We start from the raw sequence: 115343 nt of genomic DNA, 5'->3' as shown, positions 1-115343 counted from the left end.
CGATATTGGCGACCGAATCTCAACGCTTCCATCGGCAGCCTATTGGACGGCACTCCGGCGGTGGGGGATCGTTGGGGACGGGGTGGACCGGACGAACGTCGGCGAAGAGATGCTGCATGAAGCATCTGCACATGAGAGCGGTATCCCTACTCAACGAGTATGGACCGCTACTCTGCCGCTGGTCCCCGACGGCTTCCCCGCAAGCAACGACCGAGGCATGGAACTTACAAGAGACGAAGCGCTCTGGATCCAAGACCGCATCCTGGCCACGGTCCCCGACACACTACTTGCGCACATAGTTTCCAAGCCCCGCTTGGTCCAGAAAAAATCTTCATCGCCTTGGGCTGATCCCGGCTGTCAAGAAGCGCAAGGGGAAGCCTCCGTGTGGCTTCAACATGCGCAGGCCTACTCCGCACTGCAATGGGGACTCGACTCAACCTATGCACACCTTTTGGCAGTAGAAGCTTCCCGGAAGTTCGCAGCGGAACCCGCGTCGGCCACGAATGACGACGGCTACGCTCCTCTTGACGAGTGGGTGGAAGACGACGAAAACCGGTTGCTACTTAGAAGATGGAATCTGGAAGACTTTCTTCGCCGTGCCCATCAAACCAATCCGCGAATTCCGCCTTCCTCAATTGCCTTCCTCAGTTCGGCAGTAAAGGAACTATCCTCTTCCGTGCACCCAGCAACGAATACGACTCTGCATCAAATGGTGAAACATCGAGAGCAACAGGCCAAGCGCTCAAACTCGCGTTTCGTGAATATGCGCAGGCTTCGTGAGTGGCGAGCCCCCGAATCCTTCGGACGACAGACGTTTAGATGGGCCCAAGTCCGAACCATGGTCAACGACATTGCTGAAGGGTTGAAGAATGCTTGATGCCAATTCACGCGAGTCCTTGTCGGAACAGCTACGCCCACCTCATGGCTACCGACTGAGGCAAGCGGTGGGAACCACGTTCACGCTGGATATGGTCAGCGCGCTCGCCATTCCACTGAGCTTCATCAAAGGCTCCGGTGAAGACCCGGAGAACTCCGTCGCGGTCATAAATGCCGTCCGAAAGGTCTCCGACCGGATCGACATCTTCAGTCAAGCCGGACTGACACGTGTTCCCCGCCAAGCCAACGATTTATTGACGGTCCTTGAACCGATGCTCCATCAGGTCGTGTCTCCGCAGCGTGGGGCACTTTTCCATCCAAAAATCTGGCTCGTCGAATACGAGTCCGGCGAACACCTCACATATAGATTCCTGTGTAGCAGCCGGAACCTCACCCCTGATGCCTCGTGGGATCTCTTGGTCCGTGTTGACGGGCGTATCTCTGATCCGGAAGAGGACTCACAGGATTTCTCCATAGATAACGGTCCGCTGGCCCGCTTTATAGAGGCATTGCCGGGGATGGCAACCCGCGATCTTGATCCCGATCGTATTACCCGGATTTCGGGGCTCACTCAGCGACTCACCCAAGCGATATGGGAGCTGCCACCCGACATCGGCACTTTGGCATTCCGTCCCCTCGGAACGGGAGAAAACATCCCGGAAAGCTCACTTGCCAGATTGCTGGGTGATGGTGAGTCCGCCGTCGGCCTTAACGGACAAAGCGATGGCCGCCGAAGCTTTGGTGCCAAGAAGCTTCTGATTTCGCCGTTTGTTGACGACACCACCGTTGTGGCGCTCCGTGACAAATGGACGCAACAACTTGATGTATTCGGGAGGGGCGAAGAATTGGACACGCTCTCTCCGGAGACACTGAGCGATCCAAAGATTGTTTTCCACTCTTTCAACGAGCTTGGTGTCGCTGACGAAGAGGAAATGGATGCCATGATGGAAGCCGAAGATTTACGAGGACTACACGCGAAGGCCGTTTTCACGGATTTTGACCGTACCACCCATGTGCTTCTTGGATCTGCGAATGCCACGCAAGCCGCGTTCCGCCGTAACGTCGAATTCTGTGTTGAGATGACCGGCCCCAAGACGACGATCGGTGTCGACCAGGTTCGCAAGGACCTCGAATCGCTACATTTCCTTCTGCATGAGGGACCCGGCGGCATGGAGCACACTGAAGAATCAGCACTTGAATTCCGACTTCAAAATGCCCTGATCGAGGCCGCATCCCACGTGTTCACCCTCGACGCTTCCAGTTCGATCGGACGTGATGACTACGAGCTTCGGATTGAACACTCCTACGCACCTTCACCAGGATTCGCGGCGAAGATCGGCCTACTGACATTGCCCAACCAGCTGCATCGTATCGAGGCTGATAACAGGCCCGAACGCCATTTCTTCTCCCGCTTGCCGCTGGCATCAGTGACGCCGTTCGCCCTCATAGAGTTGACGGACGTCGATTCAGGAATGAAACGCAGCACCATTGTTCAGGGGGTCCTGCGTACGGATATAGATGGACGCATCGACAGAATCATTGCCAGCCAACTCGACACACCCGAGAAGCTCCGGGCATTCCTGCTTTTGTTTCTCACACCCGAAGATGTCTCTCCCCAGAACTCGACTGATGGGTCGCTGGGTTTTTTCGGTGCAGCGCTGGCAGATAATGGAATGGGATTTTCTGGTTTGTTCGAGGTGGTGGCAACAGCCGCAGCCAGTCCAGGTGCGGCAAAGCTTTTTGCGGATGTGGAGCCAGTGCTGGCACAGCTCTATGCGATGTCCGACGGGGATCCCGATTTGGATGAAATCCGCATTCTCTGGGACGCAGCCTTGGCTGCAGTTGAAGGACCATAACCATGTTCAAAGCTCAGTCCACACTTTCAGGACTCAAAAAGTTCCAGACGAAGACCGTCAACCATGTTTTCAAGCGCCTGTACACGGATTCGCCCACCACCGACCGATTCCTCGTCTCGGATGAAACCGGCTTGGGTAAATCCGTCGTGGCGGCCGGCCTCGTCGCCAAGGCGATAGAACATCTGGAGTCCGTTAATGACGTTGACCGCATTGACATTGTCTATATGTGCTCCAATTCGGACCTCGCCCGACAAAACATCGCCCGGATCAACGTCACCGGACAGGCTGACGTTATTGAATCCGGACGCCTCTCACTGCTCCCACTTGAGCTCGGCAAACTCAATGCCTCACCAGCAGCGAACACCACCAAGCGCGTCAATTTCATTTCCATCACTCCCGGCACATCCTTCAACGATAGCCAGAGGCTAGGAAACTCAGACGAGCGTGCTGTTCTCTACGTCATGCTGGAACAAATCCTGGGTGAAGGTGACAGCCGAATCGCTCCGCGGAGGTTCTCGGCCGATGATCAAGAACGTGCCCTTGAACTACTTCGCGGAAATTCCGGAATCCCTGGCTTCAGCTACAACGTGAATAGAACGAGACAGCGCGTTCCCAAGGGGTTCTCCGGAATGGTGAAGCGCGGGTTCAAGTCCCGTGCCACAAAGCTTGGCTTGATACGACGTTTCAAGAGCATGCTGCATTCCATGTCCGACCTAGATTCTTTAAGGGAACCCATGCGGGACCTCATCGGTCAGATGCGGGCTGTCCTCGCCGAAATCGGACTCGAATGCCTCGAGCCTGATCTGATCATCCTGGATGAGTTCCAACGGTTTCAAGACCTCCTGTTCAGCACAGGTGAGGAAAGCGAACTAGAGGGGGCAGCGGAACTCGCCCGCAATTTCCTGAACTACAAGGGAGCCAAGTTACTGCTGCTTTCGGCCACCCCCTACAAAGCACATACATCGGGCGACAACGAATCAGGGGAAGACCATGCGAAGGAATTCCGTCAGCTACTTTCCTTCCTGTCCCAAGATGAACCGCAGTGGATGGGACGGCTGGACTCCCTGTTGGCACGCCGCCGGCGCCAGCTCACCGGTATCGAAAGCGGGGACAATTATCTGAACCTGCAGAAGCAGCTCAAGCGCTATATGTGCAGGACGGAACGTCCGCAGCTGTCCGAAGGAGACATGTTGCGTGTGGTTCGGATGAAACCAAACAGGCTCCACGCCGAAGACCTACGCAGCCTGACGGCACTCACGGCGGCCTCGCGAGCGGCGGATGCCGGCAATCCCATCGAGTATTGGAAATCCGTACCCTACTTCGCAAATTTCCTTGGCGACTACCAACTCGGAAAGATCATAGACGGGACAATCGAGGGCGCGACCGAGTCCTTAGTGCCACTGCTTCCAAGCCTGAAAACCATCGATAGCCTCCGCTACGCAAACTTCGATCGGCTCGAATCCGACAACGCCAAGTACCGTGAGGTCGAAGAACACGCACTTGGCCAAGGCCAATGGAAACTGCTATGGATGCCGCCCTCCTGCCCCTATACCCAACCGGCAGGGGCATACGCGGCCGTTAGCCCCGATTTGACCAAGCAACTCATATTTTCGTCGTGGAACGCCACCCCGAATGCCGTATCCACGCTCTTGTCGTACGAGGCGGAGCGGAAGATGATGACATTGCGTGACGTACCGCTGGAAAACACGGCCGAAGCTCGGAAACGCTTCACGGGACGGTTCAACTGGCGTTTGCGTGAAGGTGCGCCTTCCAGCATGTCTGCCATGGCACTATTCGTGCCCCATGCCGCCCTAGCCAACCGCACGGATCCACTCCGTCTCAACCCCGGCGATGCGTCCGGATCAACGCCATCCGACACCGGAAGCAGGGGATTGCCGGTGACCTCGGATTTGGTTGCTTCGGCCGAAGCCGTTTGTCGCGAACGAGCCGGCGACACGGTGCCGAACGACGAGCTGGGGTTGTGGTCTTCATACTTCGGCCTTCCCGGGGCACTGCCGCCGCATTGGAAAACCGACCCAGCTCAAGCCCGCAATCACATCAAGATGGTCGCCGATCTTGGATCCCGGTCATCCACATCCAGTGTTGAGGGTGAAGTGCCCGAGGAAAGCATCTTCATGGTGCACGCCGTCAAGATGCTGGAAACCATTGCCGGACCAAAGACCGGCGCGCGCCCCGGTCTTGGAAAGCTGGCCATCGCTTCGCCCGCTAATTGCATGTATCGGGCGTTGGGTCGAATCCTGCCCGCCTCCTTCGACGCCGAGGAGCACTGGAAAGCAACAGTTCATGCCGCCAATGGGCTGCGCGCGCTGTTTAACCGGCAGGATGTTTCAGCCCTACTGGACTACATGTATCAGGAGGGCGACTACTGGCAGCATGTCTTGCAATACTGCTTGGACGGCAACCTGCAGTCCGTTCTTGATGAGTATGTCTACCAGCTACGCAGCCAGCAGCCCAAGGCTACGATAACCGCCGAGCAGCTTTGGGATATCGCCGAAACGATTCGAGGTGCACTGTCGTTGACAGCTGCGCAGTTGACGGCCAAATATCCTGGCCAGCCTGAGGCGATCCTGCGCATGGCCACCCGCTTCGCAGTCCGGTATGGCGGAGGCAAAACAGAGGGCGGGATGACCCAGCGACTTCCCGAAGTCCGTCGGGCATTCAATAGCCCGTTTTGGCCCTTCGTCTTGGCTACGACATCCGTAGGGCAGGAAGGAATCGACTTCCACTGGTGGTGCCATTCGGTCATCCACTGGAATGCGCCGTCCAACCCCGTCGATTTCGAACAACGCGAAGGACGAGTGAATCGCTACATGGGACACGCCGTCCGAAAGAATACAGCGGTAGCCCACGCCAAACGTGTCATGGAATCGAAGCCTCGGAATCCTTGGCACGAATTGTTCAAGGAAGCAGAACGCCATTTGCCGGATCTTCCGGAGAACCAACGTGAATTTGCTCCGTACTGGATCCATCCCGGAGTCCAGAAAATCGAGCGACGACTGCTGGACCATCCCTTGAGCCGTGACGTTCCACGTACCGCACGGATGCTCTCGGGGCTGGCCTCATACCGTCTGCTTCTGGGCCAAGCCCGACAAGATGATCTCATCGAGGCCCTCAAGAACCCAACGATGCAACCACTTAATCTTCGACCATAAAGGATTTACGCCGGGTTGCCTCGCTGTAGAGCGAGGCAACCCGGCGTAAATCCAGAACATAATCTCTCCATGCATGCGGGGCCTATGCTCTTGAACATCGGTAGTTATGGGAAACGCGGCATTTGCGTTGCCCAGTCCGAGTCACCATCATCATCCCCAGCACCAACAAGGGCGTCTCAGCTCAACAACATCTCTTCGGGAAGATTATCGGAGCCGGATGTTCCAGATTCTTACGTTCCCGTAGTCTCCACGCTTTCACACGTCATCTCCGGGTATCCGTCGTAGCTTCGTGTCAAGATGCCTACATGACAACGACGATTGATGCTGAAAAACTTCTCACTTACATCGATGCGAACGGAATCACCGGATCTGCCCAAGTGGCACGTGGATGGGATCATATGGGTGCAGTGATCGTTGATGCTGTACTTCAGCGGCGTCAACGTTATAAGTCCACTGTGGAACCCCGTGTACGCGCTTTGATCGCGGCTTGGCCGGACGCCGAAACAGCCTCGGGATTCCGTGCGCGGATCAACGGTGGAGACCTCGGTACGGTTATCCGTTGGAAATCAACTGAACGTCTACAGCAAATCGATGAGATCCTCGGTGTTTTCGAGTCCAAGCAGATCAACACCGTCAGTGAGCTCCGTGATCGTCTCGCTTCAGCACCAGAGAGGGACGAACTCCGTGCGGCACTGCGCCGCATCAAGCATGTCGGACCAAAAACGTTGGACTACTTCGATATCTTGGCCGGCAGTTTCACCACGGTTGCCATCGATGTAAGGATCCGCAAACTGGCTGCCAAAGCTGGAATCATCGATCACGCATACCCGCACCTCTCCGCGGTCATCCATGAAGCCGCCGCGAAGCGCGGCTGGCGGCCTGGAGATCTGGATGCAGCACTATGGAACGCATAAGCGCAATCTAAACATCTGCAGCCGAAAGTGAAGCGGTCGGAACCAGTCTTAACTGATTCCGACCGCTTCACGTGCTCTGCTCCCCAATGTCGCCTAGTTCTCCCAGAACGGGTAGTCGGTGTAGCCGGCAGGGCCCTCGGTGTAGAAAGTCGAAGCATCAGGTTCGTTCAACGGCAGGTCCTCGCGCCAGCGGCGCACCAGATCCGGGTTGGCGATCGCCGGGCGACCCACCACCACGGCATCTCCCCAGCCGTTGGCTGCCACGGCCACCGCGTCGTCGTACGTGGTGATGGACTGGAAACCGGTGTTCAGCAGGACCGGTCCACCAAAGCGGGTGCGCAGGTCCTGGACCAGCGCACCGGAGGGATCCTTGTGCAGGATGCTCAACGCAGCCAGTGCCAACGGGGCAATGCCGTCGATCAGCGCGCCATAGGTGGCCGCCACATCCACCGGGTCGGTCTCCAGCGCGCCCTGGACGTTGTGTTCCGGGGAAATACGCAGGCCGGTACGGCCCGCCCCGATGGCGTTGGCCACAGCCGTAACGACCTCGATGACAAACTTTGCCCGGTTTTGCGGGGAGCCGCCATCGGCGTCGGTACGCGTGTTGGCACTCGGTGCCAAGAACTCGTGCAGCAGGTACCCGTTGGCACCGTGCAGCTCGACGCCATCGAATCCTGCCGTCATGGCATTGCGCGATGCGCTGACAAACTCGTCGATGATTCCCGGCAGCTCGGCGGCTGATAGGGCGTGTGGGACTTGGTAGGCATGCTTACCGGTGTAGGTCCGGGTTTCCCCTTCCACGGCGATGGCGCTGGGAGCGACGATCTGCTCCTGCCCGGTGATCTCCGTGTGGGTGACGCGTCCGGCGTGCATCACCTGGGCCACGATGAGTCCCCCTTCGGCGTGCACGGCGTCAGTGACGCGCTTCCAACCCGCGACCTGCTTCTCGGTGGCCAAGCCGGGCTGGCGGACGAACCCCTGGCCGGTGAAGCTGGGGTAGACACCTTCGGAGATGATCAGGCCCATGGAGGCACGCTGGCGGTAGTACTCCACGACGTCGTCGTTCGGCACACCGTCGATGCGGGAACGCGAACGGGTCAGCGGCGCCATAACCAAGCGGTTGGGCAGCTCAAGGTCGCCAAGGGTCAGCGGGGAAAACAAGTTCACGGTAGGACTCCAGTCGTTTGTACTTGCATCATGCAACGAGTCCTAGTGATCTGGATATTCCCCAACGGTCTCCGGAGTGAGGCGGAACACTGAGCAGCCCTCAACTATTGACGGCACGTCGATCTTGTACGGCAGCAGGCAATCAACTTCTTCTTAAACGCAACAGCGGGCTTCCAAAGAACCGGGCTGGTTCTGTGGAAGCCCGCTGTTACGTACTGAGATCGAGAACCTTCTAGCCTTCGACCCGCTCGACCTTGCCCACGAGTGCAATGTAGGAAACGATTCCCGCCGCAGCAACAACGGTCATGTAGATGAAGGCCGGACCAAAGTCGGTCTTGGTCACCAGCATGCCGATCACGATCGGGGTCGCGATCGATGAAAGATTGCCAATGAAATTGAACATGCCACCGGTCAGGCCGATCAAGCGTGCCGGAGCCAGTGCCGACACCAACGACCAAGTGATGGAAGCCAGCCCGTTGCCGAAGAACGCAATGGACATGAACATGATGACCAGTGCGGTGCTATCGGTGAAGATCGCGCCGATCATGCTCATCGACAACAGCAGGCCGGTGATGATCGGGAGCTTGCGTGAAGCACCCAGCGTCATTCCGCGCTTGAGCAACGTATCGGAGAGTACCCCGGAAATCAGGACACCCACCAGGGCGGCGATGAACGGCAGCGAGGTCAGGAAGCCTGTCTGGATGTAATCCATCTGCCGGTAGTTCACCAGATAGGTGGGGAACCAGGTCAGGAAGAACCACAGTGTCGAAGTCAGGCAGAACTGGCCGATGTAAATGCCCCAGAGCTTGCGCCGTCCCAGGACCAAGGCGAAGTCGGTCTTGCTGAGCTTTGGCTTCTTCTCGGTAGTCTCGGTACTGCCTAGATCGACAAGTCCGCCGCCTTCGCGGATGTATTCGATCTCCGCCGCGTTGGCACGCTTCGAATCCACCGGGTTGCGGTAGAAGAGGTACCAGATCAGGCCCCAGACGATGCCCACGGCACCGGTGGCCACGAAGACCCAGTGCCAGCTCATCACGTGCTGCAGCCAGATCAGCACCGGAGTCAGCAGCGCCAAGCCAATGAACTGGCCCGAGGTGTAGAACCCGATGGCCGTGGCGCGTTCCTTTTCCGGGAACCAGGCGGTGACCACCTTGTTGTTGATCGGGTAGGCCGGGGCCTCGAAGGCACCAACCGCCATGCGCAGCACGATCAGTGCCACGAAGCTACCCGCCATCCCCATGAAGATCGTGGCCAGGGACCACAGCACCAGGCAGATCGGGTAGAGCAAGCGCGGCGGGACACGGTCAACCAACCAGCCGCCGGGCAGCTGCATGGCGGCGTAGGTCCAGCCGAACGCCGAGAGCAGGAAACCCTGCTGGGCGGTGTCGAGCCCGAACTCCTCGGCGATCAGCGGCGCCGCCACCGAGAGGTTGGAGCGGTCAAGATAGTTGATGACCACCGTAAGGAAGAGCATGAATGCGACGACGTAGCGGACCTTGGTGGCTTTGTCCGTGGTCGCATGAACCTTCGGGGCAGAGATTTCCGGGGACAAGTGCTGGCTTACCATTCCGCAAACGACCCATCGGCGTGGCGCCATACCGGGTTGCGCCAGCGATGGCCTTCCTTGGAACGTTCGATCACGTACTCCTCATTGACTTCGATGCCAAGCCCCGGCCCATTGGGGATCTGGACCATACCCTCTTCATAGGCAAACACCGAGGGGTCCACCACGTAGTCGAGCAGGTCATTGGACTTGTTGTAGTGGATGCCCAGGCTCTGCTCCTGGATGAAGGCGTTGTAGCAACCGGCATCGATCTGCAGGTTGGCAGCCAGCGCGATCGGGCCCAACGGGCAGTGCAGGGCCACGGCGACGTCGTAAGCCTCCGCCATGGCGGCGATCTTCCGGGTCTCGGTGATGCCGCCGGCGTGCGAAGGGTCGGGCTGGATGATGTCCACGGCTCCCGAAGCCAGGATGTCCTTGAAGTCCCAGCGCGAGTAGAGCCGCTCGCCCAGGGCGATCGGGGTGCTGGCGTTGCGCAGCACGTCGAGCATCGAGCCGATGTTTTCGCTGAGCACCGGTTCCTCGATGAACATGAGCTTGTAGGGTTCGAGCTCGTTGATCAACACCTTGGCCATGGGCTTGTGCACGCGGCCGTGGAAGTCCACCCCAATTCCCACGCTGGTGCCCACGGCGTCGCGGACCGCCTGCACGTTGGCGATGCACTGTTCGACCTTGTCCCAGGAATCGATGTACTGCATTTCTTCGGTGCCGTTCATCTTCACGGCGGTGAATCCGCGGTCAACGGCGTCGCGCGCTGCCTGTGCGGTGTCCGCCGGGCGATCCCCTCCAATCCAGGAGTAGACGCGGATGCGGTCGCGGACCTTGCCACCGAGCAGCTCGTAAGCCGGAACGCCCAAGGCCTTGCCCTTGATGTCCCACAAGGCCTGGTCGATGCCGGCGAGCGCGCTCATTAGGATCGGTCCGCCCCGGTAAAAGCCTGCCCGATACATGATCGTCCACAGATCCTCGATGTTGCGCGGGTCCTGGCCGATCACGTAGTCGGAGAGTTCCTCCACCGCAGCGGCGACCGTGGCGGCGCGCCCCTCCAGCACAGGCTCACCCCAGCCGACGATTCCCTCGTCTGTTTCAACCTTGAGGAACAGCCAGCGCGGCGGAACCGTGTAGGTCGTGAGTTTGGTGATTTTCATGCAGACTTCCTCGTCTCTTGAATCCGATTCCAGGCCTCGGCAATCGCTGTTGCCCTGGCGGTGAGTTCTTCCAGGTCCCGCCCGGGCGCATAAAGCGCCGAAGCAATGCCAAAGCCGGTGGCGCCGGCCTCGACCCAGGTGTCCATGTTCTCCGCGTTGATCCCGCCCACCGGGATGATCCCGATATCCGCCGGCAGGACGGCGCGCCAGGCCTTGTATCCGGCCAGGCCGACCTGCTCCACGGGGAAGATCTTGATGTTGCGGGCACCCGCGGCGACGGCGGCAAAGGCCTCACTGGGGGTTGCCGCTCCGGGGAAGCTTTCCATCCCGGCGGCAAGCGTCGCCTTGATGACCTCGAGATCGGTGTTGGGTGAAACGATGATCTGGGCTCCGGCATCCCTGCAGGCATTGACCTGTTCAACGGTGAGCACTGTTCCCGCGCCGATAACGCAGTCCGCGGGCAGCTCCGCGCGCAGGATCCCGATGCTCTTCAACGGTTCGGGAGAATTCAACGGGACCTCCAAGGACCTGAAACCGGCGGCGTAAAGGAGCTTTCCGACTGCTGCGGCGTCTTCCGGGGGCAACCCGCGAAGAATGGCCACCAGCCCTGTTTGTGTACGTTTCGGTGATGCCATGATCAGGAAGTAACCTTTCGCTCGGAGGAATGGGAAAGCCGGAGGTGTGCCTCGGCTTCAGTGGTGTTCTTGTTGGCCAAGAGACCCACGGATTCGGCGATTTTCCAGATGCCCGCGGGGGCGGTGTTGCGCAGTTCCACGATCTCTTCGATGCCCAGGCGCTTCAGGCCGCGGCGGTAGCGCGGGCTGAGGTTCTCGTTGCCGCAGATGGTGATGCGCTGTGGTTGCTCGCCTTCCCAGGATTGGGAGACGGAGAGGATCTCATCTCCGATCATGAGCCCGGAAAGGTAGTCGGAGATTTCTGTGGCTCTCAGGTGACCGGTAAGCACCAGGGTTCGTGCGGAGAACGCGGTGGCCATGATTCCCCTTCTCCCCTCGGTGGAGAAGGCGGTGGCCAAACCGCGATCAAAGGCATCCCAAGATGCCTCGAGAGGGGTCTCGGCCAGCTTGGCGAGGATGCTGTACTGCATCAACAGGTTGTAGGTTTCACCGGTCATCGAGGTGGAGAATTCCTGGATCGTTGATCCCTTGACCTTGACCCATTTTGAGTGGGTCCCCGGCAGAACCATCCACTGCCCGGCGGACACATCTTCGTTGTCACTGCCACGCTGGAGCTCCAAGGCGCCCAGGATCTGGGTTTCCTCTCCACGCATCACATCGGGCAGTGCCGAATCGTCAATGACGCCGGGGATGATGTGGATACTCCCGCCATTGGTCAGGGCCACGGTAGCCAAGGTATTTGTTGGGACGGCCAGATCGGCCGGGGTCGGTCGGTAGTCCGCTTGGACCCACCCTTGTTGGCTGCCCACCATGCCGCAAGCAACCACGGGCAGCCAGCTATAGGCATTCATCCATGCGCCACATAGTTCGTTGAGCGTCTCCTCGAACTGGGCCTCAAGGCTCGTGGAGTGCGCGCGAGCCCGCTCGGCAACCTGCAGGATTCCCCATGGTTCGCTGCGGGTCTCGATGATCCGACCGCCCTCGCCGAGCAGATAGACACGGCAAGAGCTGGTCCCCCAGTCAAGGGCGATCAGCCGTGGTGCGTCGTTCTGCTTCATGATTCCCAACTTCAATGTTTATTGGCACGGGTCCTGTTGTGCCCCCGTTCACAATGAAATCGTCCGACAGTCGTTCCTATATTTCAAAGGCCGTCGCATATAGTGGGATGGGTGGAAAATCGCAAAACCTTGTTTCCAGCCCTTGCACACCGAACAACAGGAAGTCACCGTGGAATTGAACTCTCCCCCTAAAGATGCAGATGCCGTCGCGGCCCCGCCGCCGGGAACCCAGACCCTTGCCCGGGGGCTGGATGTCTTGCGGGCGGTAGCCGACGGCGCCACGACACTGGGCTCCGTGAGCGCAGCAACGGGCATCGGCAAGAGCACCACCCACCGGTTGCTGCAGCTATTGAGCGCCCGCGGGTTCCTGCGCAACACCGCCGGAAGCGACTACAGCCTGGGCTCGGCGTTGATCGAGCTGGGTTTCCATGCCCTGTACCAAAGCCCGGTTCCCGTGATCGCCAAGCCGATTCTCGAAGAGCTCGCGGCGAAATACCAGGATACGGTGCACCTGGCCGTCGAGGACGAGGCGCAGGTTCTCTATGTTGACAAGGTTCCGGGAACACGTGGAGCCCAGATGCGCTCCCGCGTGGGCCAGCGTATGCCGTTGAGCAGAACTGGCATCGGCAAGGCGTTGTTGCTGGATACCCCGGAACGCTGGACTTCCACCTTTGACCGGGAGTCACCCGTTGACCAGGTTTCGCATTCCTCCCGGCAGGAATTCCTGGCCAGGATGGAAGTGTATGCGTTGGCCGGTATCGCGCTTGATTTGGAAGACAACGAACCGGGCATTCGATGCGTGGCAGCCCCGATCCGCGATGGCAGCGGCAAGATCATCGCCGCAATCAGCATGTCTGCCACCACCCCGTACATGCCCGAGGCGCGAATGACGGCACTCAAGACCGTCATGGCACATACCGCGCAGCAAATTTCACGCAAGCTCGGCTACACGGGGCGAACCTACGGCGACTGACTTCAGCAACGCCTGCCGCTAGCCACGTGATGAAGACTCCCAGAATCATAGTGCGTGATCAGCGCCGCCCCGGAACCTGGATGCGGCGAATATGTGCGGTCATGGCGCCAATCCCAACCGGTTGGGCGACTCGAGGCCGCCAGCGGCCGCATGAGCACCGCTTCGCGGCCGCGTTCCCCCCGAAACCGCTAGCTCACGCTCACTGGTTCCGAGGCTGTATTCAAGACCCGAAGCTCCTCGTCATTGAGTTCAAGGGTTGCCGAGGCCATCAATGCCGGCAACTGCTCGATATTCCTCGCGCTGGCAATCGGAGCGAGAATGTTGTCCCGGCCGCGGAGCCAGGCCAGCGCCACGGTCGCAGGTTCAACCTTGAGCCCATCGGCCAGAGACACCAAGGCCTCGACGATGCCCAAGGAACGGTCGTTGAGGAAACTCCCGGCCATGTGGCCGCGTGCCTTTCCTTCCAAGTCTGCAGCCGAACGGTATTTGCCGGTCAACAGGCCGCTGGCCAAGGAGAAGTACGGCAGCACCGCAAGGTCATGCCGCGCAGCTACGTCGGCCAACTTGGTTTCGTACTCTTCGCGGGCTACCAGGTTGTACGCGGGCTGCAGCGCCACCGGCGCCGCGAAGCCCTGGGCATGAGCCACGGCGAACCATTCATCAATCTTCTCCGCCGGGAAGTTCGAGAGCCCGATATGGCGGATCTTCCCCGCGCGCACCAGGTTGTCGAAGGCGGCGGCGCTCTCGATGATGGGCGTGTTCTCGTCGTATTGGTGCGCGTAGTACAGGTCGATGTAATCGGTACCCAAACGCTCCAGTGAGGCATCGGCAGCAGCAGAGATGTTCTGGGCGGAGAGTCCAGGGAAGTCGGGGTGCTGGGAGACCTTGGTGGCCACGACCAGTCGTTCTCTCACGCCCTTGGCAAGCCAAGAGCTGATGATGGCCTCGGACTCACCGCCGGAGTTGCCCTCGGCCCACACAGAATAGACGTCCGCACTGTCCACGAAGTTCCCCCCGCCTTCGACGAAGGCATCTAGTACCGCATGCGAGGTGGCTTCATCCGAGGTCCACCCAAAGGTGTTGCCTCCGAGGTTCAGTGGGAAAATATCAAGATTCGAGGTTCCGAGGGTAGTCATGGGCGCTCCTTGCCTATTATGCGGATTGCTGCGCCAATGGCAGCCGCTCCCAGTCCCAACCTCGCCTCAGCGTGCGATATTCCGAGGTGCCAGCGAAGCGGCCAGATACCAACTGGCCGGAGATAACTGGGTGTGCTTGCTGAGAGTGCACTGGATGGTACTGATCGAAGCAGAACAGCGTCCCTTTCTATTGGCCAAAGAATGCCTTCATGCCGAAAGCCATTTCCGCAAGCATGTTCAATTTTTATGTGGCGCTGGGACCATCGCGCTCCACCCGTATTGGATCTCAGGTCCCACAATGGCATCGGCATCGGCATCGGCATCGGCAAGATCATCGCTGCCATTTACATGGCCGCAACCACCCATATATGCATGAGGCACTGATGAAGGCGGCCACGGTATTCAAAGGTATTCATGGAACGAACCGCACACCGGATTCCCTGAAAGCTCCACTACGCTCATCACACATTCAGCGATCAACGACAAAACCTCGGCAGCAATCCTGCGGAATAAAACGCACGATGTCACTGCCGAGGCCAAAGATCGCCCACCCGTTTCTACTTAGCGGCCGAGCACCTTACCTCGCCCAAGCCTGAGGTGTAGAGCCTGACGTTGACGTCAACGTTAGCCGCAGGAGCGGAGGATACGCCGCCTACGTAAGGCGTGATGGCCAGCTTGTAATTGTCACTGCCAAAAACCCCTGGACGGTCCAGGTTGAAGGTCCACGTCAATCCGCTGGTCTTCCCTGTCTCGGTCCGCCCCTCACCTTTCAAATCCAGCATGTACGAGTCGGCATCCACGGCAGGCCACGTCACGGTGATCTTCGAGGTGCTGCCGCTGTCTTTGCGTGAGCACTCCACTTCGCTGGCTGGAATGGTCTTCGGTGCCCACGAACCGGCGGTTACCGTGCCGACACCGGCGCCGGACATGTTCCACAGTGCATGGGCCCCGGCCCCGCCAAGACCAAGCAGCAGGACGGTCACATAGGTGATGATGGCCAGCCGCCACCCGAAGGACTTTTTGGTTGCGCGGTGCTTGCTCATGCTGCGAGCTCCATCGATACGGAAGCGGTTTCGGCCATGGTCTTGATGCGCTTGCGGCGGGTTCGCACGCCGTTGATGATCAGGCCCGCCCCGTAGAGAATGAATCCGCCGGCTGCCACCTCGCTGAACAAGCCACGGTTCTGGTTCCCCAACCAGTTGGCGACGAATCCAACGTACGGCACCGCATACATCAGCTTGCCGCGCACCTGGACCTCGGTGACCGCGGCGTCATCGGCAACCGCGTTGTTGTCGCCCTTGGTGATCAGCGTCCGGTGGCCGTCTTGGTCTGCACCCACGGAGAGCACACGGTGGGTGATGACCTCGGGGCGGCCCGAATCAATCTGGTAGGTGACGACGTCGCCGATCTTCAGTGAGTTGAAGGAGGTCGGTTTGACCACTAGGAAGGTACCCGGCGCGTAGTGCGGCTTCATCGAGTTGGTCAGCACGGAGTAGGACTGGGAGCCGGTCAGGATCGGCACCACTATCAAGACCATGGCAACCAGCGCGGTGATGATGAGCACGGAGAAGCTCACCAGTTGGCCGATGGGGCGCAACGCCGAGGTGTTCTTGGCGGTGGTGCGGGGAGCTTGGTGCCGTCCCATGGTGGCCGGTCCTTTCAAGATGAGCTGGTGTGGTGGCTTAGAGCTGTGTTGCGGTCAACGGAACGCTGATGGTTCCCTTGGCTCCGGAGAGAGTCGCCGGGGCGTCCTTGGCCAAGGTGGTTTTCAGGCAGTACAAGGCGGATTCGTCCTGCCCCAGGTCACTGCCGGTGAGGCTGTTGCCCCTGGTGGAGCAGTCGCTGCCCTTGGCCTTGGTGAGGTTCAGCGTCAGGTGGCTCCCCATTTCCCCGCCGACGCTCGGGGATCCCAGGACAATGCGGGTGCGGAAGGTGCCGCTGCCGGCATCGGGGGCGTTGCCGACCCGGATCGCCAGGGTATTGGATTCTCCTGGCTTCAGGGGATCTTGGCCCGCCAGGTCCACAGTGCTGGTTCCCGCGCTCAGGTATTCGACAGCGCCGCTACCCGAGGTCACCGACACCGCGAACTGCGCCGCGGTGACGCTTTGAGCCGTGGAGGAAGCCGCAGTGTTCCACAGTGCCAAGGAACCCTGGACGGTGAGAAGTCCCAGGACAGTGGCTGCCAGCATCAGCCCGGCCACTTTGAGCATGCGCTTCATTTCAGGACTTCCGATCGTGGATTTGCGGGAATACCGGCGGGGTTGGCTAGCTGGTCGGCGCGATCTGGTCGAGCTTGAAGCCGATCTTGCCCAGATCGTTGGTGGCCTTCGCACCGGTCGTGGTGGTGGTCCCTTCCTTGAAGGTCACCTTAACTGCTGCGGTGTAGGTCCCGTCGGAATCCTTGTTCAGTTCGGTGGTCACCGGCTTGTTCACACTGTCCGAGAGCGTGGTTTCCCCGACGCTGAGGTAGGAGGCCTGGGCAGCGGTGAGCTTGTCCGTGACTGTCAGGCTTGCACGCATCAAGTCACCGTCGATGGCCACGGTGACCGGCTGCGTGAAGGTCAGGACGTCGCCCGGGACCACGCGGTAGCTGGCAAGCTTCACCACGGTGCCCTTGGAGTTGGTCCAGGTACCGGTTCCGGCAGTCATCTGCAGGTCGCCGCCGGTCATAGTGCCTGCATTGGCCTCGGCTGCGGTGTTCCACACGGCCAGTGTTCCTCCGCCGCTGAGCAGAAGTGCTACGCCTACGCCGGTTGCCAATGCGCCTTTGGTCATCTTGTTCATGGTGTTTCCCTTTGATCCTCAGCGCCTTGCCCCAGCGGCCTGCGCTAAGACAACTATGTCTGCGCATGCTCAAGGCACGGACATGGTCTTAAGCAGGGTTCCCGTAAGCTTTCATCAGTTTTTACACCGGTCTTTAGGGGTGGTTCTTGAGAGTTTCTTGAGCTTTTATCTACATTGGGAGAAAATGTGAACCATGCCATAGGACAGGGGCAAGAATCGCGTTGGACTACCCTTCAGGGGCAACGTCTTCTTGAGGGCCGAAGCTGGTTCGCGCAGATGGCGGAGACCTGGTAGCGACGCAATGCGCAGGGGTACGACGGCACTAAAATCACCGCATGGCACCTCCTTGGCAACATGCGCAGAACTCGACGTGGGCGGACCCTGCGCCCGGATGGCCCCCACGGACGATAAAAGCTAAATGAGTGTGGGTGTCGGAATCAGGGCCATGAAGTCCCCGGGATGGGTCACTGGCGCTGAAAGCATCCCCGCACCGGCGTCAATGAGGAAGTAGCCCACCGACAGCCAGCTGCCCTCCTCGGAGCCCTCATGGATCTGGGTCTCGTACTCGGCGCAGATACCCAGAGCCATGTGCCCGAGCACGTCGGCCCGGGCGCGGAGGACCGCCTCCGGGATTCCTTCAAGTGTTCCGCGCACGTTCTCCAGAAGGATGTCAAAGTCGTCGTTAATCTCGAACGAGGAGATAAACACGGCCGCCACCGAGGGAATCGTGCGGATTTGGTAGAGGAATCGCGCACGCCAACTCGGATGCGGCATGGATTCAAGCTGCTCGACCCAGGGCAGGACCCGGCAGGCAATCACGTCACTGAGTGTGGCAGTATCGCCCAGCCCGGCGATGAGTTCGGCCTTGCGCCCCTCCAGCTGTCCCAGGTGGCGGTTGATCAGCGAGCGTATGAGCTCGTCCCGGTTCCCGAAGTGGTAAGCAATGGCCGAGTGGTTGGCCGTTCCCGCTCTCTCGGCGATTTTCCGGTTCGAGACGGCGTCTATGCCATGGGTGGCAAAAAGCTCCTCAGCAGCGTCCATTAATATCTCGCGCGCCTTGTCGCCCTGCTGCCCCATGGAGAACACCTTTCGTTGGGTCCCCACGTTATCGCGGACACACGCTTTTGTGATTTTTGACGCTATGGCAGAAAACTTTACGCCACGTGGCGTAAAGTAGTTGAACAGAATCAACCACCTACTTTGCGAATGGGTTTTTCGTGGACCCAGGACAGCCCCTGGGGGCTGCGGCTACCGGGCAGGCAATAGCATCAGGAGCAAGCATTTGAGCATCACGGCAACAACCACCAACGGGCATCCCCCCGAACTCGACGCGGAGGCCACCGCACGCAAGAAGGCCAAGGCCGAGACCATCGCACGCTACGTCGCGATGTTCCTCATGCCGCTGATCATGGTCGTCATGATGGTCGGCGGATACCTGGCGGCCATGCACGCCCCCACACCGCACAACATGCCGATCGCCGTGGCCGGTGCTCCGGCGAGCGCCACCGGATTTGCCAAGGCGCTGGAAGCGGCCGATCCAGAGGCCGTTGATGTACGCATCACCGTCGACGCCGACTCGGCCCGCCAGGCGGTGCTGGACCGCACGGTCACCGCGTCGGTGGTGCTCGAGGGCTCGAACGCCACGCTCTACACCGCAGGTTCCGCCGGAGCCTCACAGGCCTCGGCCGTCACCGCATTGCTCGCACCGCAGATCATGGGCCAGGACCTCAAAATGTCCGCCGAGGACCTGGCCCCGCTGCCGGAGAACGACAAGTCCGGTCTCGGTGCCATGTTCCTGACCACCGCGCTGGTCATGGCCGGCTACCTGCCCTTCAGCCTCACACTGTCCAACTCCCCCGAGCTATTGCGCTTCCGCCGCGCCCTGCCTTTGCTGGCAGGTTGGTCCACCCTGATCGCGTCCCTGGTCTGGGTCGTGACCGGACCGCTGCTGGGAGTGGTGACACCGGAAAATGCTTGGGCCATGGTCGGGGTCAGCTGGCTGGGCGTCTTCTCCATTGGCGCCGTCCAGCTGCTGCTCACCCGGCTGCTGGGGCCGCTGGCGATCCTGGTAGCCATGTTCATGCTGATGGTCCTGGGCGTCCCGGCTTCGAACATGGGTTTGTCCGTCTACACCATGCCGGGGATCTACACCTTCTTCCACTCCTTCCTGCCCACCCCCGCACTGGGTGAGGCGCTGCGCTCGGTGCTCTACTTCGAGGGCGCCGGCACCTGGGGCTACCTGGCCGTGCTGGTCATCGGAGCGGTCATCGCCCTGCTGCTGGTCCTTGCCTACGATGCCCGGAAGCGCCGGTTGAAGCCCAACGCCCCGGACCCCGCCATCGGCGTTCCGTCCCTGCACGGCGGCAAGCGGCCCAAGACCCGCTTCTGGCGCTACGCCGCCTTGCTCTTCTTCCCTCTGGGCATGGTCATCATGATGGTCTCCTTCATGCTCGGTGCCATGGCCGAGCCGACACCGCGCGAAATGCCCGTTGCCATCTCGGCACCCACCGTGTCCACCACGGCGCAAACCGTCGATTCGCTTCACGAATCCATGCCCGGGCTCTTTGACCTGCGTACCGTGGACTCCGAGGCCGAGGCCCGCACCATGGTGGCCGAGCGCACCGTCTCCGGCGCCATGGTCATGCCGGCCGCGCCCGGGGAACCGGCCTTGCTACTGACCAACGAGGCGGCCGGGTCAAGCGCGCACCAGCTCATCACCCAGATCTTCGGCCAGGTCGCTGCCGGCAACGGCATGGAGCTGGTGAGCCAGGACGTGGCCCCGCTCTCCTCCGGGGACAGTGCCGGTACCGTGTCCATGTACATGGCCATGGGCTGGATCATGTCCGGCTTCATGATCATCGTCGTGGGTGCCAGTGCCGCCCCGGCCTCGCGTCCGCTGCGCAAGCTGCTGCCCATCGTGGCCGGCTGGTCGGTATTCATGTCGGCCCTGTTGTGGTGGATCGCCGGCCCAATCATCGGCGGGTTCTCCGGCCATTTCTGGGCCATGTTCGGCACCGGAATCGTCGCGATCTTCACCGTGGCGATGTTTGCCACGGTCTTCGAGAGGCTCATGGGCATGCTCTCGATCCTGCCGGTCGTGGCCATCTTGATGTTCCTGGGCATCCCCGCCTCGGGGGCAGCCCTGTCGATCTACATGCAACCGGAGATCTTCTCCGTGCTGCACGAGATCCTGCCGATGCCGGCCGCGGTCGAGGCCGTCCGCTCCATTCTCTACTTCGGATCCGACATCGTCGGCGCGCAGTTGGTGACCTTCGGGATCTGGGGCGCAGTGTCGCTGGCCGTGGTCTTGGTCATCGACAAGTTCAAGCCGGTGCGCACCACCACTGAGGTTCTTGGCCCTCTTGATCCCGAGCCCTTCATCACCAGCGCACCGGAGGATGAGAAGGTGCTGGCAACTCTCTAGATTTCCCCACGCACAGCACTCCTGAAGTAAAGAAGTGGTCCGGGTCCCTTGAGGACCCGGACCACTTTTTGCGTCTTCGACACCTCGGTGACCACTTGTTTTTCGATGCGGCGGAAAACAACACCGGCTCTGGACTCCCATTTCGGATCCAAATGGTGTATAGTTATTCGATCAACGCCGCACGCCACGGACGTGAGCACCCCTTTGGCCCGGGAAACCGCCGGCCTTGGAACCCTCGATTCAACGGTTCCAACTCCGCATCACCACCGAATCCACGACAAGACAGATAATCGAAAGTTATCAATGAAGTCGAACTAAGTCTTGGACTCGGTCAATGTTGTGCGACTAATCTCATCCTTACGCAAGACGCGTGATCCAGCTAACAGGAAAGCCGTTGATTCCACGATGACAACCAACAGCTCCAGCCCTAAACCACCCAATCCCAGTCCGCCGGTAGCCACCGAGAGGATCGATGAAGCCCCGGCGGCGCGATCGGGCTACATACTGGACCGCAAGGTCACCGTGGCGAGCATCTCCATCCTGGCGATCTTTGTGCTCACCAGCCTGATCTTCCCCGTCCAGTCCTCTGAAGCCATCAGCAACGGCTTCACCACCGCCGCCAAGTGGCTCGGTATCTACTGGCAAGCACTGCTGCTGGCAACCTTCCTGGTGGCCATCGTCCTGGCGTTGACCCCCTATGCCAAGGCCAAGCTGGGCGGGAACATGAAGCCCGAATACGGCCGCTTCAAGTGGGTCGCCATGATCATGTGCACCCTGCTGGCCGGCGGAGGCGTCTTCTGGGCAGCAGCCGAGCCGATCTCCCACTACGTCTCCGGTCCCCCGTTCTTCGGCGCGACCGCCTCGGATCCGACCGTGGCCGTACACCAGGCGCTGGGACAGAGCTTCGTGCACTGGGGCTTCTTGGCTTGGGCCATTCTGGGCTCGCTCGGTGCCATCGTGATGACCCACGCGGTTTCCAAGGGCATGCCGTTGCGCCCCCGCACACTGCTCTACCCGATCATGGGCCGCAAGGTGCTCACCAGCTGGGTCGGCACCGTGGCCGACGTGGTCAGCATTCTGGCCGTCATGGCCGGTACCGTGGGACCCATTGGCTTCCTGGGCCTGCAAGTCTCCTACGGCATGTCCTCGCTCTTTGGCATTCCGAACAATTACGGCACCCAGCTGGTGATCATCGCGGTGCTCACCGGCGTCGCGGCACTCTCGGTCTCCTCGGGGCTGTCCAAGGGTATCCAGATCATGAGCCGCCTGAACGTTTGGCTGGCCCTAGCACTGATGGCCGCCATCCTGGTCCTGGGTTCGGTCGGCTACATCTTCAAGGCCTTCATCGGCGGCATGGGCGTTTACCTCAAGGACTTCGTCCCCATGTCGCTCTATCAAGGCGACGCGGGCTGGGTGGCCGGCTGGACGGTCTTCTTCTTTGCCTGGTTCCTGGGTTACGCCCCGCTGATGGCGATCTTCGTGGCCACTATTTCCCGCGGCCGCACGGTACGGGAACTGATCCTGTTCTCCACCGTCATGCCCCCGATCGTCACCTGCTTCTGGTTCACCGTCCTGGGCGGAACCGGCATCATGTTCGAGCAGCAGAACCCGGGATCGATTTCCGACCCGCTGGCCAGCGACGGGTTGCCCGCGGCGGTGATGGCCATTGCCAACCAGCTCCCCTTCGCCGGGGTCATTGGAGTGGGGTTCCTGGTCCTGACGGTGATGTTCGTGGCCACCACCGCGGACTCCATGTCCTACAGCATTGCGCAGTCCTGCACGGTCACCGACGAGCCCTCCACCAAGCTGCGCGCCTTCTGGGCCATTGCCATGGGCGTTGCCGCGGCGGTATTGATCTCCATCGGTGACGGTGGAATCACCGGACTGCAGTCCTTCATCGTGATCACTGCGGTCCCGGTCGGGTTCCTGATGCTCCCCTCGGTCTTCGCGGCCCCCGTGTTCGTGCGCCGCATGGCCATCGAGCAGGGCGTCATGAAGCCCAAGAAGGTGAAGTCCAACAGCTAGGCATGGTTGCGGGCGCGCGCCCGCCTGGATCACTGTGTACGCAGTAAGGGCCCCGAACGGTTTGACACCGCTCGGGGTCCTTCGCCGTTTGTCCCGGAGCGCCCTAGAAATCACTCATGTCAATGAATTGCTTCACCAGCGCCGATTCACGCCGGCCCTCGGCACAAATCAGCGAGACCTGCGAGAACGCCGCCTCGTCGCTCAGATCCACATACACGATCCCGGGGATCTGCAGCGCGCGCAGCGACTCGGGTACCACCGCGATGCCCGTGCGGGCCGCCACCAAGCCCAGGATCGTGGGGAACTGGATAGCCTCCTGGGAGACCTTGATATGAAAGCCTGCCTGGATGCACAACGCCGAAATCAGGTCATAGAGCCGCGAGACATGGTGGCGCGGGAACATCACGAACTCCTCCCCCGCCAACTGCGCCAGCGCCACGCTGTCCAGTTGCGCTAGCGGATGGGTCTGGGGCACCGCGACCACCAACGCCTCACGGCGCAGCGGGGTGGCGGAAATACCCTCGATGGGTTCGATTTCCCTCACGATCCCCACATCCATCCGCCCGTCAAGCACCGCCTGGATCTGGGTTTCGGTGGTGTTCTCCTGCAGCTGGAAGCGGATCAGGGGCAGCTGCTCGTGCATGTTGTTGACCATGCCCGGCAACAGGGACAAGGCAGCGGAGCTCACAAAGCCCACGCGCAGCAGCCCGGCACTGCCACTGGTCGCCTGCGCCACCTCGGACTTGGCGCGTTCGGCCTCGGCCAGCACCCGGCGGGCGGCCTCGAGCAGCACCCTGCCAGTGTCGGTAATCTGCACCGACCGGGTGGTGCGGATGAACAGCTGGGTCTTCAGGTTCCGTTCCAGCCGCTGGATCTGCTGGCTCAGCGCCGGCTGGGCGATATGCAGGCGTTCGGCCGCACGGTTGAAGTGCATCTCCTCGGCCACGGCGACGAAGTAGCGAAGCTGTCTGAGTTCCATAGGAACTAAGTGTGTCTGCTTATGAGTCGATAGGCAATAAATACTTCTCTGTTATCACCGATCCCCGTAGTGTGGATCACAGAACAGTACTCGGCAGCAAGAAGGCAGGAACCCCCTCATGGCTAACACCACAACCACCAAAACCCTGGAACTCAAGCAGTTCATCAACGGAGCCTGGATGAACGCCACAGGTAAGGAAGCCCAGAGCCTGAACCCGGCCGATCCTTCCGACGTCGTTGCCACCTACGCCACCGCCACCGCCGAGACCCTTCAAGCCGCAGTCACCGCCGGCCGCGATGCACGCGCCGACTGGGACAAGCTCGGGCTCATTGGCCGCGGACGCGTCCTGCGCCGTGCCGCAGCGTTGCTCGAGGAGCGCGCCGAGGACATTGCCGTGCTGATGACCCGTGAACAGGGCAAGACCCTTGCCGATTCGCGCGGCGAGGTCGGCGCCACCGTCGAAACCCTCTACTACCAGGCGGGTTCGGCCCGAAGCGCCACCGGCACCACCTTCCCCTCGGGCAATGCAGACGAGCTGGTGCGCACCATCCGCCGCCCGGTAGGCGTCGTGGGGGTCATCACCCCGTGGAACTTCCCGCTGCAGATCCCGGCCTGGAAGATCGCACCGGCACTGCTCTGGGGCAACACGGTCGTCTGGAAGTCAGCCAGTGACACCCCCGCAGTCTCCGTCGCCTTCGCCCAGCTGCTCATTGACGCCGGCGTCCCTGCCGGCGTGCTGAACCTGCTCCTTGGCCCCGGCTCGCTGGGCTCGGCGTTGGTCGAGCACCAGGACATCGCCGCGGTCACCTTCACCGGCTCGGTCCCGGTTGGCCACCAGATCCGCGATCGCGTGGTGGGCCGCGGCGCGAAGCTGCAGATGGAACTCGGCGGACACAACGCCGCCATCGTCATGCCCGACGCAGACGTGGACCACGCAGCGGCGTTCATCATCGCCGCAGCCATGTCCAGCACCGGCCAGAAATGCACTGCCACCCGCCGCATCATCGCCGTGGGCGATGTCCACGATCGTCTTGCCGCAGCCTTGGTTCCCAAGGTCAACGCACTGGTTTCCGGCCCGGGTACCGATGCCGGCTCCTACATGGGTCCGGTCATCTCCGCCCGCGCGGCCCGCGACGTCGACGAGGCCCTGGCCACCGCCAAGAACGAGGGCGCCACCGTGCTGGCCCGGGGCACCAAGCCCGAGGGCTCGGAGGGACACTACGTTTCCGCCACCCTTTTAGGTGGCACAGACGCACTGAGCATCACCTGCGAAGAGGTCTTCGGACCCGTGGTGACCCTGATGCGCGCCGAGGACCTCGATGCGGCCATCGCCTTGGCCAACGCCACCGACTTCGGCTTGACCGCCTCGGTGTTCACCAACGACGAGCATGCGATCCGCCGCTGCCTCGACGAGGTTGTCGCCGGGCTGATCAAGGTCAACGGACCCTCCACCGGATCGGAGGTGCACGCACCGTTCGGCGGACTGCGCGATTCCTCCTTCGCGGCCCCGCGCGAGCAGAACGCCGATTCCTGCGCCGACTTCTTCACCGTAACCAAGACCGCCTACATCCGCACCGCACCTTCGGTGCGTGCCTCGTGAGTGCGCAGGTGTTGGGCGAAGGCCAGATGGAGAGCCTCGAAGGCCAGCTGCGTCCCTCGAACTCCGTGATGGACCCGGTTGACATGGGCGGCGCCCGGTCCACCCGGCACAGCTTCATGCGAACCATGATGCGCCGTGCGGTGAAGAACGGCTGGATCATCCAGCGCACCGCCTTCAACATCGACGACGCCGGCTGCGGCTCGGCGATCTATGAGATCCACGCCGAATCCCTCCACTTCAGCTTCGTCGCCTTCTCGCAGAAGCTCTCCGAGGAAGACCGCACGGACCGGGTCATCGCCAAGGGCTGGGACCTTACCGCAGCCTTGGTCGAGGGCCCAGTGGACGCCGAAAAGCTCGAGCGCCTGGCCGCGCAGGTGCCGCTGCAGGAAAACGGGCGCGCAGAAACCGGCTCCATCATCTGGACCCGTGCGAACCGCAGCGAGCGCTTCTTCAACTACGTCGCGGACCGCCTGGCGCAGGGACTGGCACCGGAAGCCGATAAGTTCGGCGGCTCCCCGTACCTGATCCGTTCCACCGCGTTCTACTCCAACGGCAAGTGCGGGCTGGCAGACTACGAGGGCATCGAGGACGGCCACCCGCTGGCCACCCCGTTCCGCGCCCACATGCTCACCGCCTGGCTGTTGCGCGAGCTCAGCTACGACATGGTCGAGCACGTCGCCGCCGCCCGCAACCCCGACGCCGCCAAGCTTGAGGGCCCGTGGCGCCGTTACCTGGGCATGGGCAACGCCACCGGGTTGGGCATGGTGCCCTACGCCATCAACCACCCCGAGGTCATCAACTCCTGGGCCCTGGCCCGCGAGGTCCCGCTGGCCGCGGTCACCGCCCGCACGGTGGAGATAACCGACCCATCGGTGGGACGGATCATCGATCTCATGGATCAGGCCATCACCTACCTCGCCGAGCAGGATGACATCATCACGGCGCCCTTCACCTCGGGGCCCGAGCTTTCGGCCCAGTTGTCGGTGCTGGTGGAGCAGCTGCGCGAATGGACGGAAACCGGGATCTTCGCCGGATACGAAACCACGCACATCTTCCGCGAGCTGCACAATGGCGCCGGGGCACAGAGCCCGGCCGCACGCGGCATGGTCGCCACGATCCTGACCGAGCTCAGCGAAGACCTCGACGACGTCGTCGAGTCCGTGCTGCGCTGCGACGAGTCCCGCCGCGTCACCGCGGGAATCAGCTGCGCCGAGCTGGCTGCGGACATCGATGCCTCCTATTCCTGGATCGGCGCCTTCGACTTCGCTTCCCCGGGTTCGCAGAAGCACTTCTGGTTCTCCTCGATCAACAACGAGGAACCCCGCCGTGCCTTGCAAGGCATGGATGCCGGAGAAGCAGTCCAGCACCCGGTGGACATCGCCCGCGCCGTCGCCGCGCTGCGCGCCGAGCTCGCCGAGGCGGAACCCACCATGGACGTCGGGGAATTCCTGCTCACCCACCCGCGCCACCGCGCCACGGTGGGACGCGTGCAGAACATCGGCAAGCTTCCCTACGGCGAGGTTCGCGACAACCTGCTCGGTGCAGAGTTCCTGCCGCTGAATGTCCAGCGCTTCCAGCTGGCCCTCTACGGCATGGAAAACTTCACCCCGCAGTCCACCGACTGGCTGCGCGTGACCCTGATGGCAGGAGCCCCGCGCATCGCCGACCTGGCCAACGGCACCGCCGATGACGCCTGGATGTTCACCCGCCGCCCCCAGGAGAAAAACCACCATGGCTGAAAATCGCACCTCGACCCTGCTCAAGGCCCCCGCCAGCGATAGCGCAGCGGCATTGCATACCGCCGCCACCATCGTTGACGGCCTGCAGATCAGCAACTGGGACCGGGCGACCTTGGAGGAACTGCGCGCTGGCGGGATCAGTGGCGTCAATGCCACCGCCGCCGTCTGGGAAGGACCAGCCGACACCCTCAAGGCCATCGGCGACTGGTACCAGCTAGCCGCCAAGAACCCGGACCTTCTCACCATGGCGCGCACCGCCGATGATATCCGCCGGGCAAAGCTCGATAACCGGATCGCGGTGCTGCTGGGCTTCCAGAACACCAGCTCCTTCGGGGATGACTACAAGCTCGTCGAGGTCTTCCACGAACTCGGTGTCAAGATCGCCCAGCTGACCTACAACATCCAGAACCTTGTCGGCGGGGCCTGCTACGAACCCGAGGACTCGGGGCTGACCCGGTTCGGGCGCACCATCATCTCGGAAATGAACCGGGTGGGCATGCTCATCGACCTGTCCCATGTGGGCAACAGGACCTCGCTGGATGCCGTCGAGGCCTCCGTGGCCCCGATCGCCATCACCCACTCGAATCCCACCTGGTTTGTGGAGAACCCGCGCAACAAGCCCGACGAGGTTATCCGTGCGGTGACCGAGGCCGGCGGAATGCTCGGCTGCTGCCTCTACCCGCTGGTCATTGGCGGCAAGAAGACCACCTTGGAGCAGTTCTGCCAAATGGTCGCACGCCTGGTTGACGAGCTGGGCCCCACCCGCATCGGGCTGGGCAGTGACTGCACCCGGAACTGGGACGACAAGTTCGTGGGCTGGCTGCGCAACGGGCGCTGGCAGCCCGAGGGCGAAACCAAGGCCACCTGGCCCGAATGGCCCGAATGGTTCGTCGGCCCCGAGGACTTCCCCCGGCTCACTGACGGGTTGCTCAAGGTCGGCCTGGACGAAACCACCATCCGCGGCGTGCTCGGCGAGAACTGGCTGAACCTCTTTGACGACGTCTTCCCGGGAAGGAAAATCTCATGACACTCACGACCGAGAAAGGACAGAGCATGGACGGCAAAGACACGGCATTAACAATGCGTCTGGCCATGCGCGAGGTCCGCGAATGCGCCTACCGCGCACTGATGACCAAGGGGGCCTCCAACTCCGAGGCCCAGGCGGCCGCCCGCCAGGTGCTCTTCGCCGAGCTGCACCACGGTACCGGCCTTCAATCCCTGGCCGCCTGGCTCCACGACGGAACCTGGCTGCTCGGCGCCTTCCCCTACACCCGCATCGACACCCCGTCAGGCAAGAGCTACCGGGTGGATCCCGCGGCTCCCTGCCACGCACTGGTCCACGGGGTACTGCTGGTGGATGTCGCCAGCACCGGGGTTGGCAGCGAAGTGCTGTGCAGCCCCATGCGACACGACACGCACCTGCTTGACGAGGCACTGCTCAACGCCGCCATCAGCTCCGGGCACACCGTGGTGCACCGCAGCGCGGGCGCCGAGAACCGCACCACCTTCGCCACGCCCCAAGGCGATCTGGGCACCGGGTTCAGCGCCGCCGGCCAGGGTGCGCCGCACACTGCCCCGGAGGAACTGGAGAACTCGCGCTTCTACACCGCCAACGAACCCCCGCAAGGCGAGTTTTCCCTGAGCACTGAGGCGCAGAGGACCGCGCGGCGCCTGGAACTGGCCCACGGCGGGATCCTGGTTGACGCGGCCATCTGGGCCGAACTGCGAACCATCGCCGCCGGCTACCTGGTGGCAGACAAGTGAGCGGGGTGCAGCGCCGCTGGCACCAAGACGGCAAGACGCGCAATTACACCGCCACCGCCACTTTCTCCGGGATCGTCTTCGCCTGCGGCCAGGTTCCCACCCGGGTCGACGGGTCCACCGCAGTGTCGCTTAACGACCAGGTCGATACGGTGTTCGACAACCTCGAGACGGTCCTCGCCGATGCGGGTGCGGATCTGTCCACGATCTTGAAGGTCACGGTGTTCCTGGCCAACCTCGACGAATTCGATGAGTTCAACGCCGCCTACGTGCGCCGGCTGGCTGATGTGACGCTCCCGCCGCGCACCACGGTCGAGGTTTCGCGCTTCCGCGGGGAAAAGCGCATCGAAATGGACGTCGTGGCAGCTGTCAAATAAAAGCCTCGGCCTCATACGGGCAGTATTTCGGCAACGCCGGAAAACATAAGAGAGGCCCCAACCTCGTAAGGTTGGGGCCTCTCTTATATGCGCTTAACTAGGCCTTCTTGCGCGTCAGGAAACCCCAGATGACCAAGACGATCAATGCCCCGCCAATGGCCAGGAGCCACGTAGAGATATTGAAGAAGCCGCTGATGTCAACGCCGAATACGGCAGAGCCGATCCAACCGCCGACGAGCGCTCCCACGACACCAAGCACCAGGGTAGCGATCCAGCCGCCGCCTTGATCGCCGGGCTTAATGGCCTTGGCGATGGCACCTGCAATAAGTCCTAGAACAATCCAACCAATGAAACCCATGTCTTTTCCCCGTTCGGATGAAGGTGTTAGTTTCTGCATCAGATTTAGGATGCACAGCTGAAAACAATACACAGATGATGGTCCCCTGGCTATTCGCTGGGGATCGTCGGTGCGCGCAAAGGAGTCCCTCGCGCAAAGGTGGGGAAGAATGGAAGACAAAATCCAGCCATCACTCCGCGCTAGTTGCACGTGACCGAAAGAAGCCCACAAGTCTTGCTCTCTGACACGCCACACAGGTCTGACCTGTTGTTACTCATCAACCCGAACTCCAATACCGACACCACGTCGATGATGCAGACGTTGGCGCAGGAGTATTTCAGGAAGGACTCACTGCGTGTGGTGGGCATCACCACCGTCGCAACCCCATCGATGATCACGGATTCAACAGCCCTCAAGGAATCGGTGGGGCCGGTCCTGGATGCAGTGCGTGGATACCTTGCTGGTTCCCAAGGGAATGAGGTCGCCGCAGTCATTATCGGCGCCATGGGAGATCCCGGCCGGGCCGAACTCGTTACCGAACTTCGCATTCCGGTGATCGGCATCGGTCAGGCGGCGATCCTTACAGCGGCTTCCAACGACCGTCCCTTTGCCATGGCCACCAGCACCCCCGAGCTGGTTAGTTCGCTGACCGGCTTGGTGGAATCACACGGCTGCGCGGAGCATTTTATCGGTGTCGAACTAACCTCCTCCTCCCCACTGGAACTCGCCGCGGACCCCGAGGCGCAGTTTGTGCAGTTGCGCGACGCCACACGGCGGGGACTTGGGCACGGGGCACGTGCGGTGATCATTGCCGGTGGCCCGTTGGCCGATACCGCGCGGCGCATTGCCCAGAGCGAGGACATCGAAGTCATCGAGCCGATATCCAGCGCCTGCCAGATGGTGATGCGGGCACTGGGCCTTTGAACCGGCTCTCCCGGGCTTCCTGCTTCGCCGGACTTGGCTGCACCCTCAAAAACAAGGTTCCCTGGATGACGCTGCCGATGAAGGTCCTGGCCGCCACCAGCAACCAGCAACCACGCTGGAGCCAATTCAATGAATCCGGCAACCGCCATCGTCTGGAATGCAACCAGGCCGGTGTGTGCCGCCAGACCGCTCAAACGCGTCATGCAGGTGCCCACGGGGAAGGTGAACGACCACCAGGTCAGCGAGAACGACAGGTATTCGCGTACGGTGCGGATCGCCGCGATCGAGGCCCACAACAGTGCGAATCCGAGCATTGGAACCCCTTAGAGGATCCCGAAGGCTTCTAAGGCCTGGGCGAGGAATCCGGAAACGGCCAGGTGGGCATTTGAACCCAACAGGTTAGCCGCAGTGATGGATTGGCCCAGCGGGCCCAGGACGATCCACAGTGTGGGAACCGCTGCGGCGGCACCGACCTTGTGCTCTATGAGCCGGCTCAAGATCTGCGAGATGCTCATCATCGAGGCCAGCAGGCTCAGCCCGAACATTGCGTAGCGGGCCAGCAGCATGCATAGCCGCGTCTGGCCCTGCGGCAGGCAGGGCAGCAGCAGGGCGCCGGTGGAGGCCGAAACCACCGGCATCAACCAACCGCCAAACGCCGCGTCCGCTCCCACCTCGTGCGCGGTGAATTGCAGGTACGGGATGGCCACGGCGGTGAACAGGCCCAGAGCGGTACCGGCGGCCCAGAGTACGAGGTCAATGCGCAGGGCCAGTTGAAGCCCGAGCATGTCCCGGCCCACCAGCATGGCACCGGCCCCGACGGTCAACAGGGCCATGGCCGGCGCACCGTAGAAGTGTGACATCACTGGATGGCGGTGGTGGCTCTTGGCGGTTTCAGTGTGGGCGATCCAGTGGATGAGTGTTGCCCCGGCCAACAGCACCAGGAGCAGCTAGGCGAGCATCCACATCACGACAGCGATCCCGTGCAGCAGCGGGGAAGCGGTGGGAAGTGTTGCCGCTGCGGTGGCCACGATCCCGGTGCCCATCACCGAGGCAAACCAGTTGGGGGGTGATGTTGGAGAAGAGCTGCCTCGGGTTCTTCAGCGCGCGCAGCAGCCCAGAGGGTCGGCAGCTGCGTGTTGTGGAGATTGGCGCCGGGGTATCGGTGGGGGCGAAGAGTAGTGAGGTTATCTGCATGTTTCCATTTTTTCCTCGAGGTGATAAGGCCATTAGCAGGCATAGACTTGTGTGGGTACAAGCGCTGCTTGTATCCAAGGTTTCATCCCTGACCTGCAGGAGCCCAGTACGGTGCTTCGTTCGCGCATGCCTGATGTTGCTTCCTTGGAAATGCCTGTCGCCGTCGCGGACCACGGGTCCTTCTCCGCGGCCGGGAAGGTCCTGGGGCTGAGCCCACAGGCGATCTCCTTACGGATGCGTTCGCTGGAATCCCGGGTAGGCGAAGCCCTGTTAGTGCGCACCCCGCGGGAGAGCACCTTGACGCAGAGCGGCTTGCTGTTGGGGCGCTGGGCCCGAAACGTGCTCGCCGCAGCCGAGCTGCTGGATGTCGGAGCCGCAGCCCTGCGATTGGAGGGACACCAGGAGCTTGTCGTGGCGGCAAGCCAAACGGTCGCCGAACACTTGTTGCCCGGATGGCTCGTCGAACTGCGTCGCGGGCAGGGACAACGCGGGGTCCCCGCCACCGTGATCAGGCTTGTCATCTCCAACAGCGCCAGCACGATCGAGCATTTGCGCACCGGACGCGCAGCACTGGGCTTCGTGGAAACCCCCATCTTGCCCAACGATCTGCACGCCGCCGCCGTCCGGCAGGACGAGCTTGTCCTGGTGGTCGCTCCCGATCATCCCTGGGCTGCACGGAACCGTCCGGTCACCGCCGCGGAGCTGGCACGGTGCCCGCTGGTCGTGCGGGAAGAAGGAAGCGGAACCCGCGAAGCACTGGACGCAGCCATGCTGGCTAACGGTATCCCGCGGTGCGAACCTGCCCGCATGGAGCTGCCCACCTCAGCCGCCGTCCGCTCGGCTGTTGCCGCGGGCTCCGCGCCGGCGGTTATGAGCGCCTTGGCGGTGCGTGACGATCTGGCACTGAAGCGCTTGGTCCGGGTACCGGTGTACGGAGTGGCACTGAATCGCACGATCACCGCGTTGTGGCTAACCGGAGGCAAGTCCCATGCCGGCCCGGCCAAGGACTTGATCGCCTTGGCCGGCAGGTAACCACCCTCGGCATTTGGTGGATGGGGATTCCCGCATCGCGCGGGACGAAGCCGACCAAGCATGCGTCCGGGTACCTTGACCTGCACGAAACCAAGGATTCCCTGCGTGATACATTCGAAAAGCCAACCCTCCACGCGAACGCCATGGAATGTCTGCCCACGCTTCGAACGTCTCCAGCTCCTTTCCCCCGATTGGCACTCGTCGCAATCGCATCCAACGAAAGCAGCACAAATGACCAAGAAGCATGTGGCCATCGTCGGCGCTGGCCCGGGCGTCAGCGCCGGAGTCGCCAGGAAGTTCGGAGCCAATGGCTTCTCGGTGATCCTGTTGGCCCGGAACCCCGAATCGATCCAACTCCGGGTGGAGGAACTCAAGGGTGCCGGCATCGACGCTCACGGGCTCGTCGCTGACGTGACCGACAAGCAGAGCGTGGAATCGGCGTTCGAGCGGGTCCGGGCCGACTACGGAGTGCTGGACGTCTTGGTCTACAACGCCGGAGCCAACACGATTTCCAACCCGACCGCCTTGGACGCCGCGGACCTGGTCCGGGATTTCACCATCAATGTGGTCGGCGCGCTTCAATGTGCACAGCTGGTGGCACCTGAAATGGTTGCACGTGGTTCGGGCTCGATCATTTTCACCGGAGGACTGCTGGGGGTGAACCCGGTCGCATCCAGGGCCTCGGCCTCCATCAGCAAGGCCGGGTTGCGCAACCTGGCCTTCACCCTCTCCGATGAACTCACCGAACACGGCCTCAAGGTAGGCACGGTGACCATCGGGGGCGCAGTCCAGCCGGGCACTTTCTTCGATCCGGATCTGATTTCCGAGGCCTACTGGGACCTGCACACAGGAAAGACGACCGGCGAAGTCCTCTACGTCCAGCCCTAGTCGGTGAGCGCTGGTTCCCCGGTTCCCGCACAGGGCCGCGGTGTCGCCAGCATGGCACGGCGGGTCCAGGCTTCCAGCAAAAAGCTCCCCGCACATGATCCGTGTTGCTGTGGATCTTGTGCGGGGAGCCCAGGTTTTCTGTCAATGCCGGTTATTACTGGCCGGTCACGTCTTTGGCAGCGTCTTTGACGTGTTCCCCAGCCTGCTTTGCTTTGGCGGAGGCCTGTTCACTAGCGCCTTCAGCCTGCAGCGATGCATTGTCAGTGGCTTCGCCGGTCTTTTCCTTGACCTTGCCGGATACTTCTTCTGCTTTGTTACCGATTTTGTCTCCGAGACCCATAGGCCCTCCTTCGATTGATAACAACAAGAACAGTTTCCAACATAGGACCCTTTTCTGAGAATTACCTGAAAGTGAACGAACCAATCACAAAAATTACGAAAAACCGCTCTCTCAAGGCCCCACCGATGCGCCGTCAGGTGACCGTAAGGCCCCGCCCGGTCACAGTGGGGCAGACCACAAACATCTATGCGGGACCGTTCCGCCCGTAATTTAGGAAACCGGCGCGGTCCGAGGTGGCGCCGATGCCGAGCTCGGATCGGCATAGTTCGCCGATAGGCGCCTATAGGAACGGGACAGCATGGCTGCGCATGCCAACATGATCGAGATGATCCCGGCAAGCAAGAACACCAACGCGATCCCGCGGGCTTCCCCGACACCCAACAGCCAGCCCCAGCGCTGCTGCCCCGCGCCCGAGGCCATGTAGGGGATCACCCAGAACTCGGCCATCGGCGCGACCACGAACGCTGTGAGAGGCGCTGCTGCCGCCTCGAACATCATGGCGAACCCAAAGACCCTGCCCTGGACGGGATAGGGAACCACTTTCTGGATCACGGTTTGCTCCGCGGCCTCCACCGCAGGAATCAGCATCATGTAGATCCATATACCCACCGCGTACAGCCACCACCATTCGCGGATCGTGAACCCGGCGCCGATCACTCCGCCGAGCGCGACCAAGATCAGCATGGTGCGGATGGGGTTAGCTCCCAGTCCGAACTTGGCTACCAGCCCACCACCGAGCAGGAACCCGGTGGCCGTGACCCCCAGGACGAGACCCCAGATCTGGACCGGGAAGATCGTCAGGCCATAGGGATCCATCAATGCCATGTAGACCCCGCCGGCGAGGTTGTTGAAGGTAGTGAACAGAATCAGCGCCAGCAGGCCGGCGGTGGCGCGGATCGCGGTGATCCCGGTCCTCAATTCAGCTAAACCACCGGCAGGTGAGGCATGGATGATCCGCGCTTCGGGGACCTGCAGGAACACCAGGTGCACCAACACTGCGCAGCATGCAACCAGCGCGATAGTGATCGCCCCGCCCATCCCCAGGAACCCAATGGCCAGGCCGCTGAATACGCTGGTGACCATGAAGGCTAAGCCCTGCACGGCACCCACCAAGCCATTGGCATTGGCTCGGCGCTCCGTCGGGACCAGCAAGGTGACTGTGGTGGACAGGGCAATGTTGCGCAGCTGTTCAACGACCGCACCCATGAGAACCACCAGTGCGAAGACCCAGAACCAGATTCCGGAGAAGTCCAGCAGGGTTTCCTCGCCAAGGAGCAAGAACATCATCCCGGCTGCCCCGAAACTTACCACGGTGAAAATCGTGGACCCCAACATCACCGCGTGCTTGCGGTAGCGGTCAACCAGCACGCCGAACACGAGCCCGAAAAGGGCAATCAGCAACATGTAGCTACCACCGATGAGCCCGGTGGCCAGCACCGACCGGGTCTCGAGGTACACCCAAAAGGTCAGCGCAAACCACAAGAAGCTCGTGACCACGTTCGCGAGCGCCGTGTTGACCAACACGTGCAGGAACGTGCGATGCCCCTTCGCCGGAGGGATCGCAGCAGCGGATGGAGAGCTCTGGATCGCACCGTTGCTTCCCGGCGCCGAGCCGTCGTGCGGCATGGCCCAAGCTTATTTCACGCCATTGACCCGGCGATAGGCCACGGAAGAACAGCGTTGTGGCCGGTCCCTTATCAGGTGTGCCTCAGATGACCATCAGGTCCCGCCCCGCCACCAGCTCACCGGCGAATCCCTTGCGTGCATCGGCCAGCCATATGTCCTCGTCTACCGCGGGGCTGCCGGGAACGAAGTGCGAGAGCACCAGCGTGCCCACCCCGGCGTCCGTGGCGATGTGCCCGACGTCGGTGGAAGAGGTGTGCGAGTTGATCAGGTGCTCGCGCAGGCGTTGGCCGTTGGAACGCTGCAGCAGCGGATCGATGCTGGGGATGTGCATGACCTCGTGCACCAGCACATCGGCGCCGCGTGCCAGCTCGATCAGCGAATCGCACGGGGTGGTGTCCCCGGAGATCACATAGGAGCGGTCCTCGGTGTCGATCCGGTAGGCCAGCGCGGGAATCGGCGGATGGTTCACCCACGCCGCGGTGATCCGCACCCTCTCGTCCTCGAAGATAACCCCGGGGTCCACCACGTCCTTGGCGGTGACCATGGCGGCGAAGTCGGGACGTCCCTCATCGACCTTGCGGATATCAACGTCGGTTTTCGAGTATTCCAGGAACGACTCCCAGATCTCCGACCAGGGCGCCGGGCCAAAGGTCGTCACCGGGCCCTGCAGGTTCGAGCACCAGGCAAGGTGCAGCAGGGTACCGGCATCGGCATTGTGGTCCGAGTGGTGGTGGGTGATTCCCACGGCCCTGATCGAATTAAAGGCAAGGCCCGCGAAGGCCATCTGGCGCGCCACCCCGTTGCCCGCATCGATGATGTAGGTGGCGTCCCCGACAACAATGGCGTTGGCCGCCGCGCTGCGTTCGGCCTTGGGTGTGGGACCGCCTCCGGTGCCCAACAAGACGAGCTTGCTTGCCATGTCCGTTCCTTTCACTTTTGGCTCCTAGCGCACGTGGCGCAGGAAGTCCCGGGTGCGGTCCTGCTTCGGGTCATCAAAAATCGTTGCCGGTGAACCGGATTCGATAATGACCCCGGCATCCATGACGACCACCGAGTCCGCGACTTCACGGGCGAAGGCCATCTCGTGGGTGACGACGATCATCGTCATGCCACCGTTCGCAAGGTCCTTCATGACCTTCAGGACCTCTCCCACCAGCTCGGGGTCAAGGGCGGAGGTCGGTTCGTCAAAGAGCATGGCCTTAGGTTCCATCGCCAGCGCCCGGGCGATCGCCACGCGTTGCTGCTGCCCGCCGGAGAGCGAGGAGGGGTAGGCCTTGTGCTTGTCGCTCAGCCCCACCTGTTCCAGCAGTTCCATGGCGCGTGCCTTTGCCTTTGATCGTCCGGCCCTGCGCAGCAGGGTCGGTGCCAGGGTAATGTTTTCCAGCACCGTGTAGTGCGGGAAGAGGTTGAAGTGCTGGAACACCATGCCGATGTCCTGGCGCTGCTTGTCGATCACCGAGCGCTTTCGCTCGTGCATCTGCCCGTCGCGCTCCACGTATGAGAGCGTTTCCCCCTCCATGGTGATGCGTCCGGCGTCAATGGACTCCAGGTGGTTGATGCAGCGAAGCAGCGTTGACTTGCCCGAACCCGACGGGCCCAGCAGGCAGGCCACAGATCCTTCGTCGACGCTGAGCCCGACCCCCTTCAGGACGTGGTGGTTGCCGTAGTACTTGTGGACGTTGGAAATTTCCAGCAATGCCTGTTGGCTCATGGCTATACCGATACCTTCCTCTGGCCGCGCTCAAGGCGGTGTTCCAGAATCGACTGGCCAATGGTCGCGATGCCGGTGACCACGAGGTACCAAGCGGAGGCGATCACGAGCAATTCAAGGGTGCGCAGGTTGGTTGCGGCAATGTTCTGGGCCGCGGTCAGCAGGTCCCCGCCGGCGATCACCGAGACCAGCGAGGTCATCTTGATCATGGTGACGAATTGGCTGCCGGCCGGCGGCAGGATCACCCGCATCGCCTGCGGCAAGATGACCTTGAGCATGGAATGGGAGGCACCGAGCCCCAGGGCGGTGGCGGCCTCGCGCTGCCCCTGGTCCACCGAGCGCAGTCCCGAGCGAATGACCTCGCCCATGTAGGCAGCCTCGTTGATGGCCAGCGCCAAGATCGAGGCAATGAACGGGGTGACGAGGTCGTTCATGCTCCAGCTGAACCAGATCTCGTCGTGGTTCAACGGGTTCACGATCTCCAGTCGGGACCAAAAGAGTGCAAGGTTGCCCATGAACAGGATCAGCACCAGCAGCGGGATGCTGCGGATCAGTGCCACGTAGGCGAATCCGATGGCACGCAGCACCGGGTTGGCCGAGAGTCGCATCACGGCAACCAGGAACCCGCCCACCGTGCCGATGACCATGGAAATCACGGCCAGCACAATGGTGTTCTTCACCCCGGAGAGGATTGCATCGGCGGTGAGGTACTTGAAGATGGTCTCGTGGTCCAGCGCCGGGTTGAACCAGAGGCCCAGGGCGCCCCACACGACGATGACGGTAGCGACAAGCGCAAGGACAATGCGCCAAGGGTGCCGTTTGGCTGCCACAACATCGGTGGCTCCGGCAAGGGCGGCCCGTCCCCGGGTGTCTGTCACGTGGCTCATTTGTTGTCCCCTGGTGCATTGGAAAGGGCGAGGTCGGCGGTATCCCACTTGTCGAGGATCTTGGCGATGTCGCCATCGGCCTGCATCAAATCCAGGGCCGATTGGATCGATTCGTGGATCTCGGGCCGGTTCTTGGCGGTGATGATGCCGATGGGCTGGAGCTGGTAGGTCGCGTCCCCACCCATTTCAAAGATGTTCTTGGTGGCCTTTTGCTCCGAGATGTAGCGCATCACCGGGGTGTTTCCCAGAAAGGCTGCGTCCCGGCCTGCTTGCACGGACAACCTTGCGTCCCCGGGGGCGCTGTATTGGTCGATCTGGATTGCCTTCTTGCCTTCGTCGAGGCATTTGGCGCTGATTTCCTCGGCAAGTTCGAGCTGCACCCCGCCGCGGACGATGGACACGGGCAATCCGCACAGGTCATCAACGGAGTTGATGTTGTGCGGGTTCCCGCGCTGCACCAGCGGTGAGGTCGCCTGGTTCATGTAGTTGGCGAAGTCCACCGCGGCCCGGCGCTGGTCGGTGTCCCCGATCAGGTCGATGCCGGCATCGGCCTTTCCGGACTGCACGGCGGGGATCAATCCGGCGAAGGGAAGCTGGGACCACTTGATCTTCACGCCCAGTCGCTTGCCTACTTCATCTGCGACGTCCTTGTTGATTCCCTCGATGTCGCCGGAGCCTTCCTTCTGGAAGATCAGCGGCGGCGAGGCAAGCTGCGAGCCGAACACCAGGACGCCCTTGTCCTTGATGTCGCTGGGCAGTTCGACTATTTCTGTGTGTGCGGCACCCTTTTCGGCACCGTCCTGGTTGGCGGAGACGCCCGGGCGCAGCACCACGCAACCGCTCAGGGCCAGGGTCGTGGCCAATGCCAGGGAAAGCGCGGTGGTGGTCTTCAAAAAATTCCGGCGCATCTCTTCACCTTTCCTTTTCGGTGTGCGAAACTAGAGTTCGCTTACCGAAACAGTATCAATGTGAGCCACCTCTCCCGTCAAGAGGTTGACGCTCTATTAACCGACATATCTCGAATAGGGGGCCCACCATGGGTGCAACGGAAACCAGGAACGAGTACGTCCAGGCGTTCGAACGCGGACTGGCCGTCATTTCGGCATTCGACGGATCGGCACTGACGCTCTCGGAAGTCGCCGCCCGGGTCGACATGTCCCCGGCCGCGGCCCGCCGCTACCTGGTCACGCTGACGGAACTGGGCTATTTCGCCCATCGGCGCGGGAAGTTCTCCCCGCTGGCCAGGCTGCTGGAGCTCTCGGCCCCCTACGTCGCCACCACCGACCCGACGATGCGGGCCCAAACCGCACTGCGCGAGCTCACCGGCACACTGAACGAGACAACGACGCTGACCCAGCTCGAGGGCGGCGATGTCATCAACGTCCTGGCCAGCACCTCGGTGCGCGAGCTCTCGATCCAGGTGATGCCCGGACGCAAGCTTCCTTCCTATTGCACCGCCATGGGACGTGCCATGCTCTCACTGCTGCCCCCCGAGGGGATCCGCACCATCATTGAGAAGCAGCCGCGCGAACGCCACACGATCCACACGCTCACCGAAACCGAGGCCATCATCGAGCAGATCGCCCAAGCCTGGCAGCAAGGCTACGCACTGGTCGAGGAGGAGCACACCCCCGGGATCCGAACCATGTCCATGGCCTTTCGGCTAAGCCACGGACGGGTGGCTGCCCTTAGCGTCCCGACACCCACGGCACGGGAAACCCGCGGGGAATACATTGAACGGGTCCACGATCCGCTGCGCGAAGCCGTGGCCTACATGACCGGACAATAACCAAGGAGCGGATCCCCGTTCCCGCAGCCGGCGCCGGTGTGACCAATCCTGTCAACGGCGCCCGGTACCGACTGCTAGTCTTGTCAATCCGAAACATCCGCGAGGCGCTCGGCTTGGGGCTTGGGGCTCTGGCAATCACATGCCTGTTTGCCCGTCTGCCGCCGAAAGCCTGCGACGTTCATCACTTCACACGGTTTCGGTTTGCCCTAGCAACATCACGGGCTTAGACTCTTGCAGCACCACGAACCAACCAGGAGATATACCATGGCTCAGGATTATGATGAAGTCCGCCCTGATGTGGCGGAGGCTTCCGAGCGAACCCTCAAGGCCGTCCAGGAAATGGACGCACCGGACGCCAAAAGCGTCCACACCAACATGGAGGAAACCGACTTCTCCGAAGGCGCCGAGTTGCCCGGCGCCATCGTGCTCGATGAGCTCGTAGTAGAGGTCATCCCTCCGCGCACGGACGAGTTTATCTGCGGCGAATGCTTTGCGGTCCGCCACGGCAGCCAGGTTGCCGCGGAATCCAACGGGATGAAGATCTGCCGCGACTGCGCGGAATAGCAAGAGAACGGCTCACGGCAAGCGCCGGGTCTCGTAGGCCCAAATGGCCAACTCGACCCGGTTGCGGACATTGAGCTTGGCCGTGAGGCTTCCCAGGTGGAATTTCACGGTGCTCATGCTGATGTGCAGCTCGCCGGCGATTTCCGCATTGGTCTTGCCCCGGGCTGCCCCCAAAAGCACCATTTCCTCGCGCGGGGTCAGCGGATCGATCGGCTCAACCGGCCGCTTCGGGGCGCGGCTCGCAAAGTCCCCAAGAAGCCGGGCAGTCACCGACGGATCAATGAGCGCTTCCCCTTTCGCCGCGGCTTCGATTCCTTGGGCCAATCGACCGGGCGAAGCTCCTTTGAGGAGAAACCCGCAAGCGCCGGCCTTGAGCGCACCGTAAATGTATTCATCGGTGTCGAACGTGGTGATCACCACGACCGCCAAGGGTTCGGCAACTCCGGCACCGGCCAGAAGACGAGTCGCTTCGATCCCGTCGAGGTTCGGCATGCGGATATCAAACAGGCATACATCGGGGCGCAGTTCCCGCGCCATGGCCACGGCCTGGCGCCCGTCCGCGGCTTGGCCAACGACGGTGATTCCCTCTTGGTCCCCCAGGATGGTCGCAAGGCCGGCCCGGATAATGCTTTGGTCATCGGCAATCAGCACGCGGATGTTCATGTTCCCCTCCCGGGGCGTGGAAGCACCACGCACACCAGCCATCCGTTGTTGGCCCCGGGCCCTGCCTGAAGCGTCCCGCCCAGCAGTGCAATCCTCTCGGCCATGCCGCTCAGCCCGTAACCCGGAGCCTTGGCAGGGGCACGCAATCCGTCATCGCCCACGCGCAACTCCACCCCCGAGATCCCTCCCGACACCGTGACCTGAACCAAGCTCGCCGCCCGCGCGTGACGACGAGCATTGGTCACCGATTCCTGCGCCACACGGAACAAGGCGGCCTCCACCCCCGGGGGAAGACCGGCAAGGTCACCATCGAGCCGAACCTCGACTTCCAATGTCCCCTCCCCCGAAACGGCCAGGTCCTCGATGTCTGCCACACCGTGTGTTGGGCCAAGCGGCGATGGGTGGCCGCTGCGGCGCAGGGCTCCGACGATCGAGCGCATTTCTTCCAAGGCGCCCGCCGCTTCACGCTCAATTGATTCCAGCGCCTCGATAGTCCCGTTCCCGGACGCCGAGCGTGCCAGGACTAGCCCGGACTGGGCCTGGATAAGGATCGCGGAAACGTGGTGGGCAACGGTGTCGTGCAGCTCCCTAGCCAGGTACTCGCGCTCCTCGAGTTTCGCCCGCTCGATCAATTGGACCCGGAGGGTTCCCCGGTACCGCAGGACCGTGCCCAACGCAGCGGCCAGGAGCAAAACGGCTGCGCCCCCTAGCACCTCCGTTCGATCACTGGAATCCGCGAATATCGCCACGATGAATTCCAGAAGCACGATGCCCGCACCCAAGACGATGTCGCGCCCCTTCGCCCACCGCAGCAGCGAGTAGGCAAGAACCAAGATGACCACACCGGTATCGATGACCACCGGCGCTAGGCCGAAAAGGAGCGCTGCGGCATCGAAGAGAAACAACGCACCGAACCCAAGGCCAATTCCGGCCAAGGGGTGCACACGCCGAACCACCACGGCCGCCGCCAACGCCACTGCCATGAGCGCGAATCCCCATTGCACCGATGACCGGATGAGCGCCTCCACGGCAGCTGCGGCGAGCACCGCCGCGGCAAAGACCCAATCGTGCCAGCGCACACCGGCAACCGGCCGCACCACGGCCGGCTCATCCCACAGCGATCTGGCTGCACTACCCATATTCCGAAGCCTATGAGCCGTTCGCACCCAACGCAACGCCCTACCGGACACGCTCAACCTGGACGATCGGCCAGGTCGTCACCGGCTCCGGGACCGGTGCGTCGGTGCCTAAGTAGCGCGAGGATTAAGCATGAGCATCCCGGCTCACACGCACAAGGAAAGCGGACCCCCTGATGAACAAGAATAGAAGAGTCAAATTGTTGGACACCAAGGTGGAGCGAAAGATCGTGCTCAGCGGCTTGTGGGTCACCGTGCTTTTCGTATTCGCCTTCGTCGACATCTTTGGGTTTTGGCGCTCGGACATCATCAACGGCATACTGGCGGGCACGGTGTCCGGCACCCAGATAGACATTGACCAGGCATTCCTGGTTTCCGCCACCGCCTACGTCTTGGTCCCGAGCCTGATGATCATCGTCTCGCTGCTCATGCCGGCCCGGATCAACCGGCTCGCCAACATCATCGTCAGCCTGGTCTGGTTCGTCTCGGTCGTGGTGATGGTTCTTGGCGAATCGTGGAGCTACTACATCCTGGGAAGCGTGATCGAGCTGCTGCTCCTGCTGTCTATCGCCTATTGTTCCTGGACGTGGCCGCGACGCGCGGACCAGTCCGCGGCCCGGGTCCTGGCCAGCGGAAGCTTGGATAACTGATTTCACGGATTGCCCGGACCCGCCTGATAAAGGGGCAGGGCCCGGGTCGGTTGCGCCAGCTCCCTCAGCCCATGTTGGCGCCGATGGCGCCGGTGAAATACGGGATCAGCCAGAGTGCCCACACCACGAGCGAGAACTTGTGGAAGCGCTTCTTTTCAGCTTCGCGGTTGCGGATCAGCACAATGAGGGCCCAGATCAGGTGGAACACCATCAGCGCCAAGGCCGCCGCCCCGGTGATCGCCATGACGGTGTTCAGTCCGGCGGCGACCCCAACAGCTTGCACTTCACCGGAAGCGGCGATCTTGGACATCAGGAACGTTCCACTGGCGTCACAGGCCAGTCCCAGGCCAAAGAGCCCGGCATGCCACCACCTCAACACGCGTTGGACGTGTTCGGCCCAGACCCCGATGGAGTAAAAGGCAAGGGCAGCGGTAATAAGAATGATCGCAGGAATGAGCATGAATAGAGCCTAGTAACGTCGGTGATCCGCCGAATCCCCCCTACGGTTGATTCGGGCACGATCGTGGACCATACCGGAACCTGCGGCATCAGCCCACGGGGAAGGCATGCTCGCCGCGCAACTGCTTGGATAGCTCATGGGCGTGGTGCAGCAACAGCCGACCCAACTCCGGCCTGCGATCCGTGGAGAACCGCGACTCGATACCGGTCAAGCTCAGTGCCCAGGCGGGTTGGCCGGCGGTGTCGAAGACCGCTGCCCCCATCCCCCAGCTGCCTTCGACGACCAACCCCGGATTCACCGCCCAACCGCGCTCCCGGGTTTCGGCAATGCGTAGGCGCAGCAGGCCTTGGCCGTGCTCGCTCCCGTGCCCGGAGGCCAAGTCGTGGCCCTCGACATAGCGTTCCATTGTCTTTTCCGGCAGGAACGAGAGAATCGCCAGGCCGGCAGAGGCCACGCCCAGGGGGAAGCGCTTGCCTTCATAGAGCACGAAGGAGCGGATGGGAAAGGCACCGTCCTGGCGCAGCAGGCACACCGTTTCCTCGCCCCGGCGCACCGAAAGGAACGCGCTCTCACCGGTGGCCTCGGCAAGGGCCGCGACGTGGTCCCGGGCGATCTCGGTGATGTCGTAGCGTTCGGCGGCCACCACGCCCATCAAGTACATCTCCGGGCCCAGCAGCCACAAACCGGCCTTGTGGTCGTGGTCGCAAAACCCCTCCGCCGTCAGCGCGGCCAGCAATCGGTGCACAGTGGGACGCGCCAGGCCGGTACTGCGGGCGGCTTCCGCGGTCGAGACCCCTCTGGGCATTGCCGTGCTCACCGCACGCAGCACCGAAGCCATCCTGCCCACCACCTGCGCACCTGGGTATGAAGTACTCATGTCCATAGTATGGACGATTTTTGTCGTCCGGATCACCAGCCGAACAATCCGACGTCATCCAATCCCTTTCATTGACTGCGAACCCGCAACATAGCTACGGTCAAGACAGGAAAGAGATGTATTCCACATAATGGACGAGGCGAGGACAATCATGGCAACGAAAGTAGTGGCAGATGCCGCCGAGGCGTTGGCCTCATGCGTGCGCGACGGAATGATCATCGCGGTGGGCGGATTCGGGCTCAGCGGAATCCCCAGCCGGCTGATCACGGCACTGCGCGACTCCGGGGCCACGGGGCTGACCATCGTCTCGAACAACATGGGCGTGGATGGCAAGGGACTGGGCGTACTGCTGGAAAATAAGCAGGTTTCCAAGGTCATGGCCTCCTACGTGGGAGAGAACAAGCTCTTCGCCCAGCAGTTCCTCAACAACGAGCTCGAGGTCGAATTCGTGCCCCAGGGAACCCTGGCCGAGAGGCTTCGTGCAGGCGGAGCGGGGATACCCGCCTTCTACACCCCCACGGGGTTCGGCACCCCAGTCGCGGAGGGCAAGGAAACCATGGAGTTCAACGGACGCACCTCGATCCTGGAACGCGGCATCGTCGCCGACATTTCCTTGGTGCGCGCCCATGAGGCGGATTCCGAAGGCAACCTGCGCTACCGGATGACCTCGAAGAACTTCAACCCGCTGGTGGCCACCGCCGGACGCATCACCTTCGCCGAGGCGGAGATCATCCGCGAGGACTACCTGGATCCCTCATTGGTGGAAACCCCGGGGATCTTCGTGCAGCACGTCGTAAAGACCGACGGCATCAAAGACATCGAACAGCGGACCGTACGCGTCCGCCAGGAGGCATAGCAAGCATGTGGACACGCGATGAAATGGCTGCAATTGCCGCCAGTGAACTGACCGACGGCCAATACGTGAACCTGGGCATCGGCATCCCGACCCTGGTGGCCAACAACCTGCCCGAGGGTGTGCGGGTGACGCTGCAAAGCGAAAACGGACTGCTGGGCATGGGCCCCTTCCCCTATGAAGGGGAAGAGGACGCCGATTTGATCAACGCAGGCAAACAGACCGTCACGCTGCTGCCCGGAGGCAGCTTCTTTGATTCGGCCACCTCGTTCGGCATGATCCGCGGCGGGCACGTTGCCACCGCGATCCTTGGTGCCCTGCAGGTTGCCGCCAACGGGGACCTGGCCAACTGGACCATCCCGGGCAAGCTCGTCAAGGGCATGGGCGGAGCCATGGACCTGGTCGCCGGAACCCCGCGCGTCATCGTGATCACGGACCACGTGGCCAAGGACGGCACGCCGAAGATCGTCGAACACTGCAACCTTCCACTGACCGGGGTGGGCGTGGTGGATAGGATCATTACCGACCGTGCCGTCTTCGACGTGTCTGACTCGGCCTTGGTGCTGCGGGCCATGGCACCGGGCGTCACCACCGAGTCGCTGATTGAAGCCACCGGGGCACCATTCACCATTGACCTGATTGAGCTTGAGGAAGTAAAAACAGCATGAGCGCATTGATTGCCGGGTACGCCCGCACACCGTTTGCACGCTTCAACGGAGCACTGTCCACCGTCTCCGCCACGGCCCTTGGCGCCCATGCGGCGGCCGCCGCGCTTGAGCGCGCGGGGATCGGGGCCGATATGGTCCAGCGCGTCTTCGCCGGCCAGGTGCTCCAGGGCGGTGCCGGACAGAACCCCGCACGGCAGTCCGCCGTGGGCGCCGGAATCGGATTCAATGTCCCGGCCATGACGCTGAACGCGGTGTGCCTTTCGGGCACCGAGGCGGTGGTGGCCGCCGAGCGCTTGATCGCCTCCGGCGAGGCCGACGTGGTGGTGGCCATCGGCCAAGAGTCCATGTCCTTAGCTCCCCATGTGCAGCGCGCCCGCGCCGGCACCAAGTACGGTGCCATTGAAATGATCGACACCCTGGAGCACGACGGGCTCACCGACGCGTTCGAGGCCCGCTCCATGGGGTCCTCCACGGAGGACGGGAACACTTCCTTTGGCCTGACACGCGCGGTGCAGGACGAGTTCTCCGCCCGCTCCCACCAGCTGGCGGCCGCCGCGGCCGACTTCCACGCCGGGGAGATCGCCCCCTACACGATCTCCACCCGCAAGGGCGAGATCGTGGTTTCCACCGATGACGGCATCCGTGCCGACACCACGGTGGACACCCTGGGCAAGCTGCGCCCGGCCTTCAGCAAGGAAGGCACGATCACCGCGGGAAACTCCTCGCAGATCACCGACGGCGCCGCAGCCGTGGTCCTGGTCAGCCAGGCCGCGGCAGACCGCCTGGGCATCAAGCCCATTGCCGAGATCGTCTCCCACGGCTTCGTTGCCGGCCCGGACGTACTGCTGCACGAGCAGCCCGCCAACGCGATCCTCGCTGCCCTTGAAGGTACCGGGTTTGAGCCAAGCGACCTCAAGGCCGTGGAAATCAACGAGGCTTTTGCCGCCGTTGGCGTACGCTCGGTCGCCAAGCTCGGCATCGATACGGAAATCGTGAACACCAAGGGCGGGGCCATCGCCCTGGGCCACCCAATCGGGGCCTCGGGAGCACGGATCGTGGGCACCCTGGCACGCCAGCTGTCCGAACTCGGAGCAGGGTCGCTCGGAGCCGTCGGAATCTGCGGCGGCGGCGGACAGGGCAGCGCTGTGGTGCTGCGCGCCCTGTAGGAGGCTGCGCACCGATAGCGGTAAACGAGCAGAGGGCTCCCGGTTTCAATCCCGGGAGCCCTCTGCTCGTGATGCACGATGTTGCTGGTTCAGCCCGGGTCTCCTGTGTCAGCGCAGGAGGGTTCCTTGCTTCATGGCCGCAATCGGTCCCAGCCTAGTGGTGGATGGTTTCACTCGGGGGTGACATACGCGCCCGCAATGCCTCCGTCGACAAGGAACTGGCTTGCCGTGATGAACGATGAATCATCCGAGGCCAGAAAAGCCACCGCGGCAGCCAACTCGTCCGGATCGGCGAACCTGCCCAGGGGCACATGGACCAGGCGGCGGGCGGCACGCTCGGGATCATTGGCAAAGAGCTCCGTGAGCAACGGGGTATTGACCGGTCCGGGGCACAGCGCATTGACCCGGATGCCTTGACGGGCAAACTCAACGCCCAGCTCCCGGCTCATCGAGAGGACCCCGCCCTTTGAAGCGGAGTAGGAGATCTGCGACGTCGCGGCCCCCATCACCGCTACGAACGATGCAGTGTTGATGATTGACCCGCGCTTCTGTTCGAGCATGTACGGAATTACGTGCTTGCAGCAGTAGAAGACGCTGGTCAGGTTGACTTCCTGGACCTTGCGCCACGCATCGATCCCGGTGTCCAGGATGGAGGCGTCGTCGGCCGGAGAGATCCCCGCGTTGTTGAACGCAATATCAACGCTGCCGAATCTCTCATTGGTGACCTTGAAGACGTTGATGACATCTTCCTCGTTGGTGACATCGGTACGAATGAAGATTCCTCCCACCATGTCGGCAGCTGCCTGGCCGACCTCGGGCGAGCAGATATCGGCGATGACGACCTTGGCCCCCTCATGTGCCAATCGTTTTGCCGTAGCCAGCCCAATACCCGATGCGCCACCGGTGATGACGGCGCTGCGACCCTCAAGCCGGTTGCTGACAAGTCCGTTGTAGGGAGCTGGGTTGTTCTCGGTCATCTGGATTCTCCTTGGGTATGTTGGTGCATGTTTGCTGCAGGTGCGCCGCTGGGGGTAGGCACCGCCTAGTCGATGGCGATGAAGACGTTCTTGACCTCACTGAATGCGTCCAGTGCGTCCGGGCCTAGTTCACGCCCCAGCCCCGACTGCTTGTAGCCACCAAACGGCGTGGAATAACGGACCGACGCATGCGAATTCACCGAAAGGTTACCCGCGTCGATGCCTCTTGAGACCCGCAGGGCCCGCCCGACGTCGCGTGTCCAGATCGATCCGGAGAGACCGAACCTTGAATCGTTGGCGATCCGCAGCGCGTCGGCTTCATCCTCGAAAGGTACAACGGTGACCACCGGACCGAATATCTCCTCCTGCATCGATCGGGCCGAGGGATCGGTCGGTGTCAGCACCGTTGGCGCAAACCAGAAGCCCGGTCCCCCTGGCGCCGTTCCTTGGAAAGCCACCTCGGCAGTGGCCTTTCCCCGTGAATCGAAGACGAACGAGGAAACCGTATCGCGCTGGTTCGCGGAAATGAGCGGCCCCATTTGCGTCTCTGCCGCGCTGGGGTCGCCCACGCGAAAACCCTTGACGGCCGGCTCCAGGTACCCCATGAACTTCTCGTACGCACTTCGCTGGACCAGGATCCGTGAACGTGCACAGCAATCCTGGCCGGCATTGTCGAACACACCGTCCGGGGCGCTGGCCGCCGCTTTTTCAAGGTCGGCGTCGGCAAAGACGATATTTGCGCTCTTGCCGCCCAGTTCAAGGGTCACTCGCTTGACCTGCTCCGCGCAGCCGGCCATGATCCTCTTGCCGACTCCGGTAGACCCGGTGAAGACCACTTTTCGAACGGCGGGATGGGTCACAAACCGCTCCCCAACCACCGAACCCTTGCCTGGTATCACGGTGAAGACGCCTTCGGGGATGCCCGCTTCACGGGCAAGCTCGCCCAACCGAATGGCGGTCAAGGGCGTAAGCTCCGCGGGCTTGAGCACCACAGTGTTGCCTGCCGCCAGCGCCGGCGCGAAGCCCCAGGCGGCAATCGGCATGGGGAAATTCCACGGGACGATCACCCCGACCACACCCAGCGGCTCGTGGAAGGTCAAATCCACGCCGCCGGCTACCGGGATCTGCAATCCGGTGTGCCGTTCGGGCGCAGCGGAATAATACGTCAAGACATCGCGGACGTTTCCGGCCTCCCATCGGGCGTTGCCAATGGTGTGCCCTGCGTTGGAGACTTCCAGCGATGCCAGGTTTTCCATGTCGCCCTCCACCGCTGCGGCGAATCGGCGCAGCAGCAATGCCCGATCACTTGGCGCGACGTCCCGCCACGAGAGGAAGGCCTTGGCCGCGGCGTCGATGGCGCGGTCGGTTTGGTGCACATCGGCAAGCGCCACGTCTTGGATGGCGGTACCCGTGGCCGGATTGATGACGGTGAAGGTGCTCATGCAAGAGACTCCTGTTGTTGTTCATAGCGATATTTCCTGGCGGCCTCGACAAACCCCGCAAACAGCCGGGCATCACGGGGATTTTCCTCGGGATGAAATTGCACGCCCAACATCCAGCCGATCCCCGTGGGGCATTCAACGGCTTCGATGGTTCCATCCGATGCCCGCGCAGTGGCCACCAGGCCCTCGCCCAGCCTGTCCAGTGACTGGTGGTGGTAGCACGGTGCTTCTGCTGTGCCGCCGAGCAGCTCCCGTGCGAGCGTTGATGCCTCCGTGGTGAATTCAACGGTGCCAAACACCCCCGGCGACGGCTGGTAGTTGGATTTGGGCAGCACGTCCGGGACATGTTGGTGCAAGGTCCCGCCCAAGGCGACGTTCAGGATCTGCGCGCCGCGGCATATCGCGAACAGCGGGAGCCCCATCCCCAGCGCAACCCGCGTCAATCGAAGATCGTGCTCATCCCTGTCGGGCTGGGCAGCGGTCCGCGGATGCGCCGTCGCACCGTAGTTGGACGGGTCGACATCCACTCCTCCGATCACGATCAATCCGTCAAGGAGTTCCAGGACCGATTCATCGCTGCCCACCGGTGGCAGGAGGATGGGGGTGCCTCCGGCATCGGCCACGCCGGTGACATACTTGCCCGGGACGATGGCGGCTTGGGAGTTCCATACCCCCCAGGAGGCATCCTGCCAGTACGTGGTCAGCCCGATCCGTGGCCGATAGCTTTTTTCCATGGCCATTAGTGTCGCTCGAATCCGCGGCGCACTTCCCAATCGGTGATCGAGGAGTTGAACGCCTCGATTTCCACGTCGGCATAGTGGGTGTAGTGATCGACCACTTCCTGGCCAAAGACCTCCACGGCGATCTCGGAGTTTGCGAACAGTTCACGGGCCTCGGCCATGGTGCGCGGCACGTGCAACGCATCTGACTCATAGGCGTTGCCATCGATCTTCCCGGGCAGTTCGAGCTGATGCTTGATCCCGTAGAGCCCACCGGCCAGCATTGCCGAAAGTGCCAGGTACGGGTTCGCGTCCGCGCCCGGCAGCCTGTTCTCCATGCGTGCGGAATGCCCCTTGCCCACGAGACGAACAGAGCAGCTGCGGTTGTCCATTCCCCAGGCGACCGCGGTCGGGGCGAAGGAACCCTTGGCGAAACGCTTGTATGAATTGATGTTCGGTGCGTAAAAGATCGTGAAGTCACGCATCGTCGCCAGCACGCCGGCGATGAAATGGTCATAGAGTGCTGTGCGTTCACCCTTCTCGGCATCCCAGAAAGCCAAACTTCCGTCAAGGCCACGCAGGGACATGTGGATGTGGCACGAGGAACCGTCACGCTCGTTGGGCTTGGCCATGAAGGTAATCGACTCCCCTCGCTGGGAGGCCATCTGCTTGGCGGAGAGTTTGTAGAAAGTGTGGTTGTCGGCGGTGGTCAGTACGTCGTCGTACCTGAAAGCGATCTCATGCTGGCCGAGATTGCACTCGCCCTTCGCTGATTCAACGATCATCCCTGCTTCATGCATGGCATTGCGGATATCCCGGAGAAGAGGTTCCACGCGCATTGATCCCAAGATGGAGTAATCGACGTTGTAGAGGTTGGCAGGGGTGAGGTTCAGATAGTTCCCCTTCTGCGCGTCCTCGTAGCTCGTGTTGTAGATCATGAATTCCAGTTCGGTTCCGGCTACGGCCTTGAACCCGAGCTTTTCGGCCTTCTCCTGCTGTGTTCGCAGCAGGCTGCGCGGGGACACTTCCACTCGTTCACCGGTGGTGTAATTCAAATCGGTCTGGATCATCACCGTCTTGTCCAAGTACGGAACGTGGCGGATTGTGTCCAGATCAAGGTCGAAGACCATATCGCCGTAGCCCTTGTCCCAGCTGGTCATGGCATAGCCCTCGACGGTGCGCATCTCGGTGTCGACCGCCAACAAGTAGTTGCAGGCCTCGGAGCCGTCTTCGAGTGCGGAGTCCACAAAGAATCCTCCGTGAATGACTTTTCCTTGCAGCCGGCCTTGCATGTCGGTAAACGACAAGATGACGCTGTCGACTTCACCGGCGCGCACTGCTTGGCGCAGCTGCTCGACGGTGAGCATCTTCTCGCTCCTGGGATGTGGATTCATGGACATGGATTCCTCAACAATCGTGGGTTTCGTCATGGTTTTACTTCAGATCTGTTTCTTGATTTTGCAGTAGGGCGAATTCCTCTTCGGGTGCGCTGGCGACCAAGCGGTGGCGGCTGTAGAACCAAAAGTAGCCGATCGCTGCCAAGAAGATGCTTGCTGTAATACTCGCGGCCACAACGTCGACGACGAAGGTGGCACACAGTGCGACGACCGCAAGCACCAGGGCAACTCCCGTGGTGACGGCCCCTCCGGGAGTCCGGTACCCGCGGGGAAGGTCCGGCTCCTTGATACGCAGCATGATGTGGCTCAGGTTAAGCAAGACGTAGGAGAGGGTGGCACCAAATACCGCGATATTGATCAGCAGGCCACCGTTGCCGGTGATGGCCGCCAGGAGAAAACCAATGGTTCCCGGGACCAGCAGTGCCACCCACGGTGTGTTGCGCGATGACGTCAGCGAGAGCATTTTCGGAAGGTATCCAGCGCGCGAGAGTGCGAAAAGCTGCCGTGAGTAGGCAAAGACGATCGAGAAGAAGCTAGCAACCAGTCCGGCAAGCCCCGCGTAATTGACGATGTCGGCCACCAAAGCATTTTCCCCATAGGCCGCTCGAAGGGCCTCGGGCAGCGGGGATTCGGAGCTACTCATAGCCGCCGCCCCTGCAGTACCGGGCACCAAGATCAGCATGGTTGCCCCCGAGACGACCAGGAACAAGACAGCAACGATAATGCCACGCGGCATGTCCTTCACCGGATCGGCTGTTTCCTCGGCAGCCAGCGGAACACCTTCGACGGCAAGGAAGAACCAGATGCCAAAGACCAACGCAGCCAGCACACCCGAAACCCCGAAAGGCAGGAAGGCGCTGGAACCAACGGAACCGTCGGGGATGATGTCGAACAACTTGGCAGCCTCGAAGTGGGGCAGTAGGGCGATAGCCGTAATAACGAGGGCCACGACGGCAATGGCGGTGATACCGAAAATTAATTTGAGCGCTTCCCCTACACCCCACAGGTGGATGCCGATGAAGACTACGTAGGTCACCAGGTACACGGGCCATGAATTGGTCAGCCCGAACAGGCCGAGGGCTTCGATGTAGCCGCCGATGAAGGTGGCAATAGCTGCCGGAGCGACTGCGTACTCGATCAGCACGGCCATTCCCGTTGCGAAACCACCCAATGGGCCAAGTGCCCGGCGAGCGAAACCGTATCCTGCTCCTGCTGTGGGCAAGGTTGATGAAAGCTCAGCGAGACCAAACACCATGCAGGTGTACATCAAGCCCATCAAGATGAAAGCGATGAGTAGGCCACCCCATCCACCAACCGCAAGCCCGAGGTTCCAACCTGAGAAGTCACCCGAAACCACGTACGCAATGCCGAGGCCAGCCAGCAACACCCAGCCAGCAGCCCCGCGCTTGAGCTGACGATGCTTAAGGTAATCCTTGTCCACCTTGCTGTATTCGATACGGGATGTTCGTGCCATGAGTGCCTCGCTGTTTTTTGAAGGTTTCAACCGCGCTAACCGAACATCAATGGAACGTTTTCAGTCCATTGAACTGAATCAAGAGTGACTCCTATCACTCGATGGTGTCAAGGGTTCGACAAAAACACCTTCCTCAAGAGCAGTGCGCATAGTGCTCTTCCAAGGGTTCATGGCATGCTGAGAAGATGGCAACGATAGACGGGACTCCCACAGAGATCGACCCCAAGTACCGTCTTCTAGGAATGGCCCGCAAAGGAAACGCCTTCGAGGAAACCGTGGAGCAGCTCCTTCGTGGAATCAAAATCGGAATCTTCGCACCCGGAGAACGACTACCCGCCGAGCGCGAACTTGCCGAAGCCTTGGGCGTATCTCGCGCAACGTTGCGCGACGCACTTGCTGAACTGCAAAAGGCGCAATATCTAACCATTCAACGAGGCCGCTACGGTGGTGCTTTCGTAACAGACACTCCCCCGGCCCGAAGCGAGATCCTTGGATGGCAAGACCACGAACTGGTAGAGGACGTACTCGCGTTTCGCTCAGTGGTTGAGCCCGCAGCAGCTGCGATGGCAGCTGATTCATCGCTCACGGCCGCACAGCGGACCAGCCTGCTGGATGCCCTCAACGCTGTCTCAAATGCTACTCCCGGCCAGTACAGGCCGCTGGACGCCCGCCTGCATATCTGCATCGCTGAACTAACGCCCTCAAGAAGACTGGCCGCCGCCGTTGCCGAAGCCCGGGCGGCAACCAGCGATCTGCTGGACCGTATTCCCTTCTTGGAACGAAACATCGAGCACTCCGAGGAGCAACACCGAGCCATTGTCGATGCGATCCTCGGCGGGAACCCGGCAAGCGCACGCACCCTCATGGAAGAGCACCTGGCAGGGACAACGGCGCTGCTGCGCGGTTTTCTCGCGGGAGAGCGCCAGACCCACAACGATTAGACCGCCTCCGGGGCGCTGCCGCAGGCTCAAGACCCTTCGCCCAAAGGTGTCCGCACCATCTCGGGGGTAGGTGCAGGCCCATGTGCGCAGCAGGATCCATCACCTAAGCGCCAGGTATTCAAGCAGCTGTCAATCAACTGATTGACAGCATGCCACATCACGGTGTTTGCTAGGTCACAGGAGCCAATCGATTGATTGGCTCACCCTCCACAATCGGCAATGGAGCCCACCGTGAACATCGCCAAGGTACAGCAGGCAGCCGTGCTCCTGTTTGCCCGGCAGGGCTTTGCCGCCACGGGCATCCGCGAACTCGGAGCCGCCGCCGGAATCAACTCGGCAACGCTCTACCACTACGCCGGCAGCAAAGAAGAGCTGTTGGTCCAGGTGATGCGCACCTGCCTTGAAGCGATGATCAACTCGGGTGCCTCTGCCCTGCGGATCAGCGCCGAGCCAACTATCCAACTCGCCGCACTGGTTTCCTCGCATGTGGGATTTACCGCCACCAACCCACTGACCGCACGGGTCGCCGAATACGAGATGCGCGCGCTTTCACCGGTAAACACCACGGCAATGCAGAAGCTGCGCGATGACTACGAATCGCTCTTCGCCCAGGTGCTCGAGCGCGGGATGCGTGTTGGTGACTTCTCCACCGAGGACACGACCATGGCGCGTCTGGCCCTGATGGAAATGGGAACCGGGGTGGCCCACTGGTACCGCCCCGACGGACGACTCGCCCTGGCCGAGGTCCAGCACAACTTCGTTGCCATGGCCTTCAAGATCCTCTCCGCCAAGCGCAGCCTGTTGGAGGGCATCGACTACATACACCCACCGCCCGTTGTGGCAAGCGAACCGATCAGTATCCCGTGGCCAACCCTTGCCTAAATCCGCGCGCCACGTCATCGAGGAAAGAGGATCCATGGAAACACTGCCCAGCACAATCGATGCTGCAGACCCCGGCTTCCTGAAGAACGCAGCCGAGCAGTCGGCGCTGGTCAAAGAACTGCGCCAACGCCTGGCGAGAGCGGCACGTGGAGGATCCGAGAAGTCCCGTCAACGACACGTGGACCGCGGCAAGCTCCTGCCTCGCGACCGCGTGGATTCACTGCTGGATGTCGGCTCCCCCTTCCTTGAAATCGCACCGTTGGCCGCCGAGGGCATGTATGGCGGGGACATTCCCGGGGCCGGGTTGATCACCGGGATCGGCCTGGTCCACGGACGCTACGTGATGGTGGTGTGCAACGACGCCACCGTCAAGGGCGGAACCTACTTCCCGATGACCGTGAAGAAGCACTTGCGTGCCCAGGAAATCGCCCTGGAAAACGCTCTTCCCTGCATCTACCTCGTCGATTCGGGTGGAGCGTTCCTTCCCATGCAGGACGAGGTCTTCCCGGACCGGGACCACTTCGGGCGGATCTTCTTCAACCAGGCCAAACTCTCCGCAGCCAAGATCCCGCAAATTGCCGCGGTACTTGGTTCATGCACCGCAGGCGGTGCCTACGTGCCGGCAATGAGCGACGAGACGGTGATCGTGCGCAACCAGGGAACCATCTTCCTCGGTGGTCCCCCGTTGGTGAAGGCGGCCATCGGCGAAGTGGTCAGCGCCGAGGAACTCGGCGGCGGGGACCTGCACGCCAAAGTTTCCGGCGTGGTGGATCACCTGGCCGAGAACGACGCCCACGCCATCTCCATCGTCCGGGACATCACCGAAACTTTGCCACCGAGCGGATCGCCGGTCTGGGACCGCATCGTAGAGGTCACCGAACCGCTGGCGAATCCAGCGGAGATCTACGGTGCTGTGCCCACTGACGTGAATGCCTCCTACGACGTGCACGAGGTCATTTCCCGGGTCGTCGATGGCAGCATGTTCCACGAGTTCAAGGAAAACTACGGCACCACCCTTGTCACCGGATTCGCGCGCATCCATGGGCACAGGGTCGGAATCGTTGCCAACAACGGTGTGCTGTTTTCCGAATCCGCGCTCAAGGGAGCCCACTTCATCGAACTCTGCGACCAGCGCGGCATCCCGCTGATCTTCCTGCAGAACCTCTCCGGCTTCATGGTCGGACGGGACTACGAGGCCGGAGGCATCGCCAAGCACGGCGCCAAGATGGTCACCGCCGTGGCCACCGCCCGGGTCCCCAAGCTCACCATCATCATCGGCGGGTCCTTCGGGGCCGGAAACTACTCGATGTGCGGGCGTGCCTACTCCCCGCGGTTTTTGTGGATGTGGCCGGCAGCCCGGATCTCGGTCATGGGAGGAAACCAGGCCTCCTCCGTGCTGGCCACCGTCAAGCGCGACGGGATTGAGGCCGAAGGCGGCACCTGGAGCCCCGAGGAGGAAGAGGCATTCAAGGAACCGCTCAAGACCCAATACGAGGACCAGGGAAACCCGTACTACTCCACCGCCCGGCTCTGGGACGACGGGGTCATCGACCCGATGGATACCCGCAGGGTGCTGGGCATGGCCCTGGATGTCGCCTCCACCCAACCATTGCCGGAAACCTCCTTCGGAATCTTCAGGATGTGATGCACCATGACCACCAAACTTTTTGACACGGTCCTTGTGGCAAACCGAGGGGAAATCGCCGTCCGGGTGATCCGCACGCTGCGAACCATGGGCATCTTCTCGGTGGCCATCTACTCCGACGCCGATGCCGACGCCCGCCACGTGCGCGAGGCGGACACCGCCATCCGGGTTGGCGGCTCCCCCGCCACCGAGAGCTACCTCAACATCGAAAACATCATTGCCGCTTGCCAGGCCTCCGGCGCCCAGGCCGTGCACCCCGGCTACGGGTTCCTTTCGGAAAACGTCGCCTTCGCCAGGGCATTGAAGGACGCAGGGATCACCTTCATCGGCCCCGGCATTGACGCGCTGCTGCTCATGGGCGACAAGATCCGCTCCAAGAACCACGTCTCGGCCCACGACGTCCCGGTAACACCGGGCATCGCAGAGCCCGAGCTCAGCGACGATGAACTTATCGATGCGGCGGCCGACATCGGCTTCCCGGTGCTCATCAAGCCCTCGGCCGGCGGCGGCGGCAAGGGAATGGTCGCCGTAAATTCGCCCGAGGCCCTGCCGGAGGCCCTGGCCAGCGCCCGGCGCACCGCGCAAAGCTCCTTCGGGGATGACACCTTGTTCCTCGAACGCCTGGTTCGCAGCCCGAGGCACATCGAGGTGCAGATCCTTGCCGACACCCACGGGAGCACCGTGTACCTGGGGGAACGCGAATGCTCGCTGCAGCGCCGGCACCAGAAGGTCATTGAGGAAGCTCCCTCCCCGCTGCTGGAGAAGAATCCGGACGGGGCACGCATCCGCGCTGAGATCGGTGCCGCCGCGGTGGCTGCCGCGGCGTCGGTGAACTACGTGGGTGCCGGGACCGTTGAGTTCCTGATCTCCGACGAGGCGCCGGGCGAATTCTTCTTCATGGAAATGAACACCCGGCTACAGGTCGAACACCCCGTCACCGAAGAAGTGGTGCGCGTGGACGGCGAGCGCCTGGACCTCGTCGAAGCACAGGTGCGCATTGCCGCAGGCCTGCCCCTGGGCTTCACCCAGGAGCAGGTCTCCCTGCACGGGCATGCCATAGAAGCCCGGGTGTATGCCGAGGACCCGTCGCGCGACTTCATGCCTTCCACCGGCAGGTTGCTGCGCGTGGCCGAACCGGGAGGGGAACACGTACGGGTGGATTCCTCCCTGGCCACCGGCCTGGTCATCTCCCCGCACTACGACCCGATGCTGGCCAAGGTCATTGCCTGGGGACCGGAGCGAGACACCGCTTTGGAACGCCTCGACGCGGCACTGTCGCGGACCGAGATCCTAGGTGTGCACACCAACATCGAATACCTGCGCCTGCTCCTTGCCGACCCCGACGTGCTCGCCGGGAACCTCGACACCACTCTGATTGAACGCAAGATGCCCTCGATGGCCTTCGGTTCGTTCGGCAACACCGAGCTGGTGCTTGCCGCCGCGCTTCAGCTGGCGCGCCAACCAGTCCACGGCGGAACCTGGCAGGTTCCGGACTCCTGGAGGCTGGGCACCCCAGCGGTCCTCACCACCACGCTCGAGGTCAACGACAAAACCATCACACTCTCATCGATTCCCTCGGGCACCGGGCGCACCTTCAGCCTGGACGGAGAGGAATTCGAGGTTGCCCACCTGCCCGGCGGCGCGGTTTCCGTCAACGGGATGCTCCGTCACCTGGACACGGCGTTCGGAAACGATTCAACGCTGTGGATGGGGCACAACGGCTGGGTCGGATCCATCGGGTTCCTGGACCGGGAAGCGTTGCTGCACCGCGAACTGGCCACCAGGGACCACCCGGCCGGGGAGGCATCCCCCGAGGTGCGCTCCCCCATGCCCGGCACCGTCATCGCGGTGGGCATCAGCGACGGCCAACGGGTTGAGACGAACCAGATCCTCGTGACGATCGAGGCCATGAAGATGGAACACCACCTGCGCTCCCCCGCAGCGGGAACAGTGGACATCGGGCGGTTGCGGGTCGGAGACCTAGTCAAGGCAAACCAGATCCTAGCGACCCTGTCCTACAACACCGAGGAGGAAGAAGCATGAGCACCTTCACCATGGGACCATCCATCCTGTTCTGCCCGGCGGATCGGCCCGACCGCTACGCCAAGGCCCTTCAACGCGCCGATGCGGTGATCCTTGATCTCGAGGATGCGGTGGCGCCGGAAAACCGGGAGCGGGCCCGCACCTGCTTGGTGGGGAACCCGTTGGATCCGGCACGCACCATCGTGAGGGTGAACCCGGTGGGGAGCGACGACTTCGCCGCCGATATCAAGGCCTTGTCATCCACGGGGTACACCACCATCATGCTGGCCAAGACCGAGGATCCACGGGACCTGGCCAAGATCCCCGGCTATCGCGTGGTGGCCCTGTGCGAGACCGCCCTGGGCATCCTCAACGCCCCGGCCATTGCCGCTGCAACCAATGTCGTGGCATTGATGTGGGGTGCCGAGGACCTTGTCGCTTCCCTCGGGGGCTCGTCCTCGCGAAACGACTCGGGAACGTACCGAAATGTTGCCCTCCATGCCAGGTCCCAGGTCTTGCTGGCCGCCGGCGCGCACGGCAAGGCTGCGATCGATTCGGTTTACATCGACATCCCCGACCACGAAGGACTGCTGGCCGAATCCATCGACGCGGCCGCCTCGGGCTTTAGAGCCAAGGCTTCCATCCATCCCGGGCAAATGCCGATCATCCGCATGGCCTTCACCCCCACCTCCGAACAGGTCCAGCGGGCCCAACAGATCCTTGACGCAGCGCAAGGGGCCAGCGGCGTGTTCACGTTTGAGGGCAAGATGGTCGATGAGCCCTTGTTGCGACATGCCCGTGCCACCGTGGCCCTATCCGATGCCTTGCATCACTCCCTTCGGGACAACCCGGAGGAATGAATCACCCGCGAGCGGGAAATCCCCGACTCGTGCCACGCACATGGTGGCCTAGATTGGAAACCCCAGCACGCAGCAAACACCAAGAGAGCCGCAATGACCCAACTTCTCGACCTTGAGCAATTACTCTCCGATCCTGTGGTTGCCGCCCTCGCCAGGGCCGAGGAAACCGCCTGGTTCAGCCAAAGCCCCACCCCAAGCGCAGCAGCGATCGAAGCTTCCGGCATCGACCCGGCAATCACTGCCGATGCCCGGGCGCGCTTCGGTCGCTTTGCCCCGTGGTTTGCCGAACGTTTCCCGGACACCAGACCCACCCACGGCATCCTGGAATCCCCGTTGGTTGGCATTCCCGAGATGCAACGCGAACTGGGCACCCGATTCGGTCGCGAGCTGCCGGGCAAGCTGTGGCTCAAGCGCGATGACCTGCTTCCGGTCAGCGGGTCCATCAAGGCGCGCGGAGGGATCCACGAGGTCCTCCAGGTCGCCGAACGCATCGCCATGGACGCAGGGATGATGACCCCGGCCGATGACGCCCGGGTGTTGATGGCCCCGGGTGTGAAGGAACTTTTCGCGCAGCACGGCATTGCCGTGGGTTCGACGGGAAACCTAGGCCTGTCGATCGGCATTGTTGCCTCCGAGCTAGGATTCAAGACCACCGTGCACATGTCACTCGATGCGCGTGCCTGGAAAAAGGACCTACTGCGCTCCCGCGGCGTCACCGTGGTGGAGCACGATGGCGACTTCTCCGACGCGGTCGCCGCCGGGCGCCGCACCGCTGCGGAAGATCCCGGCGTATGGTTCGTCGATGACGAATCCTCATTGAGCCTGTTCGCCGGATACTCCGCGGCCGGGGACAGGCTCGCCGGCCAATTGGCATCCCTGGAAGTCACTGTCGATCAAACGCACCCGCTGATCGTCCATTTGCCGTGCGGCGTGGGTGGAGGACCGGGCGGGGTGACCTTTGGCTTGAAGCAGGCATTCGGTGACGCCGTGCACGCCATCTTTGCCGAACCGGTCAATGCCCCCTGCATGTCATTGGGTGTGCGCACCGGTCTGCACGATTCCATTTCCGTCACGGACATCGGCCTGGACGGGGTTACCGCTGCAGACGGCTTGGCAGTGGGCCGCCCCTCGCGACTTGTCGGGGAACACCTGCAACAGATGATCGACGGATTCGTGACGCTCACCGACGAGCGAATGAAGGCCTTCCAAGGTCTTCTGCACAACATCGAAGGCATCGACATTGAGCCCTCCGCGGCTGCCGGCTTTGCAGGCCCGTGGAGGATTCTGCAGAATGCGGCCTACCGCAGCGCGTTCGGACTCGACGACGAAAAAATGGCCAACGCCACCCACATCGTGTGGGCCACGGGCGGTTCCATGGTTCCGCTTCAGGAAATGGCCTCTTACGTGGCCGAAGGCCAAAGGCTGGCCACCGAGATTTCTTGGGCCTGATCGAACCAACACGCATGATGCCAAAGACGGTCTCCCGCAAAAAGGGATACCACAGCGGCGGGCGTGGAGTTCTTGTATTTTCGTCTGGTCAACGGCTTGAAACTGCCTGCGGCGATCGGCCTGGAGCCCAGTCGGAGAAGCAGCAGCAGCCCAGCTGGACAGCGCCCGCATTCCTGCGCCAGCTTCCCGTGCATCCGACGTAGACTCGCACCAATACGCAGTGACGGCACCCGCCAACCTGAGAAGAAAGGCCACCCATGAAGATCACCGGTGCAGTTCTTGAAGCCTCCGGCGCCACCCGCCCCTATGCCCAGTCGCGTCCGATCTCGATCTGCGAGGTTGATCTTGCAGATCCGGGTCCGATGGAGGTGCTGATCAAGATCGAGGCGGCCGGGGTGTGCCACTCGGATCTTTCAGTGGTCAATGGGGACCGCCCGCGCCCGCTGCCCATGCTTCTGGGCCACGAGGCCGCAGGCATTGTGGTGGCGCTCGGTAGCGGTGTCACCGACCTCGAGGTGGGGCAACGGGTGGTCACGGTGTTCCTGCCCCGGTGTGGCCAATGCAAAAACTGCCAAACGAACGGCAAGCTTCCGTGCAGTGTTGGCACCGAATCCAATGGCGAGGGATCCCTGATGGGCGGCACCCAAGCCCTGAGCCGCGACGGGGCCACGGTGTGGCATCACGTCGGCGTTTCCGCCTTTGCCACCCATGCCCTGCTGCACCGCAATTCCTTGGTCGCCGTTGAGCGCGATGTTCCCCCTGCAGTGGCCGCTGTGCTGGGCTGCGCGGTGCTGACCGGTGGCGGTGCGGTCATCAATGCCGGAAAGCCACAGCCCGGGGACACCATCGCGGTGGTGGGGCTGGGCGGAGTGGGCATGGCCGCGTTGTTGGTGGCGGCCGCGATTGCCTCCGAGTGGGAAAGTCCCGCGAAAATCATCGGAATCGATGCAAATCCCGATAAATTATCGGTGGCGCTCGAGCTGGGTGCGACAGAGGTATACACCCCGGCCGACATTGAAGACCTGGGCCTGCGCGCCGATGTCGTCATCGAAGCAGCCGGGCACCCACGGGCGTTCGAGACCGCTGTGCGGATCACTGCACCGGGCGGAAGCACCGTCACCGTGGGTTTGCCCGCCCCTGGCGCCTTGGCCTCCATCGATCCGCTCGGCCTGACCGCCGAGGCACGCACCGTCATCGGCTCCTATCTGGGCTCCGCCGTTCCTGCCCACGACATCCCGAAGTATGCACAACTGTGGCGTGATGGACGGCTTCCCGTTGAGCGGCTGACCTCCTCGGTGATCACGCTGGATCAGATCAATGAGGCAATGGATGCGCTCTCCGACGGGCAGACGATCCGACAGATCATCGTGTTCGAATGAGCCTGACGCCCACCGGCACCATCGCAGCGCCAGGCGTACGAGTAGATGGCTTCCACGTATCCGGCGGGCAGGCCGGCCCCCGATGCCCAGCCCATCAGGACGTGGATGGTTTCGGCCGGGCTGGGCTTCTGCACGGCGGTGGCGACGTCGTCGTCGTCGATCGAGGCGTACCAAATAAGTGGACGCGCCGGCTGGGGATCGGCAAGCAGACTGTTCCAGACCAGGCTATCGATCCACGTTCCGTGTTCAAACGCCGCGACTTTTTCCCCAAGTAGTCATGGTACATGTCATGGATGGCCACCCACGCTTCGGGTCGGCTCAGCGGCTCGCTGCCAGCGCCTCGCGCACCTGCTGCGCAGCCTTCCGCAATGCGGGCAGGACCGCCTCGGCTGCATCCTGCGCGCTGATCTGCGATTGCGGGCCAACGCTCATTGATACGTTCATGGCCGCTGCCACCGACCCGTCGGGGCGGAAGACCGGGACGGCTACCGAGCGCAACCCGATTTCCAGTTCCTGGTCAACGATCGAGTAGCCCCGTGCCCGCACGCGTTCAAGCTCCTGGCGCAGCTGAGCAACGGTAGCGATCCCTTCGCCGGTCGGTTCCGGGATGCCCCCGGCCAGCAGTGTATCGAGCACACCGGGTGCTTGGTAGGCCAATAGCACCCTGCCCATCGAGGTGTTGGTCGCGGGAAACCTGGTACCCACCGAAATCCCCACGCGCATGATCGAGCGGGTGTGCACCCGGGCAATGTAGAGGATCTCGCGGCCCTCAAGCACCGAGGCAGACGCCGATTCACGGACGGCCGAGGAAAGTTCCTCAAGGACCGGCTCCATGAGCTGGGGCAACGTGGCGCTGGAAAGGTAGGAATAGCCCAGCTGCAACACCTTGGAGGTTAGCTCGAAGAACTTGCCGTCTCCGCGCACGTATCCCAGCTCTTGCAAGGTCAGCAGGAAGCGCCGGGCCGTGGCCCGGGAGAGGTCCACCCGCTTGGCGACCTCGCTGAGCGTCATCGAGGGATGCTCGGCATCGAACGCGCAGATGACCTCCAGCCCGCGGGCCAACGACTTCACCGAGGTGGACCCGCCCGCGGACGGGGTGCCGGTTTCCTGGCTCATCGTGTTCTGGCTCCTGCTTCTTGGTGGTTGCCCCACACATGGCCGTGTGCGGGCCATCGAATGAGGTGGGGTGGCCCGGGGACCGGGACCGCACCCATAAATCTACGCCCTAGTGACCGCGCACCAAGTCAATGGGCAGGCGTTCGGCGAGCTCGTCAAAGGAGATGCCGTGGGTCGAGCGCACGGACACCGCACCCTTGGCGATATCGAAGATCGCCGACTCGGTGTAGATGCGCGAGACGCAGCCCAGCCCGGTGACCGGGTAGGTGAGGGCCTGCACAAGCTTTGACTCGCCGGTCTTGGTGAACAGTCCCATCATCACCCAGGTCGCCTTGGCACCGATGGCAAGGTCCATGGCCCCTCCGACTGCCGGGATCGCCCCCGGCGCACCGGTGTTCCAGTTGGCCAGGTCGCCGCCCGCAGAGACCTGGAAGGCGCCAAGCACGCAGACATCCAGGTGCCCGCCGCGCATCATCGCGAAGGAATCGGCGTGGTGGAAGTAGCTGGCGCCGGGCAGCTCGGTGACCGGGATCTTGCCAGCGTTGATCAGGTCCTCGTCGATGTCATCGCCGGTGGCGACCGGGCCCATGCCCAGCATGCCGTTCTCGGTGTGCAGGGTGACTCCCTGCTCACTGGTCAGGTAGTTCGATACATTCGTGGGCTGGCCGATGCCCAGGTTCACGAACGCGCCTTCGGGAATGTCCGCGGCCACCAGGGCGGCCATTTCGTCGCGGGTCAATGCGTTCTCTGTGTGAGTGTTGGTGCTCATGAGTTTTTTCCTCCCAGTGCCACAAGGGTGTTGACGTAGATTCCCGGGGTCACCACGACCTCCGGGTCGATGCTTCCGGCCTCGACGATCCCATCGACCTGGACGATCGCCGATTTCGCGGCAGCTGCCATGATGGGACCGAAGTTCCGGGCTGTCTTGCGGTAGACGAGGTTGCCACAGGTGTCTGCCTTCAACGCCTTGATGAGCGCGAAGTCGGCGGGGATGGGACTTTCAAGCACGTAGCCGCGTCCATCGATGATGCGGGTTTCCTTGCCTAGGGCCAGCTCGGTGCCGTAGCCGGTAGGTGTGAAGAACCCTCCGATGCCGGCACCGGCTGCCCGGATGCGCTCGGCGAGGTTGCCTTGGGGCACCAGCTCGAGTTCGATTTCCCCGGCGCGGTAGGCCGCATCGAAGTGCCAGGAGTCGGATTGGCGCGGGAAGGAGCAGATGATCTTGGCCACGCGGCGTTCCTTGATCAGCAGCGCCAGGCCTGCATTGGCCTGTCCGGCGTTGTTGTTGATCACCGTCAGGTCCTTCGCACCGCAGTCCATCAGTGCGTCGATCAGTTCCATGGGTTGGCCGGCGTTGCCGAAACCCCCGATCATGATCGTGGATGAGTCGTGGATCTTTGCCACTGCTTGGGCGGCGGTGCCGGCTATGCGGGGTGCCATCGGGATCAGTCTCCTCAATTGTCTTGGTCGCTACGAATTGCGGGGATATTGATACCCCACGGGTTTGTTTAGCTGTTCGCGTTCGGGTTCTCCAGCACCACGGCCAGGCCCTGGCCGACGCCGATGCAGATCGCGGCAACGCCCCAGCGTTGGTTGTTTTCCTGCAGGCGGCGGGCCAGGGTTCCCAGGATGCGCAGGCCGGAGGCTCCCAGCGGGTGGCCGATGGAAAGCGCCCCGCCCCAGGCATTGACGATTTTTTCGTCGATGTCCCAGGCGTGCACGCAGGCCAGGGATTGGGCGGCGAAGGCCTCGTTGAGTTCTACCACTTGAACATCCGACCAGCCAATGCCGGCCTTGGCCAGTGCCTGGTTGGCCGCGTGAACCGGGGCGAAGCCGAAGTCCTGCGGGTCCAGAGCTGCGGAGGCACGCGAGGCGATGCGGGCCAGCGGCGGTGTCCCAAGCAGTTCGCCGCCACGCTCGGAGCCAATGAACGCGGCCGAGGCGCCATCTGACATGGGCGAGGCATTTCCTGCGGTGACGGTTCCGGTGGCTCCGTCGCGGAACACGGTGCGCAGCCCGGCGAGGCTCTGCGCGGTGCAGTCCCCGCGCACCGTCTCGTCCATGGTGACCTCGATACCGCGCTTGTTCGCCGGTGGCACAGGCACCACGAGGTTCGCGTACTTGCCCTGCTCCCAGGCCGCTGCGGCACGTTGGTGCGAGAGCGCGGAGAATTCGTCCTGTTCTTCGCGGCTGATCCCGTGCTTCTCGCGCAGCTGCTCGGTGGCCTCGCCCAGGGATACCGTCCACGCATTGGGCATTGCCGGGTTGACCAGGCGCCAGCCCAGGGTCGAGTTGGCCAGCTCCAGGTTGGCCATGGGGAAGGCACGGTCGGTTTTGGGCAGTACCCAGGGCGCGCGGCTCATGGATTCGACGCCACCGACAAGGACCAATTCGGCGTCGGCCGTGTTGATCTGCCGGGACGCGGCAATGGCCGCATCCAGCGAGGAGCAGCACAAGCGGTTCATGGTGGTGCCTGGAAGCGAGGTGGGCAGGCCAGCAAGAAGGGTTGCCATGCGTGCCACGTTGCGGTTTTCCTCGCCGGCGCCGTTAGCGTTGCCGAAGATCGACTCGTCGATGGAGGCAGGATCCAGTTCCGGGGCCCTGGCAACAAGTTCGCGAACGACGTGCGCAGCTAGGTCGTCGGGTCGGTGTGCCGACAGGCTCCCGCCGATCTTGCCAAAGGGGGTGCGAATCGCGTCGTAAAGGTACGCCTGCTGCATGTCGTGGGGTCCCGGTTTCCTGTTATTAATGTTCGCACTGTGAACTTGTGTTCACAAAACGAACTTTACCAGTTGGACGAAAACCCATCAAGGGGCTCGGGACCGTCAAGGCGCATTCATCTGCTCTCGTCGCAGCCAAGACCCTCACTCGCATTCTCGGCTGCCGCCGCATGGTGGAAACGAGGAGGCGGTTTCCTTGCCCCACGAGAAATCATGCGCAGCGAGCAAACCGTGGTGTCGCGGGATATAAGGCAAACATTGATGGTGCGCCGCCGTGGTTTACTTCATGGCCGCACGCACGGCCAGCGTCAGCGCACAACATGGAGATAGCTGGCGAACATCCAACGAGACCGGCCCGCATCCGCCACATCAGGCCGAGGTGGCGCGATCCACCGATTCGGTCCGGGAGCAACGCTCCCCGAGACCCGGTAAAAGGGCCGCGACCAAACTCAACCAAGACCCCGTTACCCTCGTGGCCACCCGCGCTTGGAATACCATCAAACGTGCCAAGCCATAAAACCCGGGCCAGGAAGATACCGGCGCCCAGCGGCTGTTTGCGGATCGTTCAGTTTCACTTTGCATACCGCCCTTGCCGTCCGCCAAGACAATGGCCATGGATCTCGTCGATGAGTAAGTCAGGGACCCCTGGGTTTTCGGGGTCCCTGACTTTTCACCTAACGCAACCCCCATTCGATGCTCCGCGGTTCCCCCTGTTGGATATTCGTTGTCGCTATGAGCCGACGGCAAACAGAAAATTGCCTTAGGGCTCTTCCCTGATCAGTTCCGCGCAACGTTCGCCGATCATCATGGTGGTGATGTTCGGGTTTACCGTGACCAACGCCGGCATCACCGAGGCGTCTGCAACGCGAAGGCCGGATACCCCCTTGACCCGTAACTGCGGATCCAGCGGAGACATCAGGTCTTTCGGTGCCCCCATGCGCACCGAACCTGCCGGGTGGTAGACCGTGTTGTGGGTGCGGGTGATGTAGTCAGCGATCTGCTCATCGCTCTGCACATCGATCCCGGGGTAGAGCTCCACCCCTGCCCAATCGGCCATGGCAGGCTGCGAGACGATTTCCCGGGCCTTGCGGATTCCGGCGATCATCACTGCCATGTCATGGCCCTCTTCGTCGGTGAAATAGCGCGGATCCACCCGCGGCTTGTCACGGTAGTCGCGGCTGCGAAGCCGCACCGTGCCGCGGGACTTGGCCCGGGTGACATTCGGGGTCAAGCAGAAGCCGTTGTCCGTTGTCGGGTAGCCCTGGCGCAAGGTGTGCATGTCGAACGGGACCGAACCGTAGTGCATCATCAGATCCGGTCGGTCCAGGCCCTCGACGGTGTTCGCGAAAATTCCGATCTCCCACCACTGTGTGGACTCGGTGACCATCGGCTTCTTGGCTTCCCACTGGATGACGCCCTCGGGGTGGTCCTGCAGGTTCGATCCGACGCCGGGGGAATCGACGAGCACCTCGACCCCGTGTTCCTCCAGGTGCTCGGCGGGGCCGATCCCCGAGAGCATCAGCAACTTGGGCGAATCAATGGCCCCGGCGCTGAGAATGACCTCTCGGCGTGCGGTTAATTGGTGGGTGCGCCCAAAGGACGAGTCCACGACGTCCACCCCGGTGCAGACCTTGTCCCCGTCGAAGCGCACGCGACGGGCCCGCAGGTCGGTCAGTACGGTGAGGTTGGCCCGGTCCCGGATTGGGTGGATATAGGAGACCGAACTCGAGGCGCGGGTACCGTCATCCTGTCGGTTGATCTGGAAGAAGTTGGCACCGATGCGGACCGTGGTGCCGCTGTTGAACTGCGCCCGCGGGATGCCTGCCTGCGCGCAGGCATCGAGGATCGCAACACCACAGGGATCATTGGCAGGCACGTTCATCAGCTTCACCGGTCCCGAATCCCCGTGATGAGGGGCCTCGGGGCCGGCATCCTCATTGGTTTCAAGCTGCTTGTAAAGCCGGAAGCCGGTTTCGGCGTTCCACCCGTGGGCGCCATGTTCCTTTTCCCAGGCATCAAGGTCCTCGGCCGGGGCCCAAAACGCAATGCATGAGTTGTGGCTCGAGCATCCACCCATGACCTTGGCCCTGGAATGGCGCATGAACGAATTACCGTTTTTCTGCTCCTCGATCGGGTAGTCCCAGTCGTATCCTGATTCCAGCAGCTCCATCCACCGGTCCAATTCTAGGATTTCGGGAAGGTCACTGTCGTCCGGTCCGGCCTCGATGAGCGCCACTTCCAGTGCTGGATCCTCACTGAGTCGCGCCGCAACCGCGGCTCCTGCCGAACCACCTCCAACCACGATGTAGTCGAACTCGGAGACGGGTAATCCCTGTGATTGCTCAGTCATGTCATTTATCCTGTTCAGTTGCCGGCAAACCAGCCGGTGACCTGCGGGTCGAGGTTCTGGTAGATATGCTTTGCTTCCTGGTACTCCCCCAGCCCCGTCGGGCCCAGCTCGCGGCCCACTNTGATCCACACGGTCCCGTGGCGCAGCGCCCCGGCGACACGCTGGGCCTTGCCGGCATCCTGGGTCCAGACCGCTCCGGCCAGCCCGTAGTCGGTGTCGTTGCCGATGGCCACCGCCTGCGCTTCGGTGCTGAAGGTCTCCACGGTGATCGTCGGTCCGAAGGCCTCGTCCTGGGCCACGGACATCGAACCGGTGACCTTATCAAGCACGGTGGGCATGTAGTAGTGCCCGGCTTCCAGGTTCTCCCCGTCCGCGTTCGTGCCCGCACGTCCGCCGCAGCGCAGGCGTGCGCCCTCAGCAATCCCCTTTTGCACATAGGAATCGACCTTGGCCAAGTGGTCAGCCGAAATCAACGCGCCGGTCTCTGCTGCCTCGTCGAACGGACCACCAAGACGGATCATCTCGGCGCGACGCACCAATTCATCGACGAAGGTCTCTGCTATGGATTCCTCCACAATCAGCCGGGCACCGGCGGAGCAGACCTGGCCGGAGTGCACGAACGCGCCGTTCAGGGCGTTGTCCACCGCCGCGTCGAAGTCGGCGTCCGCGAATACGACGTTCGGGTTCTTTCCACCCAGTTCCAGTGCAACCTTCTTCACGGTTCCTGCCGCGGCCGCGGCAATGACCTTGCCGGTGGCCAACCCCCCGGTGAAGGAGACCATGTCCACGTCCCGGTGTTCCGAGAGCGCCGGGCCCACGACCGAGCCGGCACCGGTCACCAGGTTGGCGACCCCAGGAGGCAACCCGAGCTCGTGAAGCACCTCCATCATCAGGATTGCGGTGGAGGGGGTCAGCTCGGCAGGCTTAAGGATGAACGAGCACCCGGCGGCGAGTGCCGGGGCGATCTTCCACGCCGCCTGCAGCAGCGGATAGTTCCACGGGGTGATCAACGAGCACACACCGACCGGCTCGTAAACGACACGCGAAACCACAGAGTTGTCCCCCGCGTCCACGATGCGCCCGGCACCCTGCCCGGCAATCTTCCCGAAGTAGGTGAAGCAAGCGGCGATGTCCTCCATGTCCAGCCGCGCCTCGAGGATCCGCTTTCCGGTGTCCAACGCCTCGGCACGGGCAAACTCCTCCTTGCGTTCAAGCAACCTTGCGGCCACCTTCAGCAAGAAAGTCCCGCGCTCCGGGGCCGGCACCGCGGACCATGACCCAGCATCGAAGGAGGTGCGGGCCGCGGCGATGGCCCGCTCCGAATCGGCGGCTCCGCCCTCCGAAACGGTGGCCACGGTTTCTCCGGTGCCCGGGCAGATGATCTCCCGGACACTTCCGCCCGCTGCAGGACTCCAGGTGCCGTCGATGTAGATGCTCGAACCAGGGGCGGCCGCGCCGTTGCTGCTGTCTTTCATGCCTTCTCCTGTTCCATGGCGGGGTCCCCGTCACGGTCGGTCGGTTGGTTGAAGGGATTGATCGCGGAGATCATCCCCGTGTCGAAATCGGTGTCCCAGTTGCTTTTGTCTGGACTGGCATCAGAGACTTTGCTGGATCCTGCGGTCTCGGACTGCACGCGCAGGAACAGCATGTGTACCTCGTACTGGTCCAGGACGTCGGCGATGATCTGTTCGCGGGAGCGGCCCATGAGATCGTAGCCGTGGCTTCCCTCTTGGGAGAAGACTTCCATCCGGTAGTACGTCTCGCCGGGGGAAACGCCCCTGACATAGTGTGGAACGCTGAGTTGGACCGGGTACACCTGGTATTTGAAGGGGCGTTCAGCCCCGTGCCTGATGAGCAGATCCACTGAATCGATTCCCAACTGTCCCACTGGATCGATGGTGATCTCGCCACTGGCCCCGGCGGCGATGAATTCGGCTTTGACCTCCTCAAGCGCTGGCTCCACGACGTCTTTAACGAAGTGCTGGGCCTGTTTATCGCTCGGGTAGGACATCGCCCTTGCCAGTCGCTCATGCCAACTACGGTGATACTCCGAACCGTCTTGGCCGGTCCGCGAGGACAGGACTGTATGCAGCGTCTTCTTATAGCTGCCTGCCAGTGAGCGTTCAATCCGCAGCGCCCGGTAGAGGCCGAGCATGATGAACACGAGCACCACCGAGAACGGCAGGCCCATGATCACTGTTGCCTGTTGCAGCGTGGACACCCCGTCGATCAGCAGCATCGCCAGGGTCAGCAGACCCGTTGCGACGGCCCAGAAGACGCGTACCCACTTCGGCCCGTCAGATTCCGCGTCCTTCAGGTGTGAGGTGAAGTTGGCCATGACCAAGGCGCCTGAGTCGGCACTGGTGACGTAGAACAACAGACCCGTGAAGGTGGCTATGCCCGCGACCAGCGGCACGGCGGGATATTGCTCAAGCAGCGAATAGAATCCGCGCTCGGGGGTGTTCATCGCCACGTCCCCGAATTTGGTATTTCCGCCCATCACCAGGCTCAATGCACTGTTGCCGAAGATGGAGATCCACAGCAGGATGAAGGCGAAGGGCACCACCAACACACCGGTGACAAACTGCCTAATCGTCCGCCCGCGCGAAATACGGGCGAGGAAAAGGCCGACGAACGGCGCCCAAGCAATCCACCACGCCCAGAAGAACAAGGTCCACCCGTTGAGCCACTCATCGGGCCGGTCATAGGCAAACGTGTTCAAGGCCATGCCCGGGAACAGGGCGAGGGTGTCGCCGATGTTTTGCACGATCCCGTCAAGCAGGAACCGGGTCTTGCCGGCGAACAGGATGAAGAGCATCAATCCGATGCAGAGGATGATGTTCAGCTCCGAAAGCCGGCGGATGCCCTTCTCCACGCCGGTCAGCACGGAGATGGTCGCCATCACGACGGAAAGTGCGATCAGGGCGATCTGGATGCCCTTGGATTCCTCGACCCCGAACATAAAGGAAAGACCGAAGTTCAGCTGGGCAACACCGATGCCCAATGAGGTGGCGATGCCGAAGATGGCACCGAGCACGGCCGCGATGTCCACGCCGTGGCCCAGGGGCCCGTGGATGCGCTTACCCAAGATCGGGTAAAGCGCCGAGCGGATGGACAGAGGAAGGTTGTGCCGATAAGCGAAGTATGCCAGCGCCAACCCGATCAGTGCATACAACCCCCAGCCGAGCAGCCCGTAGTGGAAGAGCGTCCAGGTCACGGCCATGCGAGCCGCTTCGACGCTGCTTCCCTCACCGACAGGTGGGGAAAGGTACTGCGTCACCGGCTCGGCGACCGAGAAGAACATCAAGTCGATGCCGATCCCGGCAGCGAAAAGCATCGCTGCCCACGTGAATAGGTTGAAGCTTGGTCGCGAGTGGTCCGGACCCAGACGGGTCTTGCCGACCTTGGAGATGGCGACCGCAATAACGAAAAGCAGGACCACGACGACGATCAGCGAATACCACCAGCCAAAGGTGGCCCCGACCCATGCGACCGCAGTGCCAATCACTGCGGCGGCTCCCTGCTTATCGATCATGGCCCAAAGGATGATTGCCACGATTCCGGCCGCGGCGCCGAAGAAGACGACCTTGTTGATACGCGTGGGGCCCCGCTCCGGCGGGACTATGCCGTGTTGCTCTGGCGACGAGGAAGTGTCAGAAAACTTCGGGGGGTTAATCTGGCTCATGTCGGGAACGCTAACAGAGCAAACTCACAAAATGTGAGTTTTGTCATATATTTCTCATATTTCACACAGGTCAGACGTCGGTCTGGCGCTTCAACGCGTTCCCGTTCTACTGCCGGGCTCGCAGATTGATGTGTCCCGGGACTGGTTTCAGGGCTGGACAGAAGCACCCATCGCACGTGCTGGCCCGATCCAAGATCCGCCGTCAACATGCGTCTCCGGCTGACGCCAGGGCGCTGGAGTTCATGACAAGGAACCCGCCCCCTGCGGCCATCAAGCCTCCCAGCGCAGTTGGCCACAAAAACTTGGGGACTCCGAAGGTCGGTTCCCCGGGACCCTTTCTCGCGCAATGGAATCGAGTTTCTCACGAACACACTGCACCTCTCGGTTGTGCTTCCTGGAAATGTTGCGTTTCTGCACATCGGTAACAACTCCTTCTCCAACACATAGTTAAGAATTCGGTGGACACTGGTGTCCTTGCTGCGGACTAACACGGCCTCAGTCCTCGGGGCAGTGGGCCTCATTGATGGCTTCGGGAGAACGATCCAGCCACTGCATGCACCCCCGCGGGTTCGCAGCCGGCGTCGATAATGCACCGCGCGTCCCCATTCCAGGTTCTGCGCTGCCACTCACGAAGACCGAATACTTCTGGGTCTTGACGGGACACCCCTCAACTTTCCGCGATTCGCTGCGCAGGTAGCCTGCGCAGCGAATCGCGGGCCAATGCCTGATTCAGCCCCCGGTTTCCCGGGCTGGACAGCGGTCCTCGGCATTACAGGAGTCCGTGCAGTCATGCTTGGTCACTAATTTGAACGGCACCCCGTTGTGCTCATCCACGGCGGTGCGTATGGCCCGCTCCACCACCGAGTCCGCCAGCCTCTTGCGCAACGCCAACGGGTCTCGGCGAAGGTCCTTGACCAGTGCGATGGACAAGATGAACATGACAACCGCGAACGGAAGCGCCGAGACGATGGTGATGTTCTTCAGGCCCGTCAGGGCCTGCCCGGGATCATCTCCGCCGGCGAGCAACATGATCGCCGCCACCGCACCGGTGAGCACACCCCAAAACACGATCACACGCTTGGGCGGATGCATGGCTCCGTTCGTGCTCAGTGAGCCCATGACGATCGAGGCGGAATCAGCGCCAGTCACGAAGAAGATGCCCACCAGCACCATCGCCAGCACGGCGATGGCCAGGGCGATACCAGGGGATGCGCCCAAGTGCTGGATCAAGTCGAACATCGCGCCCTCGAAATTTACGGACGGTTCACCATCAATCATGTCCACCATGGAATCGGTGGCCCCGTTGGAGGCCTGGGCCTCGAGTTCCACCCCGAAGGCAGCTCCACCGAAGATCGCGAACCAGATAACGGAAACAACGCTGGGAACCAGAAGCACCCCGGTGACGAATTGGCGAATGGTTCGGCCGCGACTGATCCGGGCGATGAACATGCCTACGAACGGGGCCCAGGATACCCACCAGGCCCAGTAGAAAATAGTCCAGCCGGACATCCACTCCCGCACGGCTTCATCGCCGGCCGACTCGGTGCGCGAGGCCATGGACGGCAGGTCGCGGACGAATTCCCCAATGGCCGAGGGCACCAAGTTGAGGATCAGTAGCGTGGGTCCAAGGACGAATACCAGTACCGCCAGCAGTAGCGCCAGGACCATATTGATGTTGGAGAGCCATTGGATGCCACGAGAGATGCCCGAGACGGCGGAGAGCACGAAACAAAGGGTGAGTACGGCAATGACCACGACCAGTACCGGCGAAGCGACCGTGCCGACCCAGCCGTTGAATTCGATGCCGCTGGCGATCTGCATGGCCCCGAGTCCCAGCGAGGCGGCCGTGCCGAAGAGCGTGGCGAAGATGGCCAAGATGTTCACGATCTTGCCGATGGGCCCGTCAACACGCGGCCCGAACAAGGAAGTGAACGCAGAGGAAATCAGCTGGCGACGCCCCAGTCGGAAGGTTGAATAGGCCATTGCGATGCCAACCACCGCGAACATGGCCCAGGGGTGGATGCTCCAGTGGAAGATCGAGGTGGCCATGGCCACCTCGATCGCCTCCGGGGTCCTGCCATCCACGGTGCCCGGAGGCGGGGAAACATAGTGGAAGAGTGGTTCAGCCACTCCGTAGAAGACCAGCCCGATTCCCATTCCGGCGCTGAACATCATGGAGATCCACGAGACGGTTCGGAATTCCGGTTTCTCACCGTCACGGCCCAGCGGGATGTTCCCGAACCGGCCCAGTGCCAGCCAGAGCACAAAGATGACGAAGAATGATGCCAACGAGACGAAGAACCAACCCGTGTTTTCGGTGACCCACGACAACGCCGCGCTGGAGGCGGCCGACAACGACGCAGTGTTGGCCAGGCCCCAGACGACGAAGGCCAGGGCGAACGCGCCGGCTACACCGAAGGTGATCTTGTCGAGGCCCGCAGGAAGACTCGTCAAGGTACGGATCGCGTGGCGTTCGGTCTCACTGTCCTTCAGCTCTTGAAGGATCGCCGTATCGTTCGGTGGAGGTAACTCCACCGCCGGCTCGCCTTGCCGGCGGTCCGGTTCCTCGGTGGTTTCTTCATGGGTATTCAATGCCATGGGATATTCCTTTGCCTGGTGGTAGGCGCTACGCATCGTCGGAACCTGATGGTGCTGTGGCCCTGAGAGGTTTATGCCCACTGTCGATACTCGTCTTACGAGGGTGGACGGCGCTTATCGGGAGGTTTGCCGGCTTCGACTTTCGAAGCACATGTTCGAGGTGGCGACGAAGCAGGGGTTTGTGGATCACCGATCGCAGCGATCGGTCCAGATCCGTCGTGCGCAGGTTTAATCAGTGGTTCTTGCAGCCGGCATTCGACCCGGCTACATAAATCTCATGCATCTTGTTCTGAACAGACCCTGCGGCCCACTCTTCCAACCGTCACGTGATCTGTAGTTTTTGACGGAATGACAGGAAGGTGTTTCGCATGGGTCAACACAAAGCGTCTCGAGCAACAATGGTGGCGTACCTCACAGCCGAAAGTCAAGACCCGATTTACCTCGCCAGCACACCAGGACATCACCCAAGGGGCATCGCAAAAAGAATTCACGCAGGCCCGCTGCCCGGACACCTTCAGGTGCGCGGCCCGCGGGCAGGGCGCGCCCCACCGGCCCTCCCATGGCCCATGGCAACGAAGAGAACGTGGATGCGCCTAGTGGCTGGGACCGGTCTCCACGCCGTGCCTTTAAGTCCCCAGCAACGGCTCGAGGACTCGGTGCCCGACGCTTACGGAGTCACCAATCAAATCGCGCTGGCTGTCACGAGAACGGATTCGGCCGCACGGACTACAGGTCGTTTTGGAGCCGCTCGTTGAGGATTCGCTCTGCTTTGGTCTGCAGGATATCCAAGGAATCCTTGATCAACGGGGACTCCAGGCTGCCCTTGCGCACCACAGCGACAATTCTGCGCGTGGGCTTACCCCTGCCCGAGATCGGCAGACGAATCACGTTCTCCGCGTTTCGCAATGGCGCCAACCGAGGCAGAAACCCCACACCCATTCCCGCACCGACGAAAGCGATTTGGGTTTCCCACTCAACCGCCTCATGCGCAATCCTTGGGGTCACCCCCACGGCAGTGAACGCCGCCGCGAACAGGGAATGGTAGGCCGACCCCGGTGCCTCGGTGATCCAAGGCTCCGTCGCCAGCTCCTCAAGCGTGACCGTGGACCGTGAGGCGAGGGAATGGTCAGCCGGGAGAATCACATCGAGGGGATCGGTCAGCAGTGTAGTTTGCTCAAAGCGCTGGTCCTCATCGCGCTGGGCGTGGGATTGCATGGCCACGATGACAGCCAGGTCAATGCGCTCGGCGACCAGCAAGTCCAGGCAACGGGCAGGATTGGCCTCAAGCACCTGGACCTCCATGGACGGGTGCGCAGACCGAAGGGTGAATGCCAGCGGCGCGAGCAGTTGGGCCGCGGCACTGGAAAAACCACCGAGACCAAAACGGGACTGCGTTTGGCCGCCGGCTTCCAGCGCAGCCGCTCGCAGACGCTCCCATTCAGCAATCACGGCGTCAGATCCCGCCACGAGAAACCTGCCAGTGGCGGTCAACCTCACGCCTCGGCCATCCTTCGTGAGCAGCTGCATGCCCAACACACGCTGGAGCTCCCGCAACTGCGCCGAAACGGCTGACGGAGAGTATCCCGTGAGCTCCGCCGTAGCCCCGACGGTGCCGCACCGGGCCAATACCCTGAGCGTCTTGAGCCGTGGATCAATCATGCATCAATTATGCACTATTATCGGCAAAATCTTGCGTTTTTATTGCAGAAGGAAAGTGCCTATTCTCATGACTACAACGCTCTCACCACCATCGGCTGCATCGACCACGCCGTAGTCTCGCTTCCAGCATCCCTACCCAGTATTTCAAGGAGTGTCCCCCATGACTGCACCAGTGAACGTGCCGATCAGTTCCCGCGGCAAGCTCGCTACGTCATTGCCTGCTGAGCAACTGGCCGAAATCACCGAGCTTTTCGAGAATCGGCGAGAAGGCTTCTCCCTTGACGCCCCCTTTTACACCGATCCAAGTGTCTTCAAGATCGACATGGAAGCCATTTTTGGCAGGCATTGGATCTTTGCCGCAAGCGTGGCCGAGCTTCCGGAGCCCGGGGACTATGTCACCGTCGACTACGGCCCTTACTCTTTGATTGTCCTGCGAAACGACGATGGCGGAGTGAACGTCATGCACAACGTGTGCCGGCATCGCGGCGCACGGGTACTGCCCGAGTCCACCGGCACCACGGGCAACTTGGTGTGCGGCTACCACTCCTGGACCTACGCGCCCAACGGTGACCTCATCCATGCATCGGCGCCCGGGGAGACCAAGTTCGACAAGAGCTGCTTCGGACTCAAACGAGCCCACGGCCGCGAGTACGCCGGCCTGATTTTCGTCTGCATTGCAGCTGATGCACCAACTGATTTCGACGAAACCGCCAAGATCTTCGAGCCCTACCTTCTGCCCCATGATCTGCCCAAGACGAAGGTGGCGTACCAGCAGAACATCATTGAAGAGGGCAACTGGAAGCTTGTCATGGAGAACAACCGTGAATGCTACCACTGCGACGGACACCCGGAACTGGCTTGCTCGCTCTTCCCCACTTGGGGATTGACCGAAGGCTTCATCCCGCCACACCTCGAAGAAGTCTGGGATCGGAACACCGAAGCCCAAGCGTCGCTTGAAAAGCGCTGCGAACGCTACGGCATTCCCCACCAAGTGGTCGAAGAGCTCGATACCCGAGTCGCAGGAATCCGGATCTCCCGCGAGGCGCTGGACGGGGACGGGGAATCTTTCTCGCCCGATGGCCACCGCCTGTCCAAGAAGCTCCTCGGGGACCTGCGTGACTTCCGCCTGGGCCGGTGTTCGATGCACCTGCAACCCAACAGCTGGTTCCACTTCCTCGCCGACCACGTGGTCACCTTCGCGGTCTTCCCGGTCAGCGAGCACCAGACCCTGGTAAGGACCACTTGGTTGGTCGCCGATGATGCGGTCGAGGGCATTGACTACGATCTCGGCAAACTCACCCATACCTGGAAGCAAACGAACCTGCAGGACAAGGCATTTGTGGAACTGTGCCAGAAGGGCGCCAGCAGTCCGGTATACGAACCCGGCCCCTACATGAAGAGCGAATACCAGGTCGAGGCATTCATCAACTGGTACACCCAGCGCGTTTTGGAGCACCTGGCATGATTGAGAGCGGGACCATCGACACCAACCATGCGGAGCCGCAACGCATTAGCGGTCTGGAAATGCCGTGGAACAGGGTGCTGGGTAGCACCGATGGTCCTGCCGGAGCCGCTCGGGCGCTCGGTCCCTGGCATCCCCAGGAATTCCAGGCCGAATGCGTCGAGACGGTCCCTGAGGTCGGCGGCATGAAAACCTTCATCTTCCGCCGCCTCGACGGAGCGCCGTTGGCTTTCCGTCCCGGTCAGTACCTCAACATCGCGTTCCCGGTCAACGGCGAGGACCGGGATTCGCTGGATCGCAGCTACTCGTTGTCCAGCTCACCGACGGAACCATGGACCTTCAACATCACCGTCAAGCGCGATCCCCGGGGCCTGGTCTCGCCTTGGGTCCATGAGAATGTGGTGCCCGGCACCGTGTTGGACATGCTCGGACCGGTCGGGGCGTTCCACCTGCCCGACGCGGACCGGCGAGCCCGCTACCTACTGCTGGCCGCAGGTAGCGGGATCACCCCCATCATGTCGATGATCCGGACCATCCACTCACTTCCCGGGCAGGCGGACATCGTCGTGCTCTACCACGGTGCCGCGCCGGGGAACTTCGCCTTCCACCTGGAGTTGACGTACATCGCCTCGGTCGATTCCCGGCTCAAGGTCGTCTATTCCTTGGGTGACCGGGGCGTGCCCGAGGGGTGGGAAGGGCTCAGCGGACGCATGACCGCTTCCATGCTCGATGAGGTGGCTCCGGACGCCAACGGACGCATGGTCTTTGCGTGCGGTCCCGAGGCGTACCTGAATGCCGCGTCCGAGTTCTTGGAGGCGGTGGGCGTCGATGACACCTCGATCCACATGGAGTTCTTTTCCGGGGACCGCGAGACAAAAATGGAATACCGGACGGAAGTGGCACTTGCCGAGGAAATCGCGGAGGAGATCGCCGATTCGGCAGAGGAATACTACGATGGCCAGCCAGCGGCGTTGGGCATGTATGTGCCCGTCTACGACGAGGAAGGACCAGTCGAAGCCACGGGACTGCCGCTCGAGCCATCCGACCCCGATTTCGCCGAACCCGGCGCTGCCTTCGCCGACCTTGAAGAGGCACCGGCCGAGGGCGCCAGGGATGTGTCCTTGTTCAAGACCGTGGGTTCGGGCACCCTGACCATGTCCTTCATGCGCACCGGCCTCAATGTCCGCATCAACCCCGAAGACAAGATCCTCGGCATTGCCAAGCAAGCCGGCGTGAGGATCGGGGCGAACTGCCAAGAGGGGATGTGCGGCTCCTGCAAGGTGGTCAAGCTTGCCGGGGACGTTGACATGAACCACCAGGGAGGTATCCGTGCCCGGGAAATCGAGGCCGGCAAATTCCTGCCGTGCTGCTCGACGGCCCAGACCGACCTGGTGATCGACGCTTAGCCGCGTCCCACCCTGCATCGCACCCGTGGATCCACATCGGAGCCTTGGGAATGCCCGATAGACCAAAGGACGCCAGGTAGCTTGGTTTCAGGCTCCTGGCGTCCTTTGGACTGCGGCTCACTCTGGAACCCATCATTTTCATGCGTCGGCCTTCCACCCGATGCCTGGCTGCCCTCCCGCTGCCGAACCTAAGGATCGGACCTTGCCCACGGGCCATGATGCGGTTCCCGAGGCGCGGTAAACCCGGTCCACGAGATCGGTGCCCACCCAAGTCCCTTGGCGCCACCATCGCCGAGGGAAACGTACCTCATCTGCCGGTGCAGCCGTTCCGGCCACGCGGGATACTAGAGCGAGGGCGGGGCCAGCCGTCGCGATAACAAAGCAATACGCAAGAATGCCCGGCAGGAAAATACCGGCCCGGCATTCTTGCGCAAGGCCTCTTCGGCGGCCTGTCACGACCCCCGTGGTGCCTTTGGAACCCACCCAGAGGATCTCCGGGTCGCGACCCTCACTGCTATGGGCTAGTTATCGAGGTACCCGTTGGGGTTGAGCACGTATTTGGTGGCTGCGCCCGCATCGAATTCCGCGTATCCCCTGGGTGCATCCGCCAATGAGATGGCCTTGGCGTTGACCGCCTTGGCTATCGCGATCTTGTCGTGCAGGATGGCCATCATCAACTGGCGGTTGTACTTCATGACGGGGCACTGACCTGTCGTGAACGAGAGGGATTTCGCCCACCCGGTTCCCAGGCTCAGGGACAGGCTGCCCTTTTTGGCACCTTCGTCCACTGCGCCCGGGTCCCCCGTGACGTAAAGTCCCGGAATCCCCAGGGATCCTCCGGCCGCAGTGATATCCATCAATGAATTGAGTACCGTCGCCGGCGCTTCCTTGGCCGTGGCCCCGTCGCCATGGCCGCGGGCTTCGAAGCCCACGGCATCGATTGCGGCATCGACTTCCCGGACCCCTAGGATCTGTTCTATCTGGTCCGCCGGATCCCCGTTGGCGACATTGATTGTTTCGCACCCGAAGGAACGGGCCTGGGCCAAGCGTTCCTCGTTGAGGTCCCCCACGATCACCACGGCGGCGCCCAGCAGGAGGGCGCTGGCGGCGGCGGCGAGGCCAACCGGTCCGGCTCCGGCCACGTAGACCGTGGAACCAACCCCCACACCGGCAGTGACTGCCCCGTGGAAACCTGTGGGAAGGATGTCCGAGAGCATGGTTAGATCCATGATCTTCTCCAGCGCCTGGTCGCGGTCGGGGAACCTCAGAAGGTTCCAGTCCGCATAGGGAACCAGGACAAACTCGGCTTGCCCGCCGACCCAACCGCCCATGTCGACATACCCATAGGCGCTTCCGGGCCGATCCGGGTTCACATTCAGGCAGATCCCGGTCTTGCCTTCCTTGCAATTGCGGCATCTGCCGCAGGAGATGTTGAAGGGAACCGAGACGATGTCACCGACCTTGATGAATTCCACGTCCCGGCCGGTTTCAATGACTTCGCCGGTGATTTCGTGGCCAAGGACCAGTCCGGTGGGAGCCGTTGTCCTGCCCCGGACCATGTGCTGGTCCGAGCCGCAAATGTTCGTGGCAACGGTGCGCAGGATGACGCCGTGCGGGACCTTGCGACCAACGTTTTCGGGATTGACCCCTGGCCCGTCCTGCAGTTCAAAGGTGGGGAACGGGGTGTCGATGATTTCAACCACGCCCGCACCCTTGTAAGCGACTGCTTTGTTACTTGCCATTGATTTGCTCCCGGTAGCTGATTGCCGATGGTCACCAGCCCATCGTGACGCTGGTCACGTAAGACTATCGGTCGCGATTGCCCTTGTCAGCAATTGTTGGCAACGTTACGCAGTATGCAACTGTTCGCGCATTACGCAACAAGATGAGGCGAGTTTCTGTACGCACGATGCTGATGGGCCGCGTCGGATCGACGGCACCCTTCCGCCCGGTTCAGGGGAATCAGGGCGCACCCAGAGTGAAATCAACTCTGCCCGCCCCAGCGAGTGGCAGACGTTCCGGAATTCTTGCCTGGCCCTCATTCCTCAGCCCCATACTCCATGGGCCCATGGACATGTGTTCGGAGTGCTCGATGGCGGTGGTTCGGGCCCCCTTGCCGCGGATTGGCACCGCCCATTCCCGAGCTGGGCGTTGAACGCGGACGGGGCGATGCACGGGCCCGTCCTGGTCCAATGATCCACATGTTGGTCGGCGCACCCGCGGACCTGCCTTCTCTGATATACCTAGGAACGGATGAAAATCCGGATCGCATACTCGGCGAAAGGGCCAGGAATCGTGGCAAGCACCGTCTCACCGGGCACAACCCAGGCAGAACGCGCCTATCTGGAGTTGCGCGAGCGCATCATCGACATGCGCCTGCCTCCGGGAACCGCCCTGGATGAGGAAGCGCTGATGCGCGAACTTGCCGTGGGCCGGACCCCGATGCGTGAAGCGGTCAAACGCCTGGAATCGGACCGGATGCTCAAGGTCTTTCCGCGCCGTGGGACCATTATTGCCGACGTCAATATCCGCGACCTCAAGAACATCTCCGATGCGCGCCGCCTACTTGAGGCCTTTGCCGCCCGACGCGCCGCGGAGCAGGCCACGGATGAGGACCGCGAACTCCTGAGGACCTGCCTGGATGACATAGAGGACCAGGATTTCGCCTCGAACCGTCTCTCCGTGGACCTGGACGGACGCATCCACCGCGTGGTCTACACGCTCATGCGCAACAGCTACGTGGAAGCCACGCTGATCCAGTACTTCTATCTCTCCCAGCGCATGTGGAACTTTGTCCTCAGCGGGCTAGATCCCATCCAGGGCCACGTCAATGAGCACGCCGAGCTGTTGCGGGCCATCATCAACGGGGAACCGGAACTGGCGGCACGGCTGGCCGAGGACCACGTGACCCATTTTGAGGACCGCGTCCGCGCGGCCTTGTAGCGGTCATGGGGGAAGACCGCCGGGGAACCACCCGGCGGTCTTCTCGGTTTTTAAGGCGCGGAATCAGGCCCGGATCTTGACCATCTCCGGATCGACCAGCGGTTCCGAGACGATGCTCGCCTCGATCATTTTCCCGAAGTAACTGATTTCCACTTTGTCCCCTTCCTGCATTTCGACCGGGAGCCAGGCGTAGGCCACAGGCTTGTGCACGGTGTGCCCGAAGGCCGCACTGGTGACGTAACCGACGTTGCTGCCATTGTGGAACACCGGTTCCTTGCCCAGCACCATCGACGTACCGTCATCGACCGTCAGGCAGCGCAGGCGCCTGGCGGCTGGCTCGTTGCGGCGCTTCTCGGCGGCTTCCTTGCCAACGTAGCCCTCCTTGGCCGCCCGCACCGCGAATCCCAGTCCGGCAGCGAACGGATCATGGCTGGTGTCCATGTCACTGCCCCAGGAACGGTAACCCTTCTCCAACCTCAGGCTGTTGAAGGCGCCGCGGCCTGCGGCTATCACGCCAAGATCTTCACCCGCTTCCCACAAGATATCCCACAGACGCAGCCCGAAGTCCGCCGTCGCGTAGATCTCCCAGCCCAGCTCCCCGACATAGGACAGGCGCATCATGCGCACCGGGATCCCCGAGATGCTGGTGCTTGCCGCACGGAAGTACTTCAATCCGTCGTTGGTCAGGTCCTGGGCCGTCAGCTTCTGGACCAGGTCACGGGCCCGGGGGCCCCAGACACCGATGCAGCAGGTTTCCCCGGTGGTGTCGCGCACCTGGCTCCAGAGTTCCGGGGTGGCCGCGGTTTGGTCGGCCGCATGCTTGGAGATGTAGTCAAGGTCCAGGCCGCCGTTGGCCCCCACCTGGAAGAGGTTATCCTCGATGCGGGCCACCGTCAGGTCGCTCTTCACACCCGCTTCCTCGTCGAGCATCAAGGTGTAGGTCACCGAACCAAGGGACTTGTCCAGCCCACTGGTGGTCAGTTTCTGCAACAGGGCCAGCGCACCGGGGCCCGAGACCTCGAGTCGCTTCAGCGCGGTCATGTCGTACATCGCAACGTTGGTGCGGGTGGCATGGGCTTCGACCGCTGCGATCGGCGATTCGAACTTCGCGCTCCATTCATCGCGTGCCGGCGGCTGCCAGTCCTCGGGCAATCCGGCCAGAAGGTGCGCGTTGGCTTCGTACCACTGCGGGCGCTCCCAACCGGCCGTTTCCAGGAAGAAGGCACCGAGCTCGACCTGGCGCTGGTGGAAGGGCGAGACCCGAAGCTCCCGCGGGGAGGTGCGCGGTTCCAGGGGGTGGCGGATGTCGTAGATCTCGTCGAAGTTCTGCTGCGAGGTCTCCAGGACGTAGTCGGACTGCAGCTGCAGCTCCTCGAACCGGGCGACATCCAGTTCCCGCAGATCCGTTTCCGAGCGGCCGTTGACCAATAGTTCGGCCACGGCCTTGGCGACGCCGGCGGAGTGCGTGACCCAGACGGCCTCTGCGATGAAGAAGCCACGCAGATCGCGGGATTCGCCGACCAGCGATCCCCCGTCGGGGGTGAAGGAGAATATCCCGTTGAAGGCATCTTCGAAGGTGGCGTTGTGCAGGGACGGCAGCAGCAGTTGGCAGTTCTTCCACGGCCCCTCGAAGTCCTCGGAGGTAAAGGGCATGCGCGAGGGCATGTTGTGCTCGGTGATCTCCCCGGTGTTGGGCATCTCGTCGTAGCCCACGGGGATGGCACGGTGGGCGTAGGAGCCAATGCCGAGCCGATCTCCGTGCTCCCTGAAGTACAGGTCCTCATCCTGGTGGCGCAAGATCGGCAGGCCGGCATTGTTCCCGGTCCCGCTGGTGGTGCGCGATGCCGCGGCCGACCCGTTCAGCGGCGCCAGCGGCGAGGTGGTGATGTATTGGTGTGCCAGCGGCACCAGCGGGACCTTCATCCCGATCAGGTCCCCCACCGCCGGTCCCCAGAACCCCGCCGCCGAGACCACGATATCCGCGGGGAAGACCGTGTCGCCGCTGCGCACCCCGGTGACCCGTCCGTCCTTGCGGTCAACTCCGGTCACCGGCGCCGAACCAATGAACACCGCGCCGCGGGCCTCGGCGCGCTCGCGCAGCAGCTCAACGGCGAGCACCGAGGAAGCCAGTCCGTCGCTGGGGATGTGCAGTGCGCCGAGGACCTGGTCTTCGTCGATCAGCGGGTGCAACGCCTTGGCCTCGGCTGAGTCCACCAATCGTGCCTCCAGCCCCCATGAAGTGGCCCACCCCTGGCGGCGCTTCAGCTCCTGCATCCGGGCTTCGGTGGTGGCCACCTCCAGCCCGCCCACCTGGTTGAACGCGCTCTCGCCCCCGCGCATCAGGGAAGCGAGCTTTTGCCCCGTGTAGGCAGCGAATTCGGTCATGGTCTTGGAGGCGTTGGTCTGGAAAACCAACCCCGGGGCGTGTGAGGTGGAGCCGCCCGTCAACGGAATCGGGCCCTTGTCCAGGACCGTGATGTTGTTCCAGCCGCGCTGGGTGAGTTCGTCGGCCAGGTTGGCCCCGACGATTCCGGCTCCGATGATGACGACGCGTGGTGATTTCATGGTGGTTCTTCCTTAGGCGTTGGATGCGGGTGCCATGGGGTGGCTCCGCAAGTCGTTGAAGTGATCGAAGATCTAGGTGAAGGTGATGGTCCGCAGCCCATCGAGCAAGACGCGGTTTTCCACGTGTAGCCGCACGGCCTTGGACAGTGCAAGGGCCTCGTTGTCCCGGCCCACCATGGCCAGTTCCTGGGGGCTGAGCCGGTGGTCCACCCTGATGACTTCTTGTTCGATGATCGGACCCTCATCCAAGTCATCGGTGATGTAATGCGCGGTGGCGCCGATCTGCTTGACCCCACGGGCGTGCGCCTGGTGGTAGGGGCGGGCCCCCTTGAATCCCGGCAGGAAGGAGTGGTGGATGTTGATGGCCTTCCCGGCCAACTGCGAGCTGAGTTCCGGGGAGAGGATCTGCATGTACCTGGCCAGGACCACCAGGTCCGCATGGTGGTCCTTGATGGCATCAAGCAGCCGCGCCTCGGCCTCGGGCTTGGTTTCAGCAGTCACCGGGATGTAGATGAAGGGCAGGCCGGCGGCTTCGGCCATGGGGCGCAGGGTCTCGTGGTTGGAAACCACGGCGACCAGATCGGCGGCCAGGGTTCCGGTGGTCCACCGGAAAATCAAGTCGTTGAGGCAGTGGCCCATCTTGGAGACCATGACCAGCACCCTGGGCTTAGTTCCGTCGTGGAAGCTGAAGTCCATCGAGAATTCGTCGGCCACCCGGGCAAAGTCACGAACGAGGTCTTCGACGGTTTCCGCCTTCTCGTTCTGGATGAAGGCGGTTCGCAGATACAGCCGCCGTTGCGCCGAATCGTCGAACTGCTGGTGTTCGACGATGTCAAAGCCCCGTTCGAAGAGGAACTTGGAAACTGAGTGGACGATGCCGCTGCGTTGCGGGCAGGAAAGCGTCAGGACCGCGTGCTCGGTTGTGGCCGGTATCTCGCGGGCGGTGAGCAGGCTCGTGGTCCCGGAGGCGATGGTGGACGGCAAATATGTCATGGCGGGGGCTCCTTGGCTTATCGGATCAGGGGCGAACCGGGGATGGTGCCCGGTTCGATGGTGGGAGTTTTGATGCTGGGCGCCTAGAGAGGCAGCAGCGGCCTGGCTGTAGGCCCGATGACGGTATTGCGGAACAGCAATGCCGTGGTGACCGATCCGATGCCCCCTGGAACCGGGCTCAGCGCGGCAGCCTTGGTAGCGACGGATCCAGTGTCGACGTCACCGGTCAAGTGCCCCTCCGGGGTGAAGTTGGTGCCCACGTCGATGACCACGGCACCTTCACCGACGTGCTCACCGGTGATCAAACCCGGGTGGCCCGCGGCGGCTACGACGATCGAGGCCCCGCGGGTTGCTGCAGCCAAGTCCCGGGTCTTCGAATGCGCCACCGTGACCGTTGCGTCCCGGTTCAGGAACAGGTGCAGCAGTGGCTTGCCCACCACCGAGGACCTACCCACGACCGTCACTCTCGAACCTTCCAGCTCGATGCCGTGTTGGTCCAGCAGTTCAATGACGGCCGAGGCAGTAGCCGGGGCAAACCCGCTGCCTCCGGAGATCCAGTTGCTCAGGGAGTGCGGGTTGGCCCCGTCAACGTCCTTATCCATGGCGATGGCGTCCGCGACATCACGCAGGTCCACGCCCGGGGGCAAGGGGGTCTGCACGATGATGCCGTGTATCGAGGGATCGTCGCTGGCACGTATTAACGCACTGCGAACCTCTTCGGCGCCGGATCCCGGGTCGAGACGTTCAACGTTGACCCGGACACCGACGCGGGCCCCGTGGCGCAAGAGCGCCTGAACGTATGACGTGCTGGAGGGGTCGCTGGTTGCACTGAGAATGTATAGGGTGCGCTGTTCCCCGTTCCGGGTGAGTTCCGCAACGCTCGAGATGGAGCATTCGGTGATTTTTGAGGCCACTAACCGCCCGTCGAGCACTGCGGCGCTCATGCCGGCACCGGGTTTCGAACCGACTCGACCAGGATATCGGCGCGGTTGCGCACCAAGGAAACGTTCTGCAGAATCCGCTCAAAGTGCCGCACGCGGGCCGGGTCCTCCACCGCGGATAGGTTCGATTCAAGATTGATGACCGAGGTGGAGAGCGCAGCGCCAACCGATGCCGCGGCAGCAGCCACGTCGGCAATGACGCCCTGATTGGCGATGGGGGCAAGTTCCTCGGCGAGCGCCACCAATTCTCCGCAGATCATGATGGTCGCGGCCGGAGCATCTGCGGCGCCGTCCAAGGCCCGGGCGATGGCCGCGGTACGTTCCATGGGGCCGAAGCCGTCGCCGGTTTTGGCCGCGTAGGCCCTGCCCACCACGTCGAAGGCCCGGGCATCGTCATTGGCGGCCCCGAGCGCACGCGATTCCAGCACCTCGAGTTCACCCAGGATGATGGCAACTGCCGTGGCTACGTTCTCAAACCTTGCTCCCTGCGTATAGTTCGCCACCATGCGCAATAGTCCTGCAGCGAATGCTGCCTGCAGCCCAGCGACGGTTCCCCCACCGGGAGACGCGGTCCGCCGTCCAACTCCCTCGATCAGGCTACCGACTGATTCACTTCTGATATCGAGCAAAAGAACCCCTTGGATGGCATCGCATTAACACTGCTTTTCAGACACACAACTGATATACAACAGACTCTAGGTGGGCTCCCCGTCACATGTCAATGGTTTGGCCAAACAGGATTCTGGGCACGCAAAATGCAGGAAAAATCATGTCTTCCCAGCTTCGCGCCCAGGGGAGCATGCGACCCAAGCCATCGCCGCGCTCCCGAACCCATCAACGCTCTCTGGTGGCACCGAAACGCCACCACGGAGCACACCGGCCGATTCACTACTCCGAGGCGGCAGGCGCTATCTAGTCCCGGCCGTCCTCCCCGTCCGGATCCTCGACGATCTGCGGGATCATGCCCGTTGGTGGCCTCGGTGGCGTCAGCATCGAGGATAGGTCCCGCTGGGAGGTGTACGCCAGGAACGAGAGGTGGGCCTCGTAACGGTCCAACACGTCGTTGATGACCTGCTGCTTGCTCAACCCCATCAGGTCATAGCCCTCGGTTCCGGTCTGGGTGAAGACCTCAAGACGGAAGTACACGTCGGTTTCCCGTGACATGCTGCGTGCACCGAACATCGGTGCCGGTGCCTCCACGGCCGCCACCTGGTAGTGGAAGTTGCGGTGGTCCTCCATGTGCACCATCAAGGTGTGTTCGTCGATGTTGGTTTGGGCATTGGACGCCGAGGTGAGCTCGGCGTCGTATCCTAGCTCCTTGAACTCCTCGACCACTTCCAGCAGTGCGGGATGGATGACCTTGTCCATGAACTGGGCGACCGCCTTGTTCGAAGGGTAGGCACGCAGCTGCCCCAGTCGCTGGCGCCATGTCTTCTCCGGGGTCTGCCCGCCGTGCGCCGCCACCGTGCGACGGCGCAGGACCTGGCCCTCGCGTTCGGCCCGCTCCATCCGCAAGACCTTGGAGAAGGAGGCCATGACCAGGTAGGCGATGATCGTCACCGGCAGGGCGAAGATCAACGTCGCGTATTCCATCGTCGCCACCCCGCCGGCCACCAGCATCGAGATGGTCAGCACCGCGGTGATCAGCGCCCAGAAGATGCGCAGCCACTTGGCCCCGTCCACCGTGGGGTCCGGGATCGAGGAGGAGAAGTTGGACATCACCATGGCACCGGAGTTGGCACTGGTCAAATAAAAGAGCAGCCCGGAGAGGGTTGCCAGGCCAATCAGGAACGGGGCACCGGGGAACATTTCCAGCAGCGCGTACCACCCGTGTTCGGGGCTCTCCACGGCCAGCTTCGCAAACTCCTCGTTTCCGCCCAGCACCTCGCCCAGGGCACTGTTGCCGAAGATCGAGACGATGAAGAAGTCACACAATACCGGCGCGGAAATCGCGGCGATGACGAACTCGCGCAGCGTGCGACCGCGGGAAATACGAGCCAGGAACAACCCCACGAACGGCCCCCAGGCCAGCCAGAAAGCCCAGAAGAACAGCGTCCAACCGGCCATCCATTCCGATCCGTCGGGCTCGTAGGCGAAGGTCTGCAGCGTGCGCTCGGGCAGCGTGAAGATGAAGCGCCCGATGTTCTCCACGATGGCCGTGAGCAAAAAGGAGGTGTTGCCGGTGATCAGGATGTAGAGCATCATGGCCGCGGCGGACCAGAGGTTCAGCTCGGAGATCAGCCGGATGCCCTTGTCCACCCCGGAGGTGCACGCCGCGATGGTCATGATCACCGCGACCAGCACCAAGGCGATCTGCAGCGCCAGGCCCTCGGGCAGGCCGAAGAGCCAGGAGAAACCGACGTTCAGCAGCACCACGCCGATCCCCATTGAGGTGGCAACACCGAATACGGTGCCTACCAGCGCGAAGACGTCGATGACATCGCCGGTCACCCCGCGCACGCGTTTGCCCAGCAATGGGTAGAGGACGGCTCGGATGGAAAGCGGCATTCCCCAGCGGTAGGCGAAGTAACCCATGGCCATGCCCAGCAACGCATACATCGACCAGCCGGCAATGCCGTAGTGGAACATCGTCCACACCACCGCGTCCTGGGCCGCGGCTGCGGAGCGCGGATCGGCCGCGGGCGGGGAGATGTACTGGCTGATCGGCCCGGTCACCGAATAGAAGAGCATGTCGATGCCCACCCCGGCGGCAAAGAGCATCGCGACCCAAGTGAAGAGGTTGTACTGCGGCCGGGAATGGTCCGGGCCCAGTCGGACGCTGCCTTCCTTGGAGAAGGCGACCCACAGAACAAAGGCCACAACCAGGGTGATCGTCACGACGTAGTACCAGCCCAGGTTGATGGAAATCCAGGAGACCGCGGTACGCATCGTGGATTCGGCGCTGTCGGGCATCAGGATGGCCCAGAGGGAAAAGCCGAGGATGATCAGCGCCGCGGTGATGAAGACGCGCCAATTGACCGTGGGGGTCGGATGGCTCGAGAGTTCGGCCGGCGCCTTGCTCAGTTCACTGCTGGTGATCGGGGGACGGAATTCCTCGGCCACCGGATCCTTGCGGCGCTCGGAGACACCGAAACGGCTGCGCTCCACCATCGGCTGGGGATGTTCCTTGCCTGGGTTGCGTGGATCTTCTGGCTCAGCCACGAGGTTCTCCTTTGCTCCATGGACCGCAGGCCGTCCGTCGACCCCGCCCACGGGGTCAAGAACCACTTGCCAAACCCTGGGAACGGAGCCAGACACACCGGTGAGCCTGGTTTCGTTGCTTCCCCATCGTAGGCGGTGTGCCCGCGGTTCCCGTAGCCCTTCTTCCGTGGTTCCACTGGTTTGCGGCCCGATCCACGGAGCCTGCGCGTGCTGCCCTAGAGTGGATCCATGGCCAATTCTCCCAGCGGGGACTCGATGCTCGACCGCCTCGTGCGGATCCTGGATGCCTTTGATGCGCAAAACACCTCGCTGAGCGTCCAGTCGCTGGCCCGCCGTGCCGATGTCCCCCGGGCAACCGCCTACCGGTTGCTCGACGAGCTGGTGTCCCATGGACTCTTGGCGCGCGATCCCGACGGACAGGTGCGCCTAGGCCTTCGGTTGTGGGAACTGGCCAACCGCAGTGCCTCCACGCTTGACCTGCGCCATGCTGCGCTTCCGTTCATGGAGGATATTAACCAGCTGCTGGGGCAGAACACCCAGCTGGCCGTCCTGCACGAGGATGACGTGCTGGTCATCGAGCGGCTCTCGCGCCCGGGCTCGGTCATCAACCAGGCCAACGTTGCGGGGCGCATGCCGGTGCACCTGACCTCCATGGGCATGGCATTGCTTGCCTACTCCCGGCCGGACGTGCTCGAGGGCTATCTCGAACGTCACAGCGAAACGATGTTCGCCCAGCACCCGAAGCTGCACCACGAACTGGCCGAGATCCGGCGCAACGGGTACGCCACCTTCGACGGTTTCATCGATCCGGAGTCAACCGGCGCGGCCGCCCCGATCCTTGACTCCACCGGCTACGCCTTGGCGGTGGTGGCCGTGGTGGTTCCGCGCGCATCGGAACTGCTGCCCGCCGCGGTCGTGGCCCTGCAAACCGCAGCACGCGCAATCTCCCGCACCCTTGCGGCCTGAGATCCACCCACTAAGGCCCCGGGTTCCTGCTTCGCGCCGGACATCCTGCTATCCGCGCCCTATCGGCCCACAGAAAATACGGTTTGAATGGGATCAGAGATTCCGTTGATTATGGAGGCCGGATGTCCGAGATGCTTGAACACACAGTGTCCACTTCCGATGGCGGAACAATCATCTAGACACTTCCAAAAGACCGGGCTTCCGGCCATGGAATGAAAACAGAGCAGCTGCTCGCAGACATTGGTTCGGCATTCGACGCGGCAAACCTGTTGGGCGACGCCTAGGAATCCGTGGAAACCGCCGCCTCACCCCAACGCGCACTTTCAACGCAGGGCACCGAAAACATCTACCGGTGGGCTGCGGAGGAGTTTTCCATGCTCTCCAGCTCCGAAGCCGACGCCGAGTTGGGCGCCAAGCAGGGAGCCGGTCGGGCGCAGACTCTTCGCCGCGGAAACAGGGCCATGGGAATTGAACGGGGCAACAGGATCAAGTTCCCGGCATTCCAGTTCATGGGTGACGGGAAGGTGCACCCCACGATCTTCTCGCTGCTGCAGCGGGCTGCCAATGACGGGATCGGCCAGAATGAGCTGACGCTTTGGACGTTTGGTCCTCGAGCATCGCTGAAGGGCGAACGCCCCGTGGACAAGGTCGAGGACCTTGAAGATGTCATGCGAGTCTTTAGCGCCACCTTCGAAGCACAGTGGTGAGCGCGGCAGGCAACGAAGCATTCCCGGTTCCACCCTGCGGAGTCATTGACCTACTTCCATTTCCTGTTCAAGCCGGTGAGAAGTGGTATCGGGTCTACTCAGTGGCTTCAGGCCCTTCTTTGACTAAGTCCAATCCCGGAGCACCCGGACCCGGCGGCCTCCCGCAACAGCAAACACTGTTCGCATCTTTCCAGTACGTGCGGGGGCGCCAAGGTACCGGTGCTCTATGCGGCAAAGTCCCTCGAAGCGGCTATTTGCGTGAGCCTGCTTCATGAAGTCCCGGCCAAAGGCGGGGCGATCTTCCATGCGGATTATTCCACAGCGGAATTGGGAAGGTTTACGAGCTCCAAAAAACTGAATCTTGCCCAATTCATGGGAAATGGGCTGCGCCGGCTGGGCTTGGACCACCGTCAGATCGTCTCAACCAACGCGGCCCATTAAGATGTCACCGTCCAATGGACGCAAGAAGCCCATAGAGCGGATTTCGACGGGATGATCTGGATGAGCCATCGGCGCAATACCGATGCGGCCGTTATTCTCTTTGGTGACAGGGTCACGGAAAGTGAGCTCAAGGTCGATACGGGATACGCAAGAATTTTCGTGAACCCCGCCGATGAAGACTGGCTGAGCGACATGTGCGCACCGTTGCATATCGAGCTCATCCACCCCTAGCCACAAGCAGGAATGAAACGGTCCCCTACACGGGCCGGAACTTTCGGATACCCATCACGGCTACCGCAGTGCTTGCAATCATCAGGCCCATGAGGCTGAATGGCGATAGAAGAACCCTCGCTTCGCTTCCTAAAAACCCGAGGACAGGACCGGACATGCTGCTTGACGGAATCAACCACATCGCCATCATCTCCAAGGACGTCGAACGGCTGGGCAATTTCTACCGGAAGGTCTTTGATGCAACGGTCGGCCCGACGCGCGACCACGGACCAGGCGAGACAATGACAAACATCGGCATTGGCCCGGCCACCGAACTCAACGTTTTCGTGATCAGCGGCAACACCGAGGCGCGGAACCAGACCCCGATGTGGGGCCGCGGACGCATCGACCACATAGGCCTTGCCGCGGCATCGCCGACGGCATTCGAGACCATCCGCGCCAGGCTCATCGACGCGGGCGCCGGCGACGGCCAGGTCAACGACTTCGGCACCGACCTGAGCATGTTCTTCCGCGACCCCGACGGGCTCGAAGGCGAAGTGCTCATCCCCAAGGGTTGATTCTGCGGGCTTCCCAATCGCGCGGGTGCCGGCATTTTCCCCGTGTTCAACGGGGTTGCAAAGTCATTATTTTGTCCGCGCCCACAAACGAAGTTCCGAATTTGCGACAAATTGACGCTAATGGCTTCGCAAATGGGGCATTATGGGTTGATGACGAAAATTCGTGTATCCGAAGCCGCGCGCTTTCTGGGCGTCAGTGACGACACCATCCGGCGGTGGACCGAGAACGGAAACCTCACCCCATATAAGGACAATTCCGGAAGGCTCGCGGTTGACGGACTCGAGCTGGCCCATCTTGCACGGGACCAGGCGCACCTGCCCGATGCAGATTCGCGGATCGGATCCTCGGCGCGCAACAGGTTCATCGGACTGGTCACCGGCATCACCATGGACACCGTCATGGCCCAAGTGGAACTGCAGTGCGGGCCCTTCAGGGTCGTCTCGCTGATGAGCAGCGAAGCCGCCCGCGAGCTTGACCTCAAGCTGGGATCGATCGCCACCGCCGTGGTCAAGGCGACCACCGTCATCATCGAATCCCCCCACGGAAAGACAGCGATATGAGATCCCTGCTCAAGGTCACGACCACGTTGATCGCCACCGGGGCGCTCGCCCTGTCCTTGGCCGGATGTTCCCCGGAGACCACTGGCAACGCGGCGGATACCTCGACTGTTTCCGGGGTATCGGGAAGCATCACGGTCTTTGCCGCCGCCTCGCTGAAGGCGACCTTTACGCAGATGGCCGCCGATTTCGAAGCCAGCAACCCCGGAACCACGGTCAACCTGAGCTTCGCCGGCTCCTCGGACCTTGTCACGCAGATCACCTCCGGTGCGCCGGCCGATGTCTTCGCCTCCGCCGACACCAGGAACATGGACAAGCTCGGCGAGGCGAACCTGGTTGAGGGCACGCCCACGGATTTCGCCACCAACGTCCTTCAAATCGCCGTGCCACCGTCGAACCCCGCATCGATCTCCTCCCTGGAAGATCTGACGCACCCGGGGGCGAAGGTGGTCATCTGCGCTCCCCAGGTCCCCTGCGGGTCGGCAACCAAGAAGGTCGAGGAGGCCGCGCAAATCACGCTGACCCCCGTGAGTGAGGAATCCTCGGTCACCGATGTGCTGGGCAAGGTCACCAGCGGAGAGGCGGATGCCGGACTGGTCTACGTCACCGACGTCAAGACCGCCGAGGACAAGGTCAAAGGAATCGAGTTCCCCGAGTCAGACGCAGCGGTCAACATCTATCCGATCGGCACCGTGAAAACGAGCAAAAACAAGGAACTCGCAGATGCCTTCATCGCCGCGGTGACCGGACCGCGCGGCCAGGCGGTCCTCACCGACGCGGGCTTCGGGACCCCGTAGGCCGGGCCGTGTTCAGACGCAGCGCAAGCGGGTACACGGCGGTTCCTCCCTGGATCTATGCCATCGCCGCGGTGGGGGCTCTCTTCGTCCTGCTCCCACTTCTGGGGATGATGGCCAAGGTCAATTGGCCCCAGTTCATTCCGCTGGTCACCTCCGAAGCCTCGCTGACCGCCCTGGGACTGAGCCTGCGCACCGCGGCAGCCAGCACTGCACTGTGCATCGTGCTGGGAATCCCCCTTGCCCTGGTGCTGGCCCGCGGGAACTTCCCCGGCCAGCGTCTGCTGCGCGCCTTCGTGCTGCTACCGCTGGTATTGCCGCCGGTGGTCGGCGGCATCGCCCTGCTTTATACCTTTGGACGCCAGGGCCTGCTGGGACGGACCTTGGAGATGGCGGGGATCCAGATCGCCTTCTCCACCGTTGCCGTCGTGCTGGCCCAGACGTTCGTGGCCCTGCCTTTCATGGTTGTCAGCCTCGAAGGCGCCCTGCGCACCGCGGGCGGGAAATACGAGGCGGTCGCTGCAACCCTTGGTGCTCGTCCCACCACCGTGCTGCGCCGGGTGACGCTCCCGCTGGTCCTTCCCGGGCTGGCCTCGGGCGCGGTCCTGTCATTCGCGCGTAGCCTCGGGGAGTTCGGGGCCACCCTGACCTTCGCCGGATCCCTGCAGGGAGTGACCCGGACCCTGCCGCTGGAAATCTACCTGCAGCGCGAGACCGATGCCGATGCAGCAGTAGCCCTCTCCCTGGTCCTGGTGGCGGTGGCCGCCGTCGTCGTCGCGCTGTCCTACCGCTCCCCGCGCAAGAACAAGACGGCAATGGCGGGATCGCAGTGAGATTCGACTTCCGGGCTACCCTGGCCGACCGGGATTTCGATGTCGCCCTCGAGATGGAACCGGGCCAGACACTTGCGGTGCTGGGGCCCAACGGCGCCGGCAAGTCAACCCTGTTCGCGATCATCGCCGGATTGCTGCGCCCCGATTCCGGCCAGGCTCACCTCGGCGAGCGCACCCTCTTCGACATGGATCCCTCCAACCGGGCATGGCTCGCCCCGCATGAGCGCGGTACGGCACTGCTGGCCCAGGAGCCGCTGCTCTTCCCTCACCTCAGCGCCCTGGAAAATGTCGCCTTCGGGCCCCGCAGCAAGGGCAGCAGCGTTTCATCGTCCCGGGATACAGCCCGCCGGTGGCTTGCCGCCACCGACACCGCCGCACTGGCTGCCCGGCGTCCGAGCGAGCTTTCCGGAGGGCAGGCACAGCGGGTGGCCGTCGCCCGTGCACTTGCCGCCGGGCCCGACCTGTTGCTCCTTGATGAGCCAATGGCTGCCTTGGACATCCATGCAGCGCCGCTGATGCGCCGGCTGCTCAAATCCGTCTTGGCGCAACGCAGCGCCATCATCATCACCCACGACGTGCTCGATGCCCTGATGCTCGCTGACCGCGTGATGGTGCTGGAGGACGGGCACATCACCGAATCCGGGAACACCCGCGAGGTACTCAACAAGCCTCGTTCGCGTTTCGCCGCCGGGCTTGCCGGGCTGAACCTGCTCGGCGGAACGGTGTGCGCCGAGGGGATCGAGACCAGCTACGGGTTGCTCGCCGGTACCCCCGAGGGGGAACTGGCCCCGGGCGACCGTGCGGCTGCGGCCTTCCGCCCCTCGGCGGTCTCGGTCTACCTGGATCCCCCGCACGGGAGCCCGCGCAACATGCTGCGGGCCTCAATCACCGAGATTGAACCTCACGGGGATGGAATCCGCGTGAGGGCCGGGGACCTGGCCGCGGACATCACCCCCTCCGCGTTGGCCGACCTGGGCCTCGCCCCCGGCGCCGAGGCCCACTTCGCGATCAAGGCCACAGCCGTGACCATCTACGGGGCCTGAGGCCCCGCGGGTCCGGCCTTTCGCTCCGGCGGAAGCATCACGGCGGTTTCCTTAGCCACCCAAATGATTCTTGTTCAATGAGACACGCTATGTCTTTTCGTTGCGGGCATCGACACAATGAGGACAAGACCCAGCATTCACCTGCGGCCCCTGGTATCGAGCATGCCGCGCAAGGCGCACCAGCGCCCGCAGGTGGGTGCCACACCGCGTAGCTAAGGACACGATTCCCGCCATGAGCAACGAGCGCACCATCATCAAGACCAAGGTCGGCATCGTCGGCGGCGGGCCGGCCGGCCTGATGCTCTCGCACATGCTGGGACAGGCCGGCATCGAGAACATCGTCGTGGAGGCCCGTGACCACCAGTCCATCAGCAACACCCACCGCGCCGGCATCCTCGAGGCGCAAGCCGTATCGATGCTCGTGGATTCCGGGGTCGATGGCCGGGTGCTCAGCGAGGGAGATGTGCACTCCGGAATCGACCTGCGCTTCAACGGCGAATCCCATCCGTTGGACTTCACCGACCTCGTCGATGCCACCGTGACCCTGTACGCGCAAAACGAGGTCTTCATCGACCTGGCCGCCGCCCGGGCACGCGACGGCGGGGACGTGCGCTACCTCTGTGAAGTCACCGAGCTCATGGATCTGGAAACAGACACCCCCAAGTTCCGCTTCACCAACGCCGAAGACGAGGCCTTCGAGGTCCATTGCGACATCCTCATCGGCGCCGACGGTTCACGGTCCTTCTGCCGCCGGCAGATCCCGGACACCAACCGCCAGGACTTCACGGTCACCTACCCCTTCGCCTGGTTCGGGATCCTCACCGAGGCACCCAAGTCCGCCCCCGAACTCATCTACGCAAACTCCCCGCACGGCTTCGCTCTGATCTCCCAGCGCAGCGAAACCGTCCAGCGCATGTACTTCCAGTGCCACCCCGGGGAAAATGTCCACGACTGGTCCGAGGACCGCATCTGGACCGAGCTGCAGGCCCGCGTGGACGGACCGGACAACTTTACGCTCAAGACCGGGAAGATCTTCGACAAGACGGTGCTGAAGTTCCGCTCCTTCGTGCGCGAACCACTCTCCCACGGCCGCCTCTTCCTCATCGGGGATGCCGGGCACACCGTGCCGCCCACCGGCGCCAAGGGGCTGAACCTCGCCTTCGCCGACGTCAAGGTGCTCTTCGAGGCACTTGACTCCTACTACTCCACCTCCAACGACGCGCTGCTGCACGCCTACTCGGACACCGCATTGAAGCGCGTGTGGAAGGCGCAGAACTTCTCCTACTGGATGACCTCGATGCTGCACACCCCGGTGGACGCCGACCCGTTCATGGCCAAGCGTGCCCTGGGTGAACTGGAGACCGTGACCTCCTCACGCTACGGGCAGCAATACCTTGCCGAGTCCTACACCGGCTGGCCGCACGCCTGATGCCCGGCACTTCCCCACCCGCAACGTTCGAAAGGAGCACGCCATGAGCGCCGAAACCCAAGCGACCGAGTCCTTCACCGATTCCCACGTGCTGGACCCCGCCGCCACCTCGATCTCACAGGAGGCCATTTCCGCAGAGATCACCGAGGTCCACTGCGCTTACCGCCAATCCGTCATCGACGGGGCCAAGGCCGAGACCCAGCCGCGCATCGACTTCGCACCCTACCGTTCCTCGCTGCTGCGCCACCCCACCAAGTCGTTGCACCACGCGGACCCCGAGACCATCGAGCTCTACTCCCCCGCCTTCGGCGAGCGCGACGTCAACATCCTGGAATCGGATTTGACCATCCAGCACAACGGCGATCCCATCGGGGAGCGCATCGTGGTCTCCGGACGGGTGCTCGATGGCGATGGCCGCCCGGTGGCCGGGCAGCTGGTGGAAATCTGGCAGGCCAACGCCGCCGGACGCTACATCCACAAGCGCGACCAGCACCCCGCCCCGATCGACCCGAACTTCACCGGCGTGGGCCGTAGCATCACCGGGACCAACGGCGAGTACTCCTTCACCACCATCAAGCCGGCCCCCTACCCGTGGAAGAACCACCACAACGCCTGGCGCCCGGCACACATCCACTTCTCGATCTTCGGCACCGACTTCACCCAACGCATGGTCACCCAGATGTACTTCCCAGGGGACCCGCTGTTCTCCCTGGACCCGATCTACCAGGCGATCACCGATGCAGAGGCCCGGGCGCGCCTGGTCGCCACCTACGACCACTCGATCACGTCCCACGAATGGGCCACCGGCTACAACTGGGACATCGTGCTCACCGGTTCCAACCAAACTTGGATGGAAGAGACAGAGGGAGAGAACTAACATGGCACAGGCATCAACACCCCAGGCACCGCCACTGAAACTCGCCGCGACGCCCGGCCAGACCATCGGCCCGTTCTACGGCTACGCGCTGCCCTTTCCGCGTGACAACGAGCTGGTCAACCAGGCCCGCGACGGCTCCATCCGGTTGCACGGCACCGTCACCGACGGAAATGGCGCCCCGATCCCCGATGCGTTGCTGGAAATCTGGCAGGCCGACGAGGCAGGCAACGTCGTGGGCAAGGACGGCTCGCTCATCCGCGACGGGTTCACCTTCACCGGCTGGGGCCGCGCAGCGGTGGACAACGTGGGGCACTACACCTTCACCACACTCAACCCCGGGGCCACCGAGGAGGGCAAGGCACCGTTCATCATGCTCACTCTCTTTGCCCGCGGCCTGCTCAACCGCCTGTTCACCCGGATCTACCTGCCCGAGGACACCGCGGCGTTGGCCGTGGACCCGCTGCTGGCCTCGCTGGAACCCGAACGACGCAATACGCTCATCGCCACCCGCGAGGACGATGGTTCGCTGCGCTTCGATGTTTCCCTGCAGGGTGAGGACGAGACGGTCTTCCTCTCCTACCCACGCGAGGCATAGCACCGGGGCCCGCCGCACCATCCATCGTGCGCGGTGTGCAACTCGCCACGCACGGTGTCAACCGGCGATGATGGAGGTGGCGGGCCCCTGGCCCGCCGCACCTGCCCGCAACTTTGTTTCCCTACCGCCGTCCCAAGGAGCTCCACCACCCATGTACCCGGTCGATTTCGGATTGCTGTCCCCCGCCTGGGCATCAACGCCCGTGGCGTCCACCGCCTCGGATGCGGCCTTCGCCCAGGGCATGCTCGATGTCGAGGCCGCCTGGGTCAAGGTCCAGGCCCAGGCGGGGCTGTGCTCCGTCGCCGATGCCGACGCGGTGGCCGCCATCGCCCGGGTCGAACTCTACGACTTGGCCGCGCTGGCCCAAAAGGGGCCCGACGGGGCCAACGCGCTGATCCCGCTGCTGTCCATGATGCGCGCGAAGCTCGTCGAATCCGACGCCCCGGGGACCGCTGCGCTGGCCCTGCACCGCGGCGCCACGAGCCAGGACATCATCGACAGCGCCCTGATGCTGGTTGCCTCCCGCTCCATCACGTTGCTGCGCGGCGACCTCGTGTCGGCCGGCGCCTCCCTGTCCCGGCTCAGCAACGAGCACGGCTCCACCGTGTGCGTGGCCCGCTCGCTGACCCAGCATGCGCTTCCCACGCTCTTTGGCCTGCGCGTGGCCAACTGGCTGGCGGGAATCACCGCCGCCGGCCGGGCGCTCGATGCCGCGAACGCCGCGCTTCCGGTGCAATGGGGCGGGGCGGCGGGCACCCTGGCCTCGCTGCACCAACGCCTGGGCGCAACCCACCCGTACAAGTCCAACCACCGCCTGGCCGAACACGCGGAGGAACTCACCGCGGGCCTTGCCGCCGAACTCGGGCTCTTGGCCCCCATCGCACCATGGCACACCATGCGTGCACCGATCCTTGCCCTGGGCTCCGCACTGGCCTCGGTCAATGCCGCCACTGGCACCTTCGCCGCCGACGTACTCACCGCCTCCCGCCCGGAAATCGGGGAGCTCTCCGAGCCTCACGAAGCCGGAAAGGGCGGCTCCTCCGCCATGCCGCAAAAGCGGAACCCCGTGCATTCGGTGCTCTTGCGCAATGCGGCACTGGCCGCACCCGGGCACCTGGCCACCCTGTACAACGCTGCCGGGACCGCGGTCGACGAGCGTCCCGACGGCGGCTGGCACGCCGAATGGTCGGCACTGCGCGAACTGATCCGCCTTGCCGGCGCCGCCGGACACCACGGGCGGATCCTGGCCGCGGGCCTGAACGTGTTCCCGGAGGCCATGGCCCGGAACCTCGCACTCTCCGGGGACCTGCTGGTCTCCGAGCGCATTCTGGCCGTCGCCTCGCCATTGGTGGCAGGGGGCAAGGCCAAGGTTGATGAACTGGTGGCCGAATCGGTGCGCACCGGCACCCCCTTGCGCACCTTGCTCCAGGGGGAGCTGCCCTCGGACATGGACAACCAGCTCTTCCTCGATGACCTGCTGGACCCCTCAGGCTATCTGGGGTCGGCCACCGAATTCATCACCCGCATCCGCAAAGACTTCAACGATTGGAAGGTCGCATGAGCATTCCCGCATTGACCCCGTCCCTGCTGCACCCCGAGGAGCGCAAGCCCACGCTGGTCTTGGGCCCCTCGCTGGGAACCGGCTCGCTGGCCCTGTGGGGACCGGCGGTTCCATACCTCAAGGACCACTTCCAGCTCATCGCCTGGGACCTTCCCGGCCACGGCGAATCCGCGCCCTCCACCGAGGAATTCACCATGGCGGAACTTGCCGCAGGTGTCATCACCATGATCGAGGCCCTCCAGGCCGATGGCATCGTGGCGCAAGGGAACCGGCTCTTCTACGCCGGGGTATCCATCGGCGGGGCAATCGCCCTGCAACTTGCCAACGATTTCCCCGGAACCTTCACCGGCCTCTCGGCCATCTGCTCTGCGGCAAAGATCGGCACCCCCGAGGGCTGGGCCGAGCGCGCCGAGCTCGTGGCCAAGGCAGGAACCCCGGTGGTGCTCACCGGCTCTTCCGAGCGCTGGTTCGCGCCTGGCTTCATCGAGGCCAACCCGGTGGTTTCCACCGACCTGCTGCACAACCTGCAAGATGCCGACAGGTTCTCCTACGCCCACGCGTGCGGCGCACTGGCCGGTTACGACATGCGTGTGGGACTTCCCGGAATGAAAGACCCCATCCTGGCCATCGCCGGCGCCCATGACGTGGTGTGCCCGCCTAGTGACGCCGGATTCATTGCAGAGCACGCCCCGAATGCGCGGGTTGCCGTCATTGAAACCGTCGCGCATCTGGCTCCGGCCGAGGATCCGCAAGCAACCGCCGCACTTCTGGTGGAATTCTTCGATTCGATCACCCAGGAGCAAACCGCATGAGCGAATCACCACGGATGCCAGGGGACACCTACGATGCGGGACTTGAGGTCCGCAACGAGGTCCTGGGCACCGAACACGTCGCACGCGCCACGGCGAACTCCACCGAGTTCACCGACGAGTTCCAGGAAATGATCACCCGATACGCCTGGGGAACCATCTGGACCCGCGACGGATTGGAGCGCACCACCCGCAGCGCCATCACGCTGACCGCGTTGATCGCCGGCGGCTACTGGGAGGAGCTGGAAATGCACGTGCATGCGGCCCTGCGCAACGGCATGAGCACTAACGAGATCAAGGAAGTGTTTCTGCAGTCGGCGATCTACTGCTCGGTGCCCGCGGCCAACACAGCGTTCAAGATCGGCAAGGACGTGCTGGCCGAATACGCCGTCCATGAGGCAGCTGCCGATGGCACAACGGGGACTGCATAGTCGCATAACCCGGGCACGCGTGGGCGGCGACCGGAGCCCGCCCTGTGGAGATCGGCGCCGCTCGCCGCACTCACAGCACATCCGTCGTTGGGCACCGGTGCTTTCGGGCTAGATCGTCCGCGGAGCCTTGGCCAGGTTCGATGCCAGTTCTGTCGCGTTTTGCCGCACGACGTAGGCCGGACGGTCACGTTCCACCCGCCAGCTCTCGGACAACCCGCCGATGTTCACGGTGTCGAAACCAAACTCGTCATAGAACTTGGTGACCAGCGCCGCGGCATCCTCGTGGTCGCTCGCAGTGGCCAGGGCGCGGCGGTTTTCGGTTCCGGCAGCCATTCCCGTGGTGGTGATGTCTTGGGCGGGAATGTGGTTGAAGCCCTTGGCCACCTTCGATTCGGGCAGGTGATCCTGCACCATGCCCGAGGTGGTGGCTTCGCCCTTCTCCAGTGCGTCGATGCGGCCGTCGCGCTCCCAGTAGTAGTTGATGGTGTCGATCACGATCTTCCCGGCCAGCGCCTCGGCGGGAAGTTCCTGGTAGTTCTTCAGCGGGATGGTCACCACCGCAAAATCACCCGCTGCCCCGGCCTCGGCTGACGTCGCGGCACGCGCGCGTGGCCCCAGCTCGGCCACCAGCTCCGTGAGGGTTTCGGGCCCTCGCGAATTGCCGATGACCACGTCGTACCCCAGCGCCACGGCCTTGCGCGCTATCTGTGATCCTATGTGTCCCGCTCCGATGATTCCGATTGTAGTCATGCTGTATCCAACCTTCTTGCCCGTGGGTGCATTCCTTCAAGACGCCATGTGACGTGTCCTCCGGGCTTAAGGCGCCGGGAACATCTTGCGCCCTCGCGTGTGATACCTCCTTCAGGCCTCCCCGCGAGGGCGCAACCCGGGCTTTCGGTTAGAACGGGTACTCCGCGATTTCCGGTCGCATGGTCAGCCACTGGATTTCGGTGAACGACTCGATGTTCGCAGCAGCCCCGCCGAAGCGCGATCCAGTGCCCGATTTCCCGACGCCGCCAAACGGGGCATTGGCCTCGTCGGAAACCGTTTGCTCGTTGATGTGGATCTTCCCGGAGTGGACGCGGTCCGCCACCTGCATGGCCAGTCCCACGTCCCCCAGGATCCCCACCGAAAGTCCGTACTCGTTGGCATTGACGTGATCAATGAGCTCATCGATATCCGAGAACCGGGCCACCGGGGCAACTGGTCCGAAGATCTCCTCCTTGAACGCCGGGTTCTCCAGGTCCATATCCGCCAGCACCGTGGGCGCGTAGAACAGCCCGTCAAAGGTGCCGCCGGCGGCCAAACGCCCCCCGGCCTTGACCGAGGCGTGGACGATGCCGTCGATGTTGCCCAGCTGGCGTTCGTCGATGGTTGGGCCAAGCGCCACCTCGCCGGTGTTGGGATCTCCTACCGGGAGGTTGGTGGCCTTCTGCGCCAGGGCCTCAACATAGTCGTCATAGAGCGATTCGTGGACAAAGTGGCGTCCGGTGGTCATGCAGATCTGGCCTTGGTGCATGAATGAGCCGAAGGCGCCGGCGGAGGCTGCCTTGGCCAGGTCGGCGCCGGGCAGAACAATCAGTGCGTTGTTGCCGCCCAGCTCCAGGTGGGCACGCTTCAGGTGCCGGGCCGCGGACTCGCCCACCTTGCGCCCGGCTGCGGTTGACCCCGTGAACGAAACCACGCGGACCTCGGGGGCTTCGACGACGGCGGCGCCCACATCGGCTCCGCCTGGCAGCAAGGAGAGGAGTCCCGGCGGTAGTCCGGCTTCCTCGAAGATGCGCATCAGGGCCACGCCACCGCTTACAGCAGTGCGGGGATCGGGTTTGAGCAGCACCGCGTTGCCCAGTGCCAGTGCCGGAGCCACGGAGCGAATGGAGAGAATCAGCGGGAAGTTGAACGGGGCGATCACGCTGACGACCCCGGATGGGCGGCGACGGGCGAAGGACCAGCGATCCTCGTTGCTGGTGAGCACTTCGCCGTGCGGGTGCGAGGGCAGTGCGGCTGCCTCCCAGCATTCCAGTGCGGCAGTGTGGGTCTCCAAGCCGGCCTTGGCGGGGATGCTGCCTGCCTCGCGCACCAGCCATGAACCGATCTCCTCGGCGTGCTGCTTCCAAAGGTCCCCGGCCTTGCGCAATACAGCGGCGCGCTCTTCGGGCTTCTTCACTGCCCACAGCAGCTGCGCCTTGGCGGCCGCGCTCGCTGCCCGCAAGACATCCTCCGCGGAGGCCAGCCCGACCCTGCCCAGCACGTTGCCTGTGGCTGGCTCCATCACATCCTGGCTGCCGGCTGATCCCCGGATCCAACCGTGGATGTTGATTTTCGAGTTCCAGAGCGATTTTTCAAGCAATGACACGATTGGTTCCTTACCTGGTGACCTATTCGCAGGCCTTGCTACCCACAATTACGTAGGGGTGCCGGCCCGTCGTCTTCAACGGCACCAAACCGTGCCCTACCGCGCAGCATGCTGCCTGAAAGCCACGCTATGTCAACATCTTCCACCCGTCCACTGGGTCTCGCGCCCAAGGTTCCGAGGAAATGCCTGCGGCTATGGACGGGACCGGCCAGTGGCTTCCCATCGGCAAATACGTGCCAGCTCTTCCAGCGCATACTCCCAGTTGATTTGCTCTTGCTCCAACCGAATGTTCTTCCCGTGGCTCCCTGCCACCAACTCTGCATATAGTTCGGTCTCTTCATCGGACAAAGCGGCCAAGGTCCCCTTCATCGGGGTTCCCTCGACGCCCCAAAAGCCACGGTGTTCCAGCAGCGTTCGCCGATCCATCAGCACGCTGCGCACATGTCGATGATGCGTGCGCAGCTGGTTCAAGATGGCGAATCCGTGCGTGTCCAGGTCCCCCCAATAGACGAGTTCGCATCGGCTGACCCATTCGGCGCTGCGCAGTCCGGCAAACCCATAGCCTGCGCCGAAGACGACCAACGTTTCAGGCAGCAACGGAAGCGCAAGGAAGTTGGTCTTGTTCTCGGTCACCAGCACGGTTCGGACACCCGGGGCCATCGTCTCGAAGGCCTCGGCGGGCAACTGAAGGTCGGTTGCGCCGCCGGGGGCCTTCAGGATCGATGACATGGCGCGCACGCGCACCATTTCCGGTTCGCGCGTAAAGCCGTGGCGTTCGCGGAAGGACTTCATCCCGGAACTGCGCGGCGCCACCGTATTCACCAGGACTGCTGCCATCTCGTCGATGGAGCGAACATGTTTCTCCACGAACTTCGTATGGACACCGTCCAGGGCAAGCTGGCGCACATAGATTCCCGGATCGGGGTGCTCCACCAACCAGCGTGACACACGGGCCACCACCAGTGCCTCCTGATCCAAAGCCAGCAGTGCAAAAGGTTTCAAAAGCACCCACGCGCGTAACCCCGGCTCCAGGAACTGGAGTTCTTCGGCCAGAGCCAGGAACCGTGCAGCGTCCTTGGCCTTGCCCAGGAACCCGATCTCATCTTGAACCGCGTCAAACCAGATGGCCTGCGGTACCTCGTTGGCGCCAATGCTCTGGTGCCCGATGCTCCGGGTTTCCAAGCGGAAATGCCGCGCCCCGGAGTGCAGTTCACCGGCCCAGGTGCGCACCTGGGCAAAGTGCTGGCGAAGTTCACCGGCGGTTGGCGATTTCAGCGCCCTGCGGCGCGGGTAGACACCCGATGGCTCGAGCAGTTCGCGCAGGATCTCCCCGCGCTCCCAACTCCTGGCGCTTGCCGCCCGCAGCGCCGCGACGGTGCTCCAGAGGCTCTGCTCAGTTGCCACGGCGTTGTTTCTCGACCAGGTATTCGGCGATCGTCATGTTCCGCAGGTGTGAGGCCTGCCCGGAGGGGTTGTCGACGAAACCCACGTGTGCAACATAGGGCTCGATCACGTGGATCTTCTGCAGCGGAGTGACAATCAGCAGTTGCAGTTCCAACCGCCTGAACAGCTCGAGCCCGTAACGTGCCGATGCATCCGAGCCCCGGCCAAAGGCCTCGTCGATCACCACGAACCGGAAGTTCCGCTTGGCTTCGGTCGCTCCTGTCTTGCGTCCGCCGAGCCCGAACTGGAAGGCCAGCGCTGCGGCCAGGATCGTGTAGGCCAGCTTCTCCTTCTGGCCCCCGGATTTGCCGCCCGAGTCGGTGAAGTGCTCAAACTCCTCGTTGGTCTCGCTCCAGCGCTCCGAGGCGCTGAAGGTGAACCAGTTCCGCACGTCGGTGACCTTCGCTGTCCACCGTTCATCGAGGCTGCTCAGCCCGTCGCGTCCGCGGAAGCGCTCCACCAGCTTGGAGACCTGCAAGAACTTCAGCTCCGAGTACTGCTCGCTCTCCCCCAGCGTGCCTTCGGAGCAGGCACGCAGGTCGAAGATGAACTCCCGGATGTCCGTATCCGTGCTCTGCTGATGCTCAAGGCGGATGTGCCGGCCGGGGTTGTATTCGATCTGCGCTAATGACGCATTGATCTTCTCGATGCGCCCGGAAATGTCGGACTTGCGGGCATCGAGGAACGCGTTGAACGCCACGATTTCGTTGATGGTGTTCTGGTTCAGTGCTTCCTTGAACCGGGTGTCGAAGCGCGGCAGGTCATCGCTGCGCAGCCTCTGAAGCAAAGCGACGAACTCCACAGCGGCTTCGAGCGAGTTGTCGAACTCGGTGCATTCCTCCGGGTACTTGGCGCGGAAGGAGCCCATGTGGTTCAGGGTGTTTTCCCCGGCCCTGATGACCTGCCTGTTCAGCGCATCGATGCGGTTGGTCAGCTGCTCGCGCACGCTTCGCTCGGTGGTGGTGGTGTTGCGGTAGCTCAGCTCCGCATCCCCCAACGCCTGTGCGGTCAGTACGTCCAGCTCGGTGAGCACCTGCTGGTTGGTGCTGGCAGGGGTTTGCGCCAGGGACGTGCGGCATTCGCCAATGACGGTCTCGATCTCCTCGGATGCTTGCTCGTTCTTGCCCCGGCGGATGCCCAGCTGCTCGGCCTGCTCCTGCAGCTTCCTGCGCCCCAGCACCAGTTCCGCTTCCTTGGAAGCCAGCAGCGAGAGCTTGTCGTTCGCCGAGGAAAGCTCGCGGTGTTCGGCGCTCAACGTCTCGATTTGCCTGGCGGTTAGCTGCCAACTGATCTCGGCAAAGGATGCCACCCCCTCCACCGCGCCCACGGCACGCTGTGCCAGGGCCAACGCGCCAAGTTCTTTGTTCAGCGCCTCGATGCGCGCCTCGAAACCCAGTCGTTTGGCCGATGCTTCTTCCATGAGCCGGCGGACCGTCGCCATTTTTTCCTGGTTGTCCCAACCCAAGACGAAGTTCCGCCGGTCCCGGCGCCCGGGCCGGTCGTCCTTCTCATGGCGCCCGCCGCCGGTCTTGAGCTGTCCGTTGGGCGTCACCGCGCGCGCGTGGCGACGGAAGTCCTCCAGGGATTCACAGCATTGGTGGTCGAAACGCTTGTTCAGTTCCGCGGCCAGGTACGCGCGAAAATGCGTGCCGGCCTTGATCTCCACCTTGCTGGCCAGGGTCCCGGGGCGCTGCTCGGTGGCCCGTACCGGCTCCGCGTCGACCTTCCGGTAGACCAGCCTTCCACGTAACTGGTTCGCATCCACCCAGGTCGAGACCGCTGCATAGTGTTCCTGGGGCACCAAGAGCGAGAGCGCGAACCCGCGCAGTGCCAACTCCGCGGCACTCTCCCACAATTGCTCTCCGGGACGCACGCGCAGCAGCTCGCCGATGTACGGCAGCGTGGCCTCCTCGATCCCGGTTCCCTCGCAGAGCCTCCGGCGGATCTCCAACTGCTCGCGCGGCAAAAGGTTTGCCCGTGCCTGCAGGCTGGCATGTTCCTCGGACAGCGCGCCCTCTTCGTTGATTGCCTCGTTCATCTGTCCCAGCAGCACCCCGAGGTCCTGGTTCAGCCGTGTGGATTCCTGCCCCAACCGTGCGGTGGCCTCCGGCAGCGCGGCGACGTTCGCGTCGAAGTCGATCTGGTCGCGCACCTCGGCCAATCCCAGCAGCTGTGCGGACCGCGCGTAGGATGCCGCGCGTTCCTTTTGGCTGTCCTGCGCCACGCGCGCAGTGCGTATTTCGCCTTCGATGGCCGCCAGCCGGCCCCCGCCCTGGCTGCGGATGTCCTCGCGGATGGTCGCCAGCTGGTCCTCCGAGGTTCCAAGCTGCGCCTTCTTGGCCTCCGCCTCACGGTGCAGGCGTGCTCCGGTCCGGGCCAGCTCCGTTTGGTGCTCGAGGCTCAGATCCAGCTGCCGGGAGAGGAACCACGGGGTCAGTTCCTCCCGCAATGCGCGGTTGGCGTCCTCCTGGCCGGATAATTCGCGGTGCCGGTGCGAATGCTCGAGCACCGGGGTGAGCATCTGGATCTGGTCCTTGGCCCGGCGCACCGCATCGTGCGCCTTCTTCAAATCGTCGAAGTGGAGGATCAGGTTCTTCAGCCGGCCAGCAACATCGTCGTCGTCAAGCATGTTGGTGCGCACGAATCCGGTGATGTTTTCCACCTGCTTCATCGACACCGTGCGGTGGAACAGGTCCATGGCCTGGGACCCTGTGATGCCGAACTGCCGCTTGAACGCCGACTCGTAGGAATCGAAGGTGTCAAAGACGGCCACGCCATCGGTGCGCAGCCGCCGTTTGAGCTTGAGCGCATCGCCACCGAAATTGGCGAAATCCCCGGTGATCGACTGCTCGTTTTCGGCCAGCGAGTAGAAGCGGTTGGGCTGGCCCGCTTCCTGCGTGGCCCACAGCGTGAGGGCCAGGGTGACGGTCTTGTCCATTTCTGCGTTGTGAAAGACGCCCAGTACCACGGTGTAGGTCCCCGGCTTGCGCAGCGCGACCGGCTTGGAGGAGGACCCGCCGCCACGCTCGGACTTGTGGAAGCCGCGCACATAGGACATCAGGCTGCGTTCCTTGCGTTGCGCTCCCGCGGCCTTGTTGAACTCGATGCGGTGCGCCGGCAGCAGCAATGTGGTGATCGCATCGACAACCGTTGACTTGCCCGATCCGATGTCCCCGGTGAGCAGGGAGTTGTGCCCGTTGAGGATGAAGCGGCGCACCGCTGAATCGAAGGTTCCCCAGTTCAGGATTTCGAGCCTGCGCAGGCGGAATCCCGGTTCCAGTCCCTCGATGTCAAAGGCTTGGGTTTCATCGACCCGATGCACTGCGGCGGCCGGTGCCGGTGGTGATGCCACCGGCGCCTTCATGGTGGGTGCCGCTGCGGTTTCGACCCCCTCGGTGCTTTCGCCGAAGAGCGTGTCCTGCCCCTGCCCGGTCCCCGGCTCGCTCCGCTGCGCGTTGTTGGTCGGTGTCATCGTTGCTCCTCCAGTGCCTTGCGGTAGTCGGCCAGGCGCGCATCGAGCTCGCCGAGCCATTGGGCGTCCACGAACGCTTTGATGATCCGCGCGACCTCGTAGTGCTCCTCGGTGCCGCGCATCTTGCGCAGGAAGCCAAGCTCCGCCACCTTCTTGATGCTGGTGTTCAGCTGGTCGATCAGCCGCACCTCGTTGCTGGTTTCGGGCATGAACACGGTGACCATCTCGGCGATCTGCTCGCGGGACATCACCAGCCGGGTCTCGGCACTCTGCTGGTCGAACTCGGCCAGGCGCACCCGCAGCAGGGCAAGCAACAAGGACACGTGGAAGGTCAGTTGCCGCCTGGCGACCAGCCTGGGCAACTTCGAATCCTCGTCCTGTTTCGAACGCAGGAACGCATAGCCCTCGTTCTCGTCGTGGAAGAGTGCCAGGCCGAGCACCGCGAGGTAGTCACGGGCGGTGGAGATGTTCTCGCCCAGGGCCTGCCAGAGCTTTTCATCGGACTCGCGGTAGATCACTCCCTTGAGCAGGTGGGTCAGGACCAGGGAGAGTGCGTCCGAGGGCGCCGGTGCCCCCGGCGCGCCGGGTTCGGCCTGCTCGAGCTCAAAGGGCAAGGTTTCGTTTGTTGTCATTCCGGCCTCACAAATATCACGTGTTCCACCGTGGCTTCTCTCTGCGCACCGGTGTCGGTCATCCAGCGCAGCCTCTGGGTCCGGGAGGCGTCGATGCTCGCCCACTTCGATTCGGCGGCGATCTGGAAATACATGACCAGCTCCGCCAACCCCTTTTCCAGCGGATGTGCCCCGAGGACCTGGCCCAGGTTCGCCTGGGGCAGCTGCCCCAGGACCTGGTCGATGTTGGACTGCAGCTGGTCACGGTCCACATAGAACTGGTCGAAGAGCGCGCTGGAATCGACTTGGGTGTCCTCGGCGAGCGCCACCTCGTCATCGATCGGAACCTGGGTCCCTGGCTTGTACAGCGGGCGTTCGAAGGGCAGCCCGATTTCCGCCTGTTGCGCCGCAAGCTGCGCCACCGGTCCGGCCGGCGGATCGTTGCGCAGTGCCAGCGCGTTGGATTCGATGCTGCGGATCAGCTGCATGATGCGTTTGTTCTCCAAGAACACCTTGTCATCGAGCAACCTGCGCATCTGTTGGGAGAGCCGGCGCACGGTGCCCTGGGTCTGTTCCACCGCCGGCAGCCAGTCGCGCTGCAGGTGCAGGATCTCCCCCAGCCCGTCCACGCGCGCCAGCGTGGGGATCTTGGTGGCTCGTTCAAGCAGGTCGGTGAGTTCGGCGCGCTGCGCCGGGGACATCAGGTAATCCCAGAAACCCTGGAAGGTGCGGCCCTGCAGCGACCCGGAGATGTCTTCCTGGTTGGTGAAGATCGCATCGAGCAACTCTCCCTGGCTGCCCTCCCAGGTGGCGATGCGTTCGCGTACCTTGCGGTCCAGGTTCCGGAAGTTCTGCTCAACCTCGCGGAAGTCCGAGAGCAGGTCCTGGGCCTGGGCGCGCAGCTGCTGGTAGTGGTCAAGGGCTTCCGGTGCCGTCATCACCGGCATGTCTCCGGCGGAGACCGCCTCGATCTGCGCGTCAATCGTCGCGCGCTCGGCGGACAGTTGGGCCAGGCGGAGCACGGGGTCGGTCTCAGAACCCTGGACCAGCGACTTGAGCAGTGCGAAGATTCCGGTCAGCCGTGACTGTGTGGCAACGAATTCCCTGCCCTGCAGCGACTGGACCCAGCGAACGGCATCCTCGGTGGTGGGGGTGAGGTCGAAGATCGGGTCGTCCTGGCCCTCGATGTAGAACTTGCGCAACCAGGCCTTCTCCGGTGCGGCCCAGTTATCGAGGTACTCGGCAGCGCCGCGCGGGAACGTCTCCCCCTCGTCTCCCTCTCGGACCATGAACAGCACGTCCTCGAGTGAATCAACCAGCTCGTGGCGCGAAATATTGCGCCGGTTGGGCTCGATGAAGGCCGCGGCAAAGAATGCGATAACCAGCGGGGCATGATCCGCGCGCAGCAGCGCCCACCCCGGGTGGTTTGCGCGCAGTCCCTGCACGGCGTAGTAGTCCACGTTTTCGACTCGATTCGCTCTTGGGCCCAGCCGCGGATCCTCGCGTCGCGGCCCCTCTCATCATAGGAAACTTCGGCGACATTTAGTGACAAACCGTCATTGGCGTGGCCGTCTTGCCTGCTCAGATCGCTGCTTCAGGCATCTTGCGTGGCGGGGTTTTCGCCGCCCCGCTTGGCAACCGCATCCATCATCGAGGCTTCAAGCCAGCTGCGTTCGACGTCATCGAGCGCCCGGGAGGAGCGCCCGCCGGGGCCCAGCGGCACCATCACCGTGGTTCCGTCGAACACCGCATCCCCATCCAAAAGCCCCACATGGCGCACGGTGAAGGACTTGGTGCCGATGCGCACCACGCCAACACGCATGAGCAACGTCGGGGTGTAGTGAACCTGGCGCAGGTAATCGACACTCAACGAGGCGACCACCAGACCGGAGCCGAACCGGGCAGCGCCGTCACCCGAAGCAAAGCGGGACCACCTGATCCGTGCCTCTTCCATCAGCGTGATGACCCGTGCGTTGTTCACGTGTCCCAGCGCGTCCTGGTCCGACCACCGCAATTGCATCTCGAACTCGTACGGGTCATTGGCGGCGGCGATCGTGTCTACGCTCATGGAACCATTGCACCAGAGGACCCGGCATGTCCCCGAACATGTGACGTCGCCGCGCGGTCGCAGACACAAGGGAATCCTCCTGCCCGGGCCCGGGGGGACGGCGCGGTGCCGGATCTACCGGATCCCGGCGGCCTGTTTCCCTCCATGCCCGGTCAGCACCGGGGCGACCATGCGTTTCAGCCCGCGGGGAATTCGATGATCTCGCTTCGGATCAAAAAACGTTTGCCCTCCGGCGCCTCCAGGGAGAAGCCCGAGCCGCGCCCGTCAACCACGTCGATCGTGAGCTTGGTGTGCTTCCAGTACGCGAACTGTTCCTTGGACATCCAGAAGTCCAGTTCCCCCAGCACCGCGCCCTCCCCATCGGGCAACGCGAATCTTCCCAGCAGGATGTCGGCGTCCCCGGTCTTGAATTCCCCGGCTTCGAAGCACATCGGGGAGGACCCGTCGCAGCATCCGCCGGACTGGTGGAACATCAATGGGCCGTTCCTGGCCCACAGCTTGGCCAGCAACTCGCCGGCCGCCGGCGCCAGTGCCACCCGGGAGAAGTCCTCTCCCTCAATTGCGGGGTTGGATTCAATGACGCCGTCCATGATGCTGCTCCCTCATTTTTGTCCTTCGCCTTGTTCCACGGACACCACCGCCCGGCACCGTCTTGAAGGTACGGTGCCGGGCGAAGGCATGGAACCCGTTTCCACTGTTCCCGCCCTTGTTCCAGGGGGCGGGGCAGGTCTTTGTTACTTGCTGGCGTAGTCGATGACCACCCGGCCATCGATCTTCGCGTGGATCATCTCGTCAAGGATCGCGTTGATGTCCTCAAGCGGACGGGTGCTGAAGGTCGGCTTGATCTTTCCTGCCGCGTAGAACTCCAACGCCTCGATCATGTCCTGGCGGGTGCCCACGATCGAACCGCGGATCGTCAGGCCCTTGAGCACGATGTCGAAGATCGGGGCGGGGAAATCCCCCGGCGGCAGGCCGTTGAACACGATGGTCCCTCCGCGCCGGGTCATGGAAATCGCCTGGCCGAACGCTGCCGGGTGCACCGCGGTGACCAGCACGCCGTGGGCGCCGCCGATGGCCTTCTGGATGGCCTCCGCCGGTTCCTCGGCAAACGCGTTGACGGTGACCTCGGCGCCGTGGCTGCGGGCCAACGCCAGCTTTTCCTCGGCGACGTCGACGGCAACAACGCGCATGCCCATCGCCACCGCGTATTGCACCGCGATGTGCCCCAGGCCGCCGATCCCGGAGATGACGACCCACTGGCCTGGGGTGACCTCGGTCTGCTTCAGGCCCTTGTAAACGGTTACGCCGGCGCAGAGCACCGGGGCGATCTCATAAGGGTCCGAACCTTCGGGGATGTGTGCGGCGAACTTCGCCTCGACAAGCATGTACTCCCCGAAGGACCCGTCGACCGAGTAGCCACCGTTCTGCTGGGACTCGCAGAGCGTTTCCCAACCGGTGCGGCAGTGCTCGCAACTGCCGCAGGCGTTGGCGAGCCAGGCGTTGCCGACCAGGTCTCCGACCTTGACCTCGGTCACACCCTCACCGATCTTTTCCACGTAGCCCACGCCCTCGTGGCCCGGGATCAGGGGAAGCTTCGGCTTGACCGGCCAGTCGCCGTGGGCGGCGTGCAGGTCGGTGTGGCAGACGCCGGAGGCGATGACCTTCACCAGCGCCTGGCCCGGGCCGGGCTCCGGGATCTGTGCCGTGCCAACTCTGAGTTCGTCGCCGAATTTTTCGACAATGGCTGCGCGCATGGTGCTCATGGGGGTGATTCCTTTGCTTTGGTCCGGGGCGCGGAAGATCAGGCGGTGCGCTTTTGCACACCTGGCCCATCTCCCGCGCCACCGAGGAAGGGTGGAAAGGGTGTTGTTCACTTCAGGTACCGCGTGGGGGTGGAGGTCGGGGTCAGGTGGCGGGTGGCTCGAAGGTGGCGTTTGGGGCCACCTTCGAGCCAGTGGGTCTTTAGAAGAATCCGAGTTTGTCTTCGGAGTAGGAGACCAGCAGGTTCTTGGTCTGCTGGTAGTGATCCAGCATCATCAGGTGGTTCTCACGTCCGATGCCCGAGGACTTGTAGCCGCCGAACGCGGAGTGGGCGGGGTAGGCGTGATACTGGTTGACCCAGACGCGTCCGGCCTGGATGTCGCGCCCGGCGCGGTAGGCGGTGTTGCCGTTGCGGCTCCACACTCCCGAGCCCAGCCCGTAGAGGGTGTCGTTGGCGATCTCGATGGCATCCTCGTAACCGGAGAACTTGGCGACCGAGACGACGGGGCCGAAGATCTCCTCCTGGAAGACGCGCATTTTGTTGTGGCCCTCGAAGATGGTCGGCTGCACGTAGTAGCCCCCGGCCAGATCCCCGCCGAGCTCTGCTCGCCCGCCGCCGGTGAGCACCTTGGCGCCCTCCGCCTTGCCGATGTCCAGGTAGGAGAGGATCTTCTCCAGCTGGTCGTTGGATGCTTGGGCGCCCATCATGGTCTCGGTATCCAGCGGGTTGCCGGCCTTGATGGCCTCGGTGCGCTTGATCACGTCGGCCATGAACGAGTCGTAGATGGACTCCTGAACCAGGGCGCGCGAGGGGCAGGTGCAGACCTCGCCCTGGTTCAGCGCGAACATGGTGAAGCCCTCTTGGGCCTTGTCGTAGAACGCGTCGTCCTTCGCCGTAACGTCCTCGAAGAAGATGTTCGGGGACTTGCCGCCGAGCTCCAGGGTGACCGGGATCAGGTTCTCGGAGGCGTACTGCATGATGAGCCGGCCCGTGGTGGTCTCGCCGGTGAAAGCAATCTTGCGGATGCGCTTGTTCGAGGCCAGCGGCTTGCCGGCCTCGACGCCGAAGCCGTTCACGACGTTGAGCACGCCGGGAGGAAGCAGGTCGCCGATGACCTCCATCAGCACCAGGATCGAGACCGGGGTCTGCTCTGCGGGCTTGAGCACGATGGCGTTGCCGGCGGCGAGGGCGGGTGCAAGCTTCCACACGGCCATCAGGATCGGGAAGTTCCAAGGGATGATCTGCCCGACGACGCCGAGCGGCTCGTGGAAGTGGTACGCGGTGGTGTTCTCGTCGATCTGCGAGAGCCCGCCTTCTTGGGCGCGGATGGCACCGGCGAAGTAGCGGAAGTGGTCCACGGCCAGCGGAAGGTCGGCGCCGAGGCACTCGCGGATCGCCTTACCGTTGTCCCAGGTCTCCGCGACGGCGAGCATTTCGAGGTTCTCCTCGATGCGGTCCGCGATCTTGTTCAGGATCACGGCACGTTCGGCCGGGCTGGACTTGCCCCACGGGCCGGCTGCCGCTTCTGCTGCGTCCAGTGCCGCCTCGATGTCTTCGGCCGTGCCGCGGCCGACTTCGCAGAAGCCCTTGCCGGTGATGGGGGTGATGTTCTCGAAGTACTCGCCCTTGATGGGGGCAACCCATTGACCGCCGATGTAGTGGTCATAACGGGACTTGAAGTTCAGAAGTGAACCTTCGGTGTTGGGATTGGCGTAGACCGTCATGACGACTCCTTGGAAATGAGTGGGTGTGGAAACTTGCTACTTGATGTGAGCTTACTCACACAAAGGTTGCGGCAACGTTGCATCCGAGGTTGCACCGTTGCCCGAGGTCCGCCCAGCCACAGCTTTCCGCAGAATTCCGGGGCGCACCGCCACTGCCCGTGGTTTCCCGCCAAGTAACCTCTTCCTCTCGACTGCCCGCTTTTCCGCTTTCCCGCACGGGATCGCTGGCGCGCACCCGGGGAGTTCTGCACGGGTTGGGCACCTACCCCAGGGCGACGTCCTTGAGGTGGTTCACACTTGCAGGCATGAACACCTTCAAGGCACCAAGCACCCCAAG

Annotated in this window: 98 protein-coding genes and 1 pseudogene (1 of these 99 running past the window's edge); 45 read left to right on the top strand and 54 right to left on the bottom strand. The window is 62.8% G+C overall.

All coding sequences use genetic code 11. From position 1 onward, the window contains the following. From ABEA12_RS14675 to ABEA12_RS14660, 4 genes are all read left to right on the top strand, one after another. A protein-coding gene (locus ABEA12_RS14675; RefSeq protein ID WP_210099473.1) for a DUF6361 family protein crosses the window boundary here: on the top strand, positions 1 to 877 show its 3' portion. The gene continues 317 nt to the left of window position 1, outside the view; 877 of the gene's 1194 nt are visible here — the last part of the coding sequence; its start codon lies off the left edge, out of view; the stop codon is at positions 875 to 877. After that, positions 870 to 2732 (top strand): phospholipase D family protein, encoded by a 1863-nt coding sequence (locus tag ABEA12_RS14670; protein WP_210099472.1) that lies wholly within the window; start codon positions 870 to 872, stop codon positions 2730 to 2732. The genes ABEA12_RS14675 and ABEA12_RS14670 overlap by 8 nt, the downstream gene beginning before the upstream one ends. Positions 2733 to 2734: 2 nt before the next feature. Continuing rightward, the gene (locus tag ABEA12_RS14665; protein ID WP_210099471.1) at positions 2735 to 5905 is read left to right on the top strand and encodes a helicase C-terminal domain-containing protein; all 3171 of its coding nucleotides are present in this window, start codon (positions 2735 to 2737) and stop codon (positions 5903 to 5905) included. A 305-nt stretch (positions 5906 to 6210) separates the two neighbouring features. Further along, complete coding sequence (locus tag ABEA12_RS14660; RefSeq protein WP_210099470.1) at positions 6211 to 6819, top strand: hypothetical protein; 609 nt, start codon at positions 6211 to 6213, stop codon at positions 6817 to 6819. Between the two features lie 93 nt (positions 6820 to 6912). Here the strand turns inward: ABEA12_RS14660 and ABEA12_RS14655 are convergent, their stop codons facing one another. From ABEA12_RS14655 to ABEA12_RS14635, 5 genes are all read right to left on the bottom strand, one after another. Then, positions 6913 to 7986: an alkene reductase gene (locus ABEA12_RS14655; RefSeq protein WP_210099469.1), complete on the bottom strand. Its 1074-nt coding sequence runs from the start codon at positions 7984 to 7986 to the stop codon at positions 6913 to 6915. 232 nt (positions 7987 to 8218) lie between these two features. Further along, positions 8219 to 9553 (bottom strand): MFS transporter, encoded by a 1335-nt coding sequence (locus ABEA12_RS14650; RefSeq protein ID WP_210099468.1) that lies wholly within the window; start codon positions 9551 to 9553, stop codon positions 8219 to 8221. Continuing rightward, positions 9547 to 10695 (bottom strand): galactonate dehydratase, encoded by a 1149-nt coding sequence (dgoD, locus tag ABEA12_RS14645; protein WP_210099467.1) that lies wholly within the window; start codon positions 10693 to 10695, stop codon positions 9547 to 9549. The genes ABEA12_RS14650 and dgoD overlap by 7 nt, the downstream gene beginning before the upstream one ends. Further along, entirely contained in the window at positions 10692 to 11330 is a 639-nt protein-coding gene (locus ABEA12_RS14640; protein WP_210099466.1) for a 2-dehydro-3-deoxy-6-phosphogalactonate aldolase, read from the bottom strand. The genes dgoD and ABEA12_RS14640 overlap by 4 nt, the downstream gene beginning before the upstream one ends. A 2-nt stretch (positions 11331 to 11332) precedes the next feature. Further along, entirely contained in the window at positions 11333 to 12388 is a 1056-nt protein-coding gene (locus ABEA12_RS14635) for a 2-dehydro-3-deoxygalactonokinase (protein ID WP_210099465.1), read from the bottom strand. A gap of 169 nt (positions 12389 to 12557) precedes the next feature. On the opposite strand from ABEA12_RS14635, the gene ABEA12_RS14630 reads away from it, so the two are divergent. Beyond that, the gene (locus ABEA12_RS14630) at positions 12558 to 13361 is read left to right on the top strand and encodes an IclR family transcriptional regulator (RefSeq protein WP_210099464.1); all 804 of its coding nucleotides are present in this window, start codon (positions 12558 to 12560) and stop codon (positions 13359 to 13361) included. A 188-nt stretch (positions 13362 to 13549) separates the two neighbouring features. On the opposite strand, the gene ABEA12_RS14625 is transcribed toward ABEA12_RS14630, so the two are convergent. From ABEA12_RS14625 to ABEA12_RS14600, 6 genes are all read right to left on the bottom strand, one after another. After that, positions 13550 to 14497, bottom strand: coding sequence for an aldo/keto reductase (locus tag ABEA12_RS14625; RefSeq protein WP_210099463.1), 948 nt, complete (start codon positions 14495 to 14497; stop codon positions 13550 to 13552). A 557-nt stretch (positions 14498 to 15054) separates the two neighbouring features. Further along, a complete protein-coding gene (locus ABEA12_RS14620) occupies positions 15055 to 15540 on the bottom strand; it encodes a hypothetical protein (protein ID WP_210099462.1) in 486 nt (161 codons plus the stop codon). Then, on the bottom strand, positions 15537 to 16142 hold the full coding sequence (locus ABEA12_RS14615) for a signal peptidase I (protein ID WP_210099461.1): 606 nt from the start codon (positions 16140 to 16142) through the stop codon (positions 15537 to 15539). The genes ABEA12_RS14620 and ABEA12_RS14615 overlap by 4 nt, the downstream gene beginning before the upstream one ends. Before the next feature lie 37 nt (positions 16143 to 16179). Next, entirely contained in the window at positions 16180 to 16716 is a 537-nt protein-coding gene (locus tag ABEA12_RS14610; RefSeq protein WP_210099460.1) for a hypothetical protein, read from the bottom strand. Positions 16717 to 16762: 46 nt separating this feature from the next. Further along, positions 16763 to 17281, bottom strand: coding sequence for an alternate-type signal peptide domain-containing protein (locus ABEA12_RS14605; RefSeq protein WP_210099459.1), 519 nt, complete (start codon positions 17279 to 17281; stop codon positions 16763 to 16765). Between the two features lie 414 nt (positions 17282 to 17695). Beyond that, positions 17696 to 18358, bottom strand: coding sequence for a TetR/AcrR family transcriptional regulator (locus ABEA12_RS14600; protein ID WP_210099458.1), 663 nt, complete (start codon positions 18356 to 18358; stop codon positions 17696 to 17698). Positions 18359 to 18563: 205 nt separating this feature from the next. Here ABEA12_RS14600 and ABEA12_RS14595 point away from each other — a divergent pair, with 205 nt between their 5' ends. Together ABEA12_RS14595 and ABEA12_RS14590 are read left to right on the top strand one after the other, a co-directional pair. Then, entirely contained in the window at positions 18564 to 20705 is a 2142-nt protein-coding gene (locus tag ABEA12_RS14595) for an ABC transporter permease (RefSeq protein WP_210099457.1), read from the top strand. Between the two features lie 405 nt (positions 20706 to 21110). Further along, on the top strand, positions 21111 to 22730 hold the full coding sequence (locus ABEA12_RS14590) for a BCCT family transporter (RefSeq protein ID WP_210099456.1): 1620 nt from the start codon (positions 21111 to 21113) through the stop codon (positions 22728 to 22730). A gap of 103 nt (positions 22731 to 22833) precedes the next feature. Here the strand turns inward: ABEA12_RS14590 and ABEA12_RS14585 are convergent, their stop codons facing one another. Then, positions 22834 to 23709 (bottom strand): LysR family transcriptional regulator, encoded by an 876-nt coding sequence (locus ABEA12_RS14585; protein WP_210099455.1) that lies wholly within the window; start codon positions 23707 to 23709, stop codon positions 22834 to 22836. 118 nt (positions 23710 to 23827) lie between these two features. On the opposite strand from ABEA12_RS14585, the gene ABEA12_RS14580 reads away from it, so the two are divergent. From ABEA12_RS14580 to ABEA12_RS14560, 5 genes are read left to right on the top strand one after another with little or no spacing between them, the layout of a single operon-like run. Next, a complete protein-coding gene (locus tag ABEA12_RS14580) occupies positions 23828 to 25309 on the top strand; it encodes an aldehyde dehydrogenase family protein (protein ID WP_210099454.1) in 1482 nt (493 codons plus the stop codon). Then, positions 25306 to 27048, top strand: a complete 1743-nt coding sequence (locus ABEA12_RS14575; protein ID WP_345468748.1) for a hypothetical protein — start codon at positions 25306 to 25308, stop codon at positions 27046 to 27048. The genes ABEA12_RS14580 and ABEA12_RS14575 overlap by 4 nt, the downstream gene beginning before the upstream one ends. Continuing rightward, entirely contained in the window at positions 27041 to 28075 is a 1035-nt protein-coding gene (locus ABEA12_RS14570; protein ID WP_210099452.1) for a membrane dipeptidase, read from the top strand. Before ABEA12_RS14575 ends, ABEA12_RS14570 begins: the two co-directional genes overlap by 8 nt. Continuing rightward, positions 28072 to 28812, top strand: coding sequence for a hypothetical protein (locus ABEA12_RS14565; protein WP_210099451.1), 741 nt, complete (start codon positions 28072 to 28074; stop codon positions 28810 to 28812). The genes ABEA12_RS14570 and ABEA12_RS14565 overlap by 4 nt, the downstream gene beginning before the upstream one ends. After that, positions 28809 to 29186: a RidA family protein gene (locus ABEA12_RS14560; RefSeq protein WP_345468745.1), complete on the top strand. Its 378-nt coding sequence runs from the start codon at positions 28809 to 28811 to the stop codon at positions 29184 to 29186. The genes ABEA12_RS14565 and ABEA12_RS14560 overlap by 4 nt, the downstream gene beginning before the upstream one ends. Positions 29187 to 29283: 97 nt before the next feature. On the opposite strand, the gene ABEA12_RS14555 is transcribed toward ABEA12_RS14560, so the two are convergent. Continuing rightward, a complete protein-coding gene (locus ABEA12_RS14555) occupies positions 29284 to 29544 on the bottom strand; it encodes a GlsB/YeaQ/YmgE family stress response membrane protein (protein WP_210099450.1) in 261 nt (86 codons plus the stop codon). A gap of 213 nt (positions 29545 to 29757) precedes the next feature. Between ABEA12_RS14555 and ABEA12_RS14550 the strand changes: the two genes are divergently transcribed. Next, the gene (locus ABEA12_RS14550; RefSeq protein WP_210099449.1) at positions 29758 to 30447 is read left to right on the top strand and encodes an aspartate/glutamate racemase family protein; all 690 of its coding nucleotides are present in this window, start codon (positions 29758 to 29760) and stop codon (positions 30445 to 30447) included. A 155-nt stretch (positions 30448 to 30602) separates the two neighbouring features. Here the strand turns inward: ABEA12_RS14550 and ABEA12_RS14545 are convergent. Next, a pseudogene (locus ABEA12_RS14545) lies at positions 30603 to 31490 on the bottom strand (TDT family transporter); the annotation flags it as partial. A gap of 277 nt (positions 31491 to 31767) precedes the next feature. Between ABEA12_RS14545 and ABEA12_RS14540 the strand changes: the two are divergent. Next, positions 31768 to 32673: a LysR family transcriptional regulator gene (locus tag ABEA12_RS14540; RefSeq protein WP_345468742.1), complete on the top strand. Its 906-nt coding sequence runs from the start codon at positions 31768 to 31770 to the stop codon at positions 32671 to 32673. Between the two features lie 231 nt (positions 32674 to 32904). After that, the gene (locus ABEA12_RS14535; RefSeq protein ID WP_210099447.1) at positions 32905 to 33561 is read left to right on the top strand and encodes an SDR family NAD(P)-dependent oxidoreductase; all 657 of its coding nucleotides are present in this window, start codon (positions 32905 to 32907) and stop codon (positions 33559 to 33561) included. Between the two features lie 154 nt (positions 33562 to 33715). On the opposite strand, the gene ABEA12_RS14530 is transcribed toward ABEA12_RS14535, so the two are convergent. From ABEA12_RS14530 to ABEA12_RS14505, 6 genes are all read right to left on the bottom strand, one after another. Then, entirely contained in the window at positions 33716 to 33901 is a 186-nt protein-coding gene (locus ABEA12_RS14530) for a CsbD family protein (RefSeq protein ID WP_210099446.1), read from the bottom strand. A 210-nt stretch (positions 33902 to 34111) separates the two neighbouring features. Further along, positions 34112 to 35527 carry an MFS transporter gene (locus ABEA12_RS14525; protein WP_210099445.1) on the bottom strand — a complete coding sequence of 472 codons (1416 nt, stop codon included), beginning with the start codon at positions 35525 to 35527 and terminating at the stop codon, positions 34112 to 34114. An 82-nt stretch (positions 35528 to 35609) separates the two neighbouring features. After that, positions 35610 to 36446, bottom strand: coding sequence for an MBL fold metallo-hydrolase (locus ABEA12_RS14520; RefSeq protein WP_210099444.1), 837 nt, complete (start codon positions 36444 to 36446; stop codon positions 35610 to 35612). A gap of 24 nt (positions 36447 to 36470) precedes the next feature. Beyond that, positions 36471 to 37238: an amino acid ABC transporter ATP-binding protein gene (locus ABEA12_RS14515; RefSeq protein ID WP_345468738.1), complete on the bottom strand. Its 768-nt coding sequence runs from the start codon at positions 37236 to 37238 to the stop codon at positions 36471 to 36473. 2 nt (positions 37239 to 37240) lie between these two features. Further along, the gene (locus ABEA12_RS14510; protein WP_210099443.1) at positions 37241 to 38125 is read right to left on the bottom strand and encodes an amino acid ABC transporter permease; all 885 of its coding nucleotides are present in this window, start codon (positions 38123 to 38125) and stop codon (positions 37241 to 37243) included. Further along, a complete protein-coding gene (locus ABEA12_RS14505) occupies positions 38122 to 39033 on the bottom strand; it encodes an ABC transporter substrate-binding protein (RefSeq protein WP_210099442.1) in 912 nt (303 codons plus the stop codon). Before ABEA12_RS14505 ends, ABEA12_RS14510 begins: the two co-directional genes overlap by 4 nt. A 128-nt stretch (positions 39034 to 39161) precedes the next feature. Between ABEA12_RS14505 and ABEA12_RS14500 the strand changes: the two genes are divergently transcribed. Both ABEA12_RS14500 and ABEA12_RS14495 read left to right on the top strand, forming a co-directional pair. Then, on the top strand, positions 39162 to 39914 hold the full coding sequence (locus ABEA12_RS14500) for an IclR family transcriptional regulator domain-containing protein (RefSeq protein WP_210099441.1): 753 nt from the start codon (positions 39162 to 39164) through the stop codon (positions 39912 to 39914). A 264-nt stretch (positions 39915 to 40178) separates the two neighbouring features. Continuing rightward, positions 40179 to 40478, top strand: a complete 300-nt coding sequence (locus ABEA12_RS14495; RefSeq protein ID WP_210099440.1) for a DUF4193 family protein — start codon at positions 40179 to 40181, stop codon at positions 40476 to 40478. A gap of 12 nt (positions 40479 to 40490) precedes the next feature. Here the strand turns inward: ABEA12_RS14495 and ABEA12_RS14490 are convergent, their stop codons facing one another. Further along, positions 40491 to 41141, bottom strand: coding sequence for a response regulator (locus ABEA12_RS14490; RefSeq protein WP_210099439.1), 651 nt, complete (start codon positions 41139 to 41141; stop codon positions 40491 to 40493). Further along, entirely contained in the window at positions 41138 to 42280 is a 1143-nt protein-coding gene (locus ABEA12_RS14485; RefSeq protein ID WP_210099438.1) for a sensor histidine kinase, read from the bottom strand. The genes ABEA12_RS14490 and ABEA12_RS14485 overlap by 4 nt, the downstream gene beginning before the upstream one ends. A gap of 173 nt (positions 42281 to 42453) precedes the next feature. On the opposite strand from ABEA12_RS14485, the gene ABEA12_RS14480 reads away from it, so the two are divergent. Continuing rightward, positions 42454 to 42927: a DUF6326 family protein gene (locus tag ABEA12_RS14480; protein WP_210099437.1), complete on the top strand. Its 474-nt coding sequence runs from the start codon at positions 42454 to 42456 to the stop codon at positions 42925 to 42927. 64 nt (positions 42928 to 42991) lie between these two features. Here the strand turns inward: ABEA12_RS14480 and ABEA12_RS14475 are convergent, their stop codons facing one another. Together ABEA12_RS14475 and ABEA12_RS14470 are read right to left on the bottom strand one after the other, a co-directional pair. Beyond that, positions 42992 to 43387 (bottom strand): HsmA family protein, encoded by a 396-nt coding sequence (locus ABEA12_RS14475; RefSeq protein WP_210099436.1) that lies wholly within the window; start codon positions 43385 to 43387, stop codon positions 42992 to 42994. An 88-nt stretch (positions 43388 to 43475) separates the two neighbouring features. Further along, positions 43476 to 44270: an IclR family transcriptional regulator gene (locus ABEA12_RS14470; protein ID WP_210099435.1), complete on the bottom strand. Its 795-nt coding sequence runs from the start codon at positions 44268 to 44270 to the stop codon at positions 43476 to 43478. A 145-nt stretch (positions 44271 to 44415) separates the two neighbouring features. Here ABEA12_RS14470 and ABEA12_RS14465 point away from each other — a divergent pair, with 145 nt between their 5' ends. From ABEA12_RS14465 to ABEA12_RS14455, 3 genes are read left to right on the top strand one after another with little or no spacing between them, the layout of a single operon-like run. Next, positions 44416 to 45120 (top strand): CoA transferase subunit A, encoded by a 705-nt coding sequence (locus ABEA12_RS14465; protein ID WP_210099434.1) that lies wholly within the window; start codon positions 44416 to 44418, stop codon positions 45118 to 45120. Positions 45121 to 45125: 5 nt separating this feature from the next. Next, on the top strand, positions 45126 to 45785 hold the full coding sequence (locus tag ABEA12_RS14460; RefSeq protein ID WP_210099433.1) for a CoA transferase subunit B: 660 nt from the start codon (positions 45126 to 45128) through the stop codon (positions 45783 to 45785). Then, complete coding sequence (locus ABEA12_RS14455; RefSeq protein ID WP_210099432.1) at positions 45782 to 46951, top strand: acetyl-CoA C-acyltransferase; 1170 nt, start codon at positions 45782 to 45784, stop codon at positions 46949 to 46951. Before ABEA12_RS14460 ends, ABEA12_RS14455 begins: the two co-directional genes overlap by 4 nt. Positions 46952 to 47121: 170 nt before the next feature. Here ABEA12_RS14455 and ABEA12_RS14450 read toward each other — a convergent pair whose 3' ends face one another. The 5 genes from ABEA12_RS14450 to eat all read right to left on the bottom strand — a co-directional run bounded on the left by ABEA12_RS14450 (position 47122) and on the right by eat (position 52960). Continuing rightward, positions 47122 to 47928 (bottom strand): 3-oxoacyl-ACP reductase, encoded by an 807-nt coding sequence (locus tag ABEA12_RS14450; protein ID WP_210099431.1) that lies wholly within the window; start codon positions 47926 to 47928, stop codon positions 47122 to 47124. Positions 47929 to 47993: 65 nt separating this feature from the next. Continuing rightward, on the bottom strand, positions 47994 to 49370 hold the full coding sequence (locus tag ABEA12_RS14445) for an aldehyde dehydrogenase family protein (protein ID WP_210099430.1): 1377 nt from the start codon (positions 49368 to 49370) through the stop codon (positions 47994 to 47996). Then, positions 49367 to 50110, bottom strand: coding sequence for a gamma-glutamyl-gamma-aminobutyrate hydrolase family protein (locus tag ABEA12_RS14440; protein ID WP_345468732.1), 744 nt, complete (start codon positions 50108 to 50110; stop codon positions 49367 to 49369). Before ABEA12_RS14440 ends, ABEA12_RS14445 begins: the two co-directional genes overlap by 4 nt. Further along, on the bottom strand, positions 50110 to 51519 hold the full coding sequence (locus ABEA12_RS14435; RefSeq protein WP_425571786.1) for a glutamine synthetase family protein: 1410 nt from the start codon (positions 51517 to 51519) through the stop codon (positions 50110 to 50112). Before ABEA12_RS14435 ends, ABEA12_RS14440 begins: the two co-directional genes overlap by 1 nt. A gap of 4 nt (positions 51520 to 51523) precedes the next feature. Beyond that, positions 51524 to 52960 (bottom strand): ethanolamine permease, encoded by a 1437-nt coding sequence (gene eat / locus ABEA12_RS14430; RefSeq protein ID WP_210099429.1) that lies wholly within the window; start codon positions 52958 to 52960, stop codon positions 51524 to 51526. Between the two features lie 185 nt (positions 52961 to 53145). On the opposite strand from eat, the gene ABEA12_RS14425 reads away from it, so the two are divergent. The 7 genes from ABEA12_RS14425 (at position 53146) to ABEA12_RS14395 (ending at position 62138) form a co-directional block, all read left to right on the top strand. Next, on the top strand, positions 53146 to 53901 hold the full coding sequence (locus tag ABEA12_RS14425; RefSeq protein WP_345468730.1) for a FadR/GntR family transcriptional regulator: 756 nt from the start codon (positions 53146 to 53148) through the stop codon (positions 53899 to 53901). 231 nt (positions 53902 to 54132) lie between these two features. After that, complete coding sequence (locus ABEA12_RS14420) at positions 54133 to 54783, top strand: TetR/AcrR family transcriptional regulator (protein WP_210099428.1); 651 nt, start codon at positions 54133 to 54135, stop codon at positions 54781 to 54783. Between the two features lie 34 nt (positions 54784 to 54817). Then, positions 54818 to 56428 carry a carboxyl transferase domain-containing protein gene (locus ABEA12_RS14415; protein ID WP_210099427.1) on the top strand — a complete coding sequence of 537 codons (1611 nt, stop codon included), beginning with the start codon at positions 54818 to 54820 and terminating at the stop codon, positions 56426 to 56428. A 6-nt stretch (positions 56429 to 56434) separates the two neighbouring features. Next, positions 56435 to 58471 carry an acetyl/propionyl/methylcrotonyl-CoA carboxylase subunit alpha gene (locus ABEA12_RS14410; protein WP_210099426.1) on the top strand — a complete coding sequence of 679 codons (2037 nt, stop codon included), beginning with the start codon at positions 56435 to 56437 and terminating at the stop codon, positions 58469 to 58471. Further along, positions 58468 to 59310: an HpcH/HpaI aldolase/citrate lyase family protein gene (locus ABEA12_RS14405; protein ID WP_210099425.1), complete on the top strand. Its 843-nt coding sequence runs from the start codon at positions 58468 to 58470 to the stop codon at positions 59308 to 59310. The genes ABEA12_RS14410 and ABEA12_RS14405 overlap by 4 nt, the downstream gene beginning before the upstream one ends. Before the next feature lie 93 nt (positions 59311 to 59403). Next, positions 59404 to 60759 carry a D-serine ammonia-lyase gene (dsdA, locus tag ABEA12_RS14400; protein ID WP_210099424.1) on the top strand — a complete coding sequence of 452 codons (1356 nt, stop codon included), beginning with the start codon at positions 59404 to 59406 and terminating at the stop codon, positions 60757 to 60759. 257 nt (positions 60760 to 61016) lie between these two features. Then, positions 61017 to 62138: an alcohol dehydrogenase catalytic domain-containing protein gene (locus ABEA12_RS14395; protein ID WP_210099423.1), complete on the top strand. Its 1122-nt coding sequence runs from the start codon at positions 61017 to 61019 to the stop codon at positions 62136 to 62138. A 318-nt stretch (positions 62139 to 62456) separates the two neighbouring features. Here ABEA12_RS14395 and ABEA12_RS14390 read toward each other — a convergent pair whose 3' ends face one another. The 9 genes from ABEA12_RS14390 to ABEA12_RS14350 form a co-directional block, all read right to left on the bottom strand. Then, on the bottom strand, positions 62457 to 63254 hold the full coding sequence (locus tag ABEA12_RS14390; RefSeq protein WP_210099422.1) for an IclR family transcriptional regulator domain-containing protein: 798 nt from the start codon (positions 63252 to 63254) through the stop codon (positions 62457 to 62459). A 109-nt stretch (positions 63255 to 63363) separates the two neighbouring features. Further along, positions 63364 to 64023, bottom strand: coding sequence for a 3-oxoacid CoA-transferase subunit B (locus tag ABEA12_RS14385; protein ID WP_210099421.1), 660 nt, complete (start codon positions 64021 to 64023; stop codon positions 63364 to 63366). Further along, positions 64020 to 64694, bottom strand: a complete 675-nt coding sequence (locus ABEA12_RS14380; RefSeq protein ID WP_210099420.1) for a 3-oxoacid CoA-transferase subunit A — start codon at positions 64692 to 64694, stop codon at positions 64020 to 64022. Before ABEA12_RS14380 ends, ABEA12_RS14385 begins: the two co-directional genes overlap by 4 nt. Positions 64695 to 64762: 68 nt before the next feature. Continuing rightward, positions 64763 to 65974, bottom strand: a complete 1212-nt coding sequence (locus ABEA12_RS14375; protein ID WP_210099419.1) for a thiolase family protein — start codon at positions 65972 to 65974, stop codon at positions 64763 to 64765. A gap of 760 nt (positions 65975 to 66734) precedes the next feature. Next, positions 66735 to 68324: a GMC family oxidoreductase gene (locus tag ABEA12_RS14370; protein WP_210099418.1), complete on the bottom strand. Its 1590-nt coding sequence runs from the start codon at positions 68322 to 68324 to the stop codon at positions 66735 to 66737. Positions 68325 to 68338: 14 nt separating this feature from the next. Then, positions 68339 to 69799 (bottom strand): aldehyde dehydrogenase family protein, encoded by a 1461-nt coding sequence (locus ABEA12_RS14365; protein WP_345468721.1) that lies wholly within the window; start codon positions 69797 to 69799, stop codon positions 68339 to 68341. Further along, on the bottom strand, positions 69796 to 72009 hold the full coding sequence (betT, locus tag ABEA12_RS14360) for a choline BCCT transporter BetT (RefSeq protein WP_210099416.1): 2214 nt from the start codon (positions 72007 to 72009) through the stop codon (positions 69796 to 69798). The genes ABEA12_RS14365 and betT (ABEA12_RS14360) overlap by 4 nt, the downstream gene beginning before the upstream one ends. Positions 72010 to 72738: 729 nt before the next feature. Continuing rightward, positions 72739 to 74607, bottom strand: a complete 1869-nt coding sequence (locus tag ABEA12_RS14355) for a BCCT family transporter (protein WP_210099415.1) — start codon at positions 74605 to 74607, stop codon at positions 72739 to 72741. Between the two features lie 726 nt (positions 74608 to 75333). Next, positions 75334 to 76266 carry a LysR family transcriptional regulator gene (locus ABEA12_RS14350; RefSeq protein ID WP_210099414.1) on the bottom strand — a complete coding sequence of 311 codons (933 nt, stop codon included), beginning with the start codon at positions 76264 to 76266 and terminating at the stop codon, positions 75334 to 75336. Between the two features lie 160 nt (positions 76267 to 76426). Here ABEA12_RS14350 and ABEA12_RS14345 point away from each other — a divergent pair, with 160 nt between their 5' ends. Next, positions 76427 to 77731 (top strand): aromatic ring-hydroxylating oxygenase subunit alpha, encoded by a 1305-nt coding sequence (locus ABEA12_RS14345; RefSeq protein ID WP_210099413.1) that lies wholly within the window; start codon positions 76427 to 76429, stop codon positions 77729 to 77731. After that, positions 77728 to 79134, top strand: coding sequence for a ferredoxin reductase (locus tag ABEA12_RS14340; protein WP_210099412.1), 1407 nt, complete (start codon positions 77728 to 77730; stop codon positions 79132 to 79134). Before ABEA12_RS14345 ends, ABEA12_RS14340 begins: the two co-directional genes overlap by 4 nt. 521 nt (positions 79135 to 79655) lie before the next feature. Here ABEA12_RS14340 and fdhA read toward each other — a convergent pair. Continuing rightward, positions 79656 to 80876, bottom strand: coding sequence for a formaldehyde dehydrogenase, glutathione-independent (gene fdhA / locus ABEA12_RS14335; RefSeq protein WP_210099411.1), 1221 nt, complete (start codon positions 80874 to 80876; stop codon positions 79656 to 79658). 553 nt (positions 80877 to 81429) lie between these two features. On the opposite strand from fdhA, the gene ABEA12_RS14330 reads away from it, so the two are divergent. Continuing rightward, positions 81430 to 82077, top strand: a complete 648-nt coding sequence (locus ABEA12_RS14330; RefSeq protein WP_210099410.1) for a GntR family transcriptional regulator — start codon at positions 81430 to 81432, stop codon at positions 82075 to 82077. A gap of 63 nt (positions 82078 to 82140) precedes the next feature. Here the strand turns inward: ABEA12_RS14330 and ABEA12_RS14325 are convergent, their stop codons facing one another. From ABEA12_RS14325 to betT (ABEA12_RS14305), 5 genes are all read right to left on the bottom strand, one after another. Further along, positions 82141 to 84642: a GcvT family protein gene (locus tag ABEA12_RS14325; RefSeq protein ID WP_210099409.1), complete on the bottom strand. Its 2502-nt coding sequence runs from the start codon at positions 84640 to 84642 to the stop codon at positions 82141 to 82143. 72 nt (positions 84643 to 84714) lie between these two features. After that, positions 84715 to 85635: a formyltetrahydrofolate deformylase gene (gene purU / locus ABEA12_RS14320; protein ID WP_210099408.1), complete on the bottom strand. Its 921-nt coding sequence runs from the start codon at positions 85633 to 85635 to the stop codon at positions 84715 to 84717. Positions 85636 to 85718: 83 nt separating this feature from the next. Continuing rightward, complete coding sequence (locus tag ABEA12_RS14315) at positions 85719 to 86579, bottom strand: bifunctional 5,10-methylenetetrahydrofolate dehydrogenase/5,10-methenyltetrahydrofolate cyclohydrolase (protein ID WP_210099407.1); 861 nt, start codon at positions 86577 to 86579, stop codon at positions 85719 to 85721. After that, positions 86576 to 87205: a cyclodeaminase/cyclohydrolase family protein gene (locus tag ABEA12_RS14310; RefSeq protein ID WP_210099406.1), complete on the bottom strand. Its 630-nt coding sequence runs from the start codon at positions 87203 to 87205 to the stop codon at positions 86576 to 86578. Before ABEA12_RS14310 ends, ABEA12_RS14315 begins: the two co-directional genes overlap by 4 nt. A 283-nt stretch (positions 87206 to 87488) precedes the next feature. Then, on the bottom strand, positions 87489 to 89687 hold the full coding sequence (gene betT, locus ABEA12_RS14305; protein WP_210102407.1) for a choline BCCT transporter BetT: 2199 nt from the start codon (positions 89685 to 89687) through the stop codon (positions 87489 to 87491). Positions 89688 to 89966: 279 nt separating this feature from the next. On the opposite strand from betT (ABEA12_RS14305), the gene ABEA12_RS14300 reads away from it, so the two are divergent. The 14 genes from ABEA12_RS14300 (at position 89967) to pcaC (ending at position 101570) form a co-directional block, all read left to right on the top strand. Next, positions 89967 to 90704, top strand: coding sequence for an IclR family transcriptional regulator (locus ABEA12_RS14300; RefSeq protein ID WP_210099405.1), 738 nt, complete (start codon positions 89967 to 89969; stop codon positions 90702 to 90704). A 290-nt stretch (positions 90705 to 90994) separates the two neighbouring features. After that, entirely contained in the window at positions 90995 to 91411 is a 417-nt protein-coding gene (locus ABEA12_RS14295; protein ID WP_210099404.1) for a hypothetical protein, read from the top strand. 501 nt (positions 91412 to 91912) lie between these two features. Then, entirely contained in the window at positions 91913 to 92083 is a 171-nt protein-coding gene (locus ABEA12_RS14290) for a hypothetical protein (RefSeq protein ID WP_210099403.1), read from the top strand. 155 nt (positions 92084 to 92238) lie between these two features. Beyond that, on the top strand, positions 92239 to 92640 hold the full coding sequence (locus ABEA12_RS14285) for a VOC family protein (RefSeq protein WP_210099402.1): 402 nt from the start codon (positions 92239 to 92241) through the stop codon (positions 92638 to 92640). Between the two features lie 150 nt (positions 92641 to 92790). Beyond that, complete coding sequence (locus ABEA12_RS14280) at positions 92791 to 93201, top strand: TOBE domain-containing protein (RefSeq protein WP_210099401.1); 411 nt, start codon at positions 92791 to 92793, stop codon at positions 93199 to 93201. Beyond that, positions 93198 to 93995, top strand: coding sequence for a molybdate ABC transporter substrate-binding protein (modA, locus tag ABEA12_RS14275; protein WP_210099400.1), 798 nt, complete (start codon positions 93198 to 93200; stop codon positions 93993 to 93995). The genes ABEA12_RS14280 and modA overlap by 4 nt, the downstream gene beginning before the upstream one ends. 8 nt (positions 93996 to 94003) lie before the next feature. After that, the gene (locus tag ABEA12_RS14270) at positions 94004 to 94825 is read left to right on the top strand and encodes an ABC transporter permease (RefSeq protein ID WP_210099399.1); all 822 of its coding nucleotides are present in this window, start codon (positions 94004 to 94006) and stop codon (positions 94823 to 94825) included. Then, entirely contained in the window at positions 94822 to 95868 is a 1047-nt protein-coding gene (locus ABEA12_RS14265; RefSeq protein ID WP_210099398.1) for a sulfate/molybdate ABC transporter ATP-binding protein, read from the top strand. The genes ABEA12_RS14270 and ABEA12_RS14265 overlap by 4 nt, the downstream gene beginning before the upstream one ends. 232 nt (positions 95869 to 96100) lie before the next feature. Beyond that, positions 96101 to 97297: a 4-hydroxybenzoate 3-monooxygenase gene (locus ABEA12_RS14260; protein WP_210099397.1), complete on the top strand. Its 1197-nt coding sequence runs from the start codon at positions 96101 to 96103 to the stop codon at positions 97295 to 97297. A gap of 43 nt (positions 97298 to 97340) precedes the next feature. After that, on the top strand, positions 97341 to 98174 hold the full coding sequence (pcaH, locus tag ABEA12_RS14255; protein ID WP_210099396.1) for a protocatechuate 3,4-dioxygenase subunit beta: 834 nt from the start codon (positions 97341 to 97343) through the stop codon (positions 98172 to 98174). Position 98175: 1 nt separating this feature from the next. Next, complete coding sequence (gene pcaG / locus ABEA12_RS14250; RefSeq protein WP_210099395.1) at positions 98176 to 98769, top strand: protocatechuate 3,4-dioxygenase subunit alpha; 594 nt, start codon at positions 98176 to 98178, stop codon at positions 98767 to 98769. A gap of 151 nt (positions 98770 to 98920) precedes the next feature. Beyond that, a complete protein-coding gene (locus tag ABEA12_RS14245; RefSeq protein WP_210099394.1) occupies positions 98921 to 100330 on the top strand; it encodes a lyase family protein in 1410 nt (469 codons plus the stop codon). Beyond that, a complete protein-coding gene (locus ABEA12_RS14240; protein WP_210099393.1) occupies positions 100327 to 101142 on the top strand; it encodes an alpha/beta fold hydrolase in 816 nt (271 codons plus the stop codon). Before ABEA12_RS14245 ends, ABEA12_RS14240 begins: the two co-directional genes overlap by 4 nt. Next, positions 101139 to 101570 (top strand): 4-carboxymuconolactone decarboxylase, encoded by a 432-nt coding sequence (gene pcaC / locus ABEA12_RS14235; protein ID WP_210099392.1) that lies wholly within the window; start codon positions 101139 to 101141, stop codon positions 101568 to 101570. The genes ABEA12_RS14240 and pcaC overlap by 4 nt, the downstream gene beginning before the upstream one ends. A 108-nt stretch (positions 101571 to 101678) precedes the next feature. Here the strand turns inward: pcaC and ABEA12_RS14230 are convergent, their stop codons facing one another. From ABEA12_RS14230 to exaC, 10 genes are all read right to left on the bottom strand, one after another. Then, a complete protein-coding gene (locus ABEA12_RS14230; protein WP_210099391.1) occupies positions 101679 to 102320 on the bottom strand; it encodes an NADPH-dependent F420 reductase in 642 nt (213 codons plus the stop codon). Positions 102321 to 102468: 148 nt separating this feature from the next. Then, positions 102469 to 103926, bottom strand: coding sequence for a benzaldehyde dehydrogenase (locus ABEA12_RS14225; RefSeq protein ID WP_210099390.1), 1458 nt, complete (start codon positions 103924 to 103926; stop codon positions 102469 to 102471). 192 nt (positions 103927 to 104118) lie between these two features. Further along, entirely contained in the window at positions 104119 to 105330 is a 1212-nt protein-coding gene (locus ABEA12_RS14220; protein ID WP_210099389.1) for a Wadjet anti-phage system protein JetD domain-containing protein, read from the bottom strand. Further along, the gene (locus tag ABEA12_RS14215; RefSeq protein WP_210099388.1) at positions 105320 to 108841 is read right to left on the bottom strand and encodes an ATP-binding protein; all 3522 of its coding nucleotides are present in this window, start codon (positions 108839 to 108841) and stop codon (positions 105320 to 105322) included. The genes ABEA12_RS14220 and ABEA12_RS14215 overlap by 11 nt, the downstream gene beginning before the upstream one ends. Next, entirely contained in the window at positions 108838 to 109473 is a 636-nt protein-coding gene (locus ABEA12_RS14210) for a DUF4194 domain-containing protein (protein ID WP_210099387.1), read from the bottom strand. Before ABEA12_RS14210 ends, ABEA12_RS14215 begins: the two co-directional genes overlap by 4 nt. Next, complete coding sequence (locus ABEA12_RS14205) at positions 109470 to 110912, bottom strand: DUF3375 domain-containing protein (RefSeq protein ID WP_210099386.1); 1443 nt, start codon at positions 110910 to 110912, stop codon at positions 109470 to 109472. The genes ABEA12_RS14210 and ABEA12_RS14205 overlap by 4 nt, the downstream gene beginning before the upstream one ends. A gap of 134 nt (positions 110913 to 111046) precedes the next feature. Then, on the bottom strand, positions 111047 to 111520 hold the full coding sequence (locus tag ABEA12_RS14200) for an acyl-CoA thioesterase (RefSeq protein ID WP_210099385.1): 474 nt from the start codon (positions 111518 to 111520) through the stop codon (positions 111047 to 111049). Positions 111521 to 111696: 176 nt separating this feature from the next. Then, positions 111697 to 112110 (bottom strand): DUF779 domain-containing protein, encoded by a 414-nt coding sequence (locus ABEA12_RS14195; RefSeq protein ID WP_210099384.1) that lies wholly within the window; start codon positions 112108 to 112110, stop codon positions 111697 to 111699. A gap of 144 nt (positions 112111 to 112254) precedes the next feature. Beyond that, positions 112255 to 113283 carry an alcohol dehydrogenase AdhP gene (gene adhP / locus ABEA12_RS14190; RefSeq protein ID WP_210099383.1) on the bottom strand — a complete coding sequence of 343 codons (1029 nt, stop codon included), beginning with the start codon at positions 113281 to 113283 and terminating at the stop codon, positions 112255 to 112257. Positions 113284 to 113482: 199 nt separating this feature from the next. Next, positions 113483 to 115006, bottom strand: coding sequence for an acetaldehyde dehydrogenase ExaC (gene exaC, locus ABEA12_RS14185; protein ID WP_210099382.1), 1524 nt, complete (start codon positions 115004 to 115006; stop codon positions 113483 to 113485). Positions 115007 to 115343: the final 337 nt, after the last annotated feature.

The organism is Paeniglutamicibacter antarcticus (genome assembly GCF_039544305.1).
GTDB lineage: Bacteria > Actinomycetota > Actinomycetes > Actinomycetales > Micrococcaceae > Paeniglutamicibacter > Paeniglutamicibacter antarcticus_C.
The sequence above is the reverse complement of the archived record's forward strand: the minus strand, read 5'-3'. Positions and strand labels throughout refer to the sequence as shown.

Bases quoted from the DNA above. Each gene is read 5' to 3' on its own strand.
- ABEA12_RS14260 (WP_210099397.1), top strand. From the start codon at position 96,101: ATGAGCAACGAGCGCACCATCATCAAGACCAAGGTCGGCATCGTCGGC.
- ABEA12_RS14600 (WP_210099458.1), bottom strand. From the start codon at position 18,358: ATGGGGCAGCAGGGCGACAAGGCGCGCGAGATATTAATGGACGCTGCT.
- adhP (WP_210099383.1), bottom strand. From the start codon at position 113,283: ATGAGCACCATGCGCGCAGCCATTGTCGAAAAATTCGGCGACGAACTC.
- ABEA12_RS14340 (WP_210099412.1), top strand. From the start codon at position 77,728: ATGATTGAGAGCGGGACCATCGACACCAACCATGCGGAGCCGCAACGC.
- ABEA12_RS14435 (WP_425571786.1), bottom strand. From the start codon at position 51,519: ATGACGAAACCCACGATTGTTGAGGAATCCATGTCCATGAATCCACAT.
- ABEA12_RS14670 (WP_210099472.1), top strand. From the start codon at position 870: ATGCTTGATGCCAATTCACGCGAGTCCTTGTCGGAACAGCTACGCCCA.
- ABEA12_RS14605 (WP_210099459.1), bottom strand. From the start codon at position 17,281: ATGAACAAGATGACCAAAGGCGCATTGGCAACCGGCGTAGGCGTAGCA.
- ABEA12_RS14405 (WP_210099425.1), top strand. From the start codon at position 58,468: ATGAGCACCTTCACCATGGGACCATCCATCCTGTTCTGCCCGGCGGAT.
- ABEA12_RS14355 (WP_210099415.1), bottom strand. From the start codon at position 74,607: ATGGCATTGAATACCCATGAAGAAACCACCGAGGAACCGGACCGCCGG.
- ABEA12_RS14610 (WP_210099460.1), bottom strand. From the start codon at position 16,716: ATGAAGCGCATGCTCAAAGTGGCCGGGCTGATGCTGGCAGCCACTGTC.
- ABEA12_RS14345 (WP_210099413.1), top strand. From the start codon at position 76,427: ATGACTGCACCAGTGAACGTGCCGATCAGTTCCCGCGGCAAGCTCGCT.
- betT (WP_210099416.1), bottom strand. From the start codon at position 72,009: ATGAGCCAGATTAACCCCCCGAAGTTTTCTGACACTTCCTCGTCGCCA.
- ABEA12_RS14470 (WP_210099435.1), bottom strand. From the start codon at position 44,270: ATGGACATGAGTACTTCATACCCAGGTGCGCAGGTGGTGGGCAGGATG.
- ABEA12_RS14195 (WP_210099384.1), bottom strand. From the start codon at position 112,110: ATGGACGGCGTCATTGAATCCAACCCCGCAATTGAGGGAGAGGACTTC.
- ABEA12_RS14380 (WP_210099420.1), bottom strand. From the start codon at position 64,694: ATGGCACCCCGCATAGCCGGCACCGCCGCCCAAGCAGTGGCAAAGATC.
- ABEA12_RS14515 (WP_345468738.1), bottom strand. From the start codon at position 37,238: ATGAGCCAACAGGCATTGCTGGAAATTTCCAACGTCCACAAGTACTAC.
- dgoD (WP_210099467.1), bottom strand. From the start codon at position 10,695: ATGAAAATCACCAAACTCACGACCTACACGGTTCCGCCGCGCTGGCTG.
- ABEA12_RS14245 (WP_210099394.1), top strand. From the start codon at position 98,921: ATGTACCCGGTCGATTTCGGATTGCTGTCCCCCGCCTGGGCATCAACG.
- ABEA12_RS14240 (WP_210099393.1), top strand. From the start codon at position 100,327: ATGAGCATTCCCGCATTGACCCCGTCCCTGCTGCACCCCGAGGAGCGC.
- ABEA12_RS14640 (WP_210099466.1), bottom strand. From the start codon at position 11,330: ATGGCATCACCGAAACGTACACAAACAGGGCTGGTGGCCATTCTTCGC.
- ABEA12_RS14440 (WP_345468732.1), bottom strand. From the start codon at position 50,110: ATGGCCATGGAAAAAAGCTATCGGCCACGGATCGGGCTGACCACGTAC.
- ABEA12_RS14525 (WP_210099445.1), bottom strand. From the start codon at position 35,527: ATGCCGCACGACGGCTCGGCGCCGGGAAGCAACGGTGCGATCCAGAGC.
- ABEA12_RS14210 (WP_210099387.1), bottom strand. From the start codon at position 109,473: ATGACAACAAACGAAACCTTGCCCTTTGAGCTCGAGCAGGCCGAACCC.
- exaC (WP_210099382.1), bottom strand. From the start codon at position 115,006: ATGACGGTCTACGCCAATCCCAACACCGAAGGTTCACTTCTGAACTTC.
- ABEA12_RS14230 (WP_210099391.1), bottom strand. From the start codon at position 102,320: ATGACTACAATCGGAATCATCGGAGCGGGACACATAGGATCACAGATA.
- ABEA12_RS14615 (WP_210099461.1), bottom strand. From the start codon at position 16,142: ATGGGACGGCACCAAGCTCCCCGCACCACCGCCAAGAACACCTCGGCG.
- ABEA12_RS14520 (WP_210099444.1), bottom strand. From the start codon at position 36,446: ATGGCAAGCAAGCTCGTCTTGTTGGGCACCGGAGGCGGTCCCACACCC.
- ABEA12_RS14390 (WP_210099422.1), bottom strand. From the start codon at position 63,254: ATGAGCCAGGAAACCGGCACCCCGTCCGCGGGCGGGTCCACCTCGGTG.
- ABEA12_RS14580 (WP_210099454.1), top strand. From the start codon at position 23,828: ATGGCTAACACCACAACCACCAAAACCCTGGAACTCAAGCAGTTCATC.
- ABEA12_RS14455 (WP_210099432.1), top strand. From the start codon at position 45,782: ATGAGCGCATTGATTGCCGGGTACGCCCGCACACCGTTTGCACGCTTC.
- ABEA12_RS14625 (WP_210099463.1), bottom strand. From the start codon at position 14,497: ATGACTACCCTCGGAACCTCGAATCTTGATATTTTCCCACTGAACCTC.
- ABEA12_RS14290 (WP_210099403.1), top strand. From the start codon at position 91,913: ATGAGCCATCGGCGCAATACCGATGCGGCCGTTATTCTCTTTGGTGAC.
- ABEA12_RS14570 (WP_210099452.1), top strand. From the start codon at position 27,041: ATGGCTGAAAATCGCACCTCGACCCTGCTCAAGGCCCCCGCCAGCGAT.
- ABEA12_RS14500 (WP_210099441.1), top strand. From the start codon at position 39,162: ATGGGTGCAACGGAAACCAGGAACGAGTACGTCCAGGCGTTCGAACGC.
- ABEA12_RS14445 (WP_210099430.1), bottom strand. From the start codon at position 49,370: ATGAGCACCTTCACCGTCATCAATCCGGCCACGGGTACCGCCATCCAA.
- ABEA12_RS14395 (WP_210099423.1), top strand. From the start codon at position 61,017: ATGAAGATCACCGGTGCAGTTCTTGAAGCCTCCGGCGCCACCCGCCCC.
- ABEA12_RS14505 (WP_210099442.1), bottom strand. From the start codon at position 39,033: ATGCGCCGGAATTTTTTGAAGACCACCACCGCGCTTTCCCTGGCATTG.
- ABEA12_RS14465 (WP_210099434.1), top strand. From the start codon at position 44,416: ATGGCAACGAAAGTAGTGGCAGATGCCGCCGAGGCGTTGGCCTCATGC.
- modA (WP_210099400.1), top strand. From the start codon at position 93,198: ATGAGATCCCTGCTCAAGGTCACGACCACGTTGATCGCCACCGGGGCG.
- ABEA12_RS14530 (WP_210099446.1), bottom strand. From the start codon at position 33,901: ATGGGTCTCGGAGACAAAATCGGTAACAAAGCAGAAGAAGTATCCGGC.
- ABEA12_RS14300 (WP_210099405.1), top strand. From the start codon at position 89,967: ATGGCCAATTCTCCCAGCGGGGACTCGATGCTCGACCGCCTCGTGCGG.
- ABEA12_RS14495 (WP_210099440.1), top strand. From the start codon at position 40,179: ATGGCTCAGGATTATGATGAAGTCCGCCCTGATGTGGCGGAGGCTTCC.
- pcaC (WP_210099392.1), top strand. From the start codon at position 101,139: ATGAGCGAATCACCACGGATGCCAGGGGACACCTACGATGCGGGACTT.
- ABEA12_RS14475 (WP_210099436.1), bottom strand. From the start codon at position 43,387: ATGCTCATTCCTGCGATCATTCTTATTACCGCTGCCCTTGCCTTTTAC.
- ABEA12_RS14215 (WP_210099388.1), bottom strand. From the start codon at position 108,841: ATGACACCGACCAACAACGCGCAGCGGAGCGAGCCGGGGACCGGGCAG.
- eat (WP_210099429.1), bottom strand. From the start codon at position 52,960: ATGGCACGAACATCCCGTATCGAATACAGCAAGGTGGACAAGGATTAC.
- ABEA12_RS14410 (WP_210099426.1), top strand. From the start codon at position 56,435: ATGACCACCAAACTTTTTGACACGGTCCTTGTGGCAAACCGAGGGGAA.
- ABEA12_RS14285 (WP_210099402.1), top strand. From the start codon at position 92,239: ATGCTGCTTGACGGAATCAACCACATCGCCATCATCTCCAAGGACGTC.
- ABEA12_RS14535 (WP_210099447.1), top strand. From the start codon at position 32,905: ATGACCAAGAAGCATGTGGCCATCGTCGGCGCTGGCCCGGGCGTCAGC.
- ABEA12_RS14350 (WP_210099414.1), bottom strand. From the start codon at position 76,266: ATGATTGATCCACGGCTCAAGACGCTCAGGGTATTGGCCCGGTGCGGC.
- betT (WP_210102407.1), bottom strand. From the start codon at position 89,687: ATGGTGGAGCGCAGCCGTTTCGGTGTCTCCGAGCGCCGCAAGGATCCG.
- ABEA12_RS14490 (WP_210099439.1), bottom strand. From the start codon at position 41,141: ATGAACATCCGCGTGCTGATTGCCGATGACCAAAGCATTATCCGGGCC.
- pcaG (WP_210099395.1), top strand. From the start codon at position 98,176: ATGGCACAGGCATCAACACCCCAGGCACCGCCACTGAAACTCGCCGCG.
- ABEA12_RS14635 (WP_210099465.1), bottom strand. From the start codon at position 12,388: ATGAAGCAGAACGACGCACCACGGCTGATCGCCCTTGACTGGGGGACC.
- ABEA12_RS14590 (WP_210099456.1), top strand. From the start codon at position 21,111: ATGACAACCAACAGCTCCAGCCCTAAACCACCCAATCCCAGTCCGCCG.
- ABEA12_RS14460 (WP_210099433.1), top strand. From the start codon at position 45,126: ATGTGGACACGCGATGAAATGGCTGCAATTGCCGCCAGTGAACTGACC.
- ABEA12_RS14415 (WP_210099427.1), top strand. From the start codon at position 54,818: ATGGAAACACTGCCCAGCACAATCGATGCTGCAGACCCCGGCTTCCTG.
- ABEA12_RS14480 (WP_210099437.1), top strand. From the start codon at position 42,454: ATGAACAAGAATAGAAGAGTCAAATTGTTGGACACCAAGGTGGAGCGA.
- ABEA12_RS14315 (WP_210099407.1), bottom strand. From the start codon at position 86,579: ATGAGCGCCGCAGTGCTCGACGGGCGGTTAGTGGCCTCAAAAATCACC.
- ABEA12_RS14385 (WP_210099421.1), bottom strand. From the start codon at position 64,023: ATGAGCACCAACACTCACACAGAGAACGCATTGACCCGCGACGAAATG.
- ABEA12_RS14485 (WP_210099438.1), bottom strand. From the start codon at position 42,280: ATGGGTAGTGCAGCCAGATCGCTGTGGGATGAGCCGGCCGTGGTGCGG.
- dsdA (WP_210099424.1), top strand. From the start codon at position 59,404: ATGACCCAACTTCTCGACCTTGAGCAATTACTCTCCGATCCTGTGGTT.
- ABEA12_RS14540 (WP_345468742.1), top strand. From the start codon at position 31,768: ATGCCTGATGTTGCTTCCTTGGAAATGCCTGTCGCCGTCGCGGACCAC.
- ABEA12_RS14510 (WP_210099443.1), bottom strand. From the start codon at position 38,125: ATGAGCCACGTGACAGACACCCGGGGACGGGCCGCCCTTGCCGGAGCC.
- purU (WP_210099408.1), bottom strand. From the start codon at position 85,635: ATGACATATTTGCCGTCCACCATCGCCTCCGGGACCACGAGCCTGCTC.
- ABEA12_RS14620 (WP_210099462.1), bottom strand. From the start codon at position 15,540: ATGAGCAAGCACCGCGCAACCAAAAAGTCCTTCGGGTGGCGGCTGGCC.
- ABEA12_RS14585 (WP_210099455.1), bottom strand. From the start codon at position 23,709: ATGGAACTCAGACAGCTTCGCTACTTCGTCGCCGTGGCCGAGGAGATG.
- ABEA12_RS14200 (WP_210099385.1), bottom strand. From the start codon at position 111,520: ATGAGCGTAGACACGATCGCCGCCGCCAATGACCCGTACGAGTTCGAG.
- ABEA12_RS14425 (WP_345468730.1), top strand. From the start codon at position 53,146: ATGGCAACGATAGACGGGACTCCCACAGAGATCGACCCCAAGTACCGT.
- ABEA12_RS14370 (WP_210099418.1), bottom strand. From the start codon at position 68,324: ATGACTGAGCAATCACAGGGATTACCCGTCTCCGAGTTCGACTACATC.
- ABEA12_RS14555 (WP_210099450.1), bottom strand. From the start codon at position 29,544: ATGGGTTTCATTGGTTGGATTGTTCTAGGACTTATTGCAGGTGCCATC.
- ABEA12_RS14325 (WP_210099409.1), bottom strand. From the start codon at position 84,642: ATGAAATCACCACGCGTCGTCATCATCGGAGCCGGAATCGTCGGGGCC.
- ABEA12_RS14450 (WP_210099431.1), bottom strand. From the start codon at position 47,928: ATGACCGAGAACAACCCAGCTCCCTACAACGGACTTGTCAGCAACCGG.
- ABEA12_RS14650 (WP_210099468.1), bottom strand. From the start codon at position 9,553: ATGGTAAGCCAGCACTTGTCCCCGGAAATCTCTGCCCCGAAGGTTCAT.
- ABEA12_RS14565 (WP_210099451.1), top strand. From the start codon at position 28,072: ATGACACTCACGACCGAGAAAGGACAGAGCATGGACGGCAAAGACACG.
- ABEA12_RS14375 (WP_210099419.1), bottom strand. From the start codon at position 65,974: ATGCAGCAGGCGTACCTTTACGACGCGATTCGCACCCCCTTTGGCAAG.
- pcaH (WP_210099396.1), top strand. From the start codon at position 97,341: ATGAGCGCCGAAACCCAAGCGACCGAGTCCTTCACCGATTCCCACGTG.
- ABEA12_RS14665 (WP_210099471.1), top strand. From the start codon at position 2,735: ATGTTCAAAGCTCAGTCCACACTTTCAGGACTCAAAAAGTTCCAGACG.
- fdhA (WP_210099411.1), bottom strand. From the start codon at position 80,876: ATGGCAAGTAACAAAGCAGTCGCTTACAAGGGTGCGGGCGTGGTTGAA.
- ABEA12_RS14280 (WP_210099401.1), top strand. From the start codon at position 92,791: ATGACGAAAATTCGTGTATCCGAAGCCGCGCGCTTTCTGGGCGTCAGT.
- ABEA12_RS14660 (WP_210099470.1), top strand. From the start codon at position 6,211: ATGACAACGACGATTGATGCTGAAAAACTTCTCACTTACATCGATGCG.